This window comes from Bilifractor porci, from assembly GCF_009696005.1.
Lineage (GTDB): Bacteria > Bacillota > Clostridia > Lachnospirales > Lachnospiraceae > Bilifractor > Bilifractor porci.
The window spans coordinates 57,672-173,014 of record NZ_VUMV01000003.1; the positions used below are offsets into that span (position 1 = coordinate 57,672).

Annotated in this window: 106 protein-coding genes, 1 pseudogene and 2 riboswitches (2 of these 109 cut by a window edge); of the genes and pseudogenes, 22 read left to right on the plus strand and 85 right to left on the minus strand. The window is 50.3% G+C overall.

Going from position 1 to position 115,343, the window contains the following annotated elements:
• Positions 1-355: the 3' portion of an SGNH/GDSL hydrolase family protein gene (locus tag FYJ60_RS05355; protein WP_205838974.1), read on the plus strand. Its footprint begins 227 nt before the window's first position; only the last 355 of its 582 coding nucleotides appear in the window; its start codon lies beyond the left edge, outside the window; it ends in the stop codon at positions 353-355.
• A gap of 58 nt (positions 356-413) precedes the next feature.
• On the opposite strand, the gene FYJ60_RS05360 is transcribed toward FYJ60_RS05355, so the two are convergent.
• Both FYJ60_RS05360 and FYJ60_RS05365 read right to left on the minus strand, forming a co-directional pair.
• A complete protein-coding gene (locus tag FYJ60_RS05360; protein ID WP_154457641.1) occupies positions 414-905 on the minus strand; it encodes a hypothetical protein in 492 nt (163 codons plus the stop codon).
• A gap of 62 nt (positions 906-967) precedes the next feature.
• Complete coding sequence (locus FYJ60_RS05365) at positions 968-1,603, minus strand: GTP-binding protein (RefSeq protein WP_205838975.1); 636 nt, start codon at positions 1,601-1,603, stop codon at positions 968-970.
• 272 nt (positions 1,604-1,875) lie between these two features.
• On the opposite strand from FYJ60_RS05365, the gene FYJ60_RS05370 reads away from it, so the two are divergent.
• Both FYJ60_RS05370 and FYJ60_RS12605 read left to right on the plus strand, forming a co-directional pair.
• On the plus strand, positions 1,876-3,003 hold the full coding sequence (locus FYJ60_RS05370; protein ID WP_154457643.1) for a uroporphyrinogen decarboxylase family protein: 1,128 nt from the start codon (positions 1,876-1,878) through the stop codon (positions 3,001-3,003).
• A gap of 175 nt (positions 3,004-3,178) precedes the next feature.
• Entirely contained in the window at positions 3,179-3,304 is a 126-nt protein-coding gene (locus FYJ60_RS12605) for a DUF6219 family protein (protein ID WP_235903341.1), read from the plus strand.
• A gap of 105 nt (positions 3,305-3,409) precedes the next feature.
• Here FYJ60_RS12605 and tuf read toward each other — a convergent pair whose 3' ends face one another.
• From tuf to truA, 6 genes are all read right to left on the minus strand, one after another.
• Positions 3,410-4,603: an elongation factor Tu gene (tuf, locus tag FYJ60_RS05375; protein ID WP_154457644.1), complete on the minus strand. Its 1,194-nt coding sequence runs from the start codon at positions 4,601-4,603 to the stop codon at positions 3,410-3,412.
• A 143-nt stretch (positions 4,604-4,746) separates the two neighbouring features.
• Complete coding sequence (gene fusA / locus FYJ60_RS05380; RefSeq protein ID WP_154457645.1) at positions 4,747-6,876, minus strand: elongation factor G; 2,130 nt, start codon at positions 6,874-6,876, stop codon at positions 4,747-4,749.
• 14 nt (positions 6,877-6,890) lie between these two features.
• Positions 6,891-7,361, minus strand: a complete 471-nt coding sequence (gene rpsG / locus FYJ60_RS05385) for a 30S ribosomal protein S7 (protein WP_330579117.1) — start codon at positions 7,359-7,361, stop codon at positions 6,891-6,893.
• A gap of 167 nt (positions 7,362-7,528) precedes the next feature.
• Positions 7,529-7,942 (minus strand): 30S ribosomal protein S12, encoded by a 414-nt coding sequence (gene rpsL, locus FYJ60_RS05390; protein WP_154457647.1) that lies wholly within the window; start codon positions 7,940-7,942, stop codon positions 7,529-7,531.
• Between the two features lie 246 nt (positions 7,943-8,188).
• Positions 8,189-9,313 (minus strand): MocR-like pyridoxine biosynthesis transcription factor PdxR, encoded by a 1,125-nt coding sequence (pdxR, locus tag FYJ60_RS05395; RefSeq protein WP_154457648.1) that lies wholly within the window; start codon positions 9,311-9,313, stop codon positions 8,189-8,191.
• A 71-nt stretch (positions 9,314-9,384) separates the two neighbouring features.
• The gene (gene truA / locus FYJ60_RS05400; RefSeq protein ID WP_154457649.1) at positions 9,385-10,137 is read right to left on the minus strand and encodes a tRNA pseudouridine(38-40) synthase TruA; all 753 of its coding nucleotides are present in this window, start codon (positions 10,135-10,137) and stop codon (positions 9,385-9,387) included.
• Positions 10,138-10,258: 121 nt separating this feature from the next.
• Positions 10,259-10,362: riboswitch (TPP riboswitch) on the plus strand.
• A gap of 121 nt (positions 10,363-10,483) precedes the next feature.
• Between truA and FYJ60_RS05405 the strand changes: the two genes are divergently transcribed.
• Together FYJ60_RS05405 and FYJ60_RS05410 are read left to right on the plus strand one after the other, a co-directional pair.
• On the plus strand, positions 10,484-11,155 hold the full coding sequence (locus FYJ60_RS05405) for an energy-coupled thiamine transporter ThiT (protein ID WP_154457650.1): 672 nt from the start codon (positions 10,484-10,486) through the stop codon (positions 11,153-11,155).
• A 163-nt stretch (positions 11,156-11,318) separates the two neighbouring features.
• Positions 11,319-12,086 (plus strand): MBL fold metallo-hydrolase, encoded by a 768-nt coding sequence (locus tag FYJ60_RS05410; protein WP_154457651.1) that lies wholly within the window; start codon positions 11,319-11,321, stop codon positions 12,084-12,086.
• 141 nt (positions 12,087-12,227) lie between these two features.
• On the opposite strand, the gene FYJ60_RS05415 is transcribed toward FYJ60_RS05410, so the two are convergent.
• On the minus strand, positions 12,228-14,213 hold the full coding sequence (locus tag FYJ60_RS05415; protein ID WP_154457652.1) for a sodium-translocating pyrophosphatase: 1,986 nt from the start codon (positions 14,211-14,213) through the stop codon (positions 12,228-12,230).
• Between the two features lie 586 nt (positions 14,214-14,799).
• Positions 14,800-16,272 carry a xylulokinase gene (gene xylB / locus FYJ60_RS05420; protein WP_330579118.1) on the minus strand — a complete coding sequence of 491 codons (1,473 nt, stop codon included), beginning with the start codon at positions 16,270-16,272 and terminating at the stop codon, positions 14,800-14,802.
• A gap of 300 nt (positions 16,273-16,572) precedes the next feature.
• Here xylB and FYJ60_RS05425 point away from each other — a divergent pair, with 300 nt between their 5' ends.
• On the plus strand, positions 16,573-17,406 hold the full coding sequence (locus tag FYJ60_RS05425; RefSeq protein WP_154457654.1) for a deoxyribonuclease IV: 834 nt from the start codon (positions 16,573-16,575) through the stop codon (positions 17,404-17,406).
• Positions 17,407-17,488: 82 nt separating this feature from the next.
• Here the strand turns inward: FYJ60_RS05425 and FYJ60_RS05430 are convergent, their stop codons facing one another.
• From FYJ60_RS05430 to FYJ60_RS05495, 14 genes are all read right to left on the minus strand, one after another.
• Entirely contained in the window at positions 17,489-18,844 is a 1,356-nt protein-coding gene (locus FYJ60_RS05430) for a chloride channel protein (RefSeq protein WP_154457655.1), read from the minus strand.
• Between the two features lie 57 nt (positions 18,845-18,901).
• Positions 18,902-19,540, minus strand: coding sequence for a 3-hexulose-6-phosphate synthase (hxlA, locus tag FYJ60_RS05435; protein WP_154457656.1), 639 nt, complete (start codon positions 19,538-19,540; stop codon positions 18,902-18,904).
• Positions 19,541-19,583: 43 nt separating this feature from the next.
• Positions 19,584-20,144, minus strand: coding sequence for a 6-phospho-3-hexuloisomerase (gene hxlB, locus FYJ60_RS05440; RefSeq protein ID WP_154457657.1), 561 nt, complete (start codon positions 20,142-20,144; stop codon positions 19,584-19,586).
• 489 nt (positions 20,145-20,633) lie between these two features.
• A complete protein-coding gene (locus tag FYJ60_RS05445) occupies positions 20,634-21,101 on the minus strand; it encodes an Hsp20/alpha crystallin family protein (RefSeq protein WP_154457857.1) in 468 nt (155 codons plus the stop codon).
• Between the two features lie 401 nt (positions 21,102-21,502).
• Positions 21,503-24,811, minus strand: coding sequence for a DEAD/DEAH box helicase family protein (locus FYJ60_RS05450; protein WP_154457658.1), 3,309 nt, complete (start codon positions 24,809-24,811; stop codon positions 21,503-21,505).
• 49 nt (positions 24,812-24,860) lie between these two features.
• Entirely contained in the window at positions 24,861-25,265 is a 405-nt protein-coding gene (locus FYJ60_RS05455) for an HI0074 family nucleotidyltransferase substrate-binding subunit (protein WP_154457659.1), read from the minus strand.
• Complete coding sequence (locus FYJ60_RS05460; protein WP_154457660.1) at positions 25,252-25,563, minus strand: nucleotidyltransferase family protein; 312 nt, start codon at positions 25,561-25,563, stop codon at positions 25,252-25,254. Before FYJ60_RS05460 ends, FYJ60_RS05455 begins: the two co-directional genes overlap by 14 nt.
• A gap of 43 nt (positions 25,564-25,606) precedes the next feature.
• Positions 25,607-26,731: a restriction endonuclease subunit S gene (locus FYJ60_RS05465; RefSeq protein ID WP_154457661.1), complete on the minus strand. Its 1,125-nt coding sequence runs from the start codon at positions 26,729-26,731 to the stop codon at positions 25,607-25,609.
• Positions 26,732-26,761: 30 nt separating this feature from the next.
• Positions 26,762-27,730, minus strand: coding sequence for a site-specific tyrosine recombinase/integron integrase (gene xerA, locus FYJ60_RS05470; RefSeq protein WP_154457662.1), 969 nt, complete (start codon positions 27,728-27,730; stop codon positions 26,762-26,764).
• Between the two features lie 59 nt (positions 27,731-27,789).
• A complete protein-coding gene (locus FYJ60_RS05475) occupies positions 27,790-28,941 on the minus strand; it encodes a restriction endonuclease subunit S (RefSeq protein WP_154457663.1) in 1,152 nt (383 codons plus the stop codon).
• 18 nt (positions 28,942-28,959) lie between these two features.
• Entirely contained in the window at positions 28,960-30,471 is a 1,512-nt protein-coding gene (locus tag FYJ60_RS05480; protein WP_154457664.1) for a class I SAM-dependent DNA methyltransferase, read from the minus strand.
• Between the two features lie 15 nt (positions 30,472-30,486).
• Positions 30,487-31,548 carry a Fic family protein gene (locus FYJ60_RS05485; RefSeq protein ID WP_154457665.1) on the minus strand — a complete coding sequence of 354 codons (1,062 nt, stop codon included), beginning with the start codon at positions 31,546-31,548 and terminating at the stop codon, positions 30,487-30,489.
• A gap of 459 nt (positions 31,549-32,007) precedes the next feature.
• Positions 32,008-32,250, minus strand: a complete 243-nt coding sequence (locus FYJ60_RS05490) for a hypothetical protein (protein WP_154457666.1) — start codon at positions 32,248-32,250, stop codon at positions 32,008-32,010.
• A gap of 325 nt (positions 32,251-32,575) precedes the next feature.
• Positions 32,576-32,923, minus strand: a complete 348-nt coding sequence (locus FYJ60_RS05495; protein WP_154457667.1) for a transposase domain-containing protein — start codon at positions 32,921-32,923, stop codon at positions 32,576-32,578.
• An 86-nt stretch (positions 32,924-33,009) separates the two neighbouring features.
• Between FYJ60_RS05495 and FYJ60_RS05500 the strand changes: the two are divergent.
• The 3 genes and pseudogenes from FYJ60_RS05500 to FYJ60_RS05510 form a co-directional block, all read left to right on the plus strand.
• Positions 33,010-33,399 (plus strand): annotated as a pseudogene (locus FYJ60_RS05500) (terminase TerL endonuclease subunit); the annotation flags it as partial.
• Between the two features lie 53 nt (positions 33,400-33,452).
• Complete coding sequence (locus FYJ60_RS05505; protein WP_154457668.1) at positions 33,453-33,734, plus strand: type II toxin-antitoxin system RelB/DinJ family antitoxin; 282 nt, start codon at positions 33,453-33,455, stop codon at positions 33,732-33,734.
• 7 nt (positions 33,735-33,741) lie between these two features.
• Positions 33,742-34,167: a putative toxin-antitoxin system toxin component, PIN family gene (locus FYJ60_RS05510; RefSeq protein WP_330579121.1), complete on the plus strand. Its 426-nt coding sequence runs from the start codon at positions 33,742-33,744 to the stop codon at positions 34,165-34,167.
• A 294-nt stretch (positions 34,168-34,461) separates the two neighbouring features.
• Here the strand turns inward: FYJ60_RS05510 and FYJ60_RS05515 are convergent, their stop codons facing one another.
• The 4 genes from FYJ60_RS05515 to FYJ60_RS05530 form a co-directional block, all read right to left on the minus strand.
• A complete protein-coding gene (locus FYJ60_RS05515; RefSeq protein ID WP_154457669.1) occupies positions 34,462-34,821 on the minus strand; it encodes a hypothetical protein in 360 nt (119 codons plus the stop codon).
• Positions 34,822-34,881: 60 nt separating this feature from the next.
• Entirely contained in the window at positions 34,882-35,640 is a 759-nt protein-coding gene (locus FYJ60_RS05520; protein WP_330579122.1) for a tRNA threonylcarbamoyladenosine dehydratase, read from the minus strand.
• A 349-nt stretch (positions 35,641-35,989) separates the two neighbouring features.
• Positions 35,990-38,173, minus strand: a complete 2,184-nt coding sequence (gene cooS / locus FYJ60_RS05525) for an anaerobic carbon-monoxide dehydrogenase catalytic subunit (RefSeq protein WP_154457670.1) — start codon at positions 38,171-38,173, stop codon at positions 35,990-35,992.
• Between the two features lie 66 nt (positions 38,174-38,239).
• Positions 38,240-39,187 (minus strand): TDT family transporter, encoded by a 948-nt coding sequence (locus tag FYJ60_RS05530; protein WP_154457671.1) that lies wholly within the window; start codon positions 39,185-39,187, stop codon positions 38,240-38,242.
• 460 nt (positions 39,188-39,647) lie between these two features.
• On the opposite strand from FYJ60_RS05530, the gene FYJ60_RS05535 reads away from it, so the two are divergent.
• The 4 genes from FYJ60_RS05535 to FYJ60_RS05550 all read left to right on the plus strand — a co-directional run bounded on the left by FYJ60_RS05535 (position 39,648) and on the right by FYJ60_RS05550 (position 43,400).
• Positions 39,648-40,595 (plus strand): ABC transporter substrate-binding protein, encoded by a 948-nt coding sequence (locus FYJ60_RS05535; protein ID WP_154457672.1) that lies wholly within the window; start codon positions 39,648-39,650, stop codon positions 40,593-40,595.
• A 123-nt stretch (positions 40,596-40,718) separates the two neighbouring features.
• On the plus strand, positions 40,719-41,570 hold the full coding sequence (locus FYJ60_RS05540; RefSeq protein WP_154457673.1) for an ABC transporter permease: 852 nt from the start codon (positions 40,719-40,721) through the stop codon (positions 41,568-41,570).
• Positions 41,567-42,370 (plus strand): ABC transporter permease, encoded by an 804-nt coding sequence (locus FYJ60_RS05545; protein ID WP_154457674.1) that lies wholly within the window; start codon positions 41,567-41,569, stop codon positions 42,368-42,370. The genes FYJ60_RS05540 and FYJ60_RS05545 overlap by 4 nt, the downstream gene beginning before the upstream one ends.
• 22 nt (positions 42,371-42,392) lie before the next feature.
• The gene (locus FYJ60_RS05550) at positions 42,393-43,400 is read left to right on the plus strand and encodes an ABC transporter ATP-binding protein (protein ID WP_154457675.1); all 1,008 of its coding nucleotides are present in this window, start codon (positions 42,393-42,395) and stop codon (positions 43,398-43,400) included.
• Between the two features lie 84 nt (positions 43,401-43,484).
• Here FYJ60_RS05550 and eno read toward each other — a convergent pair whose 3' ends face one another.
• From eno to FYJ60_RS05615, 13 genes are all read right to left on the minus strand, one after another.
• Positions 43,485-44,783: a phosphopyruvate hydratase gene (gene eno / locus FYJ60_RS05555; RefSeq protein WP_154457676.1), complete on the minus strand. Its 1,299-nt coding sequence runs from the start codon at positions 44,781-44,783 to the stop codon at positions 43,485-43,487.
• 177 nt (positions 44,784-44,960) lie between these two features.
• Positions 44,961-46,949, minus strand: coding sequence for a glycoside hydrolase family 31 protein (locus tag FYJ60_RS05560; protein WP_154457677.1), 1,989 nt, complete (start codon positions 46,947-46,949; stop codon positions 44,961-44,963).
• Between the two features lie 100 nt (positions 46,950-47,049).
• Positions 47,050-47,541, minus strand: coding sequence for an ureidoglycolate lyase (locus FYJ60_RS05565; RefSeq protein WP_154457678.1), 492 nt, complete (start codon positions 47,539-47,541; stop codon positions 47,050-47,052).
• Entirely contained in the window at positions 47,510-48,802 is a 1,293-nt protein-coding gene (locus tag FYJ60_RS05570) for an AGE family epimerase/isomerase (protein WP_154457679.1), read from the minus strand. Before FYJ60_RS05570 ends, FYJ60_RS05565 begins: the two co-directional genes overlap by 32 nt.
• A gap of 66 nt (positions 48,803-48,868) precedes the next feature.
• Positions 48,869-50,575, minus strand: coding sequence for an ABC-ATPase domain-containing protein (locus tag FYJ60_RS05575; protein WP_154457680.1), 1,707 nt, complete (start codon positions 50,573-50,575; stop codon positions 48,869-48,871).
• 278 nt (positions 50,576-50,853) lie between these two features.
• Positions 50,854-51,510 carry a DUF3786 domain-containing protein gene (locus FYJ60_RS05580; protein WP_154457681.1) on the minus strand — a complete coding sequence of 219 codons (657 nt, stop codon included), beginning with the start codon at positions 51,508-51,510 and terminating at the stop codon, positions 50,854-50,856.
• 148 nt (positions 51,511-51,658) lie between these two features.
• Positions 51,659-52,348 (minus strand): response regulator transcription factor, encoded by a 690-nt coding sequence (locus tag FYJ60_RS05585; RefSeq protein WP_154457682.1) that lies wholly within the window; start codon positions 52,346-52,348, stop codon positions 51,659-51,661.
• 14 nt (positions 52,349-52,362) lie between these two features.
• Positions 52,363-53,004, minus strand: coding sequence for a ComEA family DNA-binding protein (locus FYJ60_RS05590; protein WP_205838976.1), 642 nt, complete (start codon positions 53,002-53,004; stop codon positions 52,363-52,365).
• 218 nt (positions 53,005-53,222) lie between these two features.
• Complete coding sequence (locus FYJ60_RS05595; RefSeq protein WP_205838977.1) at positions 53,223-53,807, minus strand: folate family ECF transporter S component; 585 nt, start codon at positions 53,805-53,807, stop codon at positions 53,223-53,225.
• Between the two features lie 65 nt (positions 53,808-53,872).
• A riboswitch (THF riboswitch) is annotated at positions 53,873-53,974 on the minus strand.
• Positions 53,975-54,108: 134 nt separating this feature from the next.
• Complete coding sequence (locus tag FYJ60_RS05600) at positions 54,109-55,302, minus strand: aspartate aminotransferase family protein (RefSeq protein ID WP_154457685.1); 1,194 nt, start codon at positions 55,300-55,302, stop codon at positions 54,109-54,111.
• Positions 55,303-55,488: 186 nt separating this feature from the next.
• Positions 55,489-56,388 carry an acetylglutamate kinase gene (gene argB, locus FYJ60_RS05605; RefSeq protein WP_154457686.1) on the minus strand — a complete coding sequence of 300 codons (900 nt, stop codon included), beginning with the start codon at positions 56,386-56,388 and terminating at the stop codon, positions 55,489-55,491.
• A 176-nt stretch (positions 56,389-56,564) separates the two neighbouring features.
• Positions 56,565-57,794 carry a bifunctional glutamate N-acetyltransferase/amino-acid acetyltransferase ArgJ gene (argJ, locus tag FYJ60_RS05610; RefSeq protein ID WP_154457687.1) on the minus strand — a complete coding sequence of 410 codons (1,230 nt, stop codon included), beginning with the start codon at positions 57,792-57,794 and terminating at the stop codon, positions 56,565-56,567.
• Positions 57,795-57,810: 16 nt separating this feature from the next.
• Entirely contained in the window at positions 57,811-59,037 is a 1,227-nt protein-coding gene (locus FYJ60_RS05615) for an argininosuccinate synthase (protein WP_154457688.1), read from the minus strand.
• Positions 59,038-59,360: 323 nt separating this feature from the next.
• Here FYJ60_RS05615 and FYJ60_RS05620 point away from each other — a divergent pair, with 323 nt between their 5' ends.
• The 3 genes from FYJ60_RS05620 (at position 59,361) to FYJ60_RS05630 (ending at position 61,209) form a co-directional block, all read left to right on the plus strand.
• Positions 59,361-59,843, plus strand: coding sequence for a sigma-70 family RNA polymerase sigma factor (locus FYJ60_RS05620; RefSeq protein WP_154457689.1), 483 nt, complete (start codon positions 59,361-59,363; stop codon positions 59,841-59,843).
• Complete coding sequence (locus FYJ60_RS05625; RefSeq protein WP_154457690.1) at positions 59,833-60,432, plus strand: hypothetical protein; 600 nt, start codon at positions 59,833-59,835, stop codon at positions 60,430-60,432. Before FYJ60_RS05620 ends, FYJ60_RS05625 begins: the two co-directional genes overlap by 11 nt.
• Before the next feature lie 135 nt (positions 60,433-60,567).
• Complete coding sequence (locus tag FYJ60_RS05630; protein WP_154457691.1) at positions 60,568-61,209, plus strand: type I phosphoribosyltransferase; 642 nt, start codon at positions 60,568-60,570, stop codon at positions 61,207-61,209.
• Positions 61,210-61,419: 210 nt separating this feature from the next.
• Here the strand turns inward: FYJ60_RS05630 and guaB are convergent, their stop codons facing one another.
• The gene (guaB, locus tag FYJ60_RS05635) at positions 61,420-62,886 is read right to left on the minus strand and encodes an IMP dehydrogenase (RefSeq protein ID WP_154457692.1); all 1,467 of its coding nucleotides are present in this window, start codon (positions 62,884-62,886) and stop codon (positions 61,420-61,422) included.
• A gap of 89 nt (positions 62,887-62,975) precedes the next feature.
• Complete coding sequence (locus FYJ60_RS05640; protein WP_154457693.1) at positions 62,976-63,485, minus strand: DUF6106 family protein; 510 nt, start codon at positions 63,483-63,485, stop codon at positions 62,976-62,978.
• A 552-nt stretch (positions 63,486-64,037) separates the two neighbouring features.
• Between FYJ60_RS05640 and FYJ60_RS05645 the strand changes: the two genes are divergently transcribed.
• A complete protein-coding gene (locus tag FYJ60_RS05645) occupies positions 64,038-65,150 on the plus strand; it encodes an ABC transporter ATP-binding protein (protein WP_154457694.1) in 1,113 nt (370 codons plus the stop codon).
• Positions 65,151-65,381: 231 nt separating this feature from the next.
• Positions 65,382-66,461, plus strand: a complete 1,080-nt coding sequence (locus FYJ60_RS05650; RefSeq protein WP_154457695.1) for a PucR family transcriptional regulator — start codon at positions 65,382-65,384, stop codon at positions 66,459-66,461.
• A 178-nt stretch (positions 66,462-66,639) separates the two neighbouring features.
• Here the strand turns inward: FYJ60_RS05650 and groL are convergent, their stop codons facing one another.
• From groL to topA, 5 genes are all read right to left on the minus strand, one after another.
• Positions 66,640-68,262, minus strand: coding sequence for a chaperonin GroEL (groL, locus tag FYJ60_RS05655; RefSeq protein ID WP_154457696.1), 1,623 nt, complete (start codon positions 68,260-68,262; stop codon positions 66,640-66,642).
• A gap of 92 nt (positions 68,263-68,354) precedes the next feature.
• Positions 68,355-68,627, minus strand: a complete 273-nt coding sequence (locus tag FYJ60_RS05660) for a co-chaperone GroES (RefSeq protein WP_154457697.1) — start codon at positions 68,625-68,627, stop codon at positions 68,355-68,357.
• Positions 68,628-68,719: 92 nt separating this feature from the next.
• The gene (locus FYJ60_RS05665; RefSeq protein WP_154457698.1) at positions 68,720-68,947 is read right to left on the minus strand and encodes a hypothetical protein; all 228 of its coding nucleotides are present in this window, start codon (positions 68,945-68,947) and stop codon (positions 68,720-68,722) included.
• A 107-nt stretch (positions 68,948-69,054) separates the two neighbouring features.
• On the minus strand, positions 69,055-69,861 hold the full coding sequence (gene codY / locus FYJ60_RS05670) for a GTP-sensing pleiotropic transcriptional regulator CodY (RefSeq protein WP_154457699.1): 807 nt from the start codon (positions 69,859-69,861) through the stop codon (positions 69,055-69,057).
• 229 nt (positions 69,862-70,090) lie between these two features.
• Positions 70,091-72,160, minus strand: a complete 2,070-nt coding sequence (gene topA / locus FYJ60_RS05675; RefSeq protein ID WP_154457700.1) for a type I DNA topoisomerase — start codon at positions 72,158-72,160, stop codon at positions 70,091-70,093.
• A gap of 208 nt (positions 72,161-72,368) precedes the next feature.
• Here topA and FYJ60_RS05680 point away from each other — a divergent pair, with 208 nt between their 5' ends.
• Together FYJ60_RS05680 and dprA are read left to right on the plus strand one after the other, a co-directional pair.
• Positions 72,369-73,889: a YifB family Mg chelatase-like AAA ATPase gene (locus FYJ60_RS05680; protein WP_154457701.1), complete on the plus strand. Its 1,521-nt coding sequence runs from the start codon at positions 72,369-72,371 to the stop codon at positions 73,887-73,889.
• Positions 73,890-73,926: 37 nt separating this feature from the next.
• On the plus strand, positions 73,927-74,874 hold the full coding sequence (gene dprA, locus FYJ60_RS05685) for a DNA-processing protein DprA (RefSeq protein WP_330579123.1): 948 nt from the start codon (positions 73,927-73,929) through the stop codon (positions 74,872-74,874).
• A 62-nt stretch (positions 74,875-74,936) separates the two neighbouring features.
• Here the strand turns inward: dprA and FYJ60_RS05690 are convergent, their stop codons facing one another.
• The 9 genes from FYJ60_RS05690 to mtaB form a co-directional block, all read right to left on the minus strand.
• Positions 74,937-76,247: a peptidase U32 family protein gene (locus FYJ60_RS05690; protein ID WP_154457703.1), complete on the minus strand. Its 1,311-nt coding sequence runs from the start codon at positions 76,245-76,247 to the stop codon at positions 74,937-74,939.
• Positions 76,248-76,375: 128 nt separating this feature from the next.
• Complete coding sequence (locus tag FYJ60_RS05695) at positions 76,376-77,056, minus strand: O-methyltransferase (protein WP_154457704.1); 681 nt, start codon at positions 77,054-77,056, stop codon at positions 76,376-76,378.
• The gene (locus FYJ60_RS05700; RefSeq protein ID WP_154457705.1) at positions 77,053-77,541 is read right to left on the minus strand and encodes an MltG/YceG/YrrL family protein; all 489 of its coding nucleotides are present in this window, start codon (positions 77,539-77,541) and stop codon (positions 77,053-77,055) included. Before FYJ60_RS05700 ends, FYJ60_RS05695 begins: the two co-directional genes overlap by 4 nt.
• A 12-nt stretch (positions 77,542-77,553) precedes the next feature.
• Complete coding sequence (locus FYJ60_RS05705) at positions 77,554-77,901, minus strand: YlbF family regulator (RefSeq protein ID WP_154457706.1); 348 nt, start codon at positions 77,899-77,901, stop codon at positions 77,554-77,556.
• A gap of 4 nt (positions 77,902-77,905) precedes the next feature.
• Positions 77,906-79,570 (minus strand): ribonuclease J, encoded by a 1,665-nt coding sequence (locus tag FYJ60_RS05710; protein WP_154457707.1) that lies wholly within the window; start codon positions 79,568-79,570, stop codon positions 77,906-77,908.
• A 75-nt stretch (positions 79,571-79,645) separates the two neighbouring features.
• Complete coding sequence (locus FYJ60_RS05715) at positions 79,646-79,933, minus strand: DUF1292 domain-containing protein (RefSeq protein ID WP_154457708.1); 288 nt, start codon at positions 79,931-79,933, stop codon at positions 79,646-79,648.
• A gap of 16 nt (positions 79,934-79,949) precedes the next feature.
• Positions 79,950-80,387 (minus strand): Holliday junction resolvase RuvX, encoded by a 438-nt coding sequence (gene ruvX / locus FYJ60_RS05720; protein ID WP_334296178.1) that lies wholly within the window; start codon positions 80,385-80,387, stop codon positions 79,950-79,952.
• On the minus strand, positions 80,381-80,656 hold the full coding sequence (locus tag FYJ60_RS05725; protein ID WP_154457710.1) for an IreB family regulatory phosphoprotein: 276 nt from the start codon (positions 80,654-80,656) through the stop codon (positions 80,381-80,383). Before FYJ60_RS05725 ends, ruvX begins: the two co-directional genes overlap by 7 nt.
• A gap of 113 nt (positions 80,657-80,769) precedes the next feature.
• On the minus strand, positions 80,770-82,092 hold the full coding sequence (mtaB, locus tag FYJ60_RS05730) for a tRNA (N(6)-L-threonylcarbamoyladenosine(37)-C(2))-methylthiotransferase MtaB (protein ID WP_154457711.1): 1,323 nt from the start codon (positions 82,090-82,092) through the stop codon (positions 80,770-80,772).
• Positions 82,093-82,243: 151 nt separating this feature from the next.
• On the opposite strand from mtaB, the gene FYJ60_RS05735 reads away from it, so the two are divergent.
• On the plus strand, positions 82,244-82,486 hold the full coding sequence (locus tag FYJ60_RS05735; RefSeq protein WP_154457712.1) for an HPr family phosphocarrier protein: 243 nt from the start codon (positions 82,244-82,246) through the stop codon (positions 82,484-82,486).
• A gap of 205 nt (positions 82,487-82,691) precedes the next feature.
• Here FYJ60_RS05735 and thiI read toward each other — a convergent pair whose 3' ends face one another.
• The 17 genes from thiI to FYJ60_RS05820 form a co-directional block, all read right to left on the minus strand.
• On the minus strand, positions 82,692-83,879 hold the full coding sequence (gene thiI / locus FYJ60_RS05740; RefSeq protein ID WP_154457860.1) for a tRNA uracil 4-sulfurtransferase ThiI: 1,188 nt from the start codon (positions 83,877-83,879) through the stop codon (positions 82,692-82,694).
• A gap of 144 nt (positions 83,880-84,023) precedes the next feature.
• A complete protein-coding gene (locus FYJ60_RS05745; protein ID WP_154457713.1) occupies positions 84,024-85,181 on the minus strand; it encodes a cysteine desulfurase family protein in 1,158 nt (385 codons plus the stop codon).
• A 73-nt stretch (positions 85,182-85,254) separates the two neighbouring features.
• Complete coding sequence (locus tag FYJ60_RS05750) at positions 85,255-85,995, minus strand: 16S rRNA (uracil(1498)-N(3))-methyltransferase (protein WP_154457714.1); 741 nt, start codon at positions 85,993-85,995, stop codon at positions 85,255-85,257.
• Positions 85,996-86,001: 6 nt separating this feature from the next.
• Positions 86,002-86,955: a 50S ribosomal protein L11 methyltransferase gene (gene prmA / locus FYJ60_RS05755; protein ID WP_154457715.1), complete on the minus strand. Its 954-nt coding sequence runs from the start codon at positions 86,953-86,955 to the stop codon at positions 86,002-86,004.
• 2 nt (positions 86,956-86,957) lie between these two features.
• Positions 86,958-88,130 carry a molecular chaperone DnaJ gene (gene dnaJ / locus FYJ60_RS05760; RefSeq protein ID WP_154457716.1) on the minus strand — a complete coding sequence of 391 codons (1,173 nt, stop codon included), beginning with the start codon at positions 88,128-88,130 and terminating at the stop codon, positions 86,958-86,960.
• A 123-nt stretch (positions 88,131-88,253) separates the two neighbouring features.
• Positions 88,254-90,131: a molecular chaperone DnaK gene (dnaK, locus tag FYJ60_RS05765; protein WP_154457717.1), complete on the minus strand. Its 1,878-nt coding sequence runs from the start codon at positions 90,129-90,131 to the stop codon at positions 88,254-88,256.
• A gap of 100 nt (positions 90,132-90,231) precedes the next feature.
• Positions 90,232-90,921, minus strand: coding sequence for a nucleotide exchange factor GrpE (gene grpE / locus FYJ60_RS05770; protein ID WP_154457718.1), 690 nt, complete (start codon positions 90,919-90,921; stop codon positions 90,232-90,234).
• 35 nt (positions 90,922-90,956) lie between these two features.
• Positions 90,957-92,075, minus strand: coding sequence for a heat-inducible transcriptional repressor HrcA (hrcA, locus tag FYJ60_RS05775; protein WP_154457719.1), 1,119 nt, complete (start codon positions 92,073-92,075; stop codon positions 90,957-90,959).
• 236 nt (positions 92,076-92,311) lie between these two features.
• A complete protein-coding gene (gene recN / locus FYJ60_RS05780) occupies positions 92,312-93,997 on the minus strand; it encodes a DNA repair protein RecN (protein ID WP_154457720.1) in 1,686 nt (561 codons plus the stop codon).
• Positions 93,998-94,453, minus strand: coding sequence for an arginine repressor (argR, locus tag FYJ60_RS05785; protein WP_154457721.1), 456 nt, complete (start codon positions 94,451-94,453; stop codon positions 93,998-94,000).
• A gap of 19 nt (positions 94,454-94,472) precedes the next feature.
• Positions 94,473-95,333: an NAD(+)/NADH kinase gene (locus tag FYJ60_RS05790; protein ID WP_154457722.1), complete on the minus strand. Its 861-nt coding sequence runs from the start codon at positions 95,331-95,333 to the stop codon at positions 94,473-94,475.
• Between the two features lie 13 nt (positions 95,334-95,346).
• Entirely contained in the window at positions 95,347-96,186 is an 840-nt protein-coding gene (locus tag FYJ60_RS05795; protein WP_154457723.1) for a TlyA family RNA methyltransferase, read from the minus strand.
• 75 nt (positions 96,187-96,261) lie between these two features.
• Positions 96,262-97,161, minus strand: a complete 900-nt coding sequence (locus FYJ60_RS05800) for a polyprenyl synthetase family protein (RefSeq protein WP_154457724.1) — start codon at positions 97,159-97,161, stop codon at positions 96,262-96,264.
• On the minus strand, positions 97,151-97,372 hold the full coding sequence (gene xseB / locus FYJ60_RS05805; protein ID WP_154457725.1) for an exodeoxyribonuclease VII small subunit: 222 nt from the start codon (positions 97,370-97,372) through the stop codon (positions 97,151-97,153). Before xseB ends, FYJ60_RS05800 begins: the two co-directional genes overlap by 11 nt.
• A 97-nt stretch (positions 97,373-97,469) precedes the next feature.
• A complete protein-coding gene (xseA, locus tag FYJ60_RS05810; protein WP_154457861.1) occupies positions 97,470-98,762 on the minus strand; it encodes an exodeoxyribonuclease VII large subunit in 1,293 nt (430 codons plus the stop codon).
• A 57-nt stretch (positions 98,763-98,819) separates the two neighbouring features.
• Positions 98,820-99,323, minus strand: coding sequence for a transcription antitermination factor NusB (nusB, locus tag FYJ60_RS05815; RefSeq protein WP_154457726.1), 504 nt, complete (start codon positions 99,321-99,323; stop codon positions 98,820-98,822).
• Between the two features lie 11 nt (positions 99,324-99,334).
• A complete protein-coding gene (locus FYJ60_RS05820; RefSeq protein WP_154457727.1) occupies positions 99,335-99,730 on the minus strand; it encodes an Asp23/Gls24 family envelope stress response protein in 396 nt (131 codons plus the stop codon).
• Between the two features lie 186 nt (positions 99,731-99,916).
• On the opposite strand from FYJ60_RS05820, the gene FYJ60_RS05825 reads away from it, so the two are divergent.
• Positions 99,917-101,509 (plus strand): peptide chain release factor 3, encoded by a 1,593-nt coding sequence (locus FYJ60_RS05825; RefSeq protein WP_330579127.1) that lies wholly within the window; start codon positions 99,917-99,919, stop codon positions 101,507-101,509.
• Between the two features lie 226 nt (positions 101,510-101,735).
• On the opposite strand, the gene FYJ60_RS05830 is transcribed toward FYJ60_RS05825, so the two are convergent.
• The 11 genes from FYJ60_RS05830 to FYJ60_RS05880 form a co-directional block, all read right to left on the minus strand.
• Entirely contained in the window at positions 101,736-104,003 is a 2,268-nt protein-coding gene (locus tag FYJ60_RS05830) for a glycogen/starch/alpha-glucan phosphorylase (protein WP_154457729.1), read from the minus strand.
• A 13-nt stretch (positions 104,004-104,016) separates the two neighbouring features.
• Positions 104,017-105,555, minus strand: coding sequence for a 4-alpha-glucanotransferase (malQ, locus tag FYJ60_RS05835; RefSeq protein ID WP_154457730.1), 1,539 nt, complete (start codon positions 105,553-105,555; stop codon positions 104,017-104,019).
• A complete protein-coding gene (locus tag FYJ60_RS05840; RefSeq protein WP_154457731.1) occupies positions 105,552-106,601 on the minus strand; it encodes a LacI family DNA-binding transcriptional regulator in 1,050 nt (349 codons plus the stop codon). The genes malQ (FYJ60_RS05835) and FYJ60_RS05840 overlap by 4 nt, the downstream gene beginning before the upstream one ends.
• Before the next feature lie 18 nt (positions 106,602-106,619).
• The gene (malQ, locus tag FYJ60_RS05845; protein ID WP_154457732.1) at positions 106,620-108,113 is read right to left on the minus strand and encodes a 4-alpha-glucanotransferase; all 1,494 of its coding nucleotides are present in this window, start codon (positions 108,111-108,113) and stop codon (positions 106,620-106,622) included.
• 95 nt (positions 108,114-108,208) lie between these two features.
• Positions 108,209-109,123 carry a carbohydrate ABC transporter permease gene (locus tag FYJ60_RS05850; protein WP_154457733.1) on the minus strand — a complete coding sequence of 305 codons (915 nt, stop codon included), beginning with the start codon at positions 109,121-109,123 and terminating at the stop codon, positions 108,209-108,211.
• Complete coding sequence (locus tag FYJ60_RS05855; protein ID WP_154457734.1) at positions 109,123-109,980, minus strand: carbohydrate ABC transporter permease; 858 nt, start codon at positions 109,978-109,980, stop codon at positions 109,123-109,125. The genes FYJ60_RS05850 and FYJ60_RS05855 overlap by 1 nt, the downstream gene beginning before the upstream one ends.
• A 114-nt stretch (positions 109,981-110,094) precedes the next feature.
• Complete coding sequence (locus FYJ60_RS05860; RefSeq protein ID WP_154457735.1) at positions 110,095-111,591, minus strand: ABC transporter substrate-binding protein; 1,497 nt, start codon at positions 111,589-111,591, stop codon at positions 110,095-110,097.
• Positions 111,592-111,992: 401 nt separating this feature from the next.
• On the minus strand, positions 111,993-113,048 hold the full coding sequence (locus FYJ60_RS05865) for an aldose epimerase family protein (protein ID WP_154457736.1): 1,056 nt from the start codon (positions 113,046-113,048) through the stop codon (positions 111,993-111,995).
• Positions 113,045-114,082, minus strand: coding sequence for a LacI family DNA-binding transcriptional regulator (locus tag FYJ60_RS05870; RefSeq protein WP_154457737.1), 1,038 nt, complete (start codon positions 114,080-114,082; stop codon positions 113,045-113,047). Before FYJ60_RS05870 ends, FYJ60_RS05865 begins: the two co-directional genes overlap by 4 nt.
• Positions 114,083-114,252: 170 nt before the next feature.
• The gene (locus FYJ60_RS05875) at positions 114,253-114,534 is read right to left on the minus strand and encodes an acylphosphatase (protein ID WP_154457738.1); all 282 of its coding nucleotides are present in this window, start codon (positions 114,532-114,534) and stop codon (positions 114,253-114,255) included.
• A protein-coding gene (locus FYJ60_RS05880; RefSeq protein WP_154457739.1) for a Na/Pi cotransporter family protein crosses the window boundary here: on the minus strand, positions 114,531-115,343 show its end. The gene runs 1,101 nt beyond the window's last position; the window shows 813 of its 1,914 coding nt (coding positions 1,102-1,914); its start codon lies beyond the right edge, outside the window — the gene reads right to left on this strand; it ends in the stop codon at positions 114,531-114,533. The genes FYJ60_RS05875 and FYJ60_RS05880 overlap by 4 nt, the downstream gene beginning before the upstream one ends.

Genomic DNA, 115,343 nt, shown 5'->3' on the forward strand with positions numbered 1-115,343 from the left:
GCTGTGGATGATGCTTGGAACCAATGACCTTTTATCCGGCGAGCAGATTACCGCAGAGACTGTCGGACTGAGGATGGAGGCCTTTCTTACTTCCCTGCTGAACAGCTTCTCTGTCCGTAAGCTCCGCCTGATCACCCCTGTAAAAATGCGGCAGGGAACCTGGACCACCTCTGCTGTGATTGAGGAATCCGAAAAACTCCAGCCGGTTTTCCGCAGCCTGGCCGACAGGCTCCACATTTCTCTTACACAGACAGAAGGCTGGGAGATTCCCCTTGCCTTTGACGGCGTTCATTTTTCCGAACAAGGACACCGGAAATTTGCCGAAAATCTTCTGAGAGACATTCCGCTTCTGTAACCGGACAGGCCGTCATCATCGTAATCGGGGAACATTCGGACAAAGAAAAAGCAAGCAGCTACTGCAGCCACCTCCCATATGCCAGTACCAGGCATTTGTGGAATTCCTCCTCCGAAAGTCCGAAAATAATATTGGCAATTTCAGCCAGGACCGCCGGATGGTCCGCAGGAATCCGGTGAACCTCTCCGGGCTCTGTCAGGGAAAGCATGCAGCTTCTGTTTTCCTCTTTGACAAATGCCTTGATATGACCGACAATACCTCCCTGCCTGTCAATCTCCTCTGCAAGATTTTTGACAGCCTGCTCCAGTTCCTCTGTCACCTGTGCATAGTCTCCCGGAATGCGGCAGCGAACCGTCCCGATCAGCGCTCCTTCATGTTCGTCAATATCCAGCAGCGGCAGCTGCTCCTGTGTATGTTCATGATCATGGTGGTGATGATCGTGTTCCGCCTCCTGGCAGTGCTCGTGTTCATGGTGGTGATGATTGTGTTCCGCCTCCCGGCAGTGTTCGTGTTCATGAATATGGTGTTCCTCACTGATATGCTCTTTCATCGTCCGGCTCCCTTCTTTTTAATGCTCTGTTTTCCTGTCCGTTCCGGTTTTTCTCTGCTTTCTCACAGCTCCGTCTGTTCAAAGCGGAGCGCCTGAAGGACCTTCTCCCAGAACGCATCCGTATGCCCCTCTACCGCACATACCGGTATAACCTCCGCTCCCGGATGATAGCCGGCAACTTCTTTCTGCACCGTTTCCATCTCTTCCGGAGACACCAGGTCTTTTTTATTGACCAGAATAACATCCGCATCCTTCAGCTGACTAATAACAAACTGCGGCATCGCTCTGACCACTCGTTTCCAGCGCTTTGCGTCTGCCAGTGCCAGAATAGAAGCCTGCTTTCCGGCCTCCTCCCGCAGAACGTCCCGGATATTGTCCGGATAGGCCATACCGGTTGCTTCAATCAGCAGAAATTCCGGGTTCCAGGTATTCTCTATCTGCTTTACAGACTCACACAGTGAAGCCGTGCTGGTGCAGCAGATGCATCCGGCAAAAATATTCTGTACCGTAAAATTTGCGGAACTCAGCAGCTGATTATCCACACCGGCCTCGCTGATTTCATTCTCCAGTATGACAACCGGGGTATCCGTGGATGTCTTATCCTCCGTTCCCGCCCTCCGGATCAGATATTTGCCGAACTGCATCAGAACCGTAGTTTTGCCCGAACCAAGAAAACCGCCAAGAATAATAATTTTCATAGGATCCATCCTCCCTGTATCACCCTGCCGTGCTGTCTGTCACACAGCCTGCCCGGCTGTTCCGCCCGGACAAACTGTTCTGCCTGCTTTCAATTATAAAATGTCCACCTGTAAAAACAAGCCGTACAAAGTCTCCGCAGTGCACAAATTCTTTTGCGTTTCTGCCGTCTTTCTTTGTGTTGTCCTGACAGAGAAAGAAAAAAATCCCTGTGCTATAGTAAAAACAGGTTCTGATAAGCGGAAAACAGACAATTTCTACAGGGAGGATTACAATGAAGGCAAAAATTACAGAAAAAGAAAACTACCTGATGCTTCTGCGGGGAGAACAGCCGTACTGGATCCCCCAGTACACCTTCGGCCCCATGCCGGGAGCCGCGCGTCCCTGCACCAGTATCCTGTTCCAGCTTCCTTTTATTGGTGATTTCCGGAAACACGGAGGCGGCAAAGACGTCTGGGGAGTAAATTATGTCGGATCAGACTCAACCATGCAGGCACTTCTGCCTGAACCCGGCAATTTTATCCTGGATGATATCACACACTGGCATGATGTGATCAAGGCACCGGATCTCTCCGATATTGACTGGGAAGGACAGGTGAAAAAGGGATTAGATGAACTTTATTCCATGGGTGTAAAGCGGGAGGATTCCGCCATTGAATACAACATGCACTCCGGCTATTTTCAGGATCTTGTCGGCTTCATGGGATTCGAGAACGCGCTCTGCGCTATGTATGAGGAACCCGAGGAAGTAGCAGCCCTGATGAATTACATCTGTGACTGGTACACCACGGTAGAGGCAAACGTGATAGACATCCTGAAACCCGATGTCATAGGACTGGCAGATGACATCTCAACCTGGAGAAGCCCGTTTATGTCCGAGCCAATGTACCGGGAACTGTTCTATCCCTGCCACGACAGAGAGGCAAAATTTGCCAGAGACCGCGGGCTTCCGATTACCATGCACTGCTGCGGAGAAGCCATGGAGTTTATTGCGGACTGGGTGGAAATGGGCGTAAATGCATGGGATCCTGCACAGCTCAGCAATGACATCGAGGCTGTACAGAAAAAATACGGAAATAAGCTGGCAATCATGGGCGCGTGGGATGCCCGCGGGCGCCTGATTGAGCCTGACTGCACAGATGAAGAAATCCGCCAGTCCGTCCGCGATACCATGGACAAATACGCACAGGGCGGAGGCTTCGGCTGGTGCGGCGGATACCTTGCGGCCAAGGGCGATGTTGAAATGAACCGCCGCAACGGGGTGCTTTTTGAGGAAGTCAATTCCTATGGAGACACCTTCTACGGATATGGCAGGGATATTCAGGCAGACTTTGCCGGGTACAACGCGAACGCAACTCCAACCGTAGGCGCCGGCTCCGCCATGCAGGGAAGCAAGCAGTAACCTCCGATTTTGCCGGCGCAGGAGCGCAAATAAGCAGCCTGCGCCGTGGGCAGAGCGGCATAACAGGTATAGCCGGAAATTTTCATACGTGCTAAAATAGCCTTGTCAAACAAATTGTTTCCATTGTTTTGCAGCATGCTGATACCTGAGAAAAGAGACAAGGAGGTTAGTGTATATGAAAACTCTTTTGGATGACCACAAGTTTTGGGCCTGTGTTACCCTGCTCGGAATGATTATGGCAATGATTACCGGTCACAAGATGGTCATCGGACATAAGGCAGATTCCGCAGAGGAAGATTAAACGCATATTTCCTTTAAAACGAAATAGGTGCGCCGCCAGGCGCACCCACAAAAAGCCCTGGGAGAAAATCTCCCAGGGCTTCTCTTATCTGTGATATTCCGTGAATTACTCGATGATGGTAGCAACACGGCCGGATCCTACGGTGTGGCCACCTTCACGAATAGCGAAGGTAAGTCCCTGCTCCATAGCGATCGGGTGAATCAGCTCGATAGTCATCTCTACGTTATCGCCGGGCATGCACATCTCGGTTCCTTCCGGAAGAGTGATAACGCCGGTAACGTCTGTTGTTCTGAAATAGAACTGCGGACGATAATTGTTAAAGAACGGTGTGTGACGGCCACCCTCATCCTTTGTCAGAACGTAAACCTGAGCAGTGAATTTAGTATGGCAGGTAACAGTTCCGGGTTTTGCGACAACCTGTCCTTTTTCGATATCTGTTCTGTTGATACCACGAAGCAGGATACCGATGTTATCACCAGCCATAGCAGTATCCAGCAGCTTGTGGAACATCTCAATTCCGGTTGCAACGGACTGCAGCTTGCTCTCGGAAATTCCAAGGATTTCTACCGGGTCATTCAGCTTCAGAGTACCACGCTCTACACGGCCGGTAGCAACGGTACCACGACCGGAAATGGTGAATACGTCCTCGACAGGCATCAGGAACGGCTTCTCGGTATCACGAACCGGAGTCGGGATATGCTCATCAACGGTATCCAGCAGCTCCATGATCTTATCTCCCCACGGACCTTCCGGATCTTCCAGAGCCTTCAGGGCAGAGCCGCGGACAATCGGAGTATCCTCGAATCCATACTCGTCAAGCAGCTCGGTAACTTCCATCTCTACCAGCTCGATCAGCTCGTCATCATCGACCATATCGCACTTGTTCAGGAATACAACCATTGCCGGAACACCTACCTGACGTGCAAGCAGAACGTGCTCACGGGTCTGAGCCATAACACCATCGGTAGCAGCTACTACCAGGATAGCTCCATCCATCTGAGCGGCACCGGTGATCATGTTCTTTACATAGTCAGCATGTCCTGGGCAGTCAACGTGAGCGTAATGTCTCTTTGCGGTCTCATACTCTACATGAGCGGTGTTAATGGTAATTCCACGCTCTCTCTCTTCGGGAGCTTTATCAATATTAGCGAAATCTACAATCTTGTTCTCATCGGTAGGCATTCTGGTTGCCAGTACCTTTGTGATAGCAGCAGTCAGAGTGGTTTTACCATGGTCTACATGTCCGATGGTACCAATGTTGCAGTGCTCTTTGGTTCTTTCAAATTTCTGTTTAGCCATTGTAATACTTTCCTCCTTGAAATGAATACTTAAAAGTATTTATTTATCTGATTCTATGACCTATGCACGATTATATTTCATTTCCTCGTGCTTTGCAAGCGAAACCGCTCTCCTCCACAGGGGAAGAGCGGCTCCGCTGCGGCTTATTTCTCTTTCTTGTTATCCGCCAGAACCTTCTCCTGAACAGACTTCGGAACCTGCTCATATCTCTCGAAGAACATGGAGTAGTTCGCGCGTCCTTGTGTCTCGGAACGAAGGTCTGTGGAGTAACCGAACATCTCGGCCAGCGGAACGAAACCACGGATCATCTTGCCTCCGCCGATATCGTCCATTCCCTCGATATGTCCGCGGCGGGAATTGATATCGCCGATAACATCACCCATGTACTCTTCCGGTGTGGAAACCTCAACCTTCATAATCGGCTCCAGCAGTACCGGCGCGCCCTTCTCCATTGCCTGTTTGAATGCCATGGATCCGGCGATATGGAATGCCATTTCGGAAGAATCGACCTCGTGATAGGAGCCGTCGTAGCAGTCGGCCTTGACGCCTACAACCGGATATCCGCCAAGGATACCTGCCTTCATGGCATCCTGAATACCGGAATCTACAGACGGGATGTACTCCTTCGGAATAGATCCTCCGGTTACGCTGTTCACAAACTCATAGGTCTGCTCTCCATTCGCATCCATCGGGGAGAATTTAACCTTGCAGTGTCCGTACTGACCTTTACCACCGGACTGACGTACATACTTGCTGTCAATATCCGACGGCTTGGTGATGGTTTCCTTATAAGCAACCTGCGGAGCGCCGACATTTGCCTCTACGTTAAACTCACGCAGCAGACGGTCTACAATGATCTCCAGATGAAGTTCTCCCATTCCGGCAATGATGGTCTGTCCGGTCTCCTGGTTTGTCGTAGCACGGAAGGTCGGATCCTCCTCTGCCAGTTTTGCAAGGGCTTCTCCCAGCTTCTGCTGGCCGGCCTTGGTCTTCGGCTCGATGGCAAGCTCGATAACCGGATCCGGGAATTCCATGGATTCCAGAATAACCGGATGCTGCTCATCGCAGATGGTATCTCCGGTAGAGGAGAACTTAAAGCCGATGGCGGCAGCGATATCTCCGGAATACACCTTGGTAAGCTCTGCTCTCTTATTTGCGTGCATCTGAAGAATACGACCCACACGCTCTTTCTTGTCCTTTGTGGAGTTCAGCACATAGGATCCGGAATTCAGGGTACCGGAATATACTCTGAAGTAAGCCAGACGGCCTACAAACGGATCCGATACAATCTTGAATACCAGCGCGGAGAACGGCTCGTCATCCGAGGACTTTCTGGTCACTTCATTGCCGTCCAGATCGGTTCCGTCGATATCCGGAACATCGGTCGGAGCCGGCATGAAATCAATAATAGCGTCCAGAAGCTTCTGGATACCCTTGTTCTGATGCGCGGAACCGCAGAGAACCGGAACAGCCTTGTTCTCAATGGTAGCCTTGCGCAGAGCCTTCTTCATGTCCTCTTCGCTGGGCTCGTTTCCGTCCAGATACTCCATCATCAGGTCATCGTCGAACTCTACGATCTTCTCCACCATCTCGGTATGAGCCAGCTCGCATTCGTCCTTCATGTCATCCGGAATATCAACAACAGAGATGTCCTCTCCCTTGGAATCGTTGTAGATGTAAGCCTTCATCTCAAACAGATCCACGATTCCCTTGAAGTAGTCCTCTTTGCCGATCGGGCGTTCCACAACAACCGGGTTTTTGCCCAGCTTCGTCACGATCTCATGCACGGTATTGTCGAAGTTCGCGCCGAGAATATCCATCTTGTTGACGAATGCGATACGCGGAACATTGTAGGTATCAGCCTGACGCCATACATTCTCGGACTGGGGCTCTACACCGCCCTTCGCGTCGAATACGCCGACTGCGCCGTCCAGTACACGAAGAGAACGCTCTACCTCAACCGTAAAGTCTACGTGTCCGGGTGTATCAATAATATTGATACGGTGCTCCAGGGCTCCCGGCATAGGCTTTGTCTGATTCTGATGTGTCCAGTGACAGGTAGTAGCCGCAGATGTGATAGTAATACCACGCTCCTGTTCCTGCTCCATCCAGTCCATGGTCGCGGTACCTTCATAGGTCTCGCCGATTTTATAGTTTACACCGGTGTAGTACAGAATACGCTCTGTCAGAGTGGTTTTTCCCGCATCGATATGCGCCATGATACCAATGTTCCTGGTTCTCTCAAGCGGATACTGTCTTCCATTGTCAGCCAACAGAACTCCCTCCTTTAGAATCTGTAATGAGCAAATGCCTTATTGGCCTCTGCCATCTTATGCATATCTTCTTTACGTTTTACGGAAGCTCCGGTATTGTTCATGGCATCCAGCAGCTCGTTCGCAAGACGGTCTTCCATGGTTTTCTCGCTTCTCTTGCGGGAGAACATGGTAATCCAGCGAAGAGCCAGGGCCTGACGTCTGTCCGGGCGGACCTCAATCGGAACCTGATAGGTAGCTCCGCCGATACGTCTTGCCTTAACTTCCAGCTGAGGCATAACATTGTTCATTGCCTCTTCAAAAACTTCCAGTGCCGGTTTTCCGGCCTTTGCTTCTGCCTTAGCAAATGCTCCGTAAACAATTTTCTGGGCGGTTCCCTTTTTGCCGTCCAGCATAATGTTGTTGATCAGCTTGGTAACAACCTTATTGTTGTATACCGGATCTGCTAAAACATCTCTCTTCTGAGTATGTCCTTTACGTGGCACGTTACTTCCCTCCTTAATCATAAACGATTAGATCTCAGGTACTCACATTATCAGTATGAAGTGTGTATGTCCCGGCAGGACGTCTATAACCTGCAGCCGTGGAGGTTATTCCGATTTACCGTACATTCTTTTACCATACGCTGCTGTGAGATATTCAACTGACTAAATTACTTTTTCGGTCTCTTTGCTCCATATTTGGAACGAGCCTGTTTTCTGTTTGCAACACCTGCGGTATCCAGCGTACCACGGATAATATGATATCTGGTACCGGGCAGATCCTTAACTCTTCCGCCACGGATCATAACCACGCTGTGCTCCTGAAGGTTATGTCCCTCTCCGGGAATATAGCTGGTAACCTCGATTCCGTTGGAAAGACGTACTCTGGCGATTTTTCTGAGTGCAGAGTTCGGCTTTTTCGGTGTAGCTGTCTTAACGGCTGTGCAGACGCCGCGCTTCTGCGGAGAAGAAAGTCCGATGGATTTTTTCTTCAGGGAATTGAAGCTCTTCTGCAATGCCGGTGCTGTGGATTTCTTTACGGAAGTCTCACGGCCTTTTCTAACTAACTGGTTAAATGTAGGCATTTTTATCCTCCTGTACTGATTTTGTTACGGCTGCTTTTCTTCTGAAAAGGTGGGGAAACAGGTTCTTTTTATGCGCGCAAAAATAGGCGCACGGATCCCTCTTTCCGTCACGCCAGATTAGTATAGCTTTTTCTTCTGTTTGTGTCAATTCCCATTTTGGGGAAAGTGCTTCATAAAAAAAGCTGTAATTATTAGGGCTTTGGGCTTTGGAAGGAAAATGGCTTTTATTCCCAGCACAGGCTGCGCTTAGTTTTCTGTTTTGCCATCCGTGCTCTTCATCTGCCGCCGCTTCCTCCGCACCCGGTTGATATGCCTCTCAAACTCTCCGCCGGAAATACACTCCGCCAGAACATACTGATCAAAAACCGGAACGGTACAGGAATAAAAAGAAATTTTTTCCAGAAATTCCGATGTCCGTTTTTCCGGAAGTACCATGTAACCGGCGCGGACAGAAGGAGCAATGCTTTTAGAGAAGGTATTCATGTAGATAACCGTTTTTTCCGGCTCCAGCGAGAAGAGCGTATCCTCGGCCTTGGTCAGCACGGAAAACTCCGAATCAAAATCATCTTCCACAATAACTGCGTTTCTTGTCTCCGCCCAATATACATACTCATGACGCTTAGAAGCAGAAGCTGTAATCCCGGTCGGATAACTGTTAAACGGCGTCACATGAAGGACGCCGGCCGACGTGCGTGAAAGCGCCCCGCTTAAAATTCCTTCCTCTCCCAGAGGAAGAAATTCGCACTTTGCGCCGTTTGCCTGATAAACTTTTGCAATCTTGGCATAAGAAGGGGATTCCAGGCCGTAAACAACGTTCCTCCCCAGAATCTGAACGATCAGGCTGTACAGATACTCCGCCCCGGATCCAATCACAATTTGTTCCGGCTTGACCAGAATGCCCCGGCTTCTGGCCAGATAGTCCCCGATGGCGCAGCGCAGCTCCGGAAGCCCCTGGTTGGGGGACTTTACCATGATTCTCTCTCCATATTCCGAGAGTACCCTCCGCATAATTCTGGCATAGCCGGAGAAAGGAAAATCCTCGCGCTCTTCCGCGTTCGGCCATCTTCTTTCCATGCTCCCCGATTTTCTGCGCTCTCCTCCTGTCCTGTCTGCCACAGGAAAAACATCGGCCTCCCGGTAAACAACATAGTAACCGCTTCTTTCTCTGGACTCCAGATATCCTTCATCCAGAAGAAGCTCGTAGGCATGCTCTGCCGTAATGACACTGACCCCGGTGTCCACCGCTATCATCCGCTTGGAAGGCATTTTATCCCCGAAGCGGAAAATCTGTCTGGTGATATCTTCCCGGATCTGCCGGTAGAGCTGCAGATAGGCTGGGGAGTGTTCTGTCTTATCAATCTTATATTTCATCTATTCTGACCTTTCCACCCTGCAGTGTCCGTAGGACGGAACCTGTAAATAAGCATGGGGATAAAAGATCATCAGTAATCTACGCTTATCAAACAGAGTCCGCATGCCGGCGCCGTCTGTCCGGCCGCCTGTCTGTCACGGCTTTCTAAAATTGCCGTCATATCCTCCGGTTTTCTCTTTCCATATCCAACTTCCAAAAGTGTGCCTGTCATAATGCGCACCATGTTCTGTAAAAAACCATTGCCGTGAAAAAAGAGCCGGATGTAAGGACCCTTCTGGCGGATTTCGATAGAATCGACAACCCGGACAGTGGATTTCTTCATGTGTGAATTGCCGCAAAAGCTCTTGTAGTCGTGCATACCGGTCAGCAGGGCTGCCGCCCTGCGCATTGCTTCCAGATCCGGCATTTTTTCCAGAACCGTCACATACCTGCGGTCAAATACCGGCTTGGTTTTCCCGAACCAGCAGGTATAGCAGTAGGTCTTTCCGATGGCCTTGAACCGGCTGTGAAACCGATCCGCGCATTGTTTCAGCTCGTTTACGCTGATATCCTCCGGAAGATATCGGTTCATGTATTCCTGAATCTGGCTTTCATTCATATCCGTGTCCAGAATCACATTTGCCGTCATAGCCCGCGCATGCACTCCAGCATCTGTCCTGCCGGCGCCGATCACCACGACAGGGTGATCCTCCGGTGCCTGGACCATGCGGCCCAAAACAGTCTCCAGCTTCCCCTGAATCGTCATCGGCTGTCCGGGCTGATGCTCCCACCCATAATATCTGGTGCCATCATAACTGATTATCATTTTATAATTTTTCTTCATTAATCTTCCTCATTTATTCCTGCCTGAAAAGCTAATGTTCTATCATCATACTTCTTTTTAAGGATAAAAACAAAAAGATTGACGCTTCTTTGAATTCTGCTATACTGAAAACGTAATTCAAATACCCTGCTGGGGGAGCGAATGCTGAGAGTGCCGCAATTATGCGGCAGACCCTTATTACCTGATCCGGATAATACCGGCGAAGGGAAGCCAGACAGCCGAAAATCCACGTGATGTCTTGCGTACATGGAAGTTATGTTTCATATGTGCAAAGGCATACACCGTTTCGTCTGCGTATCTCTGATTTCAGTCTCCTCCTGCGGACTTCATGTGAGGAGGTTTTTTTATGTCTGTTTTTGCTACACTTGGAAGTGACGGTTCTTATCAGCTTACGCAGGCCGGGTATCTGCTTATTATCGCAATCATGGTCGGGGCAATGCTGCTGGTATGCCTGATCCGCCGCCCGGATGAAAAAGGATCATTGGGAACGAGGAAGCTGGTATTTTCCGCCATGGCCATAGCCCTCGCAACTGTGGCGTCCATGATAAAGTTTTTCCACCTTCCCATGGGCGGGAGCATTACCTTATTCTCCATGCTGCTGGTCTCCCTGATCGGTTACTGGTACGGTCTCGGAACCGGGCTTTTCGCCGGGCTCGCTTACGGTCTGCTGCAGTTGGTCATTGATCCCTATATTCTGTCTCTTCCCCAGATGCTGGTAGATTATGTATTCGCTTTTATGGCGCTTGGTCTTTCCGGCGTATTCTGCCATGCGAAGCACGGGTTGCTGAAGGGCTATCTTCTGGGCGTTGTCGGCCGGTATTTTTTCGCGGTTCTCTCCGGATATATCTTCTTCGGCAGCTACGGGAATGAATACGGGATGTCTGCCCTGGGCTACTCTCTTGCCTACAACGCCATCTATATTTTCACCGAGTGCGCTCTGACTGTCATCCTTCTTCTGATTCCCGCTGTCAGCAAGGCCATGGCAAGAGTCAAAAGCATGGCGCTGGGGCAGTCCTGACTGCCCGGTTCAGCGAAAGGTTCTGTTGTTTTTTGTTGATTTCTCTGTTCTCCTGTGTTTTTCTGTGCTATAGTAGCTGTAAGACAGAACTGAAGAGAAAGCGCCGGATTTTTCGACCAATTCCAGCAGGATCCGGGTGTTTCTCTGCCAAAGGAGAACAGACATGTTAATCCATTTCTACAGAAATTCTACAATGAAACTGGAGTACGGCGGAAAAAATTTTCTGGTGGATCCGATGTTCCGGAAAAAAGGAACCGTTCACAAACTCGGCCCTACCCTCTATCCGGAAAAGCCCCCGCTGATTGATCTTCCGGAGGACGGGAAAACCATCGCAGACGGAATTGACGCCGTCCTTCTGACCCATCTGCACCCCGGACACTTTGACCAGGAGGCTGCCGACCTGATTCCGAAGGATCTTCCTTTTTTTGTCCAGAACCTGAACGATAAGGATCTCTCCAGAAAATACGGCATGAGCAAGACACAGACCATTGACATGACCCTGGATACCCATCTGGATGATGTCCGGATTATCCGCACAGCCGGACTTCACGGCAACGGCAAAATCATGCATGTAATTAACACCATGCAGAATTCCAGCGGAATTGTGCTGAAAAAAGAAAACGAAAAGACCGTTTTCATCACCGGAGACACAGTTTACTGCTCCGGCGTAGAAGCCGCCCTCGGTTACCATCCGGATGTCATTATTGCCTATCTCGGGGCAAATCAGGGCGAGGGTATGCAGCTTACCATGGGTACGGAAGATCTGGATAAACTCCAGGCCGCCGCGCCGAATGCGAAAATTGTTGCTGTCCATATGGAAACCTTTGAAAATCAGCCTCTCTCCAGGCAGGAGGTACGCGCTTACGCGGAATCGCACAATTTCTCTGACCGGGTGATCATTCCCGAAAATGGAGAGACTATCACCCTCTGACATCAGCGCGCCGACAGGCGCACCACTTAAACAGTAAAAAATAGCAGAGCTTACGGATTCATTCCGTTGGCTCTGCCGTTTTTTATCTTCTTCCTCACCTCTGTCAAAACACGTACGGCTTATTCCTGGGCTTTTGCACCATTACAGAAGGCTCCCGAACCGGATAAACAAGGGAGCAAAAACCAGAGAAACCACCGTCATCAGTTTAATTAGAATATTGATGGACGGGCCGGAGGTATCCTTAAACGGATCGCCCACGGTATCTCCGACTACGGCAGCATGATGTGCCTCGCTTCCCTTTCCGCCGAAATGGCCGCTCTCTATGTATTTCTTTGCGTTATCCCAGGCTCCTCCGGAATTACTCATAAAAATTGCCATTAAAACACCGGTAAGCAGAGCTCCTGCCAGCATGCCGCCCAGGGCATTCGTCCCCAGCACCAGTCCGACGACAATCGGTGCGGCCGCCGCCATAATTCCGGGAGCGATCATTTCGTGAAGAGCCGCCTGCGTGGATATCCCCACACAGGACTTGTAATCCGCGCGGCTGGTACCGGCAAGGATACCCGGATCCGCATAAAACTGCCGGCGTACCTCCTCAATCATCTTGTAAGCCGCCCTGGAAACAGACTCCATGGTAAGCGCAGAAAACAGGAAAGTCAGCATACCTCCGATAAACAGGCCGATGATAACTCTGGGATCCATAATATCTATTTTCTTCAGCTGCACAGCCTGCGCGTAGGACACGAACAGCGCCAGCGCCGTAAGCGCGGCCGACCCGATGGCGAAGCCTTTTCCGATGGCTGCCGTTGTATTGCCGACGGAATCCAGCGTGTCGGTAATATCCCTGACGCTTTCGTCCAGCCCGGACATTTCGGCAATTCCTCCTGCGTTGTCGGCAATCGGGCCATAGGCATCAACAGCAATAGTGCTTCCTGTTGTTGCCAGCATGCCTACCGCGGCAAGGGCAATGCCGTACAGTCCTGCAACCGCATAGGATACAAAGATGCCCACGCAGATGCAGAGGATCGGGATCACTGTGGAACGCATACCGACAGCCAGTCCGGTGATTATCGTTGTTCCGGCTCCTGTCTCCGACTGCTCCGCAATACGCTTGACGGATTTATATTTATCCGACGTGTACAGTTCCGTCATCTGCCCGATCACAAATCCCACCAGGAGACCGAAAATAATAGCGACAGCTTCTGTAAATCCTCCAAACATCACCTTGCTGAGAATCAGCGAAACAACCACAACAATCGCGTAGGCGACATAGTTCCCGGTATTCAGGGCTTTCTGAGGATTGCCTCCTTCCTTTCCCCGCACAAAGAAGGTTCCGATGATGGAAGCGGCAATTCCGGCAGCCGCAAGAAACAGCGGATAAAGAGCGCCGGATGTACTGTAAGCCGCCAGTCCGAGTGTAATGGCAGAAACCAGGGCTCCTACATAAGACTCAAACAGGTCGGCACCCATTCCGGCCACATCCCCCACATTATCACCCACGTTATCGGCAATAACCGCGGGATTGCGGGGATCATCCTCCGGAATATTATTTTCCACTTTACCGACCAGATCCGCGCCTACGTCCGCCGCCTTTGTATAGATTCCTCCGCCGACACGGGCAAAAAGCGCCACTGAAGATGCTCCGAGACTGTAACCGAACAGGACATTGGTATCCCCTGTCAGGTAATAAATAATACTGGCACCAAAGACACCCAGGCCGACCACGCAGAATCCCATAACCGCGCCGCCATGATAAGCAACGGAAAGTGCTTTTGACATTCCTGAAGTTCTGGCAGCATTGGCGGTCCGGACATTGGCCAGGGTAGCCACCTTCATACCGAAAAAACCTGCCAGCACAGAAAACGCTGCCCCCACCAGAAAACAGCAGGCTTCCAGCCAGTTATGAAGAGCAAACCCCAGTATGAAGAACAGCACGGCGGCAAAAATAATAAGGACTCTATACTCTGAAAGAAGAAAAGCACTGGCTCCCTCGCGGATTGCAGACGCAATCTCCTTCATCTTATCCGTCCCGTCGTCTTCCTTTTTCACAAGGTTTGCCATGACCAGGGCAAACAGCAGAGCAAGAATGCCGGCCAAAGGGACTAGAACAACAGCTGCATGGAACATTTTTTCTTCCCTCCTTTGAAAATAATTCTTAATGTTTTTTATTTTTCTTTTAGAAACTATACACAGGCGTGACACATTTTACTTTTATCATAGGTCTCAGATAGTCAGTAAACACTGATTATCATCTCCCCCTCATTTTGAAGAAGAAGACACCGGAGCGCGCCAGAGGCACCCCGGTGTCTTTCGTTTTCATAAAAACATGCCCTGTCTAATAATATACACAAACAGGCTTCCCTTTTCACCATTTTTTCAGTTTTTCATCCAACATTCTTCAATCTGTCTGATCTTTTTCTGTCTCTATCCACACTCTGTAGAAACTTCTCAGGATCCCGGCCGTTTTTTCAGGATATATGCAAAATCTCCACACACCTGAAAGATGCGCAGAGAATTTATCGTCGTTTTCCTATGGAAATATGATGGTGTCAAACAAGGCTTTCCCGTAGTGCCCGAACATGACCGCCCCGTGATCCATAAGGGTCGTCTCTTCCTGGCTGATGCACAGATGATATACTCCGATATCGTTCCGTAAATATCCACCTCGCAGGACCCCAGAACCTCTTTTTTTCCTGTCGAATTTTTTCCGGATTCAGAACTTCGGAAAAAGGCCTTTCAGCGCCGGATACAGGCTTCTGTACACCTGATACTTCTTCTCATATCGTTCCGCCGTTTCCGCATCCGGTCTTACCGTGTCCGTCACATGAACCATCTGCTTCACTGCCTCGGAAACACTTCCGTACTCCCCGCAGCCGACAGCCGCCAGAATAGCTCCTCCGTAGCCCGGCCCCTGCTCCGTCTCCGGAACGGTCAGCTCAATATTCAGTACATCCGCAAAAATCTTTTTCCACAGCGGACTTTTGGCTCCGCCTCCGCAGATCATACTGCTCTTAACAGAAATTCCCAGCTTCTCTGCCGCCTCCAGCGAATCCCGTATGCCAAAGGCAACTCCCTCCAGCACCGCCAACGTCATATCCGTCCGGGAAGTATCCATCGTCATGCCCAGAAAACAGGATCTTGCCGCCGGATCGTTGTGCGGTGCCCGCTCTCCCATAAGATAAGGCAGATAATATACATGTCCGGTTCCCAGCCTGTCTTCCCGGATTTCCGCCTGCTCTTTTTCGTATTCCGTCGTATGAAGAATCTCCTCCATCCACCATTTATTGCAGGATGCCGCGGAAAGCATGCATCCCATCAGATGAAAGCCTCCGTCCGCATGCGCAAACGCATGAAGCGCGTTGCCGGAATCCACACGGAAACTTCCGCTGGTTATAAAAATCGTTCCGGATGTTCCAAGAGAAATATTACACCTTCCCTCTCCGACCACACCGCAGCCGACTGCAGCGGCGGCATTGTCCCCGGCTCCCGCCACGACCTTGACGGTCTCCGGCAGCCCCAGTTCTTCCGCCATTTCCTTTCGGAGCGTTCCTACCACCTGCCAGCTTTCAAAAAGCCGGGGCAGCTGGTCTTCTGAAATTCCGCAGATCCGCAGCATTTCCCGGCTCCAGCATTTGTGCCGGACATCCAGCAGCAGCATACCGGACGCATCCGAATAATCCGTACAGTGCACCCCCGTCAGCATATAATTGATATAATCTTTGGGCAGCATAATTCTGGCTATTCTTCCGAACAGCTCCGGCTCATGCTTTTTCATCCAGAGAAGCTTGGGCGCTGTAAAACCCGCAAAAGCGATATTACCTGTAAGTGCGGTCAGCTTTTCTTTCCCGACTTTCTGATTCAGATCATCCGTCTCCTCCTGCGTCCGCCCGTCATTCCAGAGAATGGCAGGCCGCAGAACCCTGTTCCGGTCATCCAGAACAACCAGCCCATGCATCTGCCCTCCGGCGCCGATTCCGGCAATCCGGGTTCTGTCAACCTTCTCTGTCAGTTTTGGGATTCCTCTTTTTATGGCCGACATCCAGTCCTCCGGATTCTGCTCCGACCAGCCCGGATGTGGAAAAAACAGGGGATACTCCTCCGATACAATATTCTTTATAGAGCCTCTTTCATCCATCAGCAGAAGCTTGACCGCCGATGTGCCCAGATCGATCCCGATATAATACACGCCGCACCTCCTCTGTCGCTTCAGAGTATCAGTCACCATTGTCTATTTTAACAGTAAACTCTCCTGGCACGCAAGGAGGCTATGGCAAATGATACAAAATTTTGTATTACATCCTGTATTTCAAAACACCTGTACCCATGCACTCCTGATTTTCCTTCTCCCTATAAAAAGGAACAGGCCGCCGCCTCAACCGGGGCATTACTGTAAACACTTCCATGCTTATGACACGTTGCTGCCTCTGGTACAAAACACGCCGGGATGATACAATCGCTTCAGCAATCTGTAAGAGGAGGAAATTATATGATCTGCATTGGAAATCATGTGTCGGTCTCAAAAGGCTGGCTGGCCATGGGGCAGGAAGAACAGGGTCTTGGAGGAAATACCTTTGCATTTTTCACCAGAAATCCGAGGGGCGGAAACGGAAAAATGCCCGAGGAAAAAGACGTACTGGCGCTTCAGCACTTCCTGGAGGAAAATCAGTTCGGGACACTGGTCGCACACGCTCCCTATACCATGAATCTCTGTTCCGCAAAAGAAGATGTCCGCCATTTTTCAGAAAACGTGTTCCGGGAAGATCTCGCAAAGATGGAGATGCTGCCCGGCCAGCTGTTCAACTTTCATCCCGGCAGCCATCTCAAGCAGGGATATGAAACGGCTGCCGGCCAGATTGCCGCCGTACTGAACCGGACGCTTACCGACAGCCAGACCACCACCGTACTTCTGGAAACCATGGCCGGAAAGGGCACAGAGGTTGGCAAAACCTTCGAGGAACTCCGGGGAATCCTGGATCGGGTCGAAAAAAAAGAGAAAATCGGCATCTGTCTGGACACCTGCCACGTATGGGATGCCGGCTACGATATCGTAAACGATCTGGATGGCGTACTGCAGGAATTTGACCGCGTGATCGGGCTGGACAGACTGAAAGCGGTGCACCTGAATGACAGCAAAAACCCCATCGGCTCCCACAAAGACCGGCACGAAAAAATCGGCTTCGGCATGATCGGGAGGGAAGCACTGCTTCGTGTCGTCAGGCATCCGCTTCTGCAGGGCCGTCCCTTCATCCTGGAAACGCCCAACGATGCGCAGGGCTACCGGGAGGAAATTGCGCTGATCCGAAACAATCTTCTTCCATAGCCCGAAAAGAGCCCGGTTGTCCGGGCTCCTGAAAAAACAGCTTTTCTGTGTTTCATAACAATTTCCAGTTATCTTCTTCTCGCTAGTCCTCTTTCTCCCCGGGATGCTCCGTTTCTTTCAGCTTCAGATCATAGCCGCCCTCCGGAATGACACCGGTGCCGGTGTTGTCCAGTTCAATCCTGTGATCCACCTTCGTCATAACGCGCCGTGCGCGAAGCTTGGAGAAAATAATAACCTGGCTGGAAAAAAGGCCGTTGTAGCCGGAAAAGACAAAGCTGAGCATGCAGGCCATGCCGAAGTAAGGCAGCCCGGCTCCGCCGAAAACCTCTGCCGAGAGAAGAATAGATGTGATCATAGTGTTCGTCACGCCGCCGAACATCGCCGCAAAACCGACAGCAGCCGCAAAACCGGACGGAATTCCCAGCAGCCGGCCGAACACACAGCCAAAGACAGCGCCGATATAAAAGGTCGGGACAATCTCCCCGCCCTTAAAACCAGCCTCCAGCGTCAGCGCCGTGAAAAGAATCTTTAAGGCAAAATCCCAAGGTCTGGCCTCCCCCTGTCCGATGGCTCTCACAATGACATCCATGCCGGAGCCGTTGTAATCCTGGTTTCCCACAAGCAGCGTCAAGACAACAATCACTGCTCCGCCCGCCACGGCGCGAAGATACGGATTGCGCAGAAAGTGTTCATAAAACTTCTTTGTCTGGTGCAGCACCTCTATAAAAGCAGCGGAAACCAGCCCGCAGGCCACGGCAAGAACCATGACACGCGCCATCATCGTCCATGTGACCGCCGGTGCCTCAATCCGGAACCGGACCGGCTCCGCCCCCATCCATCCGGCCACCTGGGAAGCAAGAATGGACGCAATCATCCCGGGGACCATCACCGCGTGCTTGACCATTCCGACACTGATGACAGTTGCCACAAAAACCGCCGCCGTGACCGGAGTGCCGAAAAGAGCAGCAAAAAAGGCGGCCATCCCGGTCATAGTCGCTACCTTTTCATCCTCTTCATCAAAACGGAAGAGCCGCCCGATATGATTTCCGATGTCCCCGCCGATCTGCAGCGCGGCGCCCTCCCGCCCGGCAGAGCCGCCGCAGAGATGCGTAAGAACCGTTCCTGTAAAAATAGCCGGAACCAGGCGGAATTTCAGAGAATCCCCTTCCACCGCAGAGTCAAATATCCTGTTTGTTCCCACTCCTGATATGTTCAGTTTGCGGTACAGAAAAACAATCAGAACACCTGCCGCGGGGAGCAGAAAAATCAGCCATCCGTGCGCGGACCGGATTTCCGTTACGGCTGCCACGCACCTTGCAAATACGGCTCCCGTGGCTCCGCACACCAGTCCCATCACAATGGAAAGCAAAAGCCACTTAAAAAAATAGCCGATATAATCGACTGCCCACTTTTTCCGTTCTTTCCGGCCGTGTTTCATGGTTCCTGTCATCTCCTGTCCTGCTGTCATAATGTCCCGGTAATTGAACCGGTGGGATTATACATTAAATGACTGAATTTTCTCGTAGATTCGTTTTGCCTCTGCAGCCGGATTCTCTGCTTCTCCAATCGCACCACCGACAATAAGTACGTCCGGCTTCAGTTCTGCGTACACAGGAACAGTATGGTATTTAATCCCTCCTGCCACAGAAATCTCGGCATGTTTCGCATATTTCTTCATAATCCGCAGATCATCCAGAGGTGTTCTTCCCATTTTCTGCTGGTCAACTCCAGTATGAACCGCTATCCCCTGCACACCCAGTTCCTCCAGTTCTGATATTTTCCGGGGTAAGTCAGCTACGCAGATCATGTCCGCACAGATTTTCTTTCCATATCTATTTGATGCTGCAACGCAGGCTTTGATCGTAGCAAGATCAGTCACTCCAAGAACAGTCACATAATCAGCACCGGCTCTGAATGCGGAACCTGCTTCCAGTTCTCCCGCATCCATGATCTTGGTATCCGCAAGGATTTCTTTTTCCGGAAATGTTTCACGAAATCTTCGAACAGCATTCATGCCACTTTCCATAATAAAAGGCGTTCCAATTTCGATAATGTCAATATAATCTCTGACCTGCCTGGTAAGTGAAAGTGCATCTTCCAGATTAAAAACATCAAGTGCAAACTGTAACTTCATTTCTCCTCCCTTTTCCTGATCTTTATATGATTTTTAATCCTCCTCACTCGAGGTTTGCGTGTCGTGTGAACATCTTGTCAGAACTTATCCCTCTCTTTTCCATCAGCCGTAGGATTATGGAATCAAAAAAAATAAATGCACATTGTTCAAAAAGAGAGCCCATGGGCTGAACAGACACCGTTTTATTCTTAACTCTGGCTTTTGGCGTTGGTGCCGGGATTTCAACAGCCAGATCCGCAATGCGTCCAATCGGCCCTTCCGGACAAATCGTTACCGTCGCAATTTGCGCTCCGATTTTTTCAGCTTTCTGCGTCATAGTGACCAGACTACCCGTACTGCCGGAACCAGATGCCGCAATAAATAAGTCTTCCGCTTCAAGACTCGGTGTGATAGTTTCTCCACATACATAGGCCTCAAAACCCATGTGCATCAGCCTCATGGCAAATGCCCTGGCGGCCATCCCGGTTCTTCCTGCACCTGCAACAAAAATCTTCTTTGCATCCAGAATCATATCCGTAAGTTTTTCTCCATCTTCAGGTGAAACCTTTCCTAAAGTATCTGCTATTTCTCCTGTGATCAGGCCTGCATATTCTGTAACATTCATCTTTTTTCCTCCCATACATCCCCACAAAAAACAGAACTGCGGCATCGCTTAGTAAATTGTTTTCTCACGCTTCCATACTCTTACCTGTATACCACACCCGGATTTATTTGTGAAGCAAAAGCTAAGTCATCAATCTGAATCTTTGCCGGAAAGCACCTGGGATTCTCTTGGTATGAAAAATTTTCCGCACTGGCAGAAGAGGCAGACCGGAAACCGGTCTGCCTCTTCTTTACATATAAGTTTTTCTTGCCAATAAAACACTTTCCTCGTGTTTGTCCTGAAACTGAATGCTCATTCTGTGAATAAAGCTACTCTTTATACAACTGCCCTTAATCTCTCTGGAATTCTGGGAAATGACTGCTATACTGTATTTCAAAATAAATTCTCACAAAAAGTAATAAAGGGCTGTGAAGAATCGAAAAATCTATTCTTCACAGCCCTTTTATTAAATGTTATCACAATGTTTATTTAAGAAGGAAATGACTTCTATCAGCCTTCAATGGATATTGTCTTATGCTCCGGAAGCTTCTCTGCCTGATCCTTTGCCGGAATGGTAATATGAAGAACACCGTCTTCAAACCTGGCAGTTACATCGCTTTCCTCGATCTCATCACCGACATAGAAGCTTCTTGCCATGTTGCCTGCATAACGCTCCTGACGAAGGATGTGGCCTTTTTTATCCTTTTCATCCTTGTTCAGGCTCTTATTGGTCTCAATAGTCAGGTAGCCGTTTTCCAATGACAGCGAAACTTCATCTTTCTTGAAGCCCGGTAGATCTACGGCAATTTCATACTTTCCGTCTTTTTCGGAAACATCTGTCTTCATAATATTCTTCGCATGTTTGCCATACAGAGGATTCTTTCTGTTCAGCTCTCTGTTGAATGCCTTATCCCATGCATCGAAATCGTCCATCCAATCATCCATCAGATTTTCTCCAAATAAATCAGGTAAATACATCATAATACATAACCTCCTTTTATTCGGTCCAGGATGCTGTTCTGAACTGTTGTTTACTGCGCTTATATCTGAAAAAGACTACTCGGAAATGAATCCCTGTGAGAGTTCTTCTTCGCTTATCTGAAGAACTCTTTTTCATTCCCTTTCCTCTTTACGATTATGTTATAGCCCCATTTGTTAGCAATGTCAAGAGGTGAGTGCTAATTTTTTTAAATTTTTTCTTTTGTATTTAACTGAGGTAAAACCGTTCCATTGACTCCTGCTCCAAGGAGAAAGTTTATATGTATCGAAGATAATATATTTTTACCAAACGTAAGTTTATGTCTTTCGCTGTAATTCATTTGCTTATCTCTATATTTATTCTACACTTAAAAGAAATCCTGCCAGTTATCTGGTGTTCATTAGGCAGCATTAGCATTGATCTGTTCGATTACTTTCCGAATACCCATCCACACATTCAGATCCGGGAAGATTTCCACAATGCTTCCGCGATCTGTGAATGGTGCTTCCTGTAGAACGGAGAGGTCTTTCATCATTCCATTGTGAACAATGTACTCTACGATCTGATTGACGAAATAAATCTGACGGCTGTCAAGATTGACGTTATTCAGATACGCTGAGAATGCCTCCTTTGCCGCATTCATATCAAGGCCGACGATGCTGCGAACAAATTCACCGAGAGGTTTATCACCATATTCCTGTTCATATTCTTCTTTGGTACCAACCTCACTCCATAACACTTCTTCCAAAATCTCGACATCGTTTGCCGTTAATGGCTTATTGGTTTTCAGCTTCGCAATCGTGATCATATCCTGATGATTTCGGACATAGTATTCTGCCTTTGCTTTATAATTGGCAAGCTCCCCATAATCCAATTCGGATTCATGGACTTCCATGTTCAGAATATCATCGGTAAAATTCGTATCATATCGTACAGACGGCGTGTGTATGTAAACCATCAGACCGCGCAGTTCCTGCCGTATCTTTTCTAGCTCATCAATACCGGCATTCTCCAGATAATCCGTATGTAGAATCTGTCGAATCAACTCAGACTTACCCTGAATAGCCGGTATGTTGGCAATATCAGCCAGCGCTCTAACATGTTTCAGGAGGTCTTTACGGGCTCTGGCATACTTCTCTCCTGAAAGATATGCCAGTTCTATTCCGTACATCAGCGCATCAAAACGGACGCTACTTGCCGAATCAGGATCCGGCAGAATCAGCGGAGCGAGCTCATCCTGCTCAATCAGCGTATCTTCGTAAGATAACGATTGATACCCCTCAGGCCTGGAGTAAAGTTCCACATACTTGATATGCTGCCGGACAGCAAAGTTCTCCCGGTTCAACTCAGATACCTTGCCGCTCATAACTGCAACTAATTTATCCCTATATGCTTTTAATCTCTGCGTCTGGTTTTCCAGCGTCTGAAGTTTATATGCTATCTGAAATTCCAGGTTAAAGACTGCACCCTGCAGCGCGATCTGATTAGCGGAAGGCTTTCCCTTGTTCATCCGGAAGAATTCAAAGTTCCCGCAGAAATCAAAGATATAGAATTTATCTTTATCTTTGCCATCCATAAGTCCCGGACAGAGTCTTGTCCCACGTCCGATCATCTGCCAGAATTTTGCCTTGCTCATGACCTTCTTGAAGAAGACAAGGTTCAGAATCTCCGGCACATCAATACCTGTGTCCAGCATATCAACCGAAATGGCAATCTGTGGCAACTTCCGCGGATCACTGAACTCATCAATCGCGCTCTGTGCATAATTGATCCGATTATCAATTACTTTGGCAAAATCATCCGACAGATGTGGATATTCCTTATGGAACACTTCCAGAATCTTTTCTGCATGAACGTGATTTTTGGCAAATATAATTGTCTTTCCGATTTTTTCACCGTAATCGATCTTCAAGCCCTGTGTCATGACAGTCTGCAGGACTTTCCGGATGGTATCCTCATTAAAGATCCAGGTATTTAATGCGGATGAGCCTATACAATCCGGAAGATTTCCATCTTCATCAATAAACTCTTTCTCATATTCTTCTTTTTCCTCATCTGACAGTTCATCGTAAACAATACCCTGATCTATAAATTTCAGTGTTGTCTCAACAGACTGAAAATCAACCAGATATCCATCCTTTACCGCCTGTGCAAGTTCATATCCATAAGTCGGTACACCATTTTCAAGGTCAAAGACTTCATAGGTGTTTTTATCAATCTCATTCTTCGGTGTTGCAGTCAGGCCGACAAGCGGTGCATCAAAGTAATTAAAGATGTCTCTGTATTTATTGTAGATGGAGCGGTGCGCCTCATCACAGATCACAAGATCAAAATGACCACAGGAGAATATCTTACCTTCTTCATCCTTTGCTTCATCAATCAGATTGATCATGGTCTGATAGGTAGAGAAGATGCAGTGTGCATCGTAGTTATTCTTTTCTTCCGTAATATTGCTGCAGGAAAGATCCGGCAGGAGATTTACGAAATTGCGTTTCGCCTGCACAACGAGTGAAGTTCTGTCTGCAAGAAAGAGAATGTTGCGGATCCACCCGGCATTCATCAGCACTTTACACAGCGCTATAACAGTTCTTGTCTTGCCCGAACCGGTCGCCATGACAAGCAGTGCTTTCCGGCGGTTCTTACTATCAAAACAGCCGCAGACTGCTTTAATAGCGGCTTCCTGATAGTACCGTCCTGCGATCTGCTTATCGACAACCACATTCCGGAGACTTGTCCGCATGGACAGAAGATTAAACCATTTCTCAAGGTCACGCTTTGACCAGATCGCTGCACACTGCCGTTCCGGATACTGTCCGTCGACAATTCTTGTATCAAAGCCATTCGTCAGGAATACAACCGGCCGCCTGTGATACTGCTTTTCCAGAATATCGGCGTATAGTTTTGCCTGCTGACGTCCTTTGGACACATCTACGCAGGTACGCTTTGCTTCAATGACCGCAAGCGGACGATGTGCATCATCATAGAGTACATAGTCTGCGTATCCCTTGCCGGAAGCACTTGGCATCCCGTCAAGTTCAACTTCATTGAGCCAGTCCTTACCTTCTGTCCAGCCGGCATCCACAAGCAGAGAGTCGATGTAAATCTTTCTGGTCTTGAATTCAGAGAGATCAAGCGGCTTTGTGACATACTCCGGAGCCTGCTCTTCCCGGCGTTTTGTCAGCTCCTCTTTCAGTGCCTTGTTTTCTTCTATCAGCGCTTTCAGGTCTACTTCCGCTGCATCTGATTCGCCTTTCGAATCCGTTACAGCTTCCGGGATCTGCACAGGCTGTTCCACCAGTGATTCATTATACTTATGTTCCTGATAGTTTTCTCCATAGCAATAAGAGATAAAGTCCATGAACAGGAACAGATCTTTCAGGCACAGTTTTGCCTGATCCAGCGTTGCCGGTTTTCCGGTATGGGCAACCTGGTTTCCCATTCGACGGATAAAATCAAGACGCCGCCAGAGACTGTCATCCATCAGATCTTTGAATTCTTCCGTATGAAGGAGTGTAACCAGATTATCCTGGCATGGCATGACAAGAGCCTTATCAACGGAATACATCCACTTGACAGCAAATTCCATGGCCCGACGGCAATTGATAATGCCGGCGGACGGATCAATCATCGCAATCTTTTCCGCCGATATAGCCACTGGTGCAAATGTATGGAATTGCGGCTCTGAATTCAAATAATCAAAATTTGTCATGAGAGAAGACCCTCTTTCTCCCTGTAATAATTGTGTTCCTGAATTTGTGTTAAAATTGCTGCAGCCGGAAGCCATATTTATCTTCCAGATTTTTTTTCAGATCCCGAAAAGCGGGAATGTAAGCCCTAAGAATTTCCGTCACAAGTTCACGTGCTGCCTTGCCATCGTATAAATGAGTCATGTCATTTCTGTCATGAAGCATGGCCAGATATGTCTGCTCATCGATAAAGTCATACACCGCGTATGACTCCTTGATAATCTCTCTGGGCGAGCCTGTGCGAGCTGCATTTCGTCCCTCAAAGGACAGAAGTTCCTTCAGAAGTTTCCAAGTTAATTCAAACTGAAGAGAAAATTTATCAATAATTCCGCTGATAATAAATTCATTCTCCAAATCTTCCTGATCTGCTCTTTCAAGAGACGCCAGATTCGAACAAAAATTTTCATATTTCTTCATAAATCACAATTCCATCCTTGTAAATGTTTTTATAGAATCCAGGCGAAAGTTCTCCGTCAAGGTTTACAATATCATACTCCAGCAATGTATCCGTGTTCTGATCCACTTCCAGACAGAACCTATTGAAATCCCCTCCGGAAACGGCAAGATCGATATCGCTCGCCCTCCAAAAATCGCCCCGGGCTCGTGACCCGAATAGAATCACTTTCTTCACGTCATATTTTATGGCAATATGCCTTATCTCTTCAATCACTTCCGGACGAATACCTGTTCCTGCTCCATCACCAATTTCTCTCATTTTCTTTCCCAATTATTAATACCCCGTGAAAATATCTGCCGCTTCAGATTTTCTCTGCTTCTTCGATGAAAATTTGCGCTGCAACTTTTGATTTGTTGACCTGCTTCTTGAAACTCACAAACTCCTTTTGAAACTCTATTGGCGGTACATATATCCCAATATTTTGAAATTCTTGTGCATTGATATTGGCTTGTCCTACTGCAGTTTTACATTTTGCAAGAAGCATCGCTTTGGAAAAATCTGTATTTAGAAATGCTGAAACAAACTCTGGCAGTGCTCTATCGTTTAGCCTTACACGGATAACAAATCCAGCAAGAACCATTTGCTCATCTCTATCGTACACGCATGTTTTTCCAACCAACTCTTTGCTATTTGTTCTGTTAAATAGTAGATCCCCTTTTCGAACTGCACATTTATCCAGTTCCTGATCTGGTATATCAATAGTTTTTACATCTGTTAGATCTAGCTCGCCCGAATATGTAATGTTGTTCATCCGCAGGTAGCGATATTTTCCTTGATTTCCTTCCGCTGCCTTCCGGCTCGAACCATATCGTACATCTGTTACCAGATCACGTATTGTTCCGGTTTCCCAGCCTTTTTCATTCTCTGGATACGATCCAAACATCTCGACAAATCGGGCTTTAATGAGATCGTCCAGTATATTAATCTCCCGTCGTCGTGCATCAATAATATTATATATTTTATTGAGGATTTCCGTTATTACATCTTGTTCTTGCCTTTCTATGACCGGAACCGGATATTCTGCGACTGCCTTAGGCTGTGCTCTTGTAAGAGACCCTCCTATACCAGTTACTTCGCTAGTCATAAGTTGTTTAAATTTGGGGCTTCGAAAATACCAGGCTAAGAATTCAGGATTGTACTCTGAATTTCTAATTACAATCCATTCAGACGATGCTATACATGGATATGCTGATTCGTCAGCAACAATCCAAACTCGGTTAATACGCGGATTGATTTTACAAAGAAGCACATCATTTTTTCTGACTTTTACCTTGTTGGAGGCAATTTCATTACCATGTAAATATTCTGGATGCCCTGTACTGTAGATTGGGACACTGTACATCTCAAATATTTGCTCAGGAGTATTCATCGGCGAAACGCTTTCGCTAACATATTCATTAATATTCTTAATTTTTGTATATTCCATCAGACGCACCCACAAATATCAAGTTGCCTTTTAGGCTATATATCTCTGATGTGAGTTCTTGACGTTATTCTGATTCACGATTGCATATTGCATCGTAGTATCGATTTGAGAATGTCCTAGGAGCTTCTGTACCTGCTCTATAGGCATGCCTTTGTCTATGGCTCTGGTTGCCATAGTTCGTCTGAACTTATGTGGGTGAATCCGATCCAGAGAAAGCTTCCTTCCCAATTCCCTTATTCTGATCTCCACTCCGCTGATCTTAAGCCGCTTATGCCTTCCATCCAAGGATACAAACAGAGCTGAATTATCATCTGTTCTCGATGCAAGATATTCCATCAGATGGATCTTTGCTTTTGCGTCAAAATAAACCCTACGCTCTTTATCTCCTTTTCCGAATACAACACACTCCCTCTGCTCCAAGTTTACGTCCGCGATATTCAAACGAACAAGTTCTCCCACACGGATTCCTGTAGAATAGAGAAGATCGATAATAGCCAGATCCCTTACTTCCTCGCATGCATCCCGCATTTTCTCCATATTCTCATCCGAGATCACTTCTTTCACCACGGTCTTTGTTTTAATCTTATGAATACGGCGCATTGGGCTTTTTAGAATATAATCTTCTTCTTCCAGCCAGGAAAAGAAGCTGGATATGTTACGCCTGATGTTGTCAATCGTTACTTTGCTGCATCCCCCGCGCTGCTGATACTCCACCAGATAGGCTCGAATCTCATCTGTAGTCATTTTGCGGATAGGTGTGCTGATCTTCTTCAGCATATGATCAACCGTGACTTTGTAATACTGTAGTGTTCGTTCAGAACACCCCTCGATCCGTTTTGCATCCAGAAACAGTTTTAGATATTCGTCGTTCTCGATGTTCTCTTTTTGGGCAGTTACATCGGAAAGGTTTTCTAATAGCACTTCCTGAAGTTTCTTCATCTGTGGGACGCTGAGATACTCCGCCATTTCATTTAGAATGTTAACCAGTTTTTCTTCCATGATGACATACTCCTGTTCGTTGTATACCATCATCCTGCACCAGCCTACGGCCACACATATTATCCAAAATATTGCTGCATCAGACTGTCAAATAACAGTTGTGCTTTATCCAATGCCGACTGCACAGCAACTTTTGATTTGTCGACTTGTTTCATAAACAAAGAAAACTCCTTTTGTAATTCTACTGGAGGAATCATTATCTCAAAACTTCTTATATCTTTTGCAGAAATATGTGGCACTAACGAACCTGTCACATTACTATGTTTGTCGAATCCTCCATTTATAAAGCAATAATATAAATAATCCTGATCAATATCTATAGCTCGTATTCTGGCTGTTCGCTGAATAAGAAGCGCTGGTAAATGATTTGCATCTATACGAGCAACCTTAAATCCCTCAGTTATCCACGGACGATCAAGCGCCATAACTATATCGCCCTCATTGAGCAAATATTCCTCATACCCTTCCAACGACGGCCAATGTACACAATTATCCCACTCTATTCTCTGTGGCATAATGGTTAAACCGCCGCAAATATTTATTCCGTCTTCCACATATTGTTCACTTTTAAAAGGATAACCAGACAGTAAATCTATATGTTTATTAGTTTCCTCTTTCTTCCATCCCATAGGATTCGTAATAGGATCCCCAAACATCTCGACAAATCGGGCTTTGATGAGATCGTCTAATTTCTGTAATTCATCATTTCTTTCCTCTAGAATTGCTGAAACTTTATCCAACAATTCAACTATTTCCTTTTGTTTTTCAAACGGGCAGACCTCAATCTCAACCTTCGATAAAGTTGCTTTATTTAAGGTCTTACCCATCACAGCCTTGTTGGTTCCCTCATCCCAGTTCTTATATTTGAACATGTAATAAATGTACTCTGGAATAAGATCAACCACATGTTTATCATGAAAAGCCATTATGGCCTCATTTGAGTACATTTCTCCTGATGTAATGGCCGTCTTACCAATCGAAAGTTTAAAGCTCATTACAACAGTATTAGCTGGAATCAGTTTTATTCCACTCTCCTCTACAGCTAAGTCAGATATGTATTCTTTTGTATCAGTAACATACTTTCCTGCCTGAGTAAGATCACCAATTGAAATCCACTTGTTATCGCAAGAGTCCCAGTATTCCGGATTATTTCTTGAAGGTGTCTTTCCCATCTGCAGGTCAAATATATCCTCAAGTTTATATCTTGCCATCTATCATCCCCACAAATATCAATTTATCTCATCAGCGAGCATCTTTTCGAGATCATTCAAATCATTTGAAATCTCAGTTTCCAGGCTACGGATACTGGCCAAAATCTCGCTTGTAGGCGGATATTCCACAGGCTTATATTCGACTTTCTTGTACTTATTAATGGACAGATCATATTTGTTATCAACGATTTCCTGCTTTGGCACCATGAAGGACTGCTCCGTTCGCTCACGGCTCATCTCCTGATCCCGATGTCTGAAACGTTTAATAATATCGGGAATGTCATTTTCTTCGATTGGCGTTCTCTTGTCATCCAGGCTGAAACCATCTGCTTTCATGTCATAGAACCAGACATGATCGGTACCGCCGTGGTTTGTTTTCGTGAATATCAAAATTCCGGTGGATACTCCTGCATATGGCTTAAATACACCGGAAGGCATAGAGATCACCGCCTCCAGTCTCTGATTTTCAATGAGCTCCTTACGGATTGCTTTATGAGCAGTTGAAGAACCAAAAAGCACTCCGTCCGGAACGATGCAGGCACAACGGCCGCCAACTTTCAGCATTTGAATGAACAGATCCACAAAGAGTAATTCTGTCTTCTTTGTCTTGCAAAGCCTGAGCAGATCTGTCGAGACAATGTCATAATCAAGGCTCCCCTTAAACGGTGGATTTGCCAAAATCAAGGTATACTTATTCCGATCCGGGTTCTGATCGGACAGGCTGTCACGATATTCGATATAAGGATTATCAATTCCATGTGTCATCATGTTCATGGCGCCAATGCGAAGCATCGTCCGATCCATGTCATAACCATGGAACATATGATTCATGTAGTGGTCTTTTTTCACCCGGTCAAAGAAAATCTCTTCCCGGTGATGTTCCCTTTCATATTCCCCTACAGCCACCAAAAACCCTGACGTACCGCAGGCCGGGTCACATACAACTTCGTCCGGTCCCGGCTGCATCAGCTCTACCATCATCCTGATAATATGCCTGGGGGTCCGGAACTGTCCGTTTACGCCGGAATTTGCCAGTTTAGACAGGAGATATTCGTAAATATCTCCGCGGACATCTGTATCCTTCAGTCCGCTCATCTGTTTATAAAGTTCATCCATGGCATCGACGATCTTGGAAAGCATCAGAGGTGTCGGAATCTTGAAGATCGCATCCTGCATATATTTTGCATAGGCACTCTCTTTATTTCCGTGCAGATCTTTGATAAACGGAAAGACCATCTCCTGCATCACGGAATACATTTTCTGCGCCGGAAAATCATGGAAAACAGACCACTTGAGCTGCGATCCATCAACCATTCGATCTCCGACCTTAACTTCCCCTGCAAATATACTTTCATAGGAAAGGCCCAACATGGCACTTTCCCTGGCATGCAGGTTATCGCTGTCATCCAGGTCGTGAATGAACATGAGATATGTCATCTGTTCAATGACATCCAGCGGATTGGTAAGTCCTCCCGTCCAGAAGATCTCCCATAAAGCATCGATTTTATTTTTCAGTTCACCTGTAATCATGACATCCTCCCAAAATCACTCCTCATTATCCCAATTCCAGCGGTACTTCGTATAACGGCCTCCGCCGATCTTAATGATCTTGTTTTCCTTCTGAAGCTTGGAGAGAGTTCTCTGTATCGTTGCCTGACCGATATTTGGAAATTCTTTTTGTATCTCAGTCTTTGTAAAAGTTCCTAATTTTTTCCGCAGCATCTCTTCGATGCGGTCTGGCTTCGAAACCTTCCGTTCCTCCACAAGTTCCGTGCGTTCCATAAACTCGCGATAGGCAGCTGTTATGACACTAAGCATATATATGACAAATGGCATATAATCATTGTTTCCTTCATGCCACCCCGCTGAGCTCGCCTGCAGTGCATCATAATATTGATCTTTCGTTGTCTCTATAATTTTCTCTATACTGATATACTTGCCAACAAAATATTCATTTTTATACAGCAAAAGCAGTGTAAGCAGCCTGCTCATTCTGCCGTTCCCATCAAGAAATGGATGGATACACAGAAAATCAAGAATGAACATCGGGATAACAAGCAGCGGATCAACCTGAACATCTGCCAGTATCTCCTGATATGCCTTGCATAGATGTTCCATCGCCTCTGGTGTTTCAACCGCCGAAACAGACTGAAATCTTACTTTTCGATTTCCAGCTTCATCCGATTCCTCAATTCTGTTATCGATCGATTTCCAGCTGCCACCGATTCGTGCCTCTTCAAATTTGTACATGTCACGATGAAGCTGCAGTAACAATGCCGGCTTGATGGGAATGTGTTCATAGCTTTCATGGATCGTATTCAAAACATCCCGATATCCGGCAATCTCATATTCGTCTCTGGAATGAGGTGTCGTTTTATCCATGACAATCTTCTTCAACCGCTCATCCGAGGTGTAAATGCCTTCGATTTTGTTTGAACTTTCCGTGCTCTGAATTCTGGCAATTTCAACCAGGTTCTGCAGAATATCCGCATGCCTGGTCGCGATCAGCTCCTGTCTTCCCTTATACTCATGAATTGTTGTCAGATAACTCACAATTTGGGGTGTAAGCAGTTTTGTCCATTTTTTTTGATAAGAGAAATCACGCATATCTCAAGCCTCTATTTTAATCATTTTCAAGTATTTGATATATTTAATTTATCATATGATGCAGTAGAATACAAACCTCTCAATATGATCAATATTGCGAAAATGATCATGTTAAAAAGCTGATGATCATATTATATTCGTATTACCAACACTACATTAAATATGCATGCTTCTCTTCATTCATTCCGACCAAAGATTTGCACCCCCTGGCTTCTTTGCCTGAATCAGTCACCTTTTCAGTCACCCCATCAGTCACTTTGCATAAGATTCGTATTTGTCATTTCTGATCTCCCAATGTCCATGATTTCCGCCTTCAACGTAATGTAATTCATCCATTGCGTTAACACTTCTTTGAAGAGAACAGAGACTGATTGATATCTTTTTTGCCATTTTTTACGGGTAATTCTGTTATTTAACTTCACCATTGAGAGAATTCTAGCAGATCGTAAACAAGCATGTTCAAAATATTTGTCCCGGCTGTTTCAATTTTGCCTTGGGCGGGAATGTTTTGTCGAACGCATCAGCATCCTCATCGCCCACATAATATCCCTGCAGCCTCTGATAGGCACCTGTTAAATCCTTCAGGTATCCGGGAATCAGTTTCCTGCAAAGGAAGAAAGAATCATCTGCGCCCTCCGGAAGGTCGTAATAGCGGATGTCGAATCTACAAGCGTAATCAAATGCACGGTTGATCTGCTCCATTGCGAATACATCAATCCCCTTGTTGCCTTGCTTCTGCCATGACTTTCTTCATCATTTCATCGAATATTTCCGCCCGGATCAAAGCAATTCCCATATCATCACTCAGCACGATAAGCCGGTCTCCTCCCTGCAATTTCAAATGTTCCGTAAGCGGCAAATAATCGGCGTCTATGAAAGGAGCACTGGCTGTGGTAGTCTACAGACAGTGCTCCTTAAAAATTTCATAAAGGATCAAAAATCTCAGCACGGGTGATACTTTTGTTTCTTTTGCGACTTTGGCACGACGCCATGTCTGTGGGCATTCTGCTCACAGGCTCCATATCTACTATGCTCTCTTTCCGATTGTCGTTCCAACCGCTTTCTGCCGATCAGCCTCGTTCCCGGCCATATCTCTTTTACGAGGGGTACGCGGCCGATCCGGTGCCATGAACAGCCGCCCAAACATAGATTGTTGTTTCCGGAGTTTTTTGGCCTCATATTCCTTATACGCGTCGGACCACGGCATCATATCAGCCATAAAGCCAGTGTCCCCACGTGCCCGCCGCAGCGGGATCTGGTCAAACAGATATTGGAGATAGTACCGGACATTTACCCCGTTCTCCTTTGCCGTTTCCACAATGGAATACATGATGGCATTTACCTTCACACCGTCGATCGTGTCGGCAAACAGCACTTATACATCACTATTTTTCGCTTATCCAGAAAACAATCTGACATAAGTAACGCATCTTCAATGATAATAATCTGATACCCTACAACCTGGGCAAACGCTACAACATCCGGGAGATTGCCTTTGACCGATGGGGAGCTGTCCAGATGGTACAGAACCTCGAGGGCATGGGTTTTACCGTTGTTCCATTCGATCAAGGTTTTAAGGACATGTCCCCGCCTACCAAGGGGCTGATGAAGCTCGTCTTAGAACAGCGGAGCGCCCATGGTGGTCACCCAGTGCTCCGTTGGATGATAGACAACATCTTCATCCGCCGTGACCCTGCCGGAAACATCAAGGCCGATAAGGAAAAATCCACGGAGAAGATCGATGGCGCGATCGCCATGATCATGGGACTTGACCGTGCAATCCGCTGTGGAAATGACAGCGGTGAATCGGTCTACGATGACCGTGGGCTTCTCTTTTTTGTAAACATATGATTGCATTTGTATTTGTTTTGTACTAGTATGAAATCAGAAAAGGAGGTGTTCTTATGGCAAAAACACTTGTTCAATTCCGTACAGACGAAACCGAGCGAGCCGAGGCAACTCAAATTTTAGATCAGCTGGGACTGGACATGCCATCCTACCTGAGAATGTGTGTCTCCAGACTGGTCAGGGATCGGGGCATCCCTTTCAGCATGAAAATTAATGAGGCATCTGAAAACAAGGGCGTCTCTGCTATGAGGCGTGCCAGCCGGATTGCGGAAGAAAATGACATCTCTGATATGACGCTTGATGAAATCAATGCCGAAATTGCAGAAGCCAGAAAGTGAGGTGCCTGTGAAATATTTTGCAGTGATTGATACCAACGTTCTGGTTTCCGCAGCACTAAAATGGAAATCCGTCCCCGGAAGCATAGTAAACCTGACATTCAATGACGTAATTGTTCCTCTGGTGAATAAAGAAATTCTTGAGGAATACCGTTCTGTTCTTTTACGACCAAAGTTTCATCTTACAGAGGAAATTGTCCAGGATATCATCGATGAGTTTGTTTCTCATGCACTGGATATTTCTGAAAAACACCTGGATATTGATCTTCCGGATCCGAAAGACAGAGTGTTCTACGAAGTTACGATGCAAGCCAGAAAAGATGAAGATGCATATCTCGTAACCGAAATTATCAAGCATTTTCCTATAAAGCCATATGTAGTAACTCCAAGGCAAATGCTCGATATTATACTGAATGCCACAAATGATAACGAATAAGTACTTTTACCAGCACCAATCCATATTACGGATCGGGCTACCGCTATTACGCCCTGCCTTGTATCGCTGCGATTTTTTGTACCCAAAATCTGTATGTTCGCAAGCATCTGCATCTATTTGAACCTCATTTGATTTAAATGTATAGTTCACTTCATTCACGGAAAACATGTGATGTTTTTCATAGCGCCAGATCTATTACCGCGCAATCCTGCTTATTGCGGGTCTCCCATTAACCCAAAACGTTCCCCATATACTCTCTTCTAAGACAGGCGGAGATTTCTTGATATTCTTGATTTACTCCGCCTGCCGCCGCTCAAACAGCATTGCGTCGGGCGACGATTTTGCGAAATTCTTGATTTGCGTCGCCTGGCTCCGCTCAAACAGCCTCGCGACAGGCGACGATTTTGCGAATTTCTTGATTTGCGCCGCCTGGCTCTGCTTAAATAGACTTGCGTCAGGCGGAGATTTTGGAGAATTCTTGATTTGCGTCGCCTGGCTCCGCTCAAACAGCCTCGCGACAGGCGACGATTTTGCAAGAATCTTGATTTGCGCCGCCCGCCACTGCTCAAATAGCCTGTAGCATGCCACACCAGATGCAGCGATAAGCTTAAAAAAGCTCAAGCGATAAGTCAAAATAAGGTCTTCATAAAACAAGTCTTCAGAAGTTCCTTACTCTGCACTTCACTCGAGCTCAATAAAAAATATCAATTCTTACTAGTTAATCCCAATAAGATCTTTTACTACTTCTCCTGCTATGATCAGTCCGGCAACGGAAGGGACGAAGGCGACGCTGCCGGGAATATCCCGCCGGTCGGTACACTTGTGCTTTGCGCCCGGAGGGCAGATGCAGTTTGTCCTGCAGCTGTTGGCCATGTCATCCAGGGGACGCATTGGCTTTTCCTCAGAGTACACGACCTTCAGGTGCTTTACCTGTCTCTTCTTCATTTCATGGCGCATGACTCTGGCAAGCGGACATACCTTTGTCTGGTAGATATCCGCCACACGGAACTGCGTCGGATCCAGCTTGTTTCCTGCCCCCATGCAGCTGATGACCGGAATATTGTTTTTCTTCGCCTGCATGATGATTTCGATTTTTGCGGTAACCGTATCCACGGCATCCACCACATAATCATATTCTTCAAAAGAAAATTCTCCGGCGTTTTCCGGCAGAAAAAAGGTTTTATGGATCCGGATGTCTGCCTTTGGATTGATTTCCAGCATTCTTTCCTTCATCACATCCGCCTTATCGCGGCCAACCGTTTTCCTTGTCGCTATAATCTGACGATTCAGATTGGTCAGACATACCTTGTCATCATCCACCAGATCAAAATGGCCTACGCCTGTTCTGACCAGAGCCTCGCAGCAAAAGCCGCCCACACCTCCGATTCCGAATACCGCTACCCTGGAATTCTGTAAAATATCCAACGCTTCCTGCCCCAGCAGAAGCTCGGTTCTTGAAAACTGATTCAGCACTGCAATCCTCTTTCTCTATTCCTGTTTTTTCATATAGCATTTTCACTGCAGAACGGAAATTTCCTTCAGTCAGGCATGCTGCGGCCTTTTCTGCACGCCATTCATGTCCGGTCTGCCCGCAGGCACGCTTATGTTCTTTCCTGCTTGCAGGCATTCCGGTCTGCCTGCAGGCATGGCTGCGGCCTTTCCTGAACGCCATGCCTGACCGGCCTGCATATATGTATGCAGTTGTTTCTGTCCGGCGCCTGATCCGATACTGAAAATCCTCTACCTGTATACCACACCCGGAATCATTTGTGAAGCGGAATATAATGAAAGAAGATTGTCGGAATATAATGAAAGAAGACCATCAATCCCAGCCCAGCTTTTTTCGTTTTGCCTTCATATCTTCTACCATCTGCTGTCCCAGCCTGACGGGATCCACATTCACTACCATATGAGAGCCCAGGGTTTCTTCCGTTCCCTGTTTCAGAAACTCAATGACATTTTGGGAACCGAAAATCTGCGCTTCTACACAATGATAAGAAGAGATTCCCATTAGCCGGAAGGCCAGCGCCGCATCCACACCCTTCTCGTTACTCCACTCCGGCGATGTGAATGCATAGGGCATATCCGGAAGCTTCTGTCCCAGAGCTGCCGCGATGCCAGCCATAATTCCGCTGGATCTGGTATTATCAATGCACTCTCCCACATGCCATACCGGCGGCAGGTCCGGCTCCAGGAATTTACGAAGGCTGTCCCCGGCAAGCTGATTGGCGTCTTTTGCACAGTAGCCCAGCTTCATCAGCGGATAGGAGGCGCACCCGTTGGAAAGAATAATCACATTGTTCTGGAGCAATACCTTTGCAACATCGGCGATGCATCTCTCGTAGGGTACCTTTGGATTGTTGCATCCCACCATGTTGACAATGCCTAGAATCCGCCCGTCCCGGATGGCTTCGGCAATCGGACGGAAGCTGCCAAAGCGCCTGTTCAGATACTCCACAGAAAATCCGACTTCTGCCGTCACCTCATACGGAGGAATATAAACGGGAATTCCTTTCCTGTCCTCAAAGCTTTCGATTCCTCTGCGGACTATTTTTTCCGCCAGCGCCCTGGCATCCGCAATATTGGAGTGATGGCGGTCAAATTCCATTCTCTCTGCTCCGGGAAGGCGCGCGGAAGCGCTGGTTGTAATCACGGTTGTCCGGTAGCATTTTGCGACATCCATGATAGCGGGAAAGACATCCTGTACATCCGCAACCCAGAGATCCAGGGCTCCTGTCATCAGCACAAGTTCTGCAGAGACGGCGTTGGACAGCGGGATGACACCGTCATATCGGTACATAGCAGAAAGGCCGCTGCAGCAGATCCCGTAAAAGCGTATTCCTTTTGCCCCTTTTTCCTTTGCCAGCGCCAGCATTTCTTCTGTCTGCCCGCATTTTACGATTTCCTTGACAAGAAGCGGAAGATGCCCGTGTACCGCGATATTCACATATCCCTTTTCCAGGGCTCCGATATTTACCTTAGAGGTTACTCTGTCGCCTACACCAAACAATGCGTCTGTGGCAATGGAAGCCCCGGCCACTCCGGTAAAGCAGAACGCCAGTCCGCAGCGGAGAAACTGCTCCATGGTACTCTTCCAGTCTCCGTCCGTTCCGACTGCCGTCTTGTGATAAGCCTCAAACACCTCATGATAAGCGCTGATCGGCATCAGATCCAGATCCTTCCAGAGCTTTACCCGGTCCGCGGGCGCACAGGCCTCGGCGGTCTTATAAATATGTGCCGGATCCGGACTGGACAGATCTTCCAGAAGTGCCTTTGCCAGATCATAGGCGACATCCTTCAGCTCTCTTCCGTCGGTTGGGATTCCGAAGCCTTTTGCCGTGGCAAGCACCTTCTGCTCTCCCAGAATAGGTGCATCCAGTTTCCCTTCCGCCGCCCACATCAATTCCAGCATTAGTTCTCTTGCATGCATGCCGTGCTGTGCGGCTCCCGCAGCGGCCGCGCGCAGAAGATTTCTTGCGACAATCAAATCCGCGTCTGCCCCGCACACGCCTCTTTTGGCCTTCTGGGTGATCCGGCAGGGTCCCATGTTGCAGATTTTGCAGCAGATTCCGGCAAGGCCGAAATTGCACTGCGGCTGCTGCCGGTCAAACCGGTCAAAAGTGGTATCTATGCCCAGCTGCTCCGAACGTATCAGCATTTCGCGGACAGCAGGATCCGGTGTCTTATCAATCTGATCCTGCTTGGACGGAAACGTCTTGCGATACGCGGTAACCGCGTTCATATAATCGCGGATAAACGCGTCCTCCTCTTCTTTCTTCTCTTCAGATTCTCTGCATCCGGCGGCAGCTTCGTCTCCGTGCTCACACCTTTCCTCCACATGATGCGCATGATGATGCTGCCCTTCGGGGAGATTTCCTTCCTCTACCGCACGGTACTCGGCGTCAATTTTTTCCGGATCATGAGCGGAAGCCTTCAGTGTCACCGTGGGAATCCCGTTCTCATCAAATCCAATCAGATTTCTGTGGCTGTGAATATGTTCTATCATTACATCCTCCTCCGTATTTCATTTATTGCCGCAGTTTTTTCGCAATTCTTTACAATACCCAAAACACTATGTGATGATACCAGTGTCACAAGATACCTTTGTAGTTCCTGTCATAAAATGCAGGTACCTGCAAAACACAATCAGGAGAAGCACCATCCCGACAGCGCATTCCGGCTTCACCAGAAGCTGCAGAAGTTTTCCCCCGATGCCCGCCTGTCCTGCCGCCGCCGCGCTGAGTCTTGTTGCGGCGGCTGTATTAATAAACGGAAAGGTAAAGGCGGAAAAAGACGGATAAAACTGCTTTCTGATCAAACGTAATGCCTGAACCAGTCCGAACACATAAAAAACGTGAGCAAGAAACGCCAGTATCAGGACCGTCGCCTGTCCCCTTGTTCCGTCAAAGGACTGCAGATACCCCACCAGACAAAGACTGACCGGCGCAGCATATATGGCTGTCATCGGCCGGTACTGTTTCTCCACCGGAATGCGGGCATAGCGCACGGTAATCAGAACCATCAGGACCGCTGTACAGGCAAGTCCCCAGTATACCAGCACTCTTCCTATCCGCTGCATCCCGAATACGCTGCCCGTTGCCGCAGCCGCGGTAATCCCGACATACACAAGAAACCAGGTTGTATAGACCCGTTCCAGCCTGAAACGCAGGACAAACCTGCCCGTAAAGTACAAAATCAGAAGGATGTGCAGCAAAAGGCCGATTCCCCAGAGAGCGGCACCGGCATACCGGTTTACAGAGGCAACGCCGACACCGAGAAACATCAGTCCCATGGAAAATGTGCCGGATGCTCCGGCAACAGCCGCATTGCCCATGTCTTCTGCTGATTCCCGCGGAAACAGCAGGAATTTCAGAAGCAGCAGGACAAGCAGAAACAGAGCAGTGCATTCCATCAGTCCCCATAACGCAGCGGAACTGCTTTTCAGGTAATTGCCCAGCGCTGCAAAGCCCAGCATTACACCGGACAAGGGTATTGGAACATGTCTGATTTTTTCTCTCATCTTTTCAAACCTTCTCTTAATACAGATACTTCTGAGAACGCTCTTATTTAATCAATATATTTCATATCGTTATTGTATGTTATTATTACAGCATTCTTCGGCGCTTGTCAACGGAATTTCTGTGATACGCAATGATATCCTGAAAAAATCTGAAGAGACGCGGGACAGCAGAACCGGCCGGCCTTTCTTCCCGATGTTTTATACTGGATAATAACTATATATTATTGCGTTTCCAGTATCGTTTCTTCTGTATTTCCTGTTGTATGACAATTCCAACTTATTTTCATTCTTTTTGCAATTCGGATTGACTGGAGGCACTGACGTCGGTAAAAAGGAATTTTCCTTTACTCGGAATTAACCTGCAATTAATTCTCCCGTGGTATCTGGGCTGTCAGGGCAACCCTATAATAATCCGGTACGTGAAAAAAGGATTTTAAGAAAGAACAAGGGAGGAATCTGTATGAAAATGAACAAACAGTTTGCAGCCATCACCGCAGCAGCCCTCGGCATGTCCATGCTTTTTACGGCCTGCGGCGGCAGCACAGGGAGCACCTCTTCCACCAGCGCGGCGGCCTCTTCCGCTTCCGCTTCTGCGGCAGAAAGCGCAGCTTCTAAGACTGCAGCCTCTGAAAGCGCAGCGGCATCCGCATCCACATCCGGAAGCAGCCAGGCAGCATCGGACACCAGCAGCGATCTGAACAGCAAATCTCTGGATGACATTATCGCAGCCGTTAAAGAAGAAGGCGATGTAGAATCCGTCGGAATGCCTGACAACTGGGCTGACTGGGCTTCTCTGTGGCAGAACCTGAAGGATAATTACGGCATCACCCATACCGACGCGGATATGTCCTCTGCCGAGGAACTGCAGATGTTCCAGACAGAAGGCGAGAATGCGCAGGCAGCAGTCATTGCATCGAACTTTGCCCTGGGCGGAGATCTGACCAATCTGGATCCGGCTTTTGAGTTCTGGGCACAGATGGCAAAGGACGGAAGAATTAACACCCTGGACATCACACAGCAGAATTTTGAGACCGGAGAGGTCGAAGTCGGTGTGGTATGGAGCTTTACCGGCGTTCCGTATTCCAAGGACATCACCAATTATGAAATGAAAGCAACCGTTCCGACAGACAGGTCTATTCAGAGCGGTTATGCTTCTGTGATTAACAAATACGCGCCGCATCCGAATGCAGCTGCTCTGGCAAGAGAGGTTATGTTCAGCGATGAGGGACAGACCTACCAAGCAAATGCTGGCGGTATTCCGACCAGAACGGATGTAACAATCGACGGATTCGATCCGGATCAGTACAAAAACTGCATCCTGATGGATGACACCGACGCTTACTCCAAGGCATGTGAAGAAGTAGTAAGCAGATGGCAGGAAGAAATCACACCGCTTCTTGTTCAGTAAACAGGTTTGCCGGCTTTCCGGCGTAAAAACGGATGGGACGTGCAGACCTCTGCGCGTCCCTTTTCCTGTATGAGTTTTCTGTATGAGTTTTCATCCGATCTTATTTTACCGGAGCAGAATTATATGAAAAAAAGAAAATATATGTATCTTCTGGCGCTTCTGCCATTTCTGGTCATAGCGTTTATGTATGAGATCATTCCTCTTATCACGGTCATTGTAAACAGCTTCCAGTCCGATTCGGGCGGCGGATTCACACTGGAGAATTACCACACGGTTGCTTCCAAGCTTCTCTATCAGATGGCCATTACGAACAGCCTGAAAATTTCTCTGATCTCGGCGGGAATCGGCATCCTGATTGCCTTCCTCGGCGCGCGATCCGCTATGAACGTCGGCAGCCGCTTCCGCAGAGTTTTCATGACAATCCTGAATATGGTTTCCAACTTTGCAGGCATCCCGCTTGCGTTCGCCTACATGATTCTCCTTGGAAATGCCGGAATTGTCGTACAGCTGGGACGCACGATGGGCTGGGATGCACTGGCGAATTACAACCTGTATACCTCCAACGGCCTGGCTATGGTTTATGTGTATTTCCAGATACCGCTTTCCACCCTTCTCCTGATCCCGGCTTTTAACGCGATCCGGAAAGAATGGAAGGAGGCTTCCATGCTTCTGGGTGCGGGAAGCAATACCTTCTGGCTGAAAGTCGGTATTCCCGTCCTGATGCCCAGTATTCTGGATACGTTCAGCATCCTGTTTGCCAACGCTCTGGCTGCCTACGCGACGGTCTACGCCATTATGATGAACAGTATCTCCCTGCTTCCTATCCAGATAGCCGGATGTTTTGTCGGCGAGGTGAAAATCCAGAAGGGACTGGGCGGAGCCTTATCCGTTACCATGATGGTAATCATGGTCATTATGATCCTTCTGACCAGCACCATCAGTAAGCATTTCCAGAAAGGAGTGAAAAAAGCATGAAAAAACATCGCGCCGGTTCCGGCATTATCCCCCTTCTGATTCTTGTCTGGCTTCTGATTCCGCTGATCGTTACCATTATTTATTCCCTCTTTCAGAACTGGACAGGGATTATTCCGAGAGGCTTTTCCCTGAAAGCCTATGCGGAGATTTTCAGCGACCCCGCATTTCTGGCAGCCCTGGGCCGGACCGTCCTGATCTGTAACATTCCGATTCTGATCACGATTCTGCTGATTCTGCTGGCGCTTTTTGTGACCGAGCTGTTTTTCCCCGGTCTGGAGCGCGTGGTGCAGATTATCTGCATGATTCCGTACACCATTCAGGGAGTCATTCTCTCGGTCAGCATCCTGTCCATGTATGTGGCAAACAAGACCTTTCTGGGCAGCTGTCTGGTCATGCTGATCGGTGCGTACTGCATCATCATTCTGCCGTACATCTACCAGGGGATCCGCAACGGCATGCGGGCGGTCAATATGCCTGTCCTGATTGAAGCCGCCGAAACTCTCGGTGCTTCCAGAATCTACGCGTATTTCCGGATTATCGTGCCGAATATTATTTCCTCTGTGATTGTGTCCTCTCTGCTTGCGGTCGGCATTATCTTCGGCGACTATGTCCTTGTCCGCAATCTGGACGGGTCTTCATTCCAGAACATTCAGATCTACCTGTATCAGGCAATGAAATCCGACAGCATGAAATCCAGTGCGGTATTTGTGGTCATTATGGCAGTCACTTTTACTATCTCCGCCATAGTCCTGTGGATTCAGGGCCGACAGGGTAAGCATTCGGAGAAAGCAGCGAAATAACAGCAAACACGAGGTAAACGCAATGTCCTATATAAGATTTGAAAATCTCTGTAAAAATTATGACCAGAAAGCGGTGCTGAAGGATATTAACCTTGAAATTGAAAAAGGCACCCTGGCAACCCTGCTCGGCCCGTCCGGCTGCGGAAAAAGCACTCTGCTCCGCTGCCTTGCCGGTCTGGAAACCGTAACCAGCGGAAAGGTATTTCTGGACGGCAAAGATATCACCGATGTGAACCCCAAGGACCGGGGCATTGGAATGGTCTTTCAGCAATACAGCCTGTTTCCGAATATGACAGTCGAGCAGAATATCGCCTTCGGCCTGAAAATCAAGAAAACAGACAAAAAAGTCATCCAGGAGAAGGTAAACGATATCATTGGCATTGTCGGTCTGAAGGAACAGGCCAGGCAATACCCTTCCCAGCTATCCGGCGGACAGCAGCAGCGCGCCGCCCTGGCGCGGGCGATTGTCACAGAACCGAAGGTTCTGCTTCTGGATGAGCCTCTTTCTGCCATTGCCGCTCTACTGCGTCATTCCCTGCAGATTGAGATCCGCCGAATCCAGCAGGAACTGGGAATTACCGCCATTTTCGTTACCCATGACCAGGACGAAGCCATGGTCATGTCGGATGTAATTCACCTGATGTATCAGGGTCACATGGAACAATCCGGCCGCCCGATCGAACTGTATACAAAACCTGCCACAAAATTCGTGGCGTCCTTTATCGGCCATTATAATCTGCTGGATGCCCCTGTCATGAAGAAAATCTGCGGAGCCGATATCAGCAGCGAGAGCATCGCCTTCCGTCCGGAGCTGATCCATGTAAGCACGGAACCGGTGGAAGATCCGGATTCCTATATGATTCCGGGAGAAATCGCGTTCAGCCTGCCGCACGGAAACATTCTCCGTTACGCCGTTCTGTGCGGAGACACCCAGATAGATGTAGATGCCCTTTTCGGAACGGAAGCTCCCTACTGCAGAAGCGACCGGATTTTTCTGAGCATCCGGAAGGATGACTGCATCTACCTGTAAATCGAACGGAGCCGTCTCCTGCATTCGACGATGCAGGGACGGCTCTTTCAATCATAAAATATGAAGTTCTATACAATTTCCGGATTATCTTCTGAATCCGAAAGCGCCTTTCCCGAGGTACGCGGCACTGTTGCCCAGATGTTCTTCGATACGAAGAAGCTGGTTATATTTTGCCACCCTCTCCGTTCTGGAAGGCGCGCCGGTTTTAATCTGTCCTGCGTTAAGAGCGACCGCAAGATCGGCGATCGTGGTGTCTTCCGTTTCCCCGGAACGATGCGAGATAATCGCCCGGTAGCCTGCCCTGTCTGCCATCCGGATAGCATTCAGGGTTTCCGAAACAGAACCAATCTGGTTGAGCTTGATCAGAATGGCATTTCCTGCTCCCAGGGAAATTCCCTTCCCCAGACGTTCCGTATTTGTCACAAAAAGATCATCTCCGACCAGCTGCAGCCTGCCTCCCAGCCGCTCTGTCATACGCTGCCAGCCTTCCCAGTCCTCTTCATCCAGACCATCCTCCAGGGAATAGATTGGATAATCAGAAGTCAGCTTCTCCCAGTGTTCAATCAGCTCTTCTGTCGTAAAATCCTTTCCGGACTTGGGCTGATGGTAGAAGCCCTTACCCTTTTCACTTTTCCACTCGGAGGCTGCCGCATCCATAGCCAGGACAAAATCTTCCCCGGGCTTATAGCCTGCATTTTCCACAGCCTGAAGGATATGACCGATTGCATCTTCATCAGACTGAAGATCCGGGGCAAAGCCTCCCTCATCACCGACAGCCGTTGTTTTTCCTTCCTTTTTCAGCAGCTGCTGCAGGGCATGAAAAACTTCCGTGCACTGGCGCAGTCCCTCGGAAAAACTTGCGGCTCCAACCGGCATGATCATGAATTCCTGTGTATCGACAGAATTTGACGCATGCGCCCCGCCATTCAGAATGTTCATCATGGGCACCGGAAGCACAATGGCATTGGCTCCCCCGAAATACCGATAAAGAGGAATCTGCTGCGCTTTGGCCGCCGCATGTGCCGCCGCAATGGAAACCGCCAGAATAGCGTTGGCGCCCAGATTCGATTTATCCTTTGTACCGTCGGCGGCGATCATTGCCGCGTCCACCGCATACTGGTCGGACGCATCCATCCCCTTCAGCACAGGCGCAATTTTCTCATTGATGTTGGCAACTGCCTTTTGAACGCCTTTCCCTCCGAACTTCGACGGATCCTGATCCCGGAGCTCCAGCGCTTCAAATTCTCCGGTTGACGCTCCAGACGGAGAAGCTCCTCTGCCGATGGTTCCATCCTTCAGTACAACTTCCGCCTCTACGGTAGGATTCCCGCGGGAATCTATAATCTGCCTTCCTATTACCTTTTCAATTTCAAGATAACTCATATCTCTGTCCTCCTCCTATGCCTGCAGGCCGGTTATCAGCCTTATTTTATTTTTCTAACCATAATTAGAATATTCTAATTATAGTATCCTGTCAAGAGCAGAACACAAGGTTTAGTTATTGCATTCTATAATACTATAGGCATTACTTACTGCGCATGTCCCTACGGTAATTTACAGTTATTTTAAAATATGATCCTGCAGATCTGTTACCGCACTTATTCCGTCATCGTTGTACAATTCATAGTTTTCCGGTTTTCCCTCATTGCAAACATAATGAATCGTGCTGTAATCCAGCGAGGCAGTATTCTCTGCCGGGCGGCAGATCGGAAGAACATGACCTTTCCGGATGAAGATCAGCGTTTCTCCAAGCTCTGCCCTCAGATAATGGTCTCCCTTCGAAAGTCTGATCTCATCGTAATCCTTCCAGCTTCTCATTCGCAGAAGCTTCATATCCTCAGGCAGATAGACATAGCGTCCGGCAGCATTCTGTCTGTAGACTGGCGCGATCATCACGCTTTCGCCGACAAGCAGCTGATCCTCCGTCTCTACAGCCCTCCTGTCGTCCTGCCACTGAAAAGCAAGCGGCATCATATACATACCGTCGCGAAGGGCAGCTTTCATAAATTCACTGTAAATATACGGAAGCAATGCATACCGGAGTTCAACAATCGGCCGGAACCGCTCCGGATGCGCAAACTCGCTGAGTTCCTGGAATCGGTTTCCCTTCGCATTGTGGTTCCGGTACAGGGGTATAAAAAGCGCCATCTCCAACCACCGCATCATCAGATCTTCTGTTGTGTCGTCGCCGAAGCCTCCCATATCGGAACCGGAATATAGGAATCCGCACAGATTGAGCCCGACCATCTGCTGCATGCTTAACAGCAGATGATTCCACCAGCTTCTGTTGTCTCCGGTCCAGACACCCCCGTAACGATGCATTCCAATATAGGACGCTCTGGAAAACAGAAGAATTCTCCGGTCAGGACACAGCTTTCGAAACGCCTCCCCAGCTGCTCTCGTCATAAGATAGCCATAGAGATTGTGCAGCTTGTCATGACGATATAACTTTCCCTTGTAAGTATGATAAAAGCTCCGGTAATCCTCCGGGTTGTTCGACAATTCTCCTGTCAGTGACACCATCTCAAAAAAGGAATCAATATCAAGATTCTGTCCCTTAAATTCATCAAGGCGACGGAAAACCTGTGACAGATGCTTCTCCGTGTAGAAAATCGCCGGCTCGTTCATGTCATTCCAGAAACCATCAACCCCCTGATCCAAAAGAACGCGGTAATGTTCTCCAAACCATTTTCTTGTTTCCGGCTTCATAAAATCCGGAAAGTGAACCTTTCCCGGCCAGACAGCGGCCACAAGGTCATTTCCTTCTTCATCCTTGACAAAATAATCCGCCTTTTTACCCTCCTCGCAAACATCATAACCATCCTCTATCTTGACACCTGCATCAATGATCGGCACAAGATGAATTCCCCGTTTTTTCATCTTTGTGCAGAAATCTGCAAATTCTGGAAACGCCTGCTCATTCACAGTGAAATCCTTGTAATGATCCATATAATCAATGTCAAGATAGATACTGTCAAGCGGAATGCCTTCCTCCAGATATCGGTCGGCAACCGTTTTCACTTCTTCCGCTGTTCGGTAGCTCCAGCGGCTCTGTCCATATCCAAAAGCCCACTTCGGTGGAATGTAGCTTCTGCCCACAAGGCGGCGAAATTCATGCGCGATTCCGGAAAGCGTGGAATCCTGCACCAGATAGAGATTTGCGTCAAAATCATCGAAATCTATCACAAGCACATCTGGATCCGTGTACCCAAGATCGAAAATCACTTTGCCGGGTGTATCCACATAGAGGCCGAAAGCCCTCTGTGGAGAAAAAACAAGGATGAAATTCTGGGAAGCATAGAGAGAATGCTTCCCTTCCGTGTGCATGTAATCATCCGTATTGTTACTGATGTACAGCCAGTTCCTCTTATTCATTCCCCGGACGGTCTCCCCTAATCCATAAACCACATCCTCGCAGTCCATCCGACAGCGAAGCGTTTTTGCGGCAATGTCTGAGGTGAAACCTGGAATTTCTCCTTCTTCTGCCGGTATACTCATTACAACAGAATCTGTCTCAATCGGATTTCCAATTACATAATGTCTGATCATCTCGTTGCTTCTCCTATCCTCAGTTTCCGTCCTTCGCGGGCGCATACCCAGAAAGGGCTGCGAAGCGCTTTCACGTTTCGCAGCCCCTGTTTTCAGAAATCTACTTCTCGATAAGGAATTGCTCTTCTTCCTTTAAATCAACAACCTTGCAGTCATTGATGTACGTACATTCCGGTAATATTATCATTGCTGAAAGTTCATCAACATCCGCCGGCAATGGTGCCAGGTGCCAGATGGCAGATTTGATTTTAACGAGCGTCCATTGCTTTACCAAAAACGCTTTGGTTAAACCAGTAACCGGGATTCCGTTTGATGCCGGTCCCACATGAATAATCATATCTCCGTTTAAGGGAAGAATCATTTCCGGTGTCGTGGTATGATATTCCAGCTGTTTAATCAGCATCTTCTCCGGCTTTTTCACAAGAATCGGAGAAAATGCCAGCCTGTTATGATAAGATTCCGTTACCCTGTCAGGAAAGAATCTGTGTATTTCTCCATTCAACGAGAATCCTTCGGGCTCATTCATGGCGTAATACTCTCCAAACGGGGCAAATGCTTCTCTAGTTAAGGGTTCCACTTTGATTTTGCGCATAGTACCTTTTTCTCCTTTTTACCGCTAATGCAATGGAGATATCCGGTTGATATCTTGACATCAGCATCGCCTGAAAAGCATGATATAGATCTGGTTTTCCAGGCCATACACTGGAAAGAATCTGATTATTGCTATCCAGTTGATGATACCATGAACCGTTTTTATGATCAATCACCATATCGTCCGTATATTTTAAAAAACGAGAATAGTCTTCCGCATATGTTTCTTTCCCGGTAATATGATATAAGCTTGCACTTGTGTTCAAAGCTTCCGCAATTGTCCAATGCATACGATCATGAATAACCGGAGCACCGGTCCAATCCGTTGTATAAACAATCCCTTCCTTCCCATCCGCATTCCAGCCATCCTGAATTGCTCTTTGATAAAGAAGTTCTGCCTGTCCGATGCGTTTAGCCCCTTCCTGGGAAATCATACAGCCATTTGCATTTTTATTTTCAGAATATGATGCCAGCGCATGCTGCGCGATCAGCCGTGCCCATTCGATGCCATGTCCTGGCGTCGCCCCAAAAGGCTTGAATGGGTCATCAGGCTTATCTTCATTGTACATCAATTCAGGTTTCCATTGATCTGTGTAATGTTCCGGAATTCTCCATCCATTCGCTTCCGCCCATTTTAAAACATGAGTGATAATCCTTCCCGCCCGTTCTCTCCAAACAGAATCCCCTGTTGCATCTGACAAAGCAAGAAACGCCTCTACCGTATGCATATTTGCATTCAGGCCACGATAGGCACTGAGATTTTGAAATGGAATATCCCAGGTGTCATATGTCAGACCACAGCCGTCATCCCAAAATTTTCTAATAAAAATCTCTTCCGCTTTTTCAAGCAATTCATCCGCTTTCTCAAATCCGGCAAGTAGAGCGCTGGAAGCCGCAAGCATTACAAAAGCATGTGCATAACACTGCTTATCTGCTTCCACAGAACCATCTTCCCGAATCCCTGTATACCAGCCTCCATTCTGAGAATCCCGCAATTCGTTTAACAGTCCCTCAACTCCCTGGACTGCAGGTTCCATACATTCTTCATAACCAAGCATAGAACCAATACTATACACATGAACCATTCTGGCGGTAATCCATGTTTCACGCGGATACTGTGTCCAAGGTGTTCCATCATCTCCAAGCCAGTAGGAACTTCCTCCAGGAGAAGGGAATTTTTTTCCGAAATCCAAAAGCTTTTTTGCTTCCAGCTCCAGGAACCGGTAGTTTTCTTCTGTATCCAGCCGATATTTCGCCTTCATACTTTTTCTCCAATCATGCTTTTGCCTTTGCCTTCGCTATTTTTTTCTGACAGCGCACGGGGCATTTCACCTCCAAATCAATCCCCTGCACCTGCTGATGGCTGCCGCCAGTTCTTCTTTCCTCGGCTTTGCCATATTCCCGGAAATCCGGCCATTTTCCCTATACAGCCCGAAACCCTCTTTCTGAAAAGCCCGCTCCCAGTCGTTTACAAGCGCCGCCGCATTCTTCCTGCCGTTCATTTCGCCTTTCGCCAGCCATAAGAATGTATAGGCAAGGCACTCGCTCTGCTCCTTGTCCGCCAGCTGTTCTACAAGCCGCAGATCCGTCTCTCCATGGCCAATCAAGAAGCCGTCCGTTCCCAGATTTTTATGTTTGATACGCCCTCTCTGCTCCTTAAAATCGCTGCCGGGACGTGGAAAACGCCTGCCCTGACTCGGACTGACAGAGACGGAAAAACTGCCCTCCTTGCCCTGAAAAGGAACGATTTTCCGAACCTTGTCCGTTACATCCTTCGGTTCGTACTGATCCATCTGGATGATCGTATCCGCCTTGCTAAAAAAAGCGCCGGAGCTGCCTGCTACCAGAATGGTGCTGATATCGGATTTCTCATAGAGAGCGCGCATCCTGTCTGAAAACGGTGTGATTGGCTCCTCTTCTTCCGAGACGATTTTCTGCATGAGCGCGTCCCGCACCATAAAATTGGTTGCGCAGGTATCCTCGTCCATCAGCAGTGTCTTGGACCCACACTCCACAGCCTCCACCACAGAGGCCGCCTGAGAGGTGCTGCCGCTGGCATTTTCGGTAAAGAAAGCCGTTGTATCCTTCTTATTCGGAAGATGATTGATGAACATGGAAATATCATCGCCATTCACGCAGCGCCCGTCCTCCGCCCGGATCTTAACAGCGGATTCATCTGTCACGACAAATTCCCGTCCGTCTCCAGCTATATGATTATAGACGCCCCGTTCCAGGGCTTTTAGCAGGGTGGATTTCCCGTGGTATCCCCCGCCAATAATAAGCGTGACGCCTCTTTTTACGGCCATTCCGCTGATTGTTCCATAGTGGGGGAGTTCCAGAGTGATTCTGTCTTTCTCCGGAGAACGGAAGGGCAGGGCATCTGCCAGAGGCTTCTGTGAGATTCCGCTTTCTCTGGGAAGGATCGCGCCGTCGGCGACAAACGCACAGAGGGACAGCCGATCCAGTTCCTGTCTGAGAAACGCCTGATCTTCCGCCAGATTCAGAACATTTTGAACTGTCTCCTTCTGCCACGCCCCTGCATATGCAGTTTCCCGGACAATATCCGGCAGAAAGTGAAAAAGCATCTTCTCCAGTTCCCCCGCCAGCACCGTCCGGCCGGCTGCCGGAAAGCCTGCGTAAAAACGGAGCGTCACGTCTCCCTTTTCTCCAAGCTGGCAGGCGCTTCTGTCCAAAATCTCCTGTCCCGGACGGCTGGCGCTCATGCTGCCGCTTTTCCCTGACCCTCCTGCCTTTCCGGATACACTGCTTAGCTTTAAGCTCAGCCGTCTTAATATCATATCCTGCAGGGCGACACGGGTCTCATACCTGCCGCAGGCTTTCTGCGGCCAGCGCGCATCCTGTGCCTTTACGGTAACTGCAAGATCGGAAGGAGCAGCAAAGGGATCCCCCTGCACATGAACAATATGCAGCACATAATCTCCGAAATCATAGCTGCCTTTTAACGATTTATATGCCGGGTACCCCCGATGGTCAATGCTCCGAAGCATACGAAGCAGCTCATTTTTTGTATCCATAAAACCTCCTTGTATCTTGCAGTGTCGGCACTATTCTTAGATTGTCCATATCGTCTTTTCCCAACTGCCTCTATCCTGGCGCGACACCGTATTGAAAGGAATATCCTTCAACTGTCTCCTTGAACAAGCCTCTGTTCAAAAGACTGGAATTCCCGCACTTGCAGATAATACCGCACTGGTTGGCAATTTATCCATCCGGCGTAAGCCTTGGTTTCCTGCACTGGCAGACAATCCCTGCCGCAAAAACAAAAAAGATGAATGTGTTCACCAGTTTGCTTTCACTGTTTTTTCAACATCTTTGAAATCTCAAATATCACAGCTGAGCACGCTCCGCCGGCAGCTTCTATGGTCAGGTAATGTTCCGCCATCTCGTTGACCAGCACTTTTCCGGAGGCGGGAAATTCATCATCGGACTCCCAGAAATTTACCGTTATCGGAAACATCGGCGCATAGGGAATAACCGCGCTTACATCGGCTCTGTTTTTCTGAAGCCGTCCGCCAAGTTTTTCACACGCCTGCGCAAACTGCCCTGCCGATACGTTCCCGAAATCACGCCGGAACATTGTTTCAATATCTTTGTTAAAGCCGAAGCCTCTGGAAAGGCCTCCCCGCATATCCGCCAGGGAAATCCAGCGATCCGTCAGTGCACTTCTGTCCGCGGTATCCATGTACTGAAGGATGGTAAGGTGATGCCACATATTCAGCGGCTGCGCTATGATAAAATCCGGATAGTGCACGCAAATCTGCATATTCAGGCTTGGGACAATAAAATTCCCGGTCTTTTCCTCGTAAGTGACTGCCGCCTTGTCGCAGAGTTCTTGTACACTGTACCGTTTCAGCTTTTCACGCGCCGGTCCCAGCATGGCAGAAAGCTGCTTCTGCTGCAGCTCTTCTTTCACAGATTTTCCCGCCGTTACATTCCCAAAAGGTTCCATCTTTCTTCTCCACACAAAAAAGAAATTTCAAAGTTCTTGCATGTTTCCATAGAAACGTTTTTTAAGCTGATACCTGTTTTACCACTCCGTCATCGTTGTATAAAAAATACCGGAAGCCCCTGGAAAAATGAGCTTCCGGCTGGAACGATCAGGCCTGAAAGTAGTACCCGACTCCCCACTTGGTATGTACATACCTCGGTTCGCTGGGGCTGTCTTCAATTTTTTCCCGAAGACGGCGGATATGCACATCCACGGTCCGCACATCTCCCGGATATTCATAACCCCAGACGGTATTCAGCAGGTTTTCACGACTGTACACCTTATTCGGATTCAGAACCAGAAGCTGCAGGACATCAAACTCCTTCGCGGTCAGATTAACCTCCCTGTCGCCGATAAAGACACGCCTGCTGTCGCAGTCGAGCTTCAGATCGCCCGCCTGAACCACGCGGGACTGTTCCTTTGATTTTTCCGGCTTTCCTGTGCGCCGGATAATCGCCTTGATCCTCGCCTTTACCTCCAGTATATTAAATGGCTTGGTGATATAGTCGTCGGCTCCGTACTCCAGCCCCATGATCTTGTCCATGTCCTCGCCTTTTGCCGTCAGCATAATAATCGGGACATTGGAAAATTCCCGTACCTGCTGGCAGACCTGCAGGCCGTTCATTTTGGGAAGCATGAGATCCAGCAGGACAATATCATAATCATTGGCGCGGATCATCTCCAGCGCCTCTTCTCCGTCGTAGGCACTGTAAACCTCAAACCCGTCCTGTTCCAGTGAAAAACGAATCCCCTTGACAATCAGCTTCTCATCATCAACAACAAGCACTTTCCTGGCCATTCTGACATTACCCCTTACACTTCAATCTGATCTTTTATCTTCTGGAAGCTTTTTTCTCCGATCCCGCTTACATTCTGAATATCTTCTGCGGAAGAAAACTTTCCATGTTCCTCCCGGTATCGGATAATATCCTCTGCCCGGCTCTCTCCGATGCCGGACAGGGTCATTAATTCTTCCTTTCCTGCTGTATTAATATTGATTTTTCCTGAATTTCCGCTGCCCGGCTGCTGTATTCCCGAAGGACTTCCCGCTGCCGTCCCAGAAAAACCCGGCGCACTGGTCTCTTCCACCGAATACACGGTGATCTGCCGGCCGTCGGAAAGCAGCTCCGCCTGATTGATCGCTTTTCTGTCCGCCGCCTCGGTCAGTCCTCCTGCCGCGTCCAGCGCCTGATAGACACGGCTGTTTTCCGGAAGCTCGTACACGCCGGGTCTGCAGACCTCCCCGCAGACATAGACAAAAAGCGTTTTCGGTTCCCCTGAAGTTTCTTTCGCAGATATACTTCCAGCAGAGCTGTCGCCGGAAATCGTCTCGGGAACGCTTTCCCCGATCCGGGCGCCGGAATCCGCCACGGAATAGACTGTTCCGGACTCTCCGCATCCGCACAGTATCAGAAAACAGGACATCACTGCTATCATCCTGCACCATTTTCTCATACGCATCACCTCCTGCAGTAAATCCGCAGGTCCCCTGCGATGCACAATCATATTCTAGCGAATCTGAAATTTATTTACAAGGCAAAATCCCGAAAAGAACCTGCTTCTTACGGCTTCTCCCAAAGAGTTCTCCCACACAACGGAATACAGCCGGTGGAATCTGCCCCACCGGCTGTCTGGATGTACTGAACGAACTCTTTATTGACTTTATTGAGGTTTTATTTCTCTGTTTCTTTTGCCAGTGCCTTCTGCTTTGGCGTCTCCAGGCCTTTGAATACTTTGGCCTTGGTGAGCATGGTGCTCATAAACCAGAACATTGCCACATTGATCGGAAGAAGGATCAGCTCCTTCACAATTCTGGCCGGGAGAATAACAAGATAGGCATTCCCGTACAGCAGCGTCAGCCAGTAGGTATTCAGCAGCATATTGACAAATACTGTAACCAGACTGTTTGTAAGGATAATCCTGCGAAGTGTGAGAGGCTTCTTATAAAGAAACGTACCGTAAATCAGGCCGCCCAGGATACCGGAGATGGTAAAGCCCGGAAAAAAGGGGCCGGTCGGCTTGATCATATAATTTACGATATCGGCAAGGCCGCCTTCCAGCATGCCGACAACCGGACCGAAAAGCATTCCTGTCAGCTCATTGGCCAGGAATGTAAAGCTGATCCGGATGGATTCTGTCAGCTGTACGCTGAAAAATCCGAGTACCACGGCAATCGCCAGAAGCATGGCGGCAACCGCCAACGATCTGGTCTTTTTCAGCTCTTTTGCAGATTGTGCGAAACTGTCTTTAAGTCTCATAAAACAAAACACCTCCTCTGCAGTAGCCCTAAAGCTACGCATAAGAAGGCAGTTTCATTATGTGTAGCAGTGGGATTCGGTAAGATGCACCGCAAACATAACTGTTCTTCGTCTTGCCGGCTTACATCCCGCCAGCTCGCACTTGACGCGCACCTTCCTACTCTGCTTCCTTATTCAGTTGAAATTTACGCCTTAATAGTACGCTCCGGAATACCGGTTGTCAAATGTTTTCAATCTTTTACGATACTTTTTCCAGCTTTTCTCTCCAGCCTACATCTGCTGAAATTTATTTGCCAAAAGCTTACAGCAATATTTCCGCGAGGATGCTGTACATTTGATCAATATCACTTTCCGTGATAATCAGCGGCGGAACCAGACGGAGGACATTCCCTGATGCACTGATTACAACCAGCCCTTTCTTCATCGCTTCCGCGACTATCTCTCCTACTTTAACGCTGTCGGCAAGCACAAGCCCCTGCATAAATCCGGCACCGCGCCGCGCGGTGATTTTTTCGGATTTTTCTGTCAGCTCATCCAGCTTTTTCTCCAGATAAGGCGCTGTCCTGCGGACATGTTCGGTAATATGATTTTTTTCAAACAGGTCAAAGACCGTGCTGACCGCCCGGCATGCCAGCGGATTTCCTCCGTAGGTACTTCCGTGATCCCCCGGAACAAGCGAGTGTTCCGCCGTCTTTTTATTCAGAACAAACGCTCCGACCGGAACGCCGCAGCCCAGTGCCTTTGCGCAAGCCATAATATCCGGCGTTACGCCGTATTTCTGCCACGCAAACAGGTAACCGGTTCTTCCCATCCCACACTGGATCTCATCCAAGATAAGCAGAATGTCTCTCTCATCACAGAGTTCGCGAACGCCCTTCAGGAATTCCGGTTCTGCCGGGTAGATGCCGCCCTCGCCCTGCACTGTCTCCATAATAATGGCGCAGGTTTTATCTGTCACCTGGGACCTGACGCTTTCCAGGTCGTTAAAATCCGCAAAACGGATTCCGCCGATCAGCGGCTTGAAGGGATCCTGATAGCCTGCGTTTCCTGTCACGGAGAGTGCGCCAAGACTTCTTCCGTGGAAGGAGTTCCGCATGGCGATAATCTCGTGATCAGTGCTGTGATCCCGCAGCCAGGCATATTTTCTGGCGGCCTTGATTGAGCCCTCGATGGCCTCTGTCCCGCTGTTGGTAAAGAAAACCTTGTCCATTCCGGACGCCTTGATCAGCTTTTCGGAAGCTTCCGCCAGGGGGACATTGTAAAACAGGTTGGAGGTGTGAATCAGCTGATCCACCTGATCCTTCAGTGCTTCGTTGTACTCCTTGTTCCCGTATCCCAGGCCGAAAACCGCGATTCCTGCCGCAAAGTCCAGGTACTCCTTCCCGTCCGTATCATAAAGATGCACGCCCTCGCCGCGCTTGAAAACAACCGGCAGCCGGTTATAGGTGTGCAGGACATTTTTTTCTGTTATTCTGATATAATCCTGTGTATCCATTTTGTCCTTTCCATAGAAACTGCGCTGCCGTTTTTGACAGCACCTCAAGGCATGATCGGTTCTTTACGCTGCAGCCTGTCCGCCATCCTTCCATGTATTCTCCGCTGTCCTTGGAAGCTCCCGCATCGCTGTTCTCTCCAGCCGGTAAGCCAATCTCCCTTTGATAAAGGATGCCGCGGACCGGGCTTATTTCTGGAATTCCCTGTTGAATTTCTGGGACTCATCCTTCATAATTGCCGTTCCGATTCCCTCATTGGTGAAGAACTCCAGGAGCAGACAGTGCGGTATTCTTCCGTCCAGAATGTGGACGCGGGAAATTCCTCTGTTGATGGCATCGATGCAGTTCTGCAGCTTGGGAATCATGCCTCCGCCGACAACGCCTTCCCGGATCAGCTCCTCCGCCTCACTGACGGTAAGCTCAGAGATCAGGGAAGAAGGATCATCCTTATCCCGGAGCACTCCCTCAATGTCGCTCAGGAAGGCCAGTTTCTCCGCCTGCATGGATTCCGCAATCGCGCTTGCGGCATCATCAGCATTGATGTTGTAGGAATGAAAATGATCATCCATGCCGATAGGACACACCACCGGAAGAAAATCTTTTTCCAGCAGGTCATACAGGATTTTGGGATCTACATGTGTCACATCTCCCACATAACCGATATCCTGTCCTCCGGAAGTTTTCTTCCTGCATCCGAGGAGACAGCCGTCTTTTCCGCTGATGCCGACCGCCTTGACTCCAAGCGCCTGCACCATGCTGACCAGTTCCTTGTTAACCTTATTCAGCACCATCTCCGCCACTTCCATGGTGTCTTCATCCGTGACGCGGAGTCCGTTCACAAAATGGGGTTCCATGCCGACCATGCCGACCCACCGTGATATTTCCTTTCCGCCTCCGTGCACAATAATCGGCTTAAAGCCGACCAGTTTCAGAAGAACCACATCCGCGATGACGTTTTTCTTCAGTTTCTCATCGATCATGGCGCTTCCGCCGTATTTGACCACCATGATTTTTCTGTTAAAACGTTGAATATAGGGCAGCGCCTCAATCAGCACTGCCGCTTTATCCAGATATTCCTGCTTGATCATATCCGCCTCTCCCTGCTCCTGCCTGTGTAAGTTCTCCGGAGCCTTCTTGACTCTGACTTTTATCGGCTGCCGGGCATGGCACTGCCCTTACCTGGCTGTTCCTTACCCGGCTGTGCCCACGGGACACGATAACGGCTGGTAACCATCTGTATCTGGCCGTGCCCTGCCTGAATGTGTCAGGAACGATAGTCCGCGTTTATCTTCACATAGTCATAGGTCAGGTCACAGCCCCAGGCTGTCGCCTCCGCATCTCCGGTTTTTACGTCGGCAATAGCGGTTACTTCCTTCTCGCTCAGAATGCGTGTCGCTTCTTCTTCACTGTAATCTACGGCAACGCCGTCCCGGATGATCTGAATTTTTCCGGCAGCGCTCTCGAAATACAGATCCACTTTTTCCGGGTCAAACGTCACGCCGGAGTACCCCATGGCGCAGAGAATTCTTCCCCAGTTGGCATCATGGCCGAAAATAGCCGCTTTTGTCAGATTCGACGTAATGACAGATTTCGCCAGAATCTTCGCGTTCTCCACCGTATCCACATGAATCATGCGGACCTCAAAAAGCGCGGTCGCACCCTCTCCGTCTCCCGCGATCTTTTTCGCCAGGACACGGTTGATCTCGAAAAGCGCGCGGACAAAGTTTTGATAATCCTCTCCCTCTTCCGTGATTTCCGGGTTTTCCGCCAGACCATTGGCCAGCAGCAGCACCGTATCATTGGTAGAGGTGTCTCCGTCCACGGAGATCATGTTGTAGGTATCCGCAATGACGGTGGAAAGAGCCTTCTGCAGCAGCTGCTTGGAGATGGCGGCATCTGTGGTCAGGAAAGAGAGCATGGTACACATATTCGGATGGATCATACCGGATCCCTTGCACATGCCTCCGATGGTTACGGTCTTGCCACCCACCGGAAAGCTGACGGAAACCTCCTTCGGCTTTGTATCGGTTGTCATGATGGCTTTTGCCGCCGTAGCTGCCGCCTCCCTGGTTCCGGACAGGAAGGGGGCAAGCTTTGCCACGCCGGCTTCTATCTTATCCACAGGGAGCTGCTGTCCGATCACACCGGTAGAAGCGACCAGAACCGCATCCTCCGGAACATGCAGGACTTCCGCGGCCGCTTCTGCCGTCTTTCTGCAGTTTTCCAGTCCCTCTTCCCCTGTACACGCATTGGCGATACCGCTGTTAATGACAACTGCCTGTGCCTTCGGGCATTCATAGACAATATGCTGGTCCCATTTCACGGGAGCGGCTTTTACCAGATTTGTGGTAAAGGTGCCTGCCGCAGCACAGGGGACATTACTGCAGATCATTGCCAGATCCCTGGTGTTTCCTTTTTTAATGCCCGCGCTTCCTCCGGCCGCCAGAAATCCCTTTGGTGCCGTTACTCCAGAATCTCCAATCTGAAACTCCATTTCCGCCGCCTCCTGCTTACTGGTTTTTCTGTTCTACTTCTCTGAGCTTCATGGCACGAACCTTTAGAGGCAGGCCGAACAGTGTAATAAATCCGTCCGCGTCATGATGATCGTACAGGTCTCCTGTAGTAAAGGAAGCAAGAGATTCATTGTACAGGCTGTAGGGAGAAGTGGTTCCTGCCTTTATGATGTTGCCTTTATACAGCTTCATCTTTGCCTCGCCGGTCACGTATTTCTGCGTGGACTCCACAAAGGCCTGCATTGCTTCGCGAAGCGGCGTAAACCACTTGCCCTCGTAGACCACCTGTGCCATCTGGCTTCCCAGCTTTTTCTTTGTCTCCATGGTTTCTCTGTCCAGACAAAGCTCTTCCAGCTGGTCATGCGCGGCCATCAGAATGGTTCCACCGGGAGTCTCGTAAACGCCTCTGGATTTCATGCCGACCACACGGTTCTCCACGATATCCACAATGCCGATGCCGTTCTTGCCTCCCAGTACATTCAGCTCCCGGATAATATCGGAAACCTTCATGGCCTTGCCATTCAGCGTCTTCGGGATTCCCTGCTCAAAAGTAATGGAAATCTCTGTCTCTTCGTCGGGAGCTTTTTCCGGCGGTACTGTCAGCACCAACAGTTCATCGTAATTCGGCTCCTGTGAGGGATCCTCCAGTTCCAGTCCTTCATGACTGATATGCCAGATGTTCCGGTCACGGCTGTATCCCTTTCCCATGGAAAAAGGAAGATCAATGCCGTGAGCTCGGCAATAATCAATCTCCGCCTGGCGGGAATCCATCTTCCACAGATCGGTCATTCTCCAGGGAGCAATGATTTTCAGATCCGGCGCAAGCGCTTTAATTCCGAGCTCGAAACGGATCTGGTCGTTTCCTTTTCCCGTCGCGCCGTGGCAGATCGCCACCGCGTTTTCCTTTCTGGCGATCTCCACCAGTTTTTTTACAATGGCAGGTCTTGCCATAGAAGTTCCCAGCAGGTATTTATGCTCGTAGACAGCTCCTGCTTCTACACAGGGCATGATAAAGTTGTCGCACAGATCGTCTACAATATCTTCGATATAGAGCTTTGCGGCGCCGGATTTTCTGGCACGCTCGTCCAGGCCGTCCAGTTCTTCTTCCTGCCCGCAGTCCACGCAGACGCAGATGACATCGTAGCCGAAATTTTCCTTCAGCCAGGGTATAATGGCTGTTGTATCCAGACCGCCGGAATATGCAAGAACTACTTTCTCTCTCATGGTGTTTCCTCCTGAACCGTCCCACTGGGACCTGAAAAATGAGACTGTATGATATATTGATATTTGTTTATTGTACATGATCTCTGGTACGGTTGCTACTATACAACAAGAAAATAAGGATTGCAATACAGAATTGTAATTTTATAAGTTAATATGCATATATTATGCTTTATGTGCATATTTATTCATTTTAGAAAACAGCACCTTCGCCTTCTGTCCTGTGCCTTTGGAAAAATCTTTTTATTTTTGCAACCTGATCTGCCTGTCATTCGTATCTTTGGTGAAGGATCCTTCCGGAGCATATTTAGGAGCGTGATGCACAAATGAGATTGCCTGTAAGTAAACTGGCAGAAAAATATCAGGAAAATGTATTCCGGGCAGCCTTCAGCGTAAGCCGGAATCCGGACGACGCGGAGGATGTTGTGCAGGATACTTTCCTGAAATATATGGAGAGCAACCGCCAGTTTGAAAGCGAAGAACATATAAAAGCGTGGCTTTTAAGGACTGCCATGAACCGGTCGAAAGATGTGGTTCATTCCTTCTGGCACAGAAACCTTGGATCTTTTGAAGAATACATGGATTCTGTTTCTTTTGAAGAACCCGGCGACCGTGAACTGGTAGAAACCGTTCTTTCCCTGCCGGAAAAATATCGCATTCCCATATATCTGTTCTATTACGAGGATTATTCCGTAAAAGAGATCGCAGGCATTTTGAAATTGCCGGAAAGCACGACCAAAAGCCGCCTTTACCGTGGAAGAAAAATGCTGAAAGATATTTTTAAGGAGGACTGGACAGATGACGAATAAGGATAAATTCAAAAGAGCATTCTCTGCACTGCACACATCCGACAGTTTTACGCTTGAGCAGGAGGATACGACTATGACAAAGAAAATCAGATTCCACAAAACCGCGGTTGCGGCATGCACGGCTCTGGCCATCTTTACCGGAGCCGCAACCTGCTATGCGGCGGATGCCGGAGGCATTCAGCGTACCGTCCAGGTATGGCTGCATGGAGATCAGACGACCGCTGTTATAACTGTAGACGATGACAGCATTACACATTACAGCATTACGGACAAAAACGGAAAACAGCTGCAGGGCGGCGGCGGTGTCGCAATCGATGAGGATGGAAAAGAACGTGCCCTGACAGCCTCGGAGATACAGGAACATCTGGATTCTCCCTCAACAGATACCATCGACGGAAAATTGTATCTGTTCTACAAGGATCAGAAAACAGACCTGACCGACAAATTTGATGCAGACGGTCTCGCCTATATCACCTTAAAAGATGGTGGCAAAACTCTTTATGTGACGGTAGCAGAAAACGGAGGGCTTCAGTCCAGCACGAAATGTTACCCTCAGAAGAGTGATCTCCCCCAGGAATGGTTTGAGTAACATCATGATAAATATCCAAACCCGGCAAAGCGGAAGTTAATTGTATATAATTCATAAAATTATTGGGGTTTTCCGAAAAATAATGGTATAATTAACAATCAACAGGTTTCCGCTGAGCCGGGAAAGGAGAATAACATGAATACAACATATACGAAAATTCCGTCGCCCTATAATCCCAATGTGCAGCTGAAGGTCATGCAGGGACATTTTGCCACCAGCCATTCCCACATCACCTGCTATATGGATATAACGACCATGAAGACCCGCTGCAATGAAGCGCACGGCGTGGCTGCCCTTCTGGCAACACACTATTCTGTAGACACACCGGTTGATACGATTGTGTGCATGGACGGGACCGAGGTGATCGGAACCTATCTGGCCGAAGAGCTCACGCGCTCCGGTATTCTCTCCTACAATGCCCACCGGACCATTTATGTGGTTTCCCCGGAATATACAACAGGAGGGCAGATAATTTTCCGCGACAATATGCAGATCGCCATCCGGAAAAAACATGCCCTTATGCTGTTCGGTTCCGTGACAACAGGACGTTCCCTGAATACAGCGGCCGACTGCCTGAAATACTACAGCGCCAGTATCAGCGGCGCGGCAGCCATTTTCAGCGCCGTGGACGAGGTGAACGGCATTCCGGTCACAGCAGCTTTCCATCCTTCGGACGTGCCGGAATTTAAGTCCTATAAGCATACGGAATGCCCGCTCTGTAAAGAGGGAAAGCCGATTGACGCCATCGTAAACAGCTTCGGGTATTCCATACTGTGAGTCACAGCGGCAGCTTTGCCGACGCCATAAGGATATCTGTTCCCGCCTGTACTTTCTGTCCAAAGCAGAAATACCTTGCAGACGGTCAGCGGTTCCGGTATTCTCATTGAACCTTTACAAAAAATTGAATCTTTGCGAAAGAGCCGACGCAGTTTTCCGCGCCGGCTCTTTTTCATGAACAATAAAAATTCTGCAGCTTTCTTACTCTTTTTACTCCTCGATACTGTAGTTCGGAGCTTCCTTTGTGATATGGATGTCATGCGGATGAGATTCTTTCAGGGATGCGGAGGATATTTTCACAAATTTGCCTGTTTCCTTCAGCGTCTCAATGTCCTTTGCCCCGCAGTATCCCATTCCGGAGCGGAGCCCGCCGATCAGCTGGAAGATGGTATCTTCTACCAGCCCTTTATAGGCAACACGTCCCTCTACGCCTTCCGGCACCAGCTTCTTAGCGCCGGACTGGAAATAGCGGTCCGCGCTTCCGTGCGCCTGCTGCATAGCCGCCATGGAACCCATGCCGCGGTATACCTTGTACTTTCTGCCCTGGAAAAGCTCAAACTCTCCCGGTGCCTCATCACATCCGGCAAACATGCTTCCCATCATGCAGACGTTTGCCCCTGCGGCGATCGCTTTTGTAATATCTCCGGAATACTTGATTCCTCCGTCAGCGATAATCGGCGTACCCGTCTTTTTGGACTCCTCGTAGCAGTTCATAACCGCTGTGATCTGCGGAACACCGATTCCCGCGACAACACGCGTGGTGCAGATGGATCCGGGACCGATGCCGACCTTCACACAGTCTGCTCCCGCGTCGATCAGATCATGCGTAGCCTCTGCCGTAGCCACATTTCCCGCAATGACCTGAAGCTCCGGATAGGCGGACTTGATCATGCGGAGGCACTTGAAAATATTCGCGGAATGTCCGTGCGCAGAATCTATAACGATAACATCCACATGGGAATGCACCAGGGCTTCTACCCGGTCCATGACATCTCCGGTGATGCCGACCGCCGCTCCGCAGAGCAGACGCCCCTGCGCATCCTTAGCGGACTGCGGGTATTTGATCTGCTTTTCGATATCTTTAATGGTGATCAGGCCTTTCAGATTAAAGTCCTTGTCTACAATCGGGAGTTTTTCCTTTCTGGCCTTTGCAAGAATACGCTTTGCCTCTTCCAGTGTGACGCCTTCCGGCGCGGTAACCAGGCCGTCCTCTGCCCTTGTCATGGATTCCTTGATTTTCTTGGAAAAATCCTCTTCAAACATAAGATCACGGTTTGTGATAATTCCTACCAGTTTTTTTCCTTCTGTGATGGGAACACCGGAGATTCTGTACTTCGCCATAAGCTGATTGGCATCCTCCAGTGTGTTTTCCGGAGAAAGGAAAAACGGATCCGTGATAACGCCGTTCTCAGAACGTTTTACCTTGTCCACCTCATCCGCCTGCTGCTCAATGGTCATATTCTTATGAATAATTCCGATTCCGCCCTGCCGTGCCATGGCAATCGCCATTCTGTGTTCGGTAACCGTATCCATCCCGGCGCTCATCATAGGAATATTCAGCCTGATTTTTTTTGTCAGCCACGTTGAAACGTCCACCATATTCGGTGTAACTTCCGAATACTGCGGCACCAGTAAAACGTCATCAAATGTAATCCCTTCACCGATAATGCTTCCCATCTTTCCATCCTTTCCTGAACAAAAGCAAGCTGTTGTAATAATTGTACGAGTTTAGCAGACGCCTGTTGAAATGTCAATCGCCAGAAAAATCACTGAAGATAGACCTTTCCCGGCATTCTGGTTCGCAGATCCTGAAGGATCTTCTCGCCGGGCTCAAGCAGAACCATCTGTTTCTGACTGTTTACACTGATAATAAAGGCATAGACCTTATCGCTGTTTTCCGGTTTTCCGGAGGAATAATCTACTTTTTTTATGTTTGGATTGCCGCGGAACCCGTCCATATGACTGGAAGAAAGCGGCGCCAGAAGCTCCATTTCCTTCATATTATAGGAAGCCATCTGCTTTCTGCTCTGCTTGGAAAAAATCTTGGCGATATCCAGTTCCCCACTCACATAGGAATATTCATATTCCACATCCAGGCGGGGGCTGAGAAACATTTTCATAAGCAGCGGTATCAGAAGCAGCACCAGAAGAAATGGCTGAAAGAAGATACCAACAGCAAGAATAAGAATAGTCAGATAAACCGGAAGCGTTTTCAGGACAGACTCTGCCGTTGTCCGTTTCTTTTTGACCACAACCTCTGTAAATAAATCATCCATACAATGAACTCCCATGCCGGCCCTGCCGGTGCGCCCTCTTAATAATAGTGCCTTCTTAAATAATAGCATTTTTTCAAGATTCGTTTGTCAGGCTCTGCCGGAATTACAGCAGAAACCCAAGCCGTTCTCTGTAAATAATAAGTATAATCGAACTTTCTTTTTTTTACAAGGCAGACCAAAAATTCGGGCTGGCTCTTCTGAACACAGGTACGTGAAGGCCGAAAATTCGGGCTGGCACTTATGAGCACAGGCGCGCGAAGGCTAAAATTTTTTCAGGCACAGGAAATGGGAAAATACCATATCCTGTGATCTATAACAGCCCAAACGCTTCCGGAATGTCCTGTGCCGGTAATCCCTTTCACGGCAGCTTGGGCAATCTGACGAAGCTCTTCGCAAATTCTTGTAGGGTCATCCATGGAATCTTCCATTTTAAGCCGTTATACTGGACAAAGAACACCGGACTGAACCGATTCCGCAGATACAGGAACAGGACAGTCTCAGGATAAGAATGACCGCCGGTGCATCCGGCAGAATTACAGGGAGGTAACTTCAATGTCCAGTTTATCATTGGAACACATCGGAAAAAAATACCCCAACGGCTTTGAGGCTGTTAAAGATTTTAATCTGGAAATCGCTGACAAGGAATTCATCATTTTCGTCGGTCCTTCCGGATGCGGAAAATCCACTACGCTTCGTATGATTGCAGGTCTGGAGGAGATTTCTTCCGGCACGCTGAAGATCGATGGAAAAGTTATGAACGACGTAGACCCGAAGGACAGAGATATTGCCATGGTTTTCCAGAACTATGCCCTGTATCCGCATATGACCGTATTTGACAACATGGCATTCGGTCTGAAGCTCCGCAAGGTTCCGAAGGATCAGATTGAAAAAACCGTAAAAGAGGCAGCCAAGATCCTGGATCTGGAGCACCTTCTTGACCGTAAGCCGAAGGCACTTTCCGGCGGCCAGAGACAGCGTGTTGCCATGGGCCGTGCGATTGTCCGTAATCCCCGTGTCTTCCTGATGGACGAGCCGCTGTCCAACCTGGATGCCAAGCTCCGTGTTCAGATGCGTACAGAAATTGCCAAACTGCATGACAGACTGGGCGCAACGATTATCTATGTAACACATGACCAGACCGAGGCCATGACCCTTGGTACCCGCATTGTTGTTATGAAAGAGGGCGTTGTTCAGCAGGTGGATACTCCCCAGAATCTGTACAATGAGCCCGGCAACCTGTTTGTCGCAGGATTTATCGGTTCCCCACAGATGAACTTCATGGATGCCGTTGTAGAAGAGAAAGGTTCTTCCATCATCCTGAACGTAGGCGGGCAGGAATTCACGCTTCCTGAGAACAAGGCAAAAGTCCTGAAAGAAAAAGGCTATGTCGGGAAGACCGTTGTTGCCGGTATCCGTCCCGAAAATGTAGATGATGATCCGGAATCTCTGGCAAAATATCCGAATTCGACCTTTGAGGCAAAAATTAACGTTTATGAGCTTCTTGGCGCAGAAGTATTCCTGTATTTCGATTTTGCCGGCACTCCGATGACTGCACGCGTACAGCCCGGAACGCCTGCCAGAACAGGTTCTACCGTCAAATTCGCTATTGAAATTGATAAAATGCATATCTTTGACAAGGACACCGAGCTGGCAATCTGCCACTGATTCCCTGCAAAGACGAATGTACACATGGCCGGCGGATCTCTGCATCCGCCGGTTCTTTTATTGTATAAGCGATGCGAGAGCTGCTGAAAGCGGCGAAGCAGCGCGGCGGACTTATACAGGCTGATAATCCAAAAGTCCGGTTTCGGAGCAAAAGCTTACGGGACGCTTGCAGAAAACCGGCAGCACTTATAGAATAAGAGCAAAGCCAGCAAAAAACCGGAGGTACTGTTTATGATTTCAGCAAAGCTATTACTAAGCGCGGTCAGTGATCTGGAGGATATCCTGGATGTCCATTACATCGTCTATAACCATACAGGAGAATGTATTTACGGCCCGGCCCGCCAGGCGGACACCGACTCTTCCGCGGTTTCCCGGTTTATCGGATCGGCCGCGGAAACCATGGTGATCAATGATACTTATTATTTTAAGGTGTTTGAGAATGAGCGGACAGAGTACGTGATTGAGGCAGGCGGCACCAATGCCGAACTGGGCGGACGTCTTGCCGTCAGTGAGATCCGGCACATGCTGGCAGTCTCCGATGCCCAGACAGACCGCAGCCTTTTTATGCAGAATGTTCTTTTGGACAATTTTCTTTCCACAGACATGCACGCCAAGGCCAAAAAGCTGAAAATCAGGGAAAACATCCGCAGGATTGTTTATCTTGTCGAGGTAAACCCTGACAGGGACAACACCGCACACCAGGTCTTGAAAGCGGTCTGCTTAACAACGAAATACGATGTGTTTGTCACTCCTGTGGATTCCAGGCATCTGGCTGTGATTCAGGAAACCGATCCGGAGGAAACAGAGAAACAGTTCCATCAGCAGGCAGAAGTTTTCCTGGATACACTGAACACTGAGGCTATGATTCCCGCCTATATCTCTTACGGCAACCCTGCCTCTTCTCTGAGCACGCTGTCGCAGTCCTACAAAGAGGCGCAGCTTGCCATGACCGTGGGACAAATATTCAAACCGGATCAGCGGATTTCCTCTTACAACAGTCTGGGGATCGGCCGGCTGATCTACCAGCTTCCTCCGTCTCTGTGCAATCTTTTTCTGAAGGAGACCTTTGACCACGACGTTTTTCAGGAACTGGACGACGAGACGATGCTCACCATCCGCCATTTCTTTGACAACAACCTGAATATCTCCGAGACTGCCCGGCAGCTGTACATTCACCGGAATACACTGGTGTACCGGCTGGAAAGGCTTCAGAAAACAACCGGACTGGATATACGGAAATTTGATGAAGCCATGACATTCAAGATTGCCATGCTTGTACATGACTGCCTGATGCACCAGAAAGAGCTGTAAAAACGCGCGCCTCCGGGCGTACTTGTTTTTTCGCCGGAAAATACGGAGTCTGAACGCAGCAGGCCAGAAGTCTAATCCAAATACTCAAAAAAAGAACGCCTTCCCGGACATTTACCGCCCGGAGAGACGTTCTCTTTTATTCCTCTGATCCGGATTTCTCCGGATTTTTTTCAGTTCATTACATCATGCCGGGTGCGCCTGCGCCAGCGGGTGCCGCGGGAGCCGGCTCCTTGATGATGGAGACTGCAGACTCGGTTGTCAGCAGAGAAGAGGCAACGGAGGTTGCATTCTGCAGGGCACTTCTGGTAACTTTTGCCGGATCCAGGATTCCTGCTTCTACCATATCTACGTACTCTTCTTTATAAGCATCGAAGCCTACGCCAACCGGAGACTCTTTTACCTTGTTGATAATGACAGCGCCTTCCAGTCCTGCGTTCTCTGCAATGGTAGCAAGCGGAGCTTCCAGAGCCTTAACAACGATCATCGCACCGGTCTTCTCGTCGCCTTCCAGGGTCTTTGCATATGCGGCAAGATCTTTGGTAGCGTGAACATAAGCGGAACCGCCGCCTGCGATAATTCCTTCCTCAACTGCCGCACGTGTCGCGTTCAGCGCATCCTCCATACGGAACTTGGCTTCCTTCATCTCGGTCTCTGTTGCCGCGCCTACACGGATAACCGCTACGCCGCCGGACAGCTTGGCCAATCTCTCCTGAAGTTTCTCTCTGTCAAAGTCGGACTTCGTCTCTTCGATCTGAGCCTTGATCTGGGCAATTCTATCCTTGATGGCGCTCTTGTCGCCCGCACCGTCAACGATCGTTGTGGTTTCTTTCTTAATCTGAACGGATTTTGCTTTTCCGAGCATATCCATAGTCGCATCTTTCAGCTCAATTCCAAGCTCGGAGGAAACAACCTGGCCGCCTGTCAGGATCGCGATATCCTGCAGCATCTCTTTTCTTCTGTCGCCATAGCCGGGAGCCTTAACCGCACATACCTTGAAGGTACCACGCAGTTTGTTGACAATCAGAGTAGACAGAGCCTCTCCCTCGACATCCTCCGCGATAATCAGCAGGCTTGCGCCATTCTGAACGATCTGCTCCAGAAGCGGCAGGATCTCCTGAATATTGCTGATCTTCTTGTCTGTAATCAGGATGTAGGGATTCTCCAGGTCCGCCTCCATCTTCTCCATATCTGTTGCCAGATAAGCGGAAACATATCCACGGTCAAACTGCATTCCTTCTACCAGATCCAGCTCGGTCTGCATGGTCTTGGACTCCTCGATGGTAATTACGCCATCATTGGTGACCTTCTCCATAGCATCCGCTACCAGCTTGCCGACTTCATCGTCTCCGGAGGATACAGCGGCAACTCTTGCGATCTGCTCCTTACCGCTTACTTTCTTGCTCATATCCTTAATAAGTTCTACAGCCTTGTCGGTCGCTTTCTTCATACCTTTTCTGAGGATAATCGGATTAGCGCCTGCAGCCAGGTTGCGCATACCTTCATGAATCATCGCCTGCGCAAGTACGGTTGCGGTTGTGGTACCGTCGCCGGCTACATCGTTCGTCTTGGAAGCGACCTCACGGATCAGCTGCGCGCCCATGTTTTCAAATCCGTCTTCCAGCTCGATTTCCTTGGCAATGGTAACACCGTCATTGGTAATGGTCGGCGCGCCATAGGATTTCTCCAGGACTACATTGCGTCCCTTCGGTCCAAGTGTCACACGGACGGTATTTGCCAGTTTATCTACACCAGCCTGAAGGGCTGTTCTTGCTTCCTCTCCGTATTTAATTTCCTTTGCCATAATTGCTTATCCTCCTGATTGATTCTGTGATTGATTCTTTGATTACGGCGTCAAAAGCTGTGAATGGCTCTCTGACGCGTCCCTGTTCATTCTTATTTTACAATGGCAAGAATATCATCCTGCTTTACAACGATATATTCCTCGCCGTCCAGCTTTACCTCTGTCCCGGCGTATTTGGAATAGATGACCTTGTCATCGACCTTAACTTCCATTTTTACATCATCCTTGCCCGGTCCTACCGCGATAACTGTTGCTTCCTGCGGTTTTTCTTGCGCCTGAGAGGTAAGGATAATACCGGATTTTGTCTTTTCCTCTGCTTCTACCTGTTTCAGAACAACCCTGTCACCCAAAGGAACTAACTTCATAGTTTATGCCTCCTTAAATTTTCCTTTTCTTTATTAGCACTCGTTATATCTGAGTGCTATCAACGAAGTATATAATAGTAAAAAGGATATCATTACGCAAGCGCATAAAATATGTAATTATCTCTTTTTATCTCGTTATTTATCATTTTTTCTCTGTTTTTTTCTATTTTTTGCAAACTTCCAATTTTCCAGCCTGGAAACACTGCATTCCTGCCCGCTGCAGTTCCACTGGCAGCGGCTTTGCGAGCTACAGGCATGGTATCACAGGGGTCATCGGTTCCCCAAATCTTCGTGTTTCCCGAAAACGCTGCATCTGCCAATTTCCGGAAAACAGCAGGAGCTGCGAAACCCTTGGTTTCCGCAGCTCCTGCTTATGTACGTTTCTTTCTGTATGATACCGCACGGGTCTTCGTTTTATAAGCCCTGCTTACTTTTTTTCCTGTTCTTTCTGCTTTCCGTTTCTCTGCTTTTTAATTTCGTCCAGCTCATCAAAGATGTAATCATTCAGGACCTTGATGTACGTTCCCTTCATTCCGCTTGATCTGGATTCGATAACGCCGGCACTCTCAAATTTCCGGAGTGCATTGACAATCACCGAACGGGTAATGCCGACACGGTCCGCAATCTTGCTGGCAACAAGGATGCCCTCTGTTCCGTTCAGCTCATCAAAGATATGAATGATGGCTTCCAGTTCGCTGAAGGAAAGCGTGCTGAACGCAGATTTGACAACCTGAATTTTCCGGTTTTCCTCTACATTTTCCTCGTTAACCGAGCGCATCATCTCCAGTCCTACCACCGTCGTCCCGTATTCGCTGACGATGATATCGTCAATATCATAGGGCGGATTGTAGCGGTACATAAAAACGGTTCCCAGCCGCTCTCCCGCGATTTCTATGGGATTGATGATAGCCGTAAATTTGTCGTTCTCCGGATCTTCAAACCCAAGTGTGCTCATATTTACGTTTTCTTTTGTGGAAAGTACGCTCAAGAACCGGTCGTTCAGCAGGCTGTCCACGTGGCTGCCCACTTCATTGGTTAAAAGTTCTGTAATTTCCGGCACTCCCTCGCAGACAGCGACGCCCAGAACCTTGCCTTTTTTACTGATCACAAGAATATTGGAATCCAGACATTCCACCATCACCTTGCAGATGTCATTAAAGACAACCTTGGTCGAGCTGTTGTTGTGCAGCAATTTGTTGATTTTTCTAGTCTTGTCCAGTAGTTGTACGCTCATTTCGTCTCCTGTTCTGCTATTTACACAGCCATTATCGTATGCCACACACAAATCAATACGTCAAACTCATCATAACATAGGAAAAAACAGTGTTCAACATTTTTTCTGAAAATTCCGTCATCATCTTTTATTCATCGCAGAAGATTGAATTTTGAATTGTTTCCAAGAGCGTCGGCTGTATAGTAACAGTAAAATGTGGCCTGTATATGGACATCGTTTGAATATTCTGTCAATCCTTGTCTTCCCGGTTTTTCACAAATCCGCATTCTTTGTCCGCGCAGGCAATCCGGTTTCCGCGGATTACCATATATCCGCCGCACTTCGGGCATTTCTCGCTGACCGGCTGCTGCCAGCTCATAAACTCACACTCCGGATAGTGCTCGCATCCGTAGTAGACCCTTCCCTTTCTGGTTTTCTTGCGGAGTATTTCTCCTCCGCACCGGGGACAGGACACGCCTATTTTCTCCTGATACGGCTTTGTATTCCTGCACTCCGGGAATCCGGGGCAGGCAAGGAATTTGCCGTGGGGTCCGTACTTTACCACCATATGTCTGCCGCAGTTCTCGCAGATGACATCAGACACCTCATCCTCGATCTTTACCTTGTCCAGTTCTTTTTCCGCAGCCTGCACAGAGGCCTCCAGATCCGGCCAGAAATTCTCCACGACGGTTTTCCAGTTAATAATCCCGTCACCGACGGCATCCAGAAGCTGTTCCATATTGGCGGTAAAATTCACATCCACAATGCTGGGGAACGCCTGCTTCATCATATCGTTCACCACTTCCCCCAGCTCGGTCATGTACAGGTTTTTCTTTTCCCTTGTCACATAATGGCGGGCAATGATGGTGGTGATGGTCGGCGCGTAGGTGCTGGGCCGTCCGATCCCGAGCTCCTCCAGCGTTTTTACGAGCGTAGCTTCTGTATAGTGCGCTGGAGGCTGGGTAAAATGCTGTTCCTGCTGGAACTCCAGAAGCTTCAGCGAACTACTCTCTGTAATCCCGCTCAGGTAATCATCCCGCACCTTTCCATCTTCCTCCGGTGCATAGACAGAAAGGAATCCGTCGAAGATCACCTTGGAGGACGCCGCCGTAAAGGTATAGGCTCCGGCCTTGATTTTTACGGAATCCGTTTCATAGCGGGCCGGCGTCATGCGGCTGGCCGTAAAACGCTTCCAGATCAGCTGATAGAGGCGGAACTGTTCCCTGGTCAGATGTTCCTTGACAGATACCGGTGTCCTTGTAATATCCGTGGGACGGATCGCCTCGTGCGCGTCCTGCGCGTTTTTATTGGTATTGGCGGTATTCCCGGCGGCCGAGTACGCCTCCCCGTACTGCTTCGCAATATAAGAACGGGCTGCCAGATCTGCTTCCTCGGAAATACGCGTGGAATCGGTACGCAGGTAAGAAATCAGTCCGACCGTTCCCTCTTTCGGGAGCGTAATCCCTTCATACAGCTGCTGGGCAACCTGCATGGTTTTATAGGTGGACATATTCAGCGTCCGGGATGCCTCCTGCTGCAGCGTGCTGGTTGTAAAAGGAAGAGGCGCTTTTCGGGTGCGCTCCCCTTTTTTTAGTTCCTCCACCCGGAAGGATTCTCCCTCCAGGTCAGAGAGTACCTGCCTGACCTGTTCCTCCGACTGCAGCTCGGTCTTCTTTCCGTCCTTCCCGTAAAAATGGGCGGTCAGGGGCTTTTTCATGCCGTCTACCTGAAGATCCGCGTCCAGAGTCCAGTATTCCTTCGGGATAAAAGAATTGATCTCATCCTCCCGGTCGGCAATAATACGCAGCGCCACGGACTGTACCCGGCCGGCGGAAAGGCCGCGCTTGATTTTCTTCCACAGAAGCGGACTGATCTCATACCCGACCATGCGGTCCAGACATCTCCGCGCCTGCTGTTCATTGACCAGATTCATATCAATGTCTCTGGCATTTTTCAAAGACGCCTTAACGGCCGATTTTGTAATTTCATTAAATGTGATCCGGCGCATTTTTTTCGGATCCAGCTTTAATGCCTTGGAAAGATGCCAGGATATCGCCTCACCCTCACGGTCCGGGTCGGTAGCCAGATAAACTTTATCCGCTTTCGAGGCGGCTTTCTTTAAGGAAGCAACCAGTTCTCCCTTTCCACGGATGGTTATGTATTTCGGTTCAAAATCATGCTCCACATCAATTCCGAGACTGCTTTTCGGCAGATCCCTGACATGGCCGTTGGACGCAAGAACCGTGTAGTTCGGTCCGAGAAATTTCTTGACAGACTTCACCTTAGTCGGTGACTCAACGATAACAAGGTTATTTGCCAAAACAAATGCCTCCCGCAAATACTTATATAAATTGCCTATTTCCTCCGAATCTGCGATACGCATGCATCACTATAACGCAAAAGATCAGTCCTTGCAAGAAAATTTCTGACAAAGGAATGCTTTTCTCCTTGACAGCTGACAAAAACTGTTCAATACTGAAGGTGCTTTCGGGGGAAAGCTTTGTCTGCGCAGAGAGTCAGGAGGCTTTATGTTCTGCAGTATTCTCTCTGCCGCAATTTACGGCGTGGATGCCGTTCCCATCTGGGTAGAAGCAGATGTGAGCAGCGGCATGCCCGTTTTTTCCATGGTCGGTTTTGTCTCCTCCCAGGTAAGGGAAGCACAGGACCGCGTCCGCACCGCACTTCGCAACCTGGGCATTCTTCTTCCGCCCAAACGCATCACCATCAATCTTTCTCCGGGCGATATCCGGAAAGAAGGCACCCGCTTTGACCTTCCGATTGCCGCCGCCGTTCTTCAGGCAGTTGGAGAAATACCGGAACACGCCCTGGATGGCGCCATGCTGGTCGGTGAGCTTCATCTGGATGGCAGGACTGAACGGATTGCCGGGGTGCTTCCCAGCGTCCTGATGGCAAGAGAAAGAGGCTGCCGGATCTGTCTGGTGCCGGCAGGCAATCTGAGGGAGGGGCAGATTGTCTCCGGAATCCGTGTCATAGGCATCCGTCATCTGCGCGAGCTGATACAGTTCTGCAAGAGTTCCTCTCTCCCTTCTTCCGGACCGGCTCCTGTTTCCGAAGGGGCGAAATCAGCTTCCCAAGAGGATTTCCGCGACATCCGCGGACAGGCTTCTGCCAGGCGCGCCGCACTGATCTCTGCAGCCGGATTTCACAATCTCCTTTTGTCCGGTCCTCCCGGCTCCGGAAAATCTATGATAGCCAGGAGGATTCCGGGGATTCTCCCTCCTCTTACGCCGGAAGAAAGTCTTGAGATATCCCGGATTTACTCCATTGCAGGACTGCTTCCCGAAGGACAGCCGCTGATGAAAAGCCGCCCCTTCCGCGCACCGCATCACAACATTTCCGCCGCGGCACTCTGCGGCGGCGGTATCATTCCCCGGCCGGGCGAAATTACGCTGGCGCACAGGGGAATTCTGTATCTGGACGAACTGCCGGAAGCCGACCCGCGCACCTTGGAAATGCTGCGCCAGCCACTGGAAGAACGTCGGATTACCGTTTCCCGTTCGGGCGGGACCTTTCTGTTTCCCGCATCCTTCCTTTTTATTGCCGCCATGAATCCGTGTCCCTGCGGCTACTACCCGGACCGGAATCGCTGCAGCTGTTCTCCAAGAGAAATCGAGCTGTATCAGGCACGGATCAGCCAGCCCCTCCTGGACCGTATCGACCTGCACTGCAGCGTCCCGGCCGTCAGCTACTCTGACCTGACCTCTCCTTCTCAAAACGGAGTCTCCTCCGCCCTGCTTCAGAAAAAAGTTACGGCTGCAAGCCTGATTCAACAGGAACGGTATCGGAACGAAAGCTTTCTCTTTAACAGCGAGCTTCCCGTTTCCCTTCTGAACCGGTACTGCTTCCTTACCGGCGAGGCCTCGCGCATGATGGAAAATGCCTTCACCCATCTGAAACTCAGCGCCAGAGGCTACCACCATCTTCTCCGGGTATCCCGGACCATTGCGGATCTGGAGCATTCCGACTCCATCTGCGAAGCACATATCAGCGAAGCAATCTGCTTCCGCACCCAGAGACGAGATGCATAATCTCCCGCCGCCAACAATGCAAAGAAAGGAGATTCTCGTGCAGAAAAGAAACTATATTCTTGACACTTCGCCGGAACTGACGCAGAAAATCCGTCTGGTGGAAAAATACCGTCCGGACGGAACGGTTAACCCTGCCTATCCCTCCCGGCTCCTTCCCTATGGCCAGATGCCGAAATCTTTGTTCCTGATCGGCGAATTTCCCGACCCGTCAGGAAAGACAGCCGCCATTGTCGGCGCCCGCAGCTGCAGTGCCTACGGAAAAGCGGAGGCACGACGGTTTGCCGCCGAACTGGCCTCCTCCGGCGTGCAGATTATCAGCGGAATGGCTTCCGGCATTGATGCCTGGGCGCAGAAGGGTGCCCTGGATGTCCGCGGCAGGACCTTCTCCGTTCTGGGCTGCGGAGTCAATGTCTGCTATCCCAGAGAAAACTACAGCCTGTATCGGGAAATTGCAGAGGGGCACGGAGGACTGATCTCGGAATTCGCCCCGGATGCCCTGCCCATCTCCTGGCATTTCCCGATCCGCAACCGCATAATCAGCGCCCTGGCCGATATCGTTCTCGTTGTGGAAGCCCGCCTGAAAAGCGGCTCGCTGATCACCGCGGATTATGCCCTGGATCAGGGCAAAACCGTCTATGCCGTTCCCGGCAGAAACGACGACCCTCTGAGCCAGGGCTGCAACCGTCTGATCGCACAAGGCGCGGGAATTGCCACCTCTCCGGAGGTTCTGCTGGAGGAACTCGGACTGGCCGCGCCGGAAAGTAAAAAAAGGGAAAAACAGGAAAGACAGCTCCCGCCGGAATGGAAAAAATCAGAAGAATTCAGAAAAATCTTTACCGGCCTGAACAGCCGGGAAATATCCCTCGCGGATCTGCAGGAAAAAACAGGAATCGAAATGCCGCAGCTGTGCCGGGTGCTGATGCAGCTATGCATGTCCGGATATGCCGAAGAAGCCGCGCCCGGCTATTACCGGAAGACGTATTAAATAAAATAGAGCGCAAGCGCTTTCCGGAGGGGTATTCATTTATTGTAAAAAGAACAGCTTACTTACTCTTTACGCATCCGCAGGATATCGAAGGGCTGGGGAATGCCGCCGAGCTTCACGTGGAGTTCCTGCTGCGGGTGGGGCGCGCTGTCCATGGCATTTCCCTCCGCATCCAGTATTTCCTCCACAACAACTTCCGGATTGCTTCCGTCCGGCTTCATCACCTCAATACGGTCGCCGACCGAGAATTTGTTTTTCTGATGCAGCACCGTATACCCTTTCGCGTCCTCTCCTTCGGCAATCCCCAGGCAGATGTAGTTGGTAATGTACGTGTTGCTGTCATAAATCTGGTCTTCCGAGGAGGGATTATGATAATAAAATCCGGTCGTAAACTGCCGGTAGGTGCAGTCCGCAATCTGTTCCCGATACCAGTCCATATGAGATTGGTAAAGAGCCGGATCTTCCAGATAATCGTCGATTGCTTTTCGGTATGTGCGGGCGACAGTAGCCACATAGAGCGCGCTTTTCATACGTCCTTCTATCTTATAGCTGTCAATTCCAGCCGCTATCAGATCCGGAATATGTTCAATCATACAGAGATCCTTGGAGTTAAAGATGAATGTTCCTCTTTCATTTTCCAGGACAGGAAGATATTCTCCCGGCCGGGTCTCCTCCTGCAGAAACGCCATCCTCTCTTCGGGACGTGTTTCCTTCTCCATCTCTTCCAGCCTTTCCGCGTCCTCCGCCGGCGCGGTCAGATACTTCCATCTGCAGGGATGCGTGCAGGCGCCCCGGTTGGCATCTCTCCCGGTAAAATAATTGGAAAGAAGGCATCTGCCGGAGTAGGATATGCACATGGCCCCGTGGACAAAGCTTTCTATTTCCAGATCCTCCGGAACCTGCTGCCGGATCTCCCGGATTTCCCGCAAAGAGAGCTCCCTGGCCGTCACCACCCTGCGGGCTCCAAGGCGGTACCAGAAAAGGAAGGTCTCCGCATTGGTATTATTTGCCTGCGTGCTGATATGACGGTCTATTTCCGGGCAGATCTCCCCCGCGAGGGTGAACACGCCGGGATCTGCAATGATAAGGGCGTCCGGACGAAGTTTCTTCAGCTCTTTCAGATAAGCGCGTATGCCGGCCAGATCGCGGTTGTGTGCCAGAATATTTACCGTCACATGCACTTTTACCCCATGTTCATGTGCGTAGCGGATTCCCTCCGCCATATCTTCACGGCTGAAATTTTTTGCCTTTGCCCGGAGTCCGAACACTTCTCCGCCGATATAAACCGCATCCGCCCCAAAGGCGACCGCCACCTTCAGCACCTCCAGACAGGAGGCGGGGATCAGAAGCTCCGGTTTTCTTTTTCCGTCCATCGTCCGCATCTTACTATCCTCTGCTATCCTTCTTTTCCTGATATTCAGCTGTTCTTCCACTCTGCAGCTTACCCGTAGACACTGTTTTTCCCTTCGCCCGGCGCCCGGCCATTCTCCCGAGCTGCAGCTTATCCGGAGACGCTGTTTTCCATATTCGCCCGGTACCCGGATTTGTACACGGAAATCGTGACCCCGTCTCCCAGGGGAAGAATGGAAGTCTCCAGCACGTCACTGTCCTTCAGCACCCGCAGGTACTCCCGCATGCGTCTGTAAATCGTGCGGTTGCGCCGTTCCACCGCGTAATGGGATTCGATAATGTCCCCTCCCTGCAGCACGTTATCGGAAACAAGCACGCTTCCCGGGCGCATCAGGCGGAGCAGATCCGGAAGATACCGGATATACTGTGCCTTGGCTGCATCCAGAAAAATAAAATCAAAGGGATCCGACAGCGTTTTTAATACATCCGCCGCGTCTCCCTTCAACAAGGTGATCCGGTCTGCGTAACCGGATTCCCTGAAGTTCTTCTGCGCTACAGGTATGCGCTTTTCATAGTCCTCGATGGTCGTTATCCTGCATTCCGGTGCTGTCGCCCCCGCCATAAGAATGGCGGAAAAACCGACTGCCGTTCCGATCTCCAGAACGGATCCCGGTTTTTGCATCTCCAGAATGGTTTTCAGAAAGCTCTGCGTCTCTCTGCGGATCACCGGCACCCTGTCTTTTCTGGCCTGCTGCTCCAGCCTGTCCAGAAAAGGCGTGTTTCCGTGATCCAGAGAATTGATAAAAGCGGTCATCCGACTGTCTGTAATCATACCTTTACATTGCCCTCCGGTGTGGACCCGCTCCCGTCCTGTTCCTGCCCGGAGGATGAGATTACGGTCTCCCCTCCGTCTACCGAGTGCTTCGAATCAGAGCCTGCCAGGGCGGAGATAATGTCATCCGGAGTCATGGCGGTATTTAGAGAATAGGTCCCCGGAAGAATCTGGTTATGATAGTCGGAAATAAGCTCCTGCACCCAGAAAGCAGCGGGGCTTTCTTCCAGAAGTCCCTCCGCCCGGAGCATTTTTCCGATGTCATAGACTGACATGTCCTCCGTAACGGTCACGGTGACTTTTCTCCCGTCCCCGCTGTCCACCGCGTCCTGATTAAACACTTCGTAACCGAGCCCGTATGCTTTTTTACAGAAATATATAAGAACAACGACCAGACAGACGATCAGAAGGACCTTCAGCAGTCCCTTTACGCCGAAAAGCGCGACACGGTATCCGACATTGTCCTTTTTTTCTTTTCCTGCCATTCTCAGCTCCTCTTAGTGCCCGGGCTTTTCCATTTCGGGGATATCCACTGCCACACTTTTGTTGATATAGTTTACAACTCTCTGTACCATGCGGCAGACGGAGCTTTCCGCATCCAGATATTCCGCGGCAAGTGGATTTTTCAGTACGCTGCCGAATTCACGCAGAACCTCGTCTGACTCATCGAAAAGATCTCGTTCCGTCTGCTGAAGCTGAAAGTTCCGAACCCGGTATTCATCCACCTTCTTTTTGAGCTCCGGATTCTGCCGGAGCTGTTCTTCACACTTTTTATACCGCTGGTAATCGCCGGAGCTCCGGATCGCCGAGATCAGCTCCTCTGTCTGTAATGCTACCGGATCCATTCGGTTAAGCCTCCATAATAATAGGAAGAATCATCGGGCGGCGCTGCGTGCGCTTCCAGACAAACGCGCTGAGGGCATCCTTTACCGATGTCTTCAGCTTGCCCCAGTCCGTAATATGACGGTCCAGGCAGTCATCCAGCGCATCCTCCGCGGCCACCCTGGCTTCATCCATCAGATCTTCTGACTCCCGGACGTAAACAAAGCCTCTGGAAACAATGTCCGGTCCCGCCAGCAGCATACCGCTGTGCCGGTCCAGTGTCAGGACGACGATGATAATGCCGTCCTCGGAAAGGTGCTGCCTGTCACGGAGCACAATATTTCCCACATCACCGACGCCAAGTCCGTCTACCATGATTCCACCGGTCTCTACCTTTCCGGTAACCTTCGCGGACTCACTGTCCAGCGAAAGAACGTCCCCGGTTTTCATGATAAAGATATTTTCCTTCGGAATTCCAAGCTCCGCCGCCAGCTTTGCCTGGGCCTTCAGATGCCGGTATTCCCCGTGAACAGGAATCGCGTACTTTGGCTTTACCAGAGAGTAAATCAGCTTGATCTCCTCCTGGCAGGCGTGGCCGGATACATGAACATCCTGGAAAATAACATCCGCGCCTTTTTCACAGAGCTCATTGATAACATTGGAGACTGCTTTTTCATTTCCGGGAATCGGGTGGGAGCTGAACACGATCAGATCCCCCGGCTTAATGGTCACTTTCTTGTGAATATCCGCGGCCATTCTGGAAAGCGCGGCCATGGACTCTCCCTGGCTTCCCGTAGTGACAAGAACCATCTTCTCATCCGGATAATTTTTCATCTCGTTGATGTCTATCAGCGTGTGCTCCGGAATATTCAGATAGCCGAGCTCTGAAGCCGTGGAAATAATATTGACCATGCTGCGGCCTTCCACCACGACTTTTCTTCCGTATTTATAGGCCGTATAGATAATCTGCTGCACACGGTCTACGTTCGAGGCAAAGGTGGCGATAATCAGCCTCTGGTTGGTGTGCTCCGAAAAAATCATATCAAAGGTATGGCCAACCGTGCGCTCGGACTTCGTAAAGCCCTCTCTCTCCGCATTCGTGCTGTCACACATCAGGGCCAATACACCCTTTTTCCCGATTTCCGCAAACCGCTGCAGGTCAATGGCGTCACCGAAGACCGGGGTGTAATCCACCTTAAAATCTCCTGTGTGGACAACAATTCCCGCGGGGGAATAAATGGCCAGCGCGGCCGCGTCCTGTATGCTGTGATTTGTCTTGATAAATTCTATGCGGAAACATCCCAGATTGATGGACTGCCCGAATTTGATCACCTTGCGCCTGGTGGTGCGGAGCATATCGTGCTCCTCCAGCTTATGCTCAATCAGCCCTACGGTCAGCTTGGTCGCGTAGATCGGGACATTGATTTCCCGCAGGACATAAGGCAGAGCCCCGATATGGTCCTCATGTCCGTGTGTAATAACAAACCCTTTTACCTTGTCAATGTTCTGCTTCAGATAGGTAATATCCGGGATAACCAGATCAATTCCCAGCATGTCGTCATCCGGGAAAGCCAGGCCGCAGTCCACCACAACAATACTGTCTTCATATTCAAAGGCAGTAATGTTCATGCCGATCTGTTCGAGGCCGCCCAGAGGGATAATCTTGAGCTTACTCGTCTGATTCGTTTTCAATATTCAGTTAACCTCCATACTTCTTCCGATCTTTGTCTGTTCTTTTTGCAGACTGAAAGACGGGCCGGAGGGCAATCAGGCTTTTCCAGGTTCTTTCGTATCCTGTACCAGTACCGTATCCTCCAGCATCTGCTGGAAAACACCGGCCACTGCATGGAATTCTGTGTCATCCTCTACGGGAACAAAATTCGCTTCCTCATCGCCGTCTTCGGACAGGTCTTTCAGAATGCAGGCATTTGCCTCTTCTCCGTCAGAATCAGTTACCAGGAGATAGTTCACTCCTCCTATCCTGGTTTCCTCTTCTACAAAAAATTCTTCCGTTCTGCCGTTTTCTGTTGTAAAGCTTACTTTTTCTCTTTTCATGTTCGCAGCTCCGGCATCATTTCCGGCCGTTTTCCAAAGAATCCAAATACCCCTGCAGGATGAATGTGGCCGCAATCTGATCGATCACTTCCTTGCGGTCTCGTCCTTTTACCCCTGTCTCGTCCAGAATACGATCCGCTGCCACGGTCGTAAGACGTTCATCCCACATGACAACCTTTTTGCCGGTCCTTCGTTCAAGCATATCGCGGAACTCCAGAGATTTGGCAGCCCGGTCGCCGATGTCATTATTCATGTGTTTTGGAAATCCGAGAACAATGGTGTCCGCGTCATATTCCTTTACCAGTTCTTCAATTCTGGCAAGGGTCTGTCGCAGCTTGTTTTCCTGCTTCCTGCGGATAATCTCCACTCCCTGCGCAGTATACCCCAGCGGGTCGCTGACCGCAACCCCTACAGTTTTGGAGCCATAGTCCAGTCCCAGGATTCTTTTCACGATTTGTCCGTCCTCCAGGATTCGTTTTTGATGTACTCCTTCAGAAGCTCTTCTACCAGCTCGTCCCGCTCCACCTTCATAATCATGCTGCGCGCGCCGTTGTGGCTGGTGATGTAAGTCGGATCTCCGGACATGATATATCCCACGATCTGATTGACGGGGTTATACCCCTTCTCCTCCATCGCGTGATAAACAATATCCAGGACCTTTTTGGCCTGTGTGTCCGTCTCCGGCATTACCTCAAAGTATTGTGTATTGCTTAAATCGCTCATGTCTTCACATCCTTTCACACTCCTGACGAGTGCCGGCCGAATGGCAGAATCCGGCTTATAACTTAATAATTGTAACGTACTTCCCCGAAAAGTGCAAGACAGCTGCCGGGCCGTCAGACCGTTAGGCAGTCCTGGAAGCAGATCCTTTCCGGCGTAACAGAAAGAATCCAGTTGGACAGCCCTTCCGCGGGAATGCCCGGAAAATCCGCGGGCAGAAGCACTTTCTGATATTCCTTTCCGTGTCCCAGCCACCAGCTGCGGCCGCCTTCGGCCACCTTTTCCTCAAACAGCACCTCCAGCGGCGTGCCGCAGTAATACCTCAGGAACTCTTCTCTTCTTTTCCGGTCCAGCTCCCGCAGCACGGCCCCCCTCTCTCTTTTCACCGGCTCCGGGATCTGATCCGGGAATGCCGCCGCCCTGGTTCCTTCCCTCCTGGAATAAGGGAAAACATGTGTCTCGAAGAAATGCATTTTTTCCACAAAGCTCCTGCATTCCTCGAAATCTTCCTCCGTCTCTCCCGGAAATCCGGTGATGATATCTGTACAGATGGCCGGATGCCGGAAATATCTCCGCAGGAGCCCGCAGGTCTGCGCAAATTCTTCCGGCGTATACTTCCGGTTCATGCGCTGCAGTGTGCGGCCGCACCCGCTCTGCAGGGAAAGATGAAAATGAGGACAGACCTTCGGCAGTTCCGCCAGATTTTTCACAAATGCCTCGTCGATCGAACCCGGCTCCAGCGAACCCAGCCGGATTCTGCGGATTCCCTCTGTCTGGTGCACGGCACGGATCAGTGCGGAAAGATTTTCCCCCTCACCCAGATCCTTCCCGTAGGAACAGAGATGGATACCGGTGAGCACCACTTCCTGCACGCCGCTGGCCGCAAGCCGCTCTGTCTCCTGCGCGACATCCGCGATTTTCCTGCTGCGGACCCGGCCTCTGGCATAGGGAATAATACAGTAGGAACAGAACTGGTTGCAGCCGTCCTGCACCTTCAGGAAAGCCCTGGTGTGTCCTTCTGCCCGGTCGGTTTCCAGCTTTTCTATTTCCCTGTCCCGGCGGATTTCCGAAGTATCTGTCCGTCTGCCTCCTCCCGCGAAATACCTCTCCAGCTCCTGTACCAGATCCCCTTTTCTGTCACTTCCGATGATCAGGTCTATGGCAGGGTCCTTCTCCAGCTCCTTTCCCCGCACCTGGGCATAGCAGCCAACGGCCACCACGACGGCATCCGGATTCATACCGCGCGCCCTGTGAAGCATCTGGCGGGATTTCCGGTCTGCAATGTTTGTCACGGTACAGGTATTGATCACATAGACATCCGCTCCCGGCTCGAACGGGACAATGCGGTAGCCGGCGTTTTCCAGCGCCTGCTGCATTGCCTCCAGCTCATACGAATTCACCTTGCATCCCAGATTGTGAAGAGCAGCTTTTCTTAACATAAAATTTCCTTTCTGTCCCCGCCTCCGCCTTGACTTTTCCTTTTTTTGCACGTATCATAGTTTTAATGATGAATCCGAAAATCCGGTTATTCACAGTCTCCGCCGTGTTCTCGCGGCAGGATTTGTATCAGCATATATGGAGGAAAAAAAGATGCAGACAGTTAAAATTTCCCTGAATTCCATTGAAAAAGTAAAGAATTTCGTAAACGCGATTTCCAACTTTGACTTTGACTTTGATCTTGTATCCGGAAGGTACGTCATTGACGCGAAATCCATCATGGGCATTTTCAGTCTGGATCTTTCCAAACCGATTGACCTGAATATTCACACAGACGGGTCTGAATTAACCCAGGTGTTGGATGTCCTGAAGCCCTACATTGTGGAGGAAAAATAAGTTTTCTCCGATTTCTTTCCGGACAATGCCCTATGCTCTGTCCGGGTGTGAAAGCACTTCCGAAGGGCGTATCGTCAGAGAAGCCGGAAAACGGAAAAAATCAAAGAAAATAGGAATTTAAGAACCGGCCTGTTGTCCGGCGCAGACCCGCAGCTTTTGCTGCGGGCTGTTTTTTTGCCTTATTATTACTTACAAAACGGATTCTTCAGGACTCCACCAGAACCGTCTCCGCCGTGCTGACGGCAGTCTCTATCATCGGTTCTATCACACCTTCCAGCTTCTTCTCCGATCTCTCGATCACCTTCAGAATCGGATGTGTCACCGGATGCTTCGCCACAAAAATCGTGCAGCAGTCCTCAAAGGGCTGGATGGATGTCTCGTAGCTTCCGATTTTTCTGGATATTTCGATAATTTCCTGCTTATCAAAACCGATCAGCGGGCGGAATACAGGAAGAGTACAGACCGCATTGGTGCAGACCAGGCTGTCCACCGTCTGGCTGGCCACCTGGCCGACGCTCTCCCCGGTAATCAATGCCTTTGCGCCGTCTTTCCGCGCAAAGCTCTCCGCGATTTTCATCATATATCGCCGCATGATAATGGTAAGCTCCTCATGCGGACATTTTTCGTAGATAGCCAGCTGAATATCCGTAAAATTAACGATGTGGAGCCGGATCGGGCCGCTGTAGGCAGATACGATCCGCGCAAGATCCACAACCTTCTGTTTCGCCCTCTCGCTGGTATACGGCGGCGCATGGAAGTAGACCGCATCGATGGTCACTCCCCTCTTGGCGATCATATAGCCGGCAACCGGGGAATCGATTCCGCCGGAGAGAAGGAGCTCTGCCTCCCCGTTTGTCCCTACCGGCATGCCTCCCGGTCCGGGAATGACATGGGAATAGATATAGATCTTCTTTCTGACCTCCACAGTGATCACACAGTCCGGATGATGGACATCCACCTGCATCCATGGGCATCCGTTCAGAACCGCCTCTCCCAGATCCGCGTTCAGCTGCATGGAATCCTTCGGATAGCTTTTGTTGGAGCGCCGCGCGAAAATCTTAAAGGTCTTAGCCCTGCTTTCCGGATAAACCTCTGCTGTATAGCGGACCACGGCCTGGGCTATGGACTCGAATCCCTCGTCCTCCACAATCACAACAGGGCAGATTCCGGAAATGCCGAACACATGGCGCATGGCATCTACGGCTCCCTCAAAGTCGAAGCTGCCGTCTGCCCTGACATAAATTCTTCCCATTTCACGGGTAACTTCAAATTCTCCCTCTACAGGTTTCAGACTGCGGGCAATCTGGCGGACCAGAGCCTCCTCAAAGAGAATTCTGTTTTTTCCCTTGATGCCGATCTCGGCATATTTAATCAGAAACGCCTGATAATTCATTCTATCCCTCATTCATTCCTGCCAGGCCGTTTTCTGAGGTATGCCTGCATACCTCAGAAAACCGAAAACCGGCCGGTGTCTTGTAAAACCTGCTGACATCCCTGCGGCTGCCGGCGAACGCTCCCGCCGAAAACCGGGAACCGGTCAGCGTCTTGTAAAACGCCGGAGCGCGGGCAGCAGCTCCCGCAGCGCCTCCAGCGTATAATCTATTTCCTCCGGCCGCGTCATGTCCGAGAAGCTGAACCGGACCGCGGATTCCATTTCCTCTCTGGGACACCGGACAGCCGTAAGCGTCGGGCTTCCGGATCTCTTATGGCTGGAACAGGCGCTTCCGGCAGACACATAGATGCCCCTGTCTTCCAGCGCATGCAGAAGAACCTCACTCCTGACCTTCAGGAAGGAGGCATTCAGGATATGCGGCGCCGCCTCCGCCGGATCGGAAGGCCCGTGGATAACTACCTGGTCCAGTCCCGAAAGGCCGTCCGCCAGTCTCTTCCGGAGCGCGTACATATGGGTCCTGTTCTCCTCCAGATGATCATACATCATGCGCGCGGCGAGCCCCAGGCCCGCAATTCCGGGAACATTGTCTGTCCCGGAACGCATACCGGACTGCTGTCCGCCGCCGTAAATCAGCGGGCGGAGACGCACGCGGTCGTTGACATACAGGAAACCGACGCCCTTCGGGCCGTGAATCTTATGGCCGCTGGCCGAAAGCATATCGATCCCCATCCTGCCGGGCAGAATCCGGCACTTGCCGAAAGCCTGGATGGCATCTACATGAAAAACCGTGTCCGGATTTGTCTCGTGGACGATCCGGGCAATCTCTTCGATTGGCTCGATTGTCCCGATCTCGTTATTCACCATCATGACAGAAACCAGAAGGGTGTCCTTTCGGACTGCCTGGCGGAGTTCCTCCGGATGGACGCGCCCCTCCCGATCCACAGGCAGAACCGTCAGGTCAAAGCCCATGTCATGCAGCGCCGATGCCGGAGCCGATACCGCGGGATGCTCCACCGCGCTGATAATAAAATGGCCGCCCGTTCTCCTGTGCGCCATGGCAGTCCCTGCCAGCGCCCAGTTATTGGATTCTGTCCCGCCGGAAGTATAGTAAATTTCCCTCTCGTTTACTTTGAGAATATCCGCCAGAATCTCCGTGGTTCTCCGGATATACTGCTCCGCCTCCACTCCCTTCCTGTGAAGAGAAGAAGGATTTCCGTAATCCTCCAGAAGTGTTTTCCGTATCAGGTCTGCCACTTCGGGATAACAGCGGGTTGTCGCTCCATTGTCCAGATACGCTTCCATGCGTTCTCCTTTTCGGCTGAAATTTTCGCAGCGGTTTCTGCGCATAAAACGGCTGCCGGCCAAACTGCACTCTTTAGTCTGTCTCCAGAAGATACATCAGGATAGAAAGCACTGTCATTCCGGCCGTCTCCGTGCGGAGAATCCGTTTCCCCAGCGTAACCGGCAGAAACCCTGCTTCCTGTGCCTCTTCCACCTCTGTTTCCTCAAAGCCGCCTTCCGGACCGATCAGAACCGCGACAGAATCTCCCGGCCGTACGGAGGAAAAAATTTTCCTTGTACCGGACATTCCTTCCGTGTTTTCATAGGGAATCAGCCGGACATCCATGTCCTGCGCCTCTCGCAGCGCATCCTGAAAACTGCAGGGCGGCTTCACTTCCGGTACGATCATTCTCTTTGACTGCTTTGCCGCGCTGGCCGCGACGGTATTCCAGCGGACCGCCTTGTTTGCCGCCCGCCTTTCATCCAGCTTTACCACACATCTCTTGGACACCACAGGCACAACCGCATACGCGCCCAACTCTACCGCCTTCTGGATCACCGTCTCCATCTTATCACTTTTCGGCAGACACTGAAACAGCGTAATCCGGGAGGGCAGCTCCTTTCCCGGTTTCTGGGCGTCCAGAACCCTGGCTGTCACCTCCTCTTCCGAGAGATGCTCGATCTGACAAGTATATTCCCATTCATCCCCGCAGGCAACCAGAATCTGCTCTCCCGGTCGCATCCGGAGCACGCTGCGGATGTGCCGTACATCTTCTCCGGCAATTCTCACCATTCCGTCCCGGATCTGCTGCTTCTCCACAAAAAACCGATACATGCCGTTTTACCTCTGTACCGTAACCGACATCCACTCGCCCTGCTGCGTGGTCTCCACAGGATGCAGACCGGCTTTCTCCGCCGCGCGGATTACCTTCGGCTCCTGTCCCTGAAGAATCCCGGACGTAATGCATACGCCGCCCGGCTTCAGGGCGCGTGCCACCGCAGGCATAAGAGGAACCAGGACATCCGCCAGAATGTTGGCAGTCACAACATCGTAGGCATTTTCTCCCACGGTGCGCTGTACTTCCGGGTCGTCAATCAGATTGCCGATGATCATCTCAAAGGCATCCTCCGGAATCCCATTGGCTTTTTTGTTGTCCGAGACTGCCGGGACCGCGCACGGATCCAGATCCGTGCCCACCGCGTGAGCCGCTCCCAGCTTCAGGGCAATAATGGAAAGGATGCCGCTGCCTGTCCCCACATCCAGAAGCCTTGTTCCGGCGTTTACATACTTTTTCAGCTGACGGATGCACAGCTGGGTCGTTTCATGCATGCCTGTCCCGAAGGCTGTCCCGGGATCGATGTGAAGAATCAGCCTGTCCCTGTCTTCCTCCCTGACTTTCTCCCAGGACGGAATGACCAGGATATCATCAATATAGAACTGCTTAAAATATTTTTTCCAGTTATTGATCCAGTCCGTATCCTCTGTCTCGGAAATTTCCAGGGTTCCCGCCCCGATATCACAATAGGCGCGCAGCTTTTCCAGCTCCGCGCGGACATTCCTCATAATCCCGTCCACATCGTCCTTTTCCGGATCCAGATAAAAATCCAGCCAGGCAATCCCGTCGTCTGTCTCCGGCATCGGGGCAATGTCCACGAACATCTGTGCTTTTTCCGCATCCGTGAGCGGAACCTTGTCTTCAATCTGGGCGCCCTCAATACCGCAGTCATACAGTGCGGATATCACAATATCCTCGGCGCTCTCCAGCGTTTTCAGACGGAACTTTTTCCACTTCATGGTCAATCCTCTTCAAATTTTTCTTTCATTTTTTCACGGAAGGTCTTTTTCTTTTTCCCTTCCTTTTCCCTGCCGTTATCCGCGCCATCCCTGTTTCCGCAGGCCGCGTCGAACTCCCGCAGCGCTTCTTTCGCCTCCGCGCTCAGTCCGGTCGGGGTCTGCACAATCAGCGTGACATACTGGTCGCCGCGCACATTCTTATTATGCAGGGAAGGAACACCCTTGCCGCGCAGGCGGATCCTGGTATCGGTCTGTGTTCCCGGCTTTACCGAATAGACCACTTCCCCGTCCACCGTGTTGATCCGGATATCTCCTCCCAGGGCTGCCTGCGCAAAGGTAATTGGCGCCGTGGAGAAAATATTTACGCCGTCTCTCTGGAAAATCGGGTGCGGCGCAACGACAACCTGGACCAGGAGATCCCCTCTGGGTCCACCGTTGACGCCCGGTTCTCCCTTGTCCCGGATCCGGATGCTCTGCCCGTCATCAATTCCCGCGGGAACCGCCACCTGGATCTTTTTGCGGCCGGAGGTATAGCCTGTGCCGTGGCAGTCGGGGCACTTCTCGCGGATGATTTTTCCGCTGCCTCCGCACTGCGGACAGGTCTCAATATTCTGTATCATGCCGAACATGGACTGCTGGGTATGTCTGATCTGCCCGGTTCCGTGACAGTTCGGGCAGGTTTCCGGTGAAGTCCCCGGCTTTGCCCCGGATCCCCCACAGGTTCTGCAGGTATCCTTCAGCGTAATCTCCAGATCCTTTGTGCAGCCGAATACGGCTTCTTCAAAGGTCAGGTGTACAACCACCCGGAGGTTCGAGCCTCTCTGAGGTCCGTTATTATTTCTGGACGACCGGCCGCCGCCGAAAATATCCCCGAAGAAATCCCCGAAAATATCCCCCATGTCCATGCCGGAAAAGTCAAATCCCCCGGCACCGCCGGCGCCGCCGTTTTCAAACGCGGCATGGCCGTACTGGTCATAGGCCCGGCGCTTGTCCGGATCACTCAGGACACTGTAGGCCTCCGTCGCCTCCTTGAACTTTTCTTCCGCCACTTTATCACCGGGATTCATATCCGGGTGATATTTTTTTGCCAGTTTTCTGTACGCGTGCTTCAGAGTCTCATCATCCGCATTTCTGTCTACTCCAAGCACCTCATAATAATCGCGTTTCTCCGCCATTGTCTGAACTCCTAACCTGAGATATCCGCCGGACACGCCGGTCTGTACAGACAGAAAACAGGGGCTGCTGGCCAGGATCTCCCGGCAGCAGTCCCTTTTCCTATCCTGTTAGCTTAACGTTTTTTACACTTCTTTATAATCGGCATCTACCACGTCGTCGTTTCCGCCCTGGCCGCCGCCCTGCTGGGTGCCGCCGGATGTCTGTCCGCCCTGCGGTCCCTGGCCGCCGCCGTTTTGCTGCATGTTCTCATACATCTTTGTAAACAGATTCTGTGCGGAGTTCATAACCTTCTCACGCGCCGCCTTGATATCCGTAACCTGTGCATCCGTCAGATTATCTGCCGGAGCCTTTGCCAGAAGATCCTTCAGCGCGTTCAGGTCTGCCTCGACTGTCGCCTTCTCGTCTGCGGATACCTTGTCGCCGGCCTCCTGCAGCGCCTTCTCGATCTGGAACACGGTAGCGTCCGCGTCGTTCCTTGTATCAATGGCTTCCTTACGCTTCTTGTCTTCCTCCTCGTATTTTGCCGCTTCCTTTACCGCCTTGTCAATATCCTCTTCGGACATATTGGATCCGGCGGTAATGGTGATGTGCTGCTCCTTGCCTGTGCCCAGGTCCTTGGCGGAAACATTTACAATACCGTTTGCGTCAATATCGAAGGTAACCTCGATCTGCGGAACGCCGCGTCTTGCCGGCGGGATTCCGTCCAGACGGAACTGACCGAGGGACTTGTTATCCCTCGCGAACTTACGCTCGCCCTGTACGACATTGATATCCACGGCTGTCTGGTTATCCGCCGCAGTAGAGAAAATCTGGCTCTTCTTGGTCGGGATGGTTGTATTTCTCTCAATCAGAGGTGTCGCGATTCCTCCCATTGTCTCGATGGACAGTGTCAGCGGAGTGACATCCAGCAGAAGGATATCTCCTGCCCCTGCGTCTCCTGCCAGCTTGCCGCCCTGGATGGAAGCGCCGATGGCAACACACTCATCCGGGTTCAGAGACTTGCTGGGCTCGTGGCCGGTCAGCTGTTTTACCTTCTCCTGCACAGCAGGGATACGTGTAGATCCTCCGACCAGAAGGACTTTGCCCAGGTCAGAAGCATTCAGTCCCGCGTCGCCTAAAGCCTTTCTTACCGGCTCTGCCGTCATCTCTACCAGATCCGCGGTCAGCTCGTCAAATTTAGCTTTTGTCAGGTTCATGTCCAGATGCTTTGCGCCGTTCGCGTCCGCAGTGATAAACGGAAGGTTGATGTTGGTTGTGGAAGCGCTGGACAGCTCTTTCTTTGCTTTCTCGGCAGCCTCACGGATACGCTGCATAGCCATCTTGTCTCCGGTAAGGTCTATGCCTTCCTGTTTCTTAAACTCCTCGACGATGTAATTGGCAACCTTCTGGTCAAAATCATCACCGCCCAGGTGGTTGTTTCCTGCGGTGGCAAGGACCTCTATGACACCGTCGCCGATCTCGATAATGGAAACATCAAAGGTACCACCGCCAAGGTCGTATACCATGACCTTCTGTTCCTTTTCGTTATCCAGCCCGTATGCCAGCGCCGCCGCTGTCGGCTCGTTGATGATACGTTTTACATCAAGTCCTGCGATTTTGCCCGCGTCCTTAGTTGCCTGACGCTGCGCGTCATTGAAATATGCCGGGCAGGTAATCACTGCTTCTGTAACCTTTTCTCCCAGATACCCTTCCGCGTCGCTTTTCAGCTTCTGCAGAATCATGGCGGAGATTTCCTGTGGGGAATACTGCTTTCCGTCAATATTTACCCTGTAATCGGAACCCATGTGACGCTTGATGGAAGAAACTGTCCGGTCCGCGTTGGTCACTGCCTGACGCTTTGCCGGCTCTCCGACCAGACGCTCCCCTGTTTTTGTAAAAGCAACCACAGAAGGTGTGGTCCTGCTTCCTTCCGAGTTTGCGATAACGGTTGGCTTTCCGCCTTCCATAACAGCTACACAGCTGTTTGTTGTACCAAGATCAATACCTATAATCTTACTCATGATTTTTTCCTCCTGAAATATTCTGAAACTGTCTGATATAGTTCTGTTTTCCCTGTTCATCTATGGTAATCCGTCGGCCCGAAAGCCTCCGGCTGCCTGCTTAATTTGCTACCTTGACCATGCTGTGACGGACAACGGTATCTTTATATTTATAACCCTTCTGCAGCTCCTGGGTAATAATGCCCTCGCCGACATCCGGGTTTTCCTCATGCATCACGGCGTTATGGAGATTCGGATCAAATTCCTTTCCTTCCGCCTCAATGGCGGTAACGCCCAGATCAGCAAGAATGGTCTCCAGCTGCTTGTACACCTTATTCATTCCCTCTACAAAGGGATCGGAAGCATCCGCCCCGGCCAGGCCGCGCTCAAAGTTATCCACCACCGGAAGGATCTTTTCAATGACATCCGTGGCACCCATATCAAACATGGCGGCCTTTTCTTTTTCCGTCCGTTTCCGGAAATTTTCAAATTCCGCCATCTGCCGCTGTACGCGGTCTGTCAGCTCCTCTATTTTCTCGTCCTTCTTGTCTTTCTTCTTTTTGAAAAACCCTCCGGAACTTTTTCCTTCCCCTTCTACACTCCGGAAATCCGCGTCTACGGCAGAAGCCTTTTCCTCTTCCGTAACCGGCTCCTCTTCCGCGGCGCCGTCTGCTTCTTTTTGGGCTTCGGAGGCCTTGGCTTCCTCCGTCCCGGCAGCGGCATCCGCCTTCTGATCCGTTTCCGTTTTTTCTTTCTCCGGTTCCGGAGCGGTATTCTCTCCGCCGGGCTGCTTGAACTCTTCTTCTGCCATATCTTTCTACCTCTTTTCCACACCGGTTCTCCGGTCTATTTTTCCTCCTGCCCGGATGCTCCCGGCTCTTCCCCGCCGGAAGAAGGTCCTTCCAGCTGGGCGTCTCCGTTCCCGAACAGCTCATTCATCTGTGTCTTCAGTGTCCGCAGGTTTTCTACGACATTCTTGTAATCCATCCTTCTGGGCCCCACGATTGCCACGGTTCCCATCATCCCGTTCCCAAGTTTGTACTTGGCGGTAACTACGGAACAGTCCTGCATATTAGCCAGCGGCGACTCCTTTCCGATGAAAGCCTGGATATCTGTGCCGCTTTCCTTGTTTTCCGCGTCCGCCTCGCGGATCATTTCCGCCAGTTCTTTTTTATCCTCGAACGCGTAGATCAACTCCTTCGCCTTGCTGGAATCCGCAAGCTCCGGATAATCAAAAATATTCGTGGCACCGCTGGTATAAATTGGGAAGTCCTCCTCATCCGGCTGAATTGCTTCCGCAACGGCATCCACCACTCTGGCTATTACCTCACTGTGAATTCCCGCCTGCTGTTTCATCCGGGTAATCATATCCAGATTGATCTCCCCGATTGTCTTGCCGCAGAGCTGGTTATTCAGCAACATATTCAGCCGGACTGTCTGATCCTCATCTACAGGATCCGTCAGGCGGATCATCTGGTTTTTCACCAGGTTGCCTTCCGCGACAATCGTTGCCAGCAGCTGGTCCTCTCCCACCCTGGACAACTGTATAAACTTAATGCTGTTCTGGTGATAGGAAGGCCCCGCAATCATCGTCGCGTAGTTTGTGTTCTTTGCCAGCACCTGGACAATTTGCTTCAGCACTTTTTCCAGCCTGTCTGTCTTCTCAATGACCATCTTGCTGGCTTCCTGGCTGACATGGTTCTGCTGCGCCTGCTGCTGGATCAGTTCATTCACATAAAGCCTGTAGCCCTTATCGGAAGGAATCCGCCCCGCAGAGGTGTGCGGCTGAACAATATACCCCATTTCCTCCAGATCCGACATCTCGTTCCGGATGGTTGCAGAGCTTAAATTCAGGTCCGTGTACTTGGAAATGGTACGCGACCCCACCGGCTCCCCTGTTTCCAGGTAGGTCTGAATGATTGCCCGTAAAATTATTTTTTTTCTGTCATCCAATTCCATACCCATATCGGAGTTTCCTTTCTTTTGAGCTGTTAGCACTCTTGTTTGTGGAGTGCTAACATCTACGTACCATAATATAGCGCTGACGAAAAAAAATGTCAACCTTTTTTTCTATATAAGTACAGTTTCTTCAAATTTCTGCTGGCGATGCAAGAATTGCTGAAAGCAACGGGGCAGCGCGAGGCCTTATACATTTCTACATATATAAGAAATGCTGTCAAATATGGGCATGCGGTGACGCGTCAGCTTTTCTGCTGCTGTTTCAATTTCCGGGCAAGCCCCTTCATTTCCCTGGCGCTCTCCAGGACCGCAGGCGTAATTTCCGCGCCTCCCAGAATGCGGGCAAGCTCACGGACGGAGTTTTCTTCGTCCAGCTCCCTGATATGTGTCGTCGTTCCGTTATTTTCTACTGTCTTGGAAATTTCAAAATGATGATCCGCCATGGCGGCGATCTGCGCCAGGTGCGTGATGCAGAGAACCTGGTGGCTCTTCCCGATTCCGGCCATCTTTTCCGAAACTCTCTGCGCTGTCCGTCCGCTGATTCCCGTATCAATTTCATCGAAAATCAGAGTCTCCGTCTCGTCCCTGTCGGCAAGAATGCTCTTTATCGCCAGCATAATCCGGGAGAGCTCTCCGCCGGAAACCACCTTGCTGAGAGGCTTCAGAGGTTCACCCGGATTCGTGGAAATCCGGAATTCTACGGCATCGTACCCGTTCCGGCCGTAACCCGGCGTCCTGGAAAACGCGATTTCAAAATCCGAGGACAAAAAGTTCAGCTCCTTCAGCCCCTCCCCGATCTGCGAAGCAAGGCTCCTGGCACATTCCTTTCTTTTTTCCGAAAGTTTTTCGCAGCTTTTTTCCAGCTTTTCCTCCGCCTTACGAAGTTCCTCTGTCAGTCTTGTTTTCTCTGCCTCGAAATTTTCCAGCTTCTGCAGCTTTTCCTGCTGCCTGTGCAGATACTCTCCGATTTCTTCCAGAGTACTGCCGTACTTGGACTTCAGACGGTTCACCTGGTCCAGCCGGGTTTCCGTCTCATAAAAATCCTCCTCGGAGAACGTGAAATCCTCCAGATAGCCGGAGGCCTCACGGTTAAAATCATTCAGGAGGTTGTCGATGTCCCCCAGCGACCGCGCCAGTTCTTCCAGCTGACCGTCGAAATCCGCGATAGCATTAAGCTCCGATACCGCCTTTCCGACGGCGTCCCCGGCTCCCTCTTCATAACCGGTCAGCCGGTGTACTTCTCCAAGCGCCTCCGCGATTTTTTTCCCGTTTGCCATTTTGCGGTACGTCTTCTCCAGCTCCTCATCCTCACCCGGCTGAAGAGAAGCGTCCTCAATTTCCTTTATCTCATATTGAAGAAGAGAGCTTTCCCGCTCTCTCTCGCTCTCATCAATCTGGTAGTCCTCCAGCGCCTTCTTTACGCCGCGGTACTCCTTCCAGAGCAGAGCCGTTTCCTCCAGAAGTCCGGAAAGGCTGTCCTTTCCGTAGGCATCCAGAATTTCCAGCTGGCGGTCCGGGTAAAGAAGCGACTGATGCTCATGCTGCCCGTGAATATCCAGCAGCAGGGAAGAAATCCGTCTGACTCCTGCCGCCGTGGACGCTTCTCCGTTCAGGCGGAAGATACTGCGGCCGTCCTGTATTTTCCGGGTGATGATCAACAGTCCGTCCTCGGTTTCCACATCCATTTCCCGGAGACGTTCCAGCACTGCCGGGTTTTCCACGGCAAAGACCAGTTCTACCAGTCCCGGCTTCGAGTCATCACGGAGCATTTCCCTGGACATCTTCTGGCCCAGGGCGAGGTTTACCGAGCCCAGAAGCATGGACTTTCCTGCCCCTGTTTCTCCGGTCAGAATGTTCAGGCCGGATCCGAAGGAAACCTCCGTCTCTTCTATCAGCCCGATATTTTTCACATGCAGCTCTGTAAGCATTTATTTCCCCCACAGCATTTTTTTCAGTCTGTCCATGACACGGATGGTCTCGTTCCTGCTCCGGATCGCGCACATGATGGTGTTATCCCCCGCAATGCAGCCCACAATCTCGCTGATGTTCATTTCGTCCAGCGCGGCGGCGGCAGCCATTGCCATGCCTGAGACTGTCTTGATAACCAGAATATTTTCCGCCGTGTCAATGGAGAGGACCGCATCCTTAAGAACCCGGACATACCTTCCCGCGGAATCCATGGCCTGATTCTGGAGAAGCGCATAGCGCATTTTCCCGCTCTCCCCCTCGGTCTTCGTCAGCTTCAGCTCCCGGATATCTCTGGAAACCGTTGCCTGCGTGACCTGGTACCCCGCCTTCTGCAGACGGTCGGCCAATTCTTCCTGCGTGTCAATTTCATATTCATGGATCAGTTTCAGAATTTCCGCCTGTCGTTCCAGCTTCATTTTTCTTTCCTTTTCCTTTTCAGATGGCCTGGAGTTTTCTCCTGAGAATGTCCAGAAAGCTGTCATTCCGGGTCTTTACAATCAGCACATCCTGATCCGCCCTGCGGATTTCCACATAATCCCCGGTATCCATTCCCTGCCTGTCTCCGCCGTCAAAGTATGCCATGGCGTGTTCTGTGGTCTGGTCTCTTCCGTTATTGACCCGGACCGTGATCCTGCTTTCCGGGGGCAGCACAATTCCTCTTGTGTTCAGGGTATGCGGTGCCAGAGGCGTAACCAGAAACAGGGCGGCCTCCGGAGCGATAATCGGTCCGCCCGCGGAAAGAGAATACCCTGTGGATCCGGTGGGAGTGGCAATAATCAGTCCGTCCGCCCGATAGGTATTCAGGTAGGCCCCGTTCACAAGCAGATCCATGCTGATCAGGTGCATGCCGTCCTTCCTCCCGATAACTACGTCATTCAGCGCCCGCTTTGTGCGCATCAGGCGGCCGGCATTGTACACATCCCCCCGCAGCATCATCCTGTGCTCAATCTGATAGGTATCCTGCAGAAGGGCATTCAGAGCCGGAAGCATGGTTGTCTGATCCGTCTCCGCCAGAAAACCCAGATGGCCGGTATTGATTCCCAGAATAGGGATCTGCCGCTCGACGATATCACCGGCGGCGCGCATCAGTGTGCCGTCTCCGCCAAGAACAATCACGCATTCCGTATCCGCCGGAATTTTATCCGGATCGGTGTAGCGGTAATCCACTTCCGGATTCTGGTTTTTCGGCCTGACGGTACAGACCGCCCCGTGATTTGTCAGATATTCCATCACCTGGCTTGTCACCAAAAGATCCGGATCCTTGGGAAAATTTGTCACAATGTAAAAATGCTTCATCTTATCTGTACCGTCAGTCCAGAGCCTTATGCGCCCCTGCTACTACCTCTCTTATTTTCTCTTCGTCCACGGAATCCGGAAGTCCGGTCTCCGGATTTCCTGTCTTTCTGCTGTAAAGAAGGTATTCGATATTTCCCTCCGGCCCCTTCACCGGAGAAAAATCCAGACCGGAAGGAAAAAGTCCGATCTCCCGCGCAAAACTCACAACCAGGCCGATGACCTCCCTGTGAACTGCCGGATCCCGCACCACGCCTTTTTTTCCGACCTTTTCTCTGCCGGCCTCGAACTGGGGCTTAATCAGCGTGACCAGTTCCCCCTCTGCATCCATCAGCTCTTTCACAGGACCCAGCACCTTGGTCAGCGATATGAAAGAAACATCAACCGAAACAAAAGAAGGAGGCTCGGCGATATCGGAGGGAACCACATAGCGGATGTTCGTCCGCTCCATGCAGACCACCCGGCTGTCCTCCCGAAGTTTCCAGTCCAGCTGGCCGTGCCCCACATCCACGGCATAGACCTTCGCGGCGCCATTCTGAAGCATGCAGTCCGTAAATCCGCCCGTGGAGCTTCCCACGTCCATGCAGACCCGGCCGGACAGCTGCAGGCCAAAGCATTTCACGGCCTTGTCCAGTTTCAGCCCGCCCCGGCTGACAAACGGAAACGGCTTGCTGTTTTTCAGCGTAACCGTCGAGCCGGCCGGGAAGGTGCTTCCCGCCTTATCCTCCCGCTGCCCGTTGACCAGAACCTCTCCGGCCATAATCAGCACTTTTGCTTTTTCTCTGGAAGGCGCCAGTCCGTTCTGCACCAGCAGCACATCCAGTCTCTCCTTCTGCTCCTTTGGTTCCTTTGCCAATGCAATCCTCCATCTGTTTTTTGTCCCGCTGTTTTTCACCCAGCCGCGCTCATTTTTTCCTTCCGCCAGCCGCACTCACTTTTTTCTTTCTGCCAGAGACAGCAGGAAATTCCGCAGAAACGAGGTGTCCCCCTGCAGTCCCTGCAGCGCCTGCAGGGACAGTCCCGTAAGTCTGCGCACCTCTGCCTCTGCCCCGTCCTCGCCAAACAATGTCACATAGGTTGTCTTATGGTTTTTTATGTCCGAGCCCGCAGGCTTGCCGATATCCTCCGTTTTTCCGGTGACGTCTAGAATATCATCCCGGATCTGGAACGCCAGCCCGGCATTTCTTCCGACTCTTTCCATGACCGCCGTCTGCTCCGGACCGGCGCCCGCAAGAACGGCGCCGATCATCAGCGAAGCCTCCAGCAGGGCAGACGTCTTCCGCAGATAAATATCATCCAGCGCCTCTTTGTCCAGGGTGAACACCTCGTTTTTTTCATTTTCCACGTCCACGCTCTGTCCGCCCAGCATTCCCCGGTATCCGGTTTTTTCTGCCAGAATCCGCAGAGCCTCTGCCGTTCTCTCCGGATCCGCCCCCGGAATCCCGAATGCCTTCAGCGCCGTCTCATAGGCATAATTCAGAAGAGCGTCTCCCGCAAGAAGCCCAAGCGCTTCCCCATACTTTGCGTGTGTGGTGGGCTTCCCCCGGCGGATGGCGTCGTTATCAATCGCCGGAAGGTCGTCATGGATCAGGGAATGGGTGTGAACCATCTCGATTGCCGCCATAAACGGCCGGACGGTCTCGCCGGTGCCCCCGTACAGCTTCCACGCCTCCCACATTAAAACCGGACGGATTCTTTTCCCTCCGGCTGTCATGCTGTAATTCATCGCCTCTGTAAGACGCTCCGGTTTTTCTCCGGACTGGGGAAGATACTGCCGGATAACCGCGTCCGCGCGGGAAGTCCGTTCTTTCAGTTCCTCGCTAAAATTCATTGATCTCTCCATCCTCGGTAATCTGAAGCATCTTTTTTTCCACCGTATCTATTTTTTCCTTGCAGCTTGTCAGAAGATCCATCCCCCGCTTGTAAAGAGAAAAGGATTCCTCCAGCGGGATATCTCTGTCCTCCAGCCGCTCTACCAGCCTGTCCAGCTCCGCGAAGGATTCCTCCAGCGTCAGCTGTTCTTCTTTGTTCTGTCCGTCCATCGCATTTTCTCCTGTGAGTGCCTGACCGCAAGCCCTGCCGTCCGTTCCGGATGAGGTCCGATACCTGTGAAGCCCTTTTGCCGGCGGGTCTGACGGTTTATATGACTTTCTTCTTCTCTATCTCGGTTACCGTCCCATGTATCACACCGTCCCGCACCGTGACATGAAGCATATCACCTGGCTTTACGCGGGCAACACTGGAAATGTTTTTTCCGTTTTTATCGGATGTGTAGGAATATCCCTGGCTCAGCTTCCGCACCGGCGATAGCCCTTCCATCCGCTCTGCCAGAATCTGAAGCCTGTGCCTGCTCCGCTCCAGTAATCGCTCCGGTCTTCCGCGCATTTTTTCCTGATAGATCCGCAGGGTCTGTTTTTTCTCCCGGATAATACGCTCCGGCTGCGCCCGGAGCTGTTCCGCCGTTCTGCGAAGCCTCTCTTTCCTGTCCTCCAGAATCCGCCTCTCTCCAGACTGCAGCGAATCCTCCAGATCCGCCAGCCGCTGCCGCTTTTCCCTGATCTGATGCGCCGGGCTGACCAACCGAAGCCGCGCCGAGATCTGCGACGTATGCTCTCTCCCGCCCCGGATCTTTTCTTTCATATCCGCCGTCAGGCGCTGCCTGTACTGCTCCAGTCTCCGGAGAACACCGGCAACATCCGCTACCGCCAGCTCCGCCCCCGCAGAGGGCGTAGGCGCCCGCAGGTCTGCGGCAAAATCCGCGATTGTGGTATCTGTCTCATGTCCCACCGCAGAGATGACAGGTGTCCGGCAATTATAGATCGCCCAGGCGACCTCCTCTTCGTTAAACGCCCAAAGATCCTCGATCGAGCCTCCGCCTCTGCCTACAATAATGCAGTCCAGTCCCAGCTGGTCCAGAACCTGGATCCCGGTGGCAATACTGTGCGCGGCGCCTTCTCCCTGCACCTGTGCCGGATATAAAAATAATTGAATATAGGGATTTCTCCGCAGAGAAATGTTGCGGATATCCTGAACAGCGGCCCCCGTAGGCGCCGTGACAATGCCAAGCTGCCTGACGTAGCCGGGAATCGGCTTTTTACGCGCCGGATCGAACAGACCCTTTTTCTCCAGCTCCGCTTTCAGCGCCAGGAAGCGCTCGTACAGCACCCCGGCACCCTGCAGCATAATTTTTTTTGCGTAGAGCTGATACCTTCCGTCGCGGATATACGTATCCACAGAGCCCGTTACAACAACCCGGTCCCCGTCCTTCATGGAAAAGCCGAGCCCTTTCCGGTCTCCCGCGAACATCACACAGGACAGCGCAGATCTCTCATCCTTCAGTGTAAAATAGATATGCCCGGAGGAATGATATTTGCAGTTACTGATCTCCCCGCTGACAGAAATGCGGCGGAGCAGATAATCGGCGGAAAACATGTTCCGGATGTAACTGTTCACCTGTTCTACGCTGTACACACGTTCTTTCACAACTGCTTACTCCGATGCTCCGGATTCCTTCTGATGCTCCGCGGCTTCCGATGTCCCGGGCTCCGCTTCTTCTTCCGAACCGGCTCTGGCTATTTTCCCCAGAATCCCATTAATAAAGGAAGGGGATTCTGCCCCGCCGTAATGCTTGGCCAGCTCTACGGCCTCATTGATTGCGACCCCGGTGGGAACCGTGTCGTCATATTTCATCTCGTAGACCGCCAGCCGCAGAATGGAAAGATCCACCTTCGCCATACGGCTTGTCTTCCAGCCGCGGGACGTCTGGTTCAGCAGCGTGTCTATTTCAGGAATGTGCTTCATAATGCCGCCAAGTTTTTCCGTAACCGCGGCCTCATCCTCTGCCGTGACAGATTCCGAATAGGGAACCTCTTCCCGTCCTTCCTTCAGACCGTCCAGATACAAAGCGGCCTGTTCCTTCATTTCCTCTTCTGTATTAAACTGCCGCATAAAAAGAATACGGAATACGGTTTCTCTTAATTCGCTGCGTTTCATAGATTCTCCTGTTACTGTGCCGCAACGTCGGCGACACTGACATTCACCTCACGTACACCAAGCCCGGTCATCGTCTCCAGTGTGTTCTTAACCTTTTCCTGCACCTTGCGGGTTGTCTCCGGAATACTGTAAGCGTACTGCATAAGGATAACCATGCTGACAGTGATCTCCTTATCCTCCACCCGTATCTTGATTCCTCTTGACAGGGCCCTGCTTCCGGCCCGCGCCGCTTTTTCATGGGTAATATTTCCAATAATAGAGGCAACGCCTTCTACTTCCGTGGCCGCCAGCGCCGCAATGGTGCTGATGACCTCGTCCGCGATTTCCACTGTGCCTGTGGTATGATCATCGTAAATCGTATATGAATTTTTGGAATTTTTTTCGTTCTTCGATGCTTTCTGTGCCATAATGCCCTCCTGACCTTCTGGAGCTTTTGCCGCTATTATAGCAAATATCCTTTTCAAATAAAAGAGCGGCTTTGCCGTAGTCATTGACGGAAAAAAGCCCTCTGTGCTATAGTAAATTTCCGTGCAAAGAGTATGATTATGATACCTTTTTATCAATTTCATCAATTCAAATCAGAGGAGGCACACGTGGCTGATTATTCCAGGGAAATTGAGCGGCGGCGGACGTTCGCCATTATCTCGCATCCGGATGCCGGAAAAACAACATTGACTGAAAAATTTCTGCTTTACGGAGGGGTACTGAACCAGGCCGGTTCCGTAAAGGGGAAGGCAACTGCCCGCCACGCGGTTTCCGACTGGATGGAAATTGAAAAACAGAGAGGTATTTCTGTCACCTCCTCGGTGCTCCAGTTTTTGTATGACGGGTACTGCATCAATATTCTGGATACACCCGGACACCAGGACTTCTCCGAGGACACCTACCGAACCCTGATGGCGGCGGATTCCGCCGTTATGGTCATCGACGGCGGCAAGGGTGTGGAGGCTCAGACAAGAAAACTGTTCAAGGTCTGCGCTATGCGCCATATTCCTATCTTTACCTTTATTAATAAGCTGGACCGGGACGCAAGAGACACCTTTGATCTGGTGGATGAGATTGAAAAGGAACTGGGAATTCCCACCTGCCCCGTCAACTGGCCAATCGGATCCGGAAAGAACTTCCGCGGGGTTTATGACCGCAATACCCGGCGGGTTCTCACCTTCCGCGACACACTAAAGGGAACCAAAGAAGGAATTGAGGAAGAGATCGATCTGAACGACCCGCACCTGCTGGACGTCATCACCGAAGACCAGAAGGCCCAGCTGGAGGAAGAAATTGAGCTTCTGGACGGGGCATCCGTGGAATTCGATCAGTCTAAAGTAGACAAAGGCGAGCTCTCTCCTGTTTTCTTCGGGTCGGCACTGACCAATTTCGGCGTGGAAACCTTCCTGCAGCACTTCCTGAAAATGACCAGTTCTCCCCTTCCCCGGATGGCGGACTGCGGACTGATCAACCCGGCGGACCCGGATTTTTCCGCCTTTGTGTTTAAGATTCAGGCCAATATGAATAAAAACCACCGGGACAGAATCGCCTTTATGCGGATCTGCTCCGGAAAATTTGACGCCGACAAAGAAGTCTACCATGTACAGGGCGACAGAAAAATGCGGCTCCTGCAGCCCCAGCAGATGATGGCCGACGACAGACATGTAGTATCGGAGGCATATGCCGGCGATATTATCGGCGTTTTCGATCCCGGGCTCTTTTCCATCGGCGACACCGTTTGTGCCCCCGGAAAAAAATTCCGCTTTGAGGGAATTCCGACCTTTGCGCCGGAGCATTTTGCCCGTGTAGCGCTTCTGGATTCCATGAAACGGAAACAGTTTGTAAAGGGGATCGAGCAGATCGCGCAGGAAGGGGCCATCCAGATCTTCCGGGAAAACAGCGGCGGCATGGAGGAGATCATTGTGGGCGTTGTCGGCGTCCTGCAGTTTGACGTTCTGAAATTCCGGCTGGAAAACGAGTACAACGTGGATATCCGCCTGGATATGCTGCCCTACGAGTACATCCGCTGGATCGTGAACAAGGACGAGGTAGATTTGGATCACCTGGTGGGAACCAGTGATATGAAGAAGGTTGTGGACATGAAGGGAAATCCGCTGCTGCTGTTTGTCAACTCCTGGAGCGTCGGGATGGTACTCGACCGCAACGAGGGACTGCAGCTGGAGGAATTTTCAAGGAACTGAGACACGTAACTTGTAAAACGATGATATTTCCGTATCAGATCGAGACGCAAAAAGAAACGTATTTTTTTGCGTCTCTTTTTGCGTCTTATTTTGCATCGTAATTTATATTTTCGTTTCAGTGCAACGAGGAAAAAGCACCTGTAGAAGGGCCGTCGCAGGCATTTCAACAGGTGCTTTTTGTTACTGATATATTCTGAATACCGCCGGTTCCGCGCGGAGCGCAGCCTTACTTCAGCTTCCAGATGTCTTTGTTGTACTGCTCAATGGTCCGGTCGGAGCTGAAATACCCGGCCTTTGCGATGTTGACCAGCTCTTTCTTATACCAGCTCTCTCTGTCATTGAAATCATCAAACATCTTTTCCTTGGTGGCAATATAATCCTTCAGATCCAGAAGAGTCATAAACCAGTCCTTAGTAACCAGCTCGTGGTGCAGTCTCTCCAGGCAGACCGGATCGCCCCGGTTCACCATTTCTTCCCCTACAATGAAATCCACCAGCTTATGAATCAGCGGGTCGGTGTCGTAGTAATCCTCCGGATGGTAGGCGGCCTTCTCGTACAGATCCACTACCTTGTCTGAGGACGCGCCGAAGATATAGATATTGTCGTCGCCAACCATCTGATGAATCTCTACATTCGCGCCGTCCTCGGTTCCAAGCGTAACGGCACCGTTAAGCATGAATTTCATGTTGCTGGTTCCGGATGCCTCCTTGGAAGCCAGAGAGATCTGCTCGGAGATATCCGCTGCCGGGATGATGTGGGAGGCCTTTGTCACGTTATAGTTTTCCACCATCATCACACGAAGATACGGGCTTACCTCCGGATCGTTCATGGTCAGATCCTGCAGGCAGAGGATCAGATGAATGATATCCTTCGCGATGATATAGGCCGGAGCCGCCTTGGCGCCGAACAGCATCGTGATCGGACGGGCGGGAAGGTTTCCCTTTTTAATCTCCAGATATTTATAGATGGCGTACAGACAGTTCATCTGCTGGCGCTTATACTCATGAAGACGTTTTACCTGTACATCCAGAATGGAGTCCACATCCAAGCTGAGATTCTGCGTCTCATACAGATAGCGGGCCAGTTTTCTCTTATTGTGGTGGCGGATTTCTCCGAGCCTGTGCAGCACCGCCGGGTCATCCTTATATTTCAGCAGCTTTTCCAGCTCCATGGCGTCCCTGCGGAAGCCTCCGCCGATCAGGCTCTCAATGAAATTCGTAAGCTCCGGGTTGGAATAAATCAGCCAGCGGCGGAAGGTGATGCCGTTTGTCTTGTTGTTGAACTTCTCCGGATACAGCTCATAGAAGTTATGCAGCTCTGTATCTTCCAGAATTTTCGTGTGAAGAGCGGCAACGCCGTTGACGGAATGTCCGTAATGGATATCCATATGCGCCATATGCACCCGGTTATCCTTGTCGATAATATAGGTGCTCTCCGGATATTTCTTCTCCCTGACACGGGCATCCAGTTCCCGGATAATGGGAATCAGGTGCGGAACCACTTCCGCCAGATAATCAATCGGCCACTTCTCCAGCGCCTCCGCCAGAATAGTGTGGTTGGTATACGCACAGGTCTTTGTCACCACATCTATCGCCTCGTTCATGGAGAAGCCCCGGTTCTGCAGCAGACGGATCAGCTCCGGAATGACCATAGACGGATGGGTGTCATTGATCTGGACAGCCACATAATCATACAGACGGTGAAGGTCTCCGCCCCTCTCTTCCGTTTCCTTCAGGATCAGCTGGGCAGCATTGCTGACTATAAAATACTGCTGATAGATCCGGAGAAGCTGGCCCTGGCGGGTGCTGTCGTCCGGATAGAGAAACAGCGTCAGATTATGGGGAATATCGTCCATATCAAAGGAGATGCTGTCGTCTGTAACCATGTTGTCATCGACAGAATCCAGGTCGAACAGATGCAGGCGGTTGCAGTTCCCGGTCTCATAGCCCGGAATATCAATGTCATACATCACCGAGCGGAGAGTAAAGCGGCGGAAGGGAACCTCAAAGGACTCCGGGCGGCGCTCCAGCCAGCTCTCTGTCCGTATCCACGGATTTTTCACTTCTTTCTGCTTGTTGTTCACAAATTCCTGGCGGAACAGGCCGAAGTGATAATTCAGCCCGACGCCGTCTCCGCAGAGCTGCAGGGTGGCTATGGAATCCAGGAAGCAGGCGGCCAGCCGGCCAAGCCCGCCATTGCCCAGAGACGGCTCCAGCTCCAGCTCCTCGATATCGGAGAGCTCCAGCTTGTACTTTTTCAGGATGGTATTGATCTCGTCATACAGGCCCAGGTTGATCAGATTGTTAGACAGCAGCTTGCCAATCAGAAATTCCGCGGAAATATAGTACAGCTTCTTCTTTCCCTCTATCCTCGGCTCCTGCTCCATCTTCTCCCGTGTGATGCAGAGAAGGACCTCGAAAATTTCCTCCTTGGTGCAGTCACTCAGGTTTCTTCCGAATTTTGCCCGCAGCATGTTGTTGATTTTTTCTTCCATATGTACACTCCTGTTATTTCTGGTTTTTCTCTGTACCCTGCCCGGCTTCCGAAGCGCCGGCCCGGCCGTAAACTTGTGTCATTTCCAGAATCTCCGCCTTCAGCTCCGGTCCGGCCTGTCCGGGGAGCATCCTCCATCTCCAGTTTGTCCCGACGGTTGCGGGAAGGTTGATTCTTGCGCTGTTTCCAAGCTCCAGCCAGTCCTGCATGGGAATAACGGCCAGATCCGCCGGACTTGCCAGAGCAAGCCGGATCATTTCCCGGCAGGCCTCTCTGTCTGTCATCCGCTGTCTTCCTACATACTGACGGAAAAATCTTTTTTCTCCGGGCTCCGCGTTGTGATACCACCCCACGGTGGTGTCGTTGTCGTGGGTTCCCGTATACACCACGCAGTTTGCCGGATAGTTCCACGGAAGGAAGGAATTGTCCGGCCCGGATCCAAAGGCAAACTGAAGGACCTTCATGCCCGGATAACCGGTTTCCCGGATCAGCTCTTTTACCCCGTCTGTAATAACTCCCAGATCCTCCGCGATGACTCCGGCCTGTCCCATGGCTTTTTTCAGAACACGAAACAGATCCATGCCCGGTCCCTTTACCCATCTGCCGTTTCTGGCCGTCTTTTCCCCATAAGGAACCGAATAATATGCCTCGAAGCCGCGGAAATGGTCGATCCGGATCATGTCATACAGCTCCCTGCAGTGCGTCATTCTTTTTACCCACCAGGAATAGCCGGTTTTTTTATGATACTCCCAGTCATACAGCGGATTGCCCCACAGCTGTCCGTCCGCGGAAAAGACATCCGGGGGAACGCCGGCAACAGCCTGCGGAACACGGTCCCTGTCAAACTGAAACAGTTCCGGCGCCGCCCAGGCATCCGAGCTGTCCATCGCCACATAGATCGGAATATCGCCGATAATCCGGATTCCCTGCCTGTTGGCGTAGGCTTTCAGCTCTCTCCACTGCTTGAGAAATTCATATTCCAGAAAAGCGTAAAAGCCTTCCTCCGCGGTTTCCTTTTCCTCCGCCTCAAGCAGAGCGCCCGGTTCCCGGTTTTTAAAGGCGTCCGGCCATTCCATCCAGCTTTTTCCGCCGAACCGGTCCTTCAGGACCCGGAACAGGCAGTAATCCTCCAGCCAGTCTCTGTTTTCCTCCCGGAAAACCCGGAACGCCTCTTTGTCCGCCGCACTCCCCTCCGGGGAGCGGAACCGGTTCCAGGCTTTCCGCAGGACCGCAAAGCGGGTCCGGTAAAGTTTTCCGTAATCAACGGAATCCGCCTGTTCCCCGCAGTCCGCCTCCCTGCACTCCTCTTCCGTCAGAAGGTTTTCCTTCTGCAGCTGTTCCAGGGAGATGAAATACGGATTTCCCGCAAAGGTTGAAAATGCCTGGTAGGGGGAATCCCCGAACCCGGTCGGTCCCAGAGGAAGAACCTGCCAGTAAGTTTGGCCAGCTTCCCTCAGAAAATCGACAAATTGATATGCTTCATCAGAAAAGCCTCCGATCCCGTACTTCGATGGAAGTGCTGACACCGGAAGCAATATTCCGCCTGCTCTCATTCTTTATCCTCAATGGTGCGGACAGAGTCTCTCTCGTGGAGCTCCGCCTCGTACATAACATGTTTCTTCCTGGTATCTCCGTTTATCTGATCCATCAGAAGATCAATGGAAGACTGCGCCATCTTTCTGGCCGGCTGGATCATGGTGGTAAGCGCGGGGTACATATAGCGGACCGCCTCGATTCCGTCGAATCCGATGACCGAATAATCCTCCGGTATTTTTTTCCCGGTATCGTAAATGGCTTTGTAGACTCCCATGGCCATCCGGTCGGAGATAACAAAAAACGCCGTGAACCTTCTGCCTGATTTCAGCAGCTCCATCGCTGCCGCGTAGCCGTTGGCCTCGGAATACTCCGGCAGATCCTCCTTCTGATAGCCCACCAATTCCGGATCAAAGGGAATGCCGTAATCCTGCAGCGCCCGCCTGTATCCTGCAAGGCGCCGGCTTCCCACGGTGTAATCCCCCTTCCGTCCGGCGATAATCGCGATCCGGCGGTGGCCCTTCCGGCAGAAATAGCTGACCGCCTTGTAGGCCTCTGCCTCATCGTCAATCGAGACCATGGAGATCCGCGGCTCCGCCTTATCCAGAACCGGGCTGGCCACGGCGACCGAACAAAGGACGGCCGGCACCTGGATATTCTCCAGCACGACCTCCGGATAGTCCAGAATTCCTCCGAGAAAAATGATTCCCTTCAGCCTTTTCTCTTTTGTAATTTCCTCCGCGGCATAGGCCTCATCCGCGTCCTCATCAATGGTATGCAGCAGATACTGATAGCCTTCCTTTTCCAGCCCTGCCTGAAAATAAGGAAACATACTCTGAAAGAAAGGGTTATTGATACCCTTGACCAGCAGGACGATGGTATTGGACTCCGCCATTTTCAGATTCCGCGCACTGTTGTTGGGAATATAATTAAATTCCTTTACCACCTGCAGCACCCGCTCCCTTGTCCGGGCGTTGATCCCGGGGTCATTGTTAATGGCCCGCGACACTGTGCTGATGCTGACATCACAGATTCTTGCTATATCTTTAATGGTCAGTCCCGCCATTGCCTCCTGCATCTCCTCTCAGGATTTTCTTCCGTAAATATTTGTCATTCTCCGTATTTTATCCGCAAGTTCATCCGTTATCTGCTCGCCGCTCACCCTCCATGTCCAGTTTTTCCCGGTCGTACTGGGATGATTGATCCTGGCCGTATTGTCCAGATGCAGCCAGTCCTGCAGCGGAATCATGCAGAGATCCGCCACGGAGCCCTCCACGACACGGATGATCTGGTCGACCAGCTCTTCCTTGCTGTCTCCGAAGTAGCCGACATAGTCCATCAGCTCCTGCATCTCGGTGGGCATGATGTTATCCATCCATCCGGCCAGTGTCTCGTTGTCGTGCGTTCCCGTATATACCACGCAGTTGCTGATATAGTTGAACGGCAGATAAGTCCATCTTCCGCTGGAATCTCTGGAATCAAAACCGAACTCAAAAACTCGCATATTCGGATAGCCGGTGTCCTTTACCAGCTTCCGCACGGAATCTGTAATATACCCCAGATCCTCCGCGATAATGCTGACGTGCCCGATTTCCTTCCGCAGCGTCTGAAACAGCTCCAATCCGGGTCCCTTCTTCCAGACACCCCCGGCAGCCGTCTTTTCTCCGGCTTTTACCGAATAATATTCGTCAAAGCCACGGAAATGATCAATGCGGACGACATCGTAAAACTCTACGCACCGGCGCATCCGCATCACCCACCAGCTGTAGCCGGTTCTGCGGTGTTCTTCCCAGTCGTAAAGGGGGTTGCCCCACAGCTGTCCGTCCGCGGAAAAGCCGTCCGGAGGAACTCCCGCCACCGCAGAGGGCAGATTTTTTTCATCCGTCTGGAACAGTGACGGATTTGCCCAGAAATCCGCGCTGTCCGGCGCCACATAGATAGGGATGTCCCCGATTATCTGTATGCCGTGTGCATTGGCATAATTCTTCAGAGCTTCCCATTCCCGCATGAATTCATACTGCAGGAACTCGTAAAAGAGGATCTCCTCTTTCCGTGTTTTTTTCTCCCTCTCCAGCGCTTCCGGATTCCGGAAGCGGATATCATCTTCCCACTCGCAGAACGCCTTTCCGCCGTGGGCATCCTTTTCCGCCATAAACAGGGCGTAATCCTCCAGCCAGCAGGAGGTTTTCTGTAAAAAGCCGGAGAAATCCGGATCTTCTGCGGTTTTCCACCGAACGAATGCTTTTTTCAGAACTGCCAGGCGGTGTTCATAAATCCATCCGTAATCAACCCGACTGTCCTTTCCTTCTGTGTCCAGCTCCCGCAGCTCTTCTTCCTCCAGCAGTCCTTTTTTCCGAAGCGCCTCCGGATCGATAAAATACGGATTTCCGGCAAATACCGAGAACGACTGGTACGGCGAATCGCCGTAGCCGGTAGGTCCCAGTGGAAGAATCTGCCAGTACTTCTGTCCGGCCTTTACCAGAAAATCCACAAACCGGTAGGCTTCTTCTGAAAAGCAACCGATCCCATAGTTCCCCGGAAGGCTGAAAACAGGCATTAGTATTCCGCTTGCTCGCATCTTTTCCTTTCTCTCCCTCTCTTCGTGCTGCCCTGCCGTCCTACAGACGGCGCTGTTCCCGTCTGCAGGCTTGGCTGTCCCGGGCAAAAAATCTCTCAGCCTTTGACCGCTCCGGCCACAACTCCCTCGATGATGTATCTCTGCACGAAAATGTAGAAGATAACAATAGGAAGAATAGCAAGTACCAGAACCGCCATCATGGCGCCCCAGTCGATCTGTCCGTGGGACTGCTTCAGGAACTGTACGGCGATCTGAATCGTCTTATATTTGTTTACGTTCAGAACCAGGCTGGGCAGGAGGTAGTCGTTCCAGATCCACATGGCGTCCAGAATGGCAACGGTGATGATCGTCGGCTTCATAATCGGAAGAACTACCTTGAAGTAGGTCTGAACCGGTGAGCATCCGTCGATCATGGCCGCCTCTTCAATTTCCAGCGGAATCTGTTTGACAAAGCCGGTAAACATAAACACTGCAAGTCCTGCGCCGAATCCCAGGTACACAATACAGATCCCTGCCGGGTTTGACAGATGAAGAATGTTGGCGAACTTGGAAAGTGTGAACATGACCATCTGGAAAGGCACGATCATAGAGAACAGGCAGAGCAGGTAAATCGCTTTTGTTGCCACGTTCTTTACACGGACAATGTACCATGCGCACATGGAGCAGCAGATAACGATCAGCGCAACGGAAACCACGGTGATAAACAGCGAGTAGCCGAAGCAGCGGAAGAAATCCGTCTTTTTGATCGCGTTTGCATAGTTTGTCATACCGACAAAGGTCTTCTTAATCCCCTCCGCCCAGCGGTCAAAGCCCCTGGACAGACTTACATTACTGATTCCAAAGGGATTTTTGAAAATATAAGCCTTTCTCTTAAAGGAGTTCAGCACAACAATCAGAATCGGAGAAATCCACAGGAACGCGAGGATGGCGAAAAACACCGTCATAGCTGTCCCGTGCTTTGTCTGCCTTGCGGCGGATACCATTTCTTTTTTTCCTGAACCGGCAGCCATTATGCCTCTACCTCCTTTCTCGTTGTGAGCTTATTCTGAACCAGAGCGATCACGGCAACCAGGATAAAGAAGATGACAGCCTTTGCCTGCCCTACGCCCTGCCATCCGGTTGTCCCGTACATGGTATCGTAGATATTCAGGGCAAGCAGCTGGGAGAGCTTTCCGGGATTGCCTCCGGTCAGCGCCAGGTTCTGGTCGAACAGCTTGAATCCGTTTGTCAGTGTAAGGAACGAACAGATGGTTATGGTCGGGCGGAGCATCGGAAGGATGACATACCGCAGAAGCTCTCTTCCGTTGGCGCCGTCAATTTTTGCCGCCTCGATCAGGTCCGGGGAAATGTTCTGGATTCCGGCTACATAGATGATCATCATATATCCGATCTGCTGCCAGCAGACCACGATGACCAGACCCCAGAAGGCCGTCCACTGTGTGGAAACAACCGTCATAGAATGCTTGGCGAGAATGGCGTTGAAAATCATCAGCCAGATGTAGGAAAGAACGATTCCGCCGATCAGATTAGGCAGGAAGAAAGAAGTACGGAACAGATTGGTTCCTTTAATTCCTTTTGTCAGAGCCATGGCGATCGCAAAGGCCACGACATTGATAATAATGACAGTCACCAGTGTAAAAAGACTGGTGTACCACAGTGAGTGCAGGAAGGTTGTGTCCAGCTTTCCGTTCACAAAAAAGATCTTTGTGTAGTTCTGCAGCCCTACCCACTTCCAGTCCACAACCGTTGTGAACTTGCAGAAGGAAAGGAAGATACCATAGACAAAGGGAACAATGAAGCCGATGCAGAACGCCGCCATGGTCGGGAGAACAAATACCGGCCAGTATTTTTTGGTTGCCTTATTCATATAATTCCGAACCCCCTTCTGTCAGGAACAGGGCAGCCGCATAGCAGCTGCGACCGCCCTGTTCCGGCATAAGTATATGTATTTCTTTACTTGCTTATTTCTGGCTTTCCGCAGTTATGAATTTGCGGCTTCTTCCTGCAGCTTCCACTGGTTTGCCCATCCGTCTACGAATGCGGAAACAACTGCATCCCAGTCGCCGGAACCGTCGGTATAAGCGGTAAGGGCGGAAACCACATCTGCTCTCCAGTCATCTACGTTCGGTGTCGCGTTGAATGCCCATGCAACAGATGTCTTGCCTGCAGCGGTAAGATCAGATGCCTGCTTGCCGAACTCGTTTGTCGGAGCGTAATCTCCTGTGAAGGTATCGAACGGGCAGGAAAGACCCATAGTGTTGGTCAGGGCGTCGCGTCCTTCGTCAGAGGTAATAACCCAGTTCAGGAATTCCAGAGACGCGTCAATGTCATCCTGGGAAGCCTTGCTGTTTACTGCCCAGTGGTTCTCTGTACCTACGCAGAGGCCTTCATTTGCATCGTCTACGCCAAAGTAAATCGGGATCATCTGAAGATCATCATCTGCAGTCAGATAACCGTTATCTCCATCGGCATCCTTCAGCGCGGAATACTCCCAGTCGCCGTTCTGATAGAACACGGCTTCTTCCATGCCGAATTCCTGCTCTGCGTTGTAGGTACCGCCTGCCAGAGTCTTAGGATCCGCGCCGGAATCCGATACATACATATCCCATACTTTCTTGAAATTATCCAGGTAGGTTCCCTTGATCTCAGCTTCTCCGGCTGTCGGATCCTCCAGGCCGTCATCCTTGAACTCGTAGTACAGCGGCATATTTGCCAGATGTCCGGAGAATCTCCAGGAAGAGGAGTCGTCCAGTCCTGCGGATGTGAACGCGCCTGTCAGGTCGTAGCCGAACTGGTCGTTGATGTCATCCTTGCGTGCCTGTATGTCATCTGCCACTGCCTTTAAGGTGTCGAAGCTGTCGATGTCGTCAATGGAGGAGATCACCGCGTTGTCCATGGTGCAGTAGTCATCCAGGATGGTCTTGTTTACGATAATGCCGTATGCCTCATAGCAGTTTGCGATTCCGGCAACCTTTCCGTCGTATTTTACATCCAGGGAATGATCGGATACATGGCTGTAAAGATCGGAATCCTTCAGATCGTAGGTGTAGTCATTCCAGGTCTGGGCGTCTGTGGAAGAGCCGATGTTGAAGATGGTCGGAGCCTCGCTCTTTGCCATCTCGGACTGCAGTGTGGTTGCGTACTGTCCGTCTGCAGCGGTAAGGACGTTGACCTCTACGCCGGTCTGATCGGTGTAGGTCTTTGCCAGATCCTGCCATGCCTGGTCTGTCTCCGGTTTGAAGTTCAGCATGTAAACCTTTCCGTTTCCGGAAGATGTCTTTGCCGTGCTGTCAGATGCCGTATCTGCAGCCGCTGAAGTGCTTCCCACTTCCTCCGAAGCGGCGCTGCTAGACGCTGCCGCGCTTTCGGATGCCGCGCTGCTTGCGGAAGACGCCGCGGATGAAGAGCCGCCGCAGGCTGCCAGCATGGAAGCTGCCATGGTTGTCCCAAGCACGATGCTGAGAACTTTCTTTTTCATGTTCTTGTTCCTCCTTTTATATCCTTTACCTCTTGGTAAGCAGGTTCTTGAAACCGTTTTCATCCAACCTGATAAACGCTACTGTTTATTGGATTGGAAACGTTTTCTATGCTTGGAGAATAGCACAGGTTGGAAACGTTTTCAATACTTTTTCCCGACGGAGTTCAACTTTGTAAGTTATGGTCAAAAAAAAGCAGCAGGTTTTGTCTATTATTCCTGCTGCTGCCGATGTCTGGCATGACTTCGGCTTATCTTTTATTATTATTTTCTTTTACAGGCAAATATTCCAGAAGCCGCCCCGCAATGCCGAATTCCCTGCACTGCTCCAGGAGTCCTCCGCGGACTCCTGGAGCAGTTACGAAGTGGCGAAGCCGGAACAGATGGCGTAACAAAATCAGCAATCAGGGAAGCACCCTGCTGAAACGATAGACGGTTGCGGACTCAAATGCCCCTCCTGCCCTCAGCACGGGCTGGGCAAACTGCGGGAGGTTGACCGCGTTCGGAAAATACTGCGTCTCCATGGCAAAGCCGGAACGGAAGTCATAAACGGCTCCGGCTTTGCCTTTCTGCTTCTTCAAAAAATTACCTGTGTAGAACTGCAGGCCGGGCTCATCCGTGATGACCTCCATCCGCAGACCGGTCTTTGGGGCAAAAACGACCGCGGCCCTCCGCATACGATCCTGTTTTTCCGCGAGCACATAATTGTGGTCATACCCGCCCGTCAGCTGCAGCTGTTCGTCCGCTCTTTCGATGTCCGCACCGATTTCTTTCGGAGCGCGGAAATCAAACGGAGTTCCCTCTACCTCCGCCTGCTCTCCGGTCGGTATTCCGCCCTTTCTGACGGGAATGAACTGCTCCGCAAAAATCTGCACCTGATGTCCGCAGATATCTGTCCCGCTTCCCTGACCGTTCAGATTGAAATAGCTGTGATTGGTAGGATTGCAGACGGTGTCCTGATCTGCCTGCGCGCGCCAGAGCAGCTGCAGCGCGCCCTCCTCCGGAAAAGAATAAGTCACAGAGATCACCAGATTTCCCGGAAAACCCTGGTCGCCGTCCGGGGAGTACAGCGAAAAGGTAATGGAAGTTCCGTCGGCGGACACACCTTCGGTCTTCCAGATCCGTTTTTCATAGCGGTTCCATCCGCTGTGGAGATTGTTTTCCCCTTCATTGCGGTCCAGACAGAAAGTTTTCCCGTTCAGGGAAAAGGAAGCTCCGTCGATCCGATTCGCGTTTCTCCCTACACTGCCGCCCATGGAGGCGTCCCCCTCCTCATAGCCTCTGACATCATCATAGCCCAGCACAACATCTGTCAGCCTGCCGTCTCTGTCCTCTGTCCGAAACGCGACCAGTGATGCCCCGAAATCTGTGAGGTCTGCTTCACACGTTCCCCGCCTGATGGTATACAGAGACGCCTGCTTCCCGTCTGCCGTTGTTCCGAATTCTTTTTTCCCGCTCATTTTCCCCTCCTCTGAAACCCCGGTTCTGCAAGATCCCGGACGGAGTCCCCCTCCTTCAGCGCCGCACTAAATACAATGCTCTGGACCGGCTCTTCCTTTTTTTCATGTTTCAATTCCAGCCGGTGAAGAACCAGTTCGACCGCTTTCCGTCCCATTTCTTCCATCGGCTGCGCGACGACGGTCAGATCCGGCTTCATGATATGCGGCAGGATCAGGTCATCAAATCCCAGCATGGAGATGCTGCCCGGACAGTCTGCCCCCTCTTCATTGAGTGCCATGACAGCGCCGAGATTCAGGTCATAGTTTGTCAGAAAAACGGCTGTCGGCGGATCCTCCAGCCGCAGCAGCTCCTTCATGCCGCGGTACCCGTGTTCCACCGAATGGCTTCCCAGTTTCAGGTACTCCGGAGGAATAGAAAGGGAAGACTCTGACATAGCCAGCTCCAAACCCTTCATACGCTGAATTCCGGTATATTCCATCTTTGAGGCGATCGCCGCAATTTTCCTGTGATGTTTCCGCATCAGATACTTTCCGGCAAGGTAGGCTGCCTGCTGATTATTCACCGTCACGCTGTCATATCCTGACCCGCTGACCCTGCGGTCAAGAAGAACCACCGGGATGCCCGACTCGTCCGCCGGGGAAAGGAACTCCGCCGTGTGCGCCACCGGGGTTATGATGATGCCGTCCACCTTCTTGTTCACCAGAAAGCGGACATTTTCCGCCTCCTGCCCCTCGTTGTTGCGGGAATCACAGATGAGCATGCCGTACCCGTGTCTGCTTAATTCCGCCCCGATATAGCTGACCAGCGTCCCGTTGAAAATACTGGCGGCGTTATAACAGATCACCCCGATGGTTTTTGTGCGGTTTGTCACCAGTCCCCTGGCGATCTCATTGACCTGATAATGCAGCTTTTCTACAGCCGCGTCTATTTTTTCCCGGTTTTTCGGAAGAACATTCCCGCCGTTCAGATATTTTGAAATCGTTGCCAGTGACAGACCGGTCTCCCGGCTGATATCCTTGATTGTTGCCGCCATTCCCCACACCTCATAAAGAACACGATGGCAAAACGTACATAAAAGCACAGAGATGCCGTCTATGAATACTGCAATTTTATCAAAAAAGTACATGGTTTGCAACGTTTCGCTTATGCATATTGCGGGATTTTGCGTCTGGTGTCTGAAAAAGCCGCGGACAATTCCGCGGCTTATCTGACTTCAAAATAATATTCGTGTTCCTGTACCGAAATCGTTTTTTTCTCGATCCGGCTGATCTCGATAAAGCGGGCTTCCTGCAGCTCCCGGATCAATCGGTACAGCTGCTCCCAGGTGCCCTGCGCCTCCATGACAACGGTTCCGTCCCACTGGTTCTCCACCCAGCCGGTTACGCCGAGTTCTTCGGCAAATACCCTGGCACGATAACGAAAGCCGACTCCCTGCACCTCCCCGGAGAAGATATACCTCCGGCGGATCAGACCGGCCCCGCTCATAGGATCCCCTGTTTTTTCAGTGCTGCCTTTTCCTTTCTCGCGACTGGTTCTGCAGCGGATACGGCGCTCTTTTCCTGGATTTTCTTTTTCTTCCTGTCGCCCTTTCCGGAGTCCTTATCCACGCCTTTTTTCTTTTTCTTTTTCGGCGGAACATAGGCGGGAAGCTGGTATTTTTCCCGGAAGGACTCAAACTCATCCACAAACTCCGGCTCGTTTCCGTTTTTCAGCTCGTTCAGATAACTGTGCGTCTCAAAAGAGGAATTCCGGGTCTGGATGATGCATACGGCCACATTGGAGCAGTGGTCGCTGACTCTCTCGCAGTTTGTCAGGTAATCCGTCAGCAGAATTCCCAGTTCCGGGCGGCAGATACCGGCCTGGAGACGATCCACATGGTGGTTCTTGATTTCCTTTGTCAGATCGTCAATCACCTCTTCCAGCGGTTCGACCTTATCCGCCTCTGTATCGTCATCCCTGGCAAAGGAATCCACCGTCATGATCAGGATCTCTTCCAGCGCATTTCTCAGGACAACAAGCTCTGCCTCTGCTTCCGCCGAGAATTTCAGCTTTTTCGCATGCATCTCCTGCGCCAGCTTGGTCATGTTAATGGCGTGATCGCCGATCCGCTCAAAATCATTGATGCTGTGCAGCATCTCGGAAACGGCATTATTGTCATCGTCAGCCAGCTCCCGGCTGGAAAGACGGATCAGGAAGGTATCCAGTTCATCCTCCAGATAATCCAGCCGTTCTTCCATGACTGAAATTTTCTCCGCCGACTCCTGACTGTACTCCTCAAAAAGAGTCATCGCCTG

Excerpts from the sequence above, each read along its gene's own strand:
- FYJ60_RS05580 (WP_154457681.1), bottom strand. The coding sequence starts at position 51,510 with ATGGAACCTTTTGGGAATGTAACGGCGGGAAAATCTGTGAAAGAAGAG.
- grpE (WP_154457718.1), bottom strand. The coding sequence starts at position 90,921 with ATGGCAGAAGAAGAGTTCAAGCAGCCCGGCGGAGAGAATACCGCTCCG.
- FYJ60_RS05540 (WP_154457673.1), top strand. The coding sequence starts at position 40,719 with ATGAAAAAAAGAAAATATATGTATCTTCTGGCGCTTCTGCCATTTCTG.
- FYJ60_RS05465 (WP_154457661.1), bottom strand. The coding sequence starts at position 26,731 with ATGGAATATACAAAAATTAAGAATATTAATGAATATGTTAGCGAAAGC.
- FYJ60_RS05660 (WP_154457697.1), bottom strand. The coding sequence starts at position 68,627 with ATGAAGTTAGTTCCTTTGGGTGACAGGGTTGTTCTGAAACAGGTAGAA.
- dnaK (WP_154457717.1), bottom strand. The coding sequence starts at position 90,131 with ATGAGTAAGATTATAGGTATTGATCTTGGTACAACAAACAGCTGTGTA.
- argJ (WP_154457687.1), bottom strand. The coding sequence starts at position 57,794 with ATGGAGTTTCAGATTGGAGATTCTGGAGTAACGGCACCAAAGGGATTT.
- FYJ60_RS05820 (WP_154457727.1), bottom strand. The coding sequence starts at position 99,730 with ATGGCACAGAAAGCATCGAAGAACGAAAAAAATTCCAAAAATTCATAT.
- recN (WP_154457720.1), bottom strand. The coding sequence starts at position 93,997 with ATGCTTACAGAGCTGCATGTGAAAAATATCGGGCTGATAGAAGAGACG.
- FYJ60_RS05565 (WP_154457678.1), bottom strand. The coding sequence starts at position 47,541 with ATGCGCAAAATCAAAGTGGAACCCTTAACTAGAGAAGCATTTGCCCCG.
- FYJ60_RS05650 (WP_154457695.1), top strand. The coding sequence starts at position 65,382 with ATGATTTCAGCAAAGCTATTACTAAGCGCGGTCAGTGATCTGGAGGAT.
- FYJ60_RS05425 (WP_154457654.1), top strand. The coding sequence starts at position 16,573 with ATGATCTGCATTGGAAATCATGTGTCGGTCTCAAAAGGCTGGCTGGCC.
- guaB (WP_154457692.1), bottom strand. The coding sequence starts at position 62,886 with ATGGGAAGCATTATCGGTGAAGGGATTACATTTGATGACGTTTTACTG.
- FYJ60_RS05645 (WP_154457694.1), top strand. The coding sequence starts at position 64,038 with ATGTCCAGTTTATCATTGGAACACATCGGAAAAAAATACCCCAACGGC.
- FYJ60_RS05715 (WP_154457708.1), bottom strand. The coding sequence starts at position 79,933 with ATGAAAAGAGAAAAAGTAAGCTTTACAACAGAAAACGGCAGAACGGAA.
- FYJ60_RS05410 (WP_154457651.1), top strand. The coding sequence starts at position 11,319 with ATGTTAATCCATTTCTACAGAAATTCTACAATGAAACTGGAGTACGGC.
- FYJ60_RS05455 (WP_154457659.1), bottom strand. The coding sequence starts at position 25,265 with ATGAAGAAATATGAAAATTTTTGTTCGAATCTGGCGTCTCTTGAAAGA.
- codY (WP_154457699.1), bottom strand. The coding sequence starts at position 69,861 with ATGAGCGTACAACTACTGGACAAGACTAGAAAAATCAACAAATTGCTG.
- FYJ60_RS05620 (WP_154457689.1), top strand. The coding sequence starts at position 59,361 with ATGAGATTGCCTGTAAGTAAACTGGCAGAAAAATATCAGGAAAATGTA.
- FYJ60_RS05365 (WP_205838975.1), bottom strand. The coding sequence starts at position 1,603 with ATGAAAATTATTATTCTTGGCGGTTTTCTTGGTTCGGGCAAAACTACG.
- FYJ60_RS05595 (WP_205838977.1), bottom strand. The coding sequence starts at position 53,807 with ATGAGACTTAAAGACAGTTTCGCACAATCTGCAAAAGAGCTGAAAAAG.
- rpsL (WP_154457647.1), bottom strand. The coding sequence starts at position 7,942 with ATGCCTACATTTAACCAGTTAGTTAGAAAAGGCCGTGAGACTTCCGTA.
- nusB (WP_154457726.1), bottom strand. The coding sequence starts at position 99,323 with ATGAAACGCAGCGAATTAAGAGAAACCGTATTCCGTATTCTTTTTATG.
- FYJ60_RS05490 (WP_154457666.1), bottom strand. The coding sequence starts at position 32,250 with ATGGAGCAGATCAACCGTGCATTTGATTACGCTTGTAGATTCGACATC.
- xseA (WP_154457861.1), bottom strand. The coding sequence starts at position 98,762 with ATGTTTTCCGCCGATTATCTGCTCCGCCGCATTTCTGTCAGCGGGGAG.
- FYJ60_RS05735 (WP_154457712.1), top strand. The coding sequence starts at position 82,244 with ATGCAGACAGTTAAAATTTCCCTGAATTCCATTGAAAAAGTAAAGAAT.
- FYJ60_RS05485 (WP_154457665.1), bottom strand. The coding sequence starts at position 31,548 with ATGCGTGATTTCTCTTATCAAAAAAAATGGACAAAACTGCTTACACCC.
- FYJ60_RS05505 (WP_154457668.1), top strand. The coding sequence starts at position 33,453 with ATGGCAAAAACACTTGTTCAATTCCGTACAGACGAAACCGAGCGAGCC.
- hxlA (WP_154457656.1), bottom strand. The coding sequence starts at position 19,540 with ATGAAGTTACAGTTTGCACTTGATGTTTTTAATCTGGAAGATGCACTT.
- FYJ60_RS05830 (WP_154457729.1), bottom strand. The coding sequence starts at position 104,003 with ATGGAAGAAAAAATCAACAACATGCTGCGGGCAAAATTCGGAAGAAAC.
- FYJ60_RS05850 (WP_154457733.1), bottom strand. The coding sequence starts at position 109,123 with ATGGCTGCCGGTTCAGGAAAAAAAGAAATGGTATCCGCCGCAAGGCAG.
- FYJ60_RS05725 (WP_154457710.1), bottom strand. The coding sequence starts at position 80,656 with ATGAGCGATTTAAGCAATACACAATACTTTGAGGTAATGCCGGAGACG.
- FYJ60_RS05615 (WP_154457688.1), bottom strand. The coding sequence starts at position 59,037 with ATGAGAGAGAAAGTAGTTCTTGCATATTCCGGCGGTCTGGATACAACA.
- mtaB (WP_154457711.1), bottom strand. The coding sequence starts at position 82,092 with ATGTTAAGAAAAGCTGCTCTTCACAATCTGGGATGCAAGGTGAATTCG.
- FYJ60_RS05560 (WP_154457677.1), bottom strand. The coding sequence starts at position 46,949 with ATGATCAGACATTATGTAATTGGAAATCCGATTGAGACAGATTCTGTT.
- malQ (WP_154457732.1), bottom strand. The coding sequence starts at position 108,113 with ATGCGAGCAAGCGGAATACTAATGCCTGTTTTCAGCCTTCCGGGGAAC.
- xseB (WP_154457725.1), bottom strand. The coding sequence starts at position 97,372 with ATGGACGGACAGAACAAAGAAGAACAGCTGACGCTGGAGGAATCCTTC.
- FYJ60_RS05405 (WP_154457650.1), top strand. The coding sequence starts at position 10,484 with ATGTCTGTTTTTGCTACACTTGGAAGTGACGGTTCTTATCAGCTTACG.
- FYJ60_RS05585 (WP_154457682.1), bottom strand. The coding sequence starts at position 52,348 with ATGGCCAGGAAAGTGCTTGTTGTTGATGATGAGAAGCTGATTGTCAAG.
- FYJ60_RS05640 (WP_154457693.1), bottom strand. The coding sequence starts at position 63,485 with ATGGATGATTTATTTACAGAGGTTGTGGTCAAAAAGAAACGGACAACG.
- thiI (WP_154457860.1), bottom strand. The coding sequence starts at position 83,879 with ATGAATTATCAGGCGTTTCTGATTAAATATGCCGAGATCGGCATCAAG.
- dnaJ (WP_154457716.1), bottom strand. The coding sequence starts at position 88,130 with ATGGCGGAGAAACGCGATTATTATGAGGTGCTTGGAGTAGACAGAAAT.
- FYJ60_RS05860 (WP_154457735.1), bottom strand. The coding sequence starts at position 111,591 with ATGAAAAAGAAAGTTCTCAGCATCGTGCTTGGGACAACCATGGCAGCT.
- FYJ60_RS12605 (WP_235903341.1), top strand. The coding sequence starts at position 3,179 with ATGAAAACTCTTTTGGATGACCACAAGTTTTGGGCCTGTGTTACCCTG.
- eno (WP_154457676.1), bottom strand. The coding sequence starts at position 44,783 with ATGAGTTATCTTGAAATTGAAAAGGTAATAGGAAGGCAGATTATAGAT.
- FYJ60_RS05700 (WP_154457705.1), bottom strand. The coding sequence starts at position 77,541 with ATGGCAGGAAAAGAAAAAAAGGACAATGTCGGATACCGTGTCGCGCTT.
- FYJ60_RS05875 (WP_154457738.1), bottom strand. The coding sequence starts at position 114,534 with ATGAGCGGGGCCGGTCTGATCCGCCGGAGGTATATCTTCTCCGGGGAG.
- FYJ60_RS05445 (WP_154457857.1), bottom strand. The coding sequence starts at position 21,101 with ATGTATTTACCTGATTTATTTGGAGAAAATCTGATGGATGATTGGATG.
- groL (WP_154457696.1), bottom strand. The coding sequence starts at position 68,262 with ATGGCAAAGGAAATTAAATACGGAGAGGAAGCAAGAACAGCCCTTCAG.
- hxlB (WP_154457657.1), bottom strand. The coding sequence starts at position 20,144 with ATGAATGTTACAGAATATGCAGGCCTGATCACAGGAGAAATAGCAGAT.
- FYJ60_RS05480 (WP_154457664.1), bottom strand. The coding sequence starts at position 30,471 with ATGATTACAGGTGAACTGAAAAATAAAATCGATGCTTTATGGGAGATC.
- FYJ60_RS05600 (WP_154457685.1), bottom strand. The coding sequence starts at position 55,302 with ATGGATACACAGGATTATATCAGAATAACAGAAAAAAATGTCCTGCAC.
- FYJ60_RS05865 (WP_154457736.1), bottom strand. The coding sequence starts at position 113,048 with ATGAGCGGGAAAAAAGAATTCGGAACAACGGCAGACGGGAAGCAGGCG.
- truA (WP_154457649.1), bottom strand. The coding sequence starts at position 10,137 with ATGAAGAAAAATTATAAAATGATAATCAGTTATGATGGCACCAGATAT.
- FYJ60_RS05370 (WP_154457643.1), top strand. The coding sequence starts at position 1,876 with ATGAAGGCAAAAATTACAGAAAAAGAAAACTACCTGATGCTTCTGCGG.
- FYJ60_RS05460 (WP_154457660.1), bottom strand. The coding sequence starts at position 25,563 with ATGAGAGAAATTGGTGATGGAGCAGGAACAGGTATTCGTCCGGAAGTG.
- FYJ60_RS05855 (WP_154457734.1), bottom strand. The coding sequence starts at position 109,980 with ATGAATAAGGCAACCAAAAAATACTGGCCGGTATTTGTTCTCCCGACC.
- malQ (WP_154457730.1), bottom strand. The coding sequence starts at position 105,555 with ATGAGAGCAGGCGGAATATTGCTTCCGGTGTCAGCACTTCCATCGAAG.
- FYJ60_RS05535 (WP_154457672.1), top strand. The coding sequence starts at position 39,648 with ATGAAAATGAACAAACAGTTTGCAGCCATCACCGCAGCAGCCCTCGGC.
- FYJ60_RS05870 (WP_154457737.1), bottom strand. The coding sequence starts at position 114,082 with ATGGCGGCAACAATCAAGGATATCAGCCGGGAGACCGGTCTGTCACTG.
- FYJ60_RS05550 (WP_154457675.1), top strand. The coding sequence starts at position 42,393 with ATGTCCTATATAAGATTTGAAAATCTCTGTAAAAATTATGACCAGAAA.
- FYJ60_RS05840 (WP_154457731.1), bottom strand. The coding sequence starts at position 106,601 with ATGGCGGGACTGACCATTAAAGATATAGCAAGAATCTGTGATGTCAGC.
- FYJ60_RS05575 (WP_154457680.1), bottom strand. The coding sequence starts at position 50,575 with ATGGATACAAAAAATGAGCTGCTTCGTATGCTTCGGAGCATTGACCAT.
- cooS (WP_154457670.1), bottom strand. The coding sequence starts at position 38,173 with ATGATAGAACATATTCACAGCCACAGAAATCTGATTGGATTTGATGAG.
- FYJ60_RS05745 (WP_154457713.1), bottom strand. The coding sequence starts at position 85,181 with ATGGAAGCGTATCTGGACAATGGAGCGACAACCCGCTGTTATCCCGAA.
- FYJ60_RS05475 (WP_154457663.1), bottom strand. The coding sequence starts at position 28,941 with ATGGCAAGATATAAACTTGAGGATATATTTGACCTGCAGATGGGAAAG.
- FYJ60_RS05625 (WP_154457690.1), top strand. The coding sequence starts at position 59,833 with ATGACGAATAAGGATAAATTCAAAAGAGCATTCTCTGCACTGCACACA.
- FYJ60_RS05590 (WP_205838976.1), bottom strand. The coding sequence starts at position 53,004 with ATGAGAAAATGGTGCAGGATGATAGCAGTGATGTCCTGTTTTCTGATA.
- argR (WP_154457721.1), bottom strand. The coding sequence starts at position 94,453 with ATGAAGCTGGAACGACAGGCGGAAATTCTGAAACTGATCCATGAATAT.
- FYJ60_RS05790 (WP_154457722.1), bottom strand. The coding sequence starts at position 95,333 with ATGAAGCATTTTTACATTGTGACAAATTTTCCCAAGGATCCGGATCTT.
- FYJ60_RS05545 (WP_154457674.1), top strand. The coding sequence starts at position 41,567 with ATGAAAAAACATCGCGCCGGTTCCGGCATTATCCCCCTTCTGATTCTT.
- pdxR (WP_154457648.1), bottom strand. The coding sequence starts at position 9,313 with ATGAAATATAAGATTGATAAGACAGAACACTCCCCAGCCTATCTGCAG.
- FYJ60_RS05570 (WP_154457679.1), bottom strand. The coding sequence starts at position 48,802 with ATGAAGGCGAAATATCGGCTGGATACAGAAGAAAACTACCGGTTCCTG.
- tuf (WP_154457644.1), bottom strand. The coding sequence starts at position 4,603 with ATGGCTAAACAGAAATTTGAAAGAACCAAAGAGCACTGCAACATTGGT.
- xerA (WP_154457662.1), bottom strand. The coding sequence starts at position 27,730 with ATGGAAGAAAAACTGGTTAACATTCTAAATGAAATGGCGGAGTATCTC.
- FYJ60_RS05690 (WP_154457703.1), bottom strand. The coding sequence starts at position 76,247 with ATGGACGGAAAAAGAAAACCGGAGCTTCTGATCCCCGCCTCCTGTCTG.
- FYJ60_RS05800 (WP_154457724.1), bottom strand. The coding sequence starts at position 97,161 with ATGAATTTTAGCGAGGAACTGAAAGAACGGACTTCCCGCGCGGACGCG.
- FYJ60_RS05630 (WP_154457691.1), top strand. The coding sequence starts at position 60,568 with ATGAATACAACATATACGAAAATTCCGTCGCCCTATAATCCCAATGTG.
- FYJ60_RS05705 (WP_154457706.1), bottom strand. The coding sequence starts at position 77,901 with ATGGATCCGGTAGCATTACAGACAGAGGAGCTGATCTCGGCGATCCGG.
- FYJ60_RS05450 (WP_154457658.1), bottom strand. The coding sequence starts at position 24,811 with ATGACAAATTTTGATTATTTGAATTCAGAGCCGCAATTCCATACATTT.
- FYJ60_RS05680 (WP_154457701.1), top strand. The coding sequence starts at position 72,369 with ATGTTCTGCAGTATTCTCTCTGCCGCAATTTACGGCGTGGATGCCGTT.
- argB (WP_154457686.1), bottom strand. The coding sequence starts at position 56,388 with ATGATCAAGCAGGAATATCTGGATAAAGCGGCAGTGCTGATTGAGGCG.
- FYJ60_RS05695 (WP_154457704.1), bottom strand. The coding sequence starts at position 77,056 with ATGATTACAGACAGTCGGATGACCGCTTTTATCAATTCTCTGGATCAC.
- FYJ60_RS05750 (WP_154457714.1), bottom strand. The coding sequence starts at position 85,995 with ATGTATCGGTTTTTTGTGGAGAAGCAGCAGATCCGGGACGGAATGGTG.
- prmA (WP_154457715.1), bottom strand. The coding sequence starts at position 86,955 with ATGAAGTGGAAAAAGTTCCGTCTGAAAACGCTGGAGAGCGCCGAGGAT.
- FYJ60_RS05360 (WP_154457641.1), bottom strand. The coding sequence starts at position 905 with ATGAAAGAGCATATCAGTGAGGAACACCATATTCATGAACACGAACAC.
- hrcA (WP_154457719.1), bottom strand. The coding sequence starts at position 92,075 with ATGGGTATGGAATTGGATGACAGAAAAAAAATAATTTTACGGGCAATC.
- FYJ60_RS05415 (WP_154457652.1), bottom strand. The coding sequence starts at position 14,213 with ATGTTCCATGCAGCTGTTGTTCTAGTCCCTTTGGCCGGCATTCTTGCT.
- FYJ60_RS05530 (WP_154457671.1), bottom strand. The coding sequence starts at position 39,187 with ATGAGAGAAAAAATCAGACATGTTCCAATACCCTTGTCCGGTGTAATG.
- FYJ60_RS05430 (WP_154457655.1), bottom strand. The coding sequence starts at position 18,844 with ATGAAACACGGCCGGAAAGAACGGAAAAAGTGGGCAGTCGATTATATC.